This window comes from Corynebacterium sp. MSK032 (assembly GCF_030232065.1).
In the GTDB taxonomy this organism is placed as follows: Bacteria; Actinomycetota; Actinomycetes; order Mycobacteriales; family Mycobacteriaceae; genus Corynebacterium; species Corynebacterium jeikeium_D.
On record NZ_JASPJR010000008.1, the window covers coordinates 1 to 115,343 of the forward strand.

The 115,343-nt window shown below is 59.0% G+C and carries 109 protein-coding genes, 3 tRNA genes and 3 pseudogenes (1 of these 115 running past the window's edge); 94 read left to right on the forward strand and 21 right to left on the reverse strand.

Features of this window, described 5'->3' with window-relative positions; translation table 11 throughout:
- Window positions 1-376 precede the first annotated feature (376 nt).
- The 13 genes from QP995_RS05705 (at window position 377) to QP995_RS05765 (ending at window position 15,648) form a co-directional block, all read left to right on the forward strand.
- Window positions 377-449: transfer RNA gene (locus QP995_RS05705), tRNA-Thr, on the forward strand.
- A 39-nt stretch (window positions 450-488) separates the two neighbouring features.
- A tRNA-Met gene (locus QP995_RS05710) sits at window positions 489-562 on the forward strand.
- Between the two features lie 103 nt (window positions 563-665).
- Window positions 666-738: transfer RNA gene (locus QP995_RS05715), tRNA-Trp, on the forward strand.
- A gap of 443 nt (window positions 739-1,181) precedes the next feature.
- Window positions 1,182-1,490 (forward strand): preprotein translocase subunit SecE, encoded by a 309-nt coding sequence (secE, locus tag QP995_RS05720; protein WP_016422041.1) that lies wholly within the window; start codon window positions 1,182-1,184, stop codon window positions 1,488-1,490.
- A gap of 191 nt (window positions 1,491-1,681) precedes the next feature.
- Window positions 1,682-2,539 (forward strand): transcription termination/antitermination protein NusG, encoded by an 858-nt coding sequence (nusG, locus tag QP995_RS05725; protein WP_284853013.1) that lies wholly within the window; start codon window positions 1,682-1,684, stop codon window positions 2,537-2,539.
- Window positions 2,540-2,877: 338 nt separating this feature from the next.
- Window positions 2,878-3,315 (forward strand): 50S ribosomal protein L11, encoded by a 438-nt coding sequence (rplK, locus tag QP995_RS05730; protein WP_016422043.1) that lies wholly within the window; start codon window positions 2,878-2,880, stop codon window positions 3,313-3,315.
- Window positions 3,316-3,416: 101 nt separating this feature from the next.
- A complete protein-coding gene (gene rplA / locus QP995_RS05735) occupies window positions 3,417-4,121 on the forward strand; it encodes a 50S ribosomal protein L1 (RefSeq protein ID WP_016422044.1) in 705 nt (234 codons plus the stop codon).
- 253 nt (window positions 4,122-4,374) lie between these two features.
- On the forward strand, window positions 4,375-5,007 hold the full coding sequence (locus QP995_RS05740) for a hypothetical protein (RefSeq protein WP_042388383.1): 633 nt from the start codon (window positions 4,375-4,377) through the stop codon (window positions 5,005-5,007).
- Between the two features lie 387 nt (window positions 5,008-5,394).
- Window positions 5,395-5,907 (forward strand): 50S ribosomal protein L10, encoded by a 513-nt coding sequence (rplJ, locus tag QP995_RS05745; RefSeq protein ID WP_016422046.1) that lies wholly within the window; start codon window positions 5,395-5,397, stop codon window positions 5,905-5,907.
- A gap of 124 nt (window positions 5,908-6,031) precedes the next feature.
- Window positions 6,032-6,415 carry a 50S ribosomal protein L7/L12 gene (rplL, locus tag QP995_RS05750; protein WP_016422047.1) on the forward strand — a complete coding sequence of 128 codons (384 nt, stop codon included), beginning with the start codon at window positions 6,032-6,034 and terminating at the stop codon, window positions 6,413-6,415.
- 223 nt (window positions 6,416-6,638) lie between these two features.
- Window positions 6,639-7,604, forward strand: a complete 966-nt coding sequence (pgfA, locus tag QP995_RS05755) for a cell envelope lipid trafficking protein PgfA (RefSeq protein ID WP_284853014.1) — start codon at window positions 6,639-6,641, stop codon at window positions 7,602-7,604.
- 435 nt (window positions 7,605-8,039) lie between these two features.
- Window positions 8,040-11,528 (forward strand): DNA-directed RNA polymerase subunit beta, encoded by a 3,489-nt coding sequence (gene rpoB / locus QP995_RS05760; RefSeq protein WP_040360933.1) that lies wholly within the window; start codon window positions 8,040-8,042, stop codon window positions 11,526-11,528.
- Between the two features lie 148 nt (window positions 11,529-11,676).
- Entirely contained in the window at window positions 11,677-15,648 is a 3,972-nt protein-coding gene (locus QP995_RS05765; RefSeq protein ID WP_284853015.1) for a DNA-directed RNA polymerase subunit beta', read from the forward strand.
- A 310-nt stretch (window positions 15,649-15,958) separates the two neighbouring features.
- Here QP995_RS05765 and QP995_RS05770 read toward each other — a convergent pair whose 3' ends face one another.
- Complete coding sequence (locus QP995_RS05770; protein WP_049190607.1) at window positions 15,959-16,606, reverse strand: SDR family oxidoreductase; 648 nt, start codon at window positions 16,604-16,606, stop codon at window positions 15,959-15,961.
- 542 nt (window positions 16,607-17,148) lie between these two features.
- On the opposite strand from QP995_RS05770, the gene rpsL reads away from it, so the two are divergent.
- The 17 genes from rpsL (at window position 17,149) to QP995_RS05855 (ending at window position 30,207) form a co-directional block, all read left to right on the forward strand.
- Window positions 17,149-17,520 (forward strand): 30S ribosomal protein S12, encoded by a 372-nt coding sequence (gene rpsL, locus QP995_RS05775; RefSeq protein WP_005509887.1) that lies wholly within the window; start codon window positions 17,149-17,151, stop codon window positions 17,518-17,520.
- 3 nt (window positions 17,521-17,523) lie between these two features.
- Window positions 17,524-17,994 (forward strand): 30S ribosomal protein S7, encoded by a 471-nt coding sequence (gene rpsG, locus QP995_RS05780; RefSeq protein WP_016422052.1) that lies wholly within the window; start codon window positions 17,524-17,526, stop codon window positions 17,992-17,994.
- Window positions 17,995-18,293: 299 nt separating this feature from the next.
- Entirely contained in the window at window positions 18,294-20,426 is a 2,133-nt protein-coding gene (gene fusA / locus QP995_RS05785) for an elongation factor G (RefSeq protein ID WP_284853016.1), read from the forward strand.
- Between the two features lie 502 nt (window positions 20,427-20,928).
- Entirely contained in the window at window positions 20,929-22,119 is a 1,191-nt protein-coding gene (tuf, locus tag QP995_RS05790; protein WP_016422054.1) for an elongation factor Tu, read from the forward strand.
- Between the two features lie 671 nt (window positions 22,120-22,790).
- Window positions 22,791-23,096 carry a 30S ribosomal protein S10 gene (gene rpsJ / locus QP995_RS05795; protein WP_003938093.1) on the forward strand — a complete coding sequence of 102 codons (306 nt, stop codon included), beginning with the start codon at window positions 22,791-22,793 and terminating at the stop codon, window positions 23,094-23,096.
- A gap of 31 nt (window positions 23,097-23,127) precedes the next feature.
- Window positions 23,128-23,784, forward strand: coding sequence for a 50S ribosomal protein L3 (gene rplC, locus QP995_RS05800; protein WP_005509762.1), 657 nt, complete (start codon window positions 23,128-23,130; stop codon window positions 23,782-23,784).
- Window positions 23,781-24,428 carry a 50S ribosomal protein L4 gene (gene rplD / locus QP995_RS05805; protein WP_016422055.1) on the forward strand — a complete coding sequence of 216 codons (648 nt, stop codon included), beginning with the start codon at window positions 23,781-23,783 and terminating at the stop codon, window positions 24,426-24,428. Before rplC ends, rplD begins: the two co-directional genes overlap by 4 nt.
- Window positions 24,428-24,733, forward strand: a complete 306-nt coding sequence (rplW, locus tag QP995_RS05810; RefSeq protein WP_005509869.1) for a 50S ribosomal protein L23 — start codon at window positions 24,428-24,430, stop codon at window positions 24,731-24,733. The genes rplD and rplW overlap by 1 nt, the downstream gene beginning before the upstream one ends.
- A gap of 37 nt (window positions 24,734-24,770) precedes the next feature.
- A complete protein-coding gene (gene rplB, locus QP995_RS05815; protein WP_016422056.1) occupies window positions 24,771-25,613 on the forward strand; it encodes a 50S ribosomal protein L2 in 843 nt (280 codons plus the stop codon).
- Between the two features lie 14 nt (window positions 25,614-25,627).
- The gene (gene rpsS, locus QP995_RS05820; RefSeq protein WP_005509882.1) at window positions 25,628-25,906 is read left to right on the forward strand and encodes a 30S ribosomal protein S19; all 279 of its coding nucleotides are present in this window, start codon (window positions 25,628-25,630) and stop codon (window positions 25,904-25,906) included.
- Between the two features lie 3 nt (window positions 25,907-25,909).
- The gene (rplV, locus tag QP995_RS05825) at window positions 25,910-26,272 is read left to right on the forward strand and encodes a 50S ribosomal protein L22 (RefSeq protein ID WP_005509775.1); all 363 of its coding nucleotides are present in this window, start codon (window positions 25,910-25,912) and stop codon (window positions 26,270-26,272) included.
- Window positions 26,272-27,012 (forward strand): 30S ribosomal protein S3, encoded by a 741-nt coding sequence (rpsC, locus tag QP995_RS05830; protein WP_016422058.1) that lies wholly within the window; start codon window positions 26,272-26,274, stop codon window positions 27,010-27,012. Before rplV ends, rpsC begins: the two co-directional genes overlap by 1 nt.
- 3 nt (window positions 27,013-27,015) lie before the next feature.
- Window positions 27,016-27,432: a 50S ribosomal protein L16 gene (rplP, locus tag QP995_RS05835; protein ID WP_016422059.1), complete on the forward strand. Its 417-nt coding sequence runs from the start codon at window positions 27,016-27,018 to the stop codon at window positions 27,430-27,432.
- Window positions 27,432-27,668 (forward strand): 50S ribosomal protein L29, encoded by a 237-nt coding sequence (gene rpmC / locus QP995_RS05840; RefSeq protein ID WP_005509851.1) that lies wholly within the window; start codon window positions 27,432-27,434, stop codon window positions 27,666-27,668. The genes rplP and rpmC overlap by 1 nt, the downstream gene beginning before the upstream one ends.
- Window positions 27,665-27,943: a 30S ribosomal protein S17 gene (gene rpsQ, locus QP995_RS05845; protein WP_042388398.1), complete on the forward strand. Its 279-nt coding sequence runs from the start codon at window positions 27,665-27,667 to the stop codon at window positions 27,941-27,943. Before rpmC ends, rpsQ begins: the two co-directional genes overlap by 4 nt.
- Before the next feature lie 201 nt (window positions 27,944-28,144).
- A complete protein-coding gene (mgtE, locus tag QP995_RS05850) occupies window positions 28,145-29,494 on the forward strand; it encodes a magnesium transporter (protein ID WP_070866443.1) in 1,350 nt (449 codons plus the stop codon).
- A 53-nt stretch (window positions 29,495-29,547) separates the two neighbouring features.
- The gene (locus tag QP995_RS05855) at window positions 29,548-30,207 is read left to right on the forward strand and encodes a class I SAM-dependent methyltransferase (protein WP_083324599.1); all 660 of its coding nucleotides are present in this window, start codon (window positions 29,548-29,550) and stop codon (window positions 30,205-30,207) included.
- Window positions 30,208-30,227: 20 nt separating this feature from the next.
- Here QP995_RS05855 and QP995_RS05860 read toward each other — a convergent pair whose 3' ends face one another.
- A complete protein-coding gene (locus QP995_RS05860) occupies window positions 30,228-31,124 on the reverse strand; it encodes a carbohydrate kinase family protein (RefSeq protein ID WP_070604479.1) in 897 nt (298 codons plus the stop codon).
- Between the two features lie 169 nt (window positions 31,125-31,293).
- Between QP995_RS05860 and QP995_RS05865 the strand changes: the two genes are divergently transcribed.
- A complete protein-coding gene (locus QP995_RS05865) occupies window positions 31,294-31,527 on the forward strand; it encodes a recombinase family protein (protein WP_224784272.1) in 234 nt (77 codons plus the stop codon).
- Window positions 31,528-31,876: 349 nt separating this feature from the next.
- Complete coding sequence (erm, locus tag QP995_RS05870) at window positions 31,877-32,731, forward strand: 23S ribosomal RNA methyltransferase Erm (protein ID WP_049172293.1); 855 nt, start codon at window positions 31,877-31,879, stop codon at window positions 32,729-32,731.
- Window positions 32,732-32,801: 70 nt separating this feature from the next.
- Here erm and QP995_RS05875 read toward each other — a convergent pair whose 3' ends face one another.
- Window positions 32,802-33,155, reverse strand: coding sequence for a type IIL restriction-modification enzyme MmeI (locus QP995_RS05875; protein WP_016423158.1), 354 nt, complete (start codon window positions 33,153-33,155; stop codon window positions 32,802-32,804).
- A gap of 333 nt (window positions 33,156-33,488) precedes the next feature.
- Between QP995_RS05875 and QP995_RS05880 the strand changes: the two are divergent.
- The 3 genes and pseudogenes from QP995_RS05880 to QP995_RS05890 form a co-directional block, all read left to right on the forward strand.
- Window positions 33,489-33,875, forward strand: a pseudogene (locus QP995_RS05880) (glycoside hydrolase family 32 protein); the annotation flags it as partial.
- Window positions 33,859-34,401, forward strand: a pseudogene (locus QP995_RS05885) (PTS transporter subunit EIIC); the annotation flags it as partial. The pseudogenes QP995_RS05880 and QP995_RS05885, both read left to right, overlap by 17 nt.
- 176 nt (window positions 34,402-34,577) lie before the next feature.
- Entirely contained in the window at window positions 34,578-35,405 is an 828-nt protein-coding gene (locus QP995_RS05890) for a formate/nitrite transporter family protein (protein ID WP_016422066.1), read from the forward strand.
- A gap of 44 nt (window positions 35,406-35,449) precedes the next feature.
- Here the strand turns inward: QP995_RS05890 and QP995_RS05895 are convergent, their stop codons facing one another.
- Both QP995_RS05895 and QP995_RS05900 read right to left on the reverse strand, forming a co-directional pair.
- The gene (locus QP995_RS05895; RefSeq protein WP_070546910.1) at window positions 35,450-36,166 is read right to left on the reverse strand and encodes a VIT1/CCC1 transporter family protein; all 717 of its coding nucleotides are present in this window, start codon (window positions 36,164-36,166) and stop codon (window positions 35,450-35,452) included.
- A 132-nt stretch (window positions 36,167-36,298) separates the two neighbouring features.
- Window positions 36,299-37,540: a multidrug effflux MFS transporter gene (locus QP995_RS05900; protein ID WP_042388406.1), complete on the reverse strand. Its 1,242-nt coding sequence runs from the start codon at window positions 37,538-37,540 to the stop codon at window positions 36,299-36,301.
- 281 nt (window positions 37,541-37,821) lie between these two features.
- Here QP995_RS05900 and rplN point away from each other — a divergent pair, with 281 nt between their 5' ends.
- The 10 genes from rplN to rplO all read left to right on the forward strand — a co-directional run bounded on the left by rplN (window position 37,822) and on the right by rplO (window position 43,381).
- Window positions 37,822-38,190, forward strand: coding sequence for a 50S ribosomal protein L14 (gene rplN, locus QP995_RS05905; RefSeq protein WP_016422069.1), 369 nt, complete (start codon window positions 37,822-37,824; stop codon window positions 38,188-38,190).
- Window positions 38,191-38,505, forward strand: a complete 315-nt coding sequence (gene rplX, locus QP995_RS05910; protein WP_005509963.1) for a 50S ribosomal protein L24 — start codon at window positions 38,191-38,193, stop codon at window positions 38,503-38,505. It abuts the gene before it with no gap.
- Window positions 38,506-38,507: 2 nt separating this feature from the next.
- Window positions 38,508-39,062 (forward strand): 50S ribosomal protein L5, encoded by a 555-nt coding sequence (gene rplE, locus QP995_RS05915; RefSeq protein ID WP_005509901.1) that lies wholly within the window; start codon window positions 38,508-38,510, stop codon window positions 39,060-39,062.
- A gap of 382 nt (window positions 39,063-39,444) precedes the next feature.
- Entirely contained in the window at window positions 39,445-40,332 is an 888-nt protein-coding gene (locus QP995_RS05920; protein WP_070827573.1) for a GDSL-type esterase/lipase family protein, read from the forward strand.
- Between the two features lie 403 nt (window positions 40,333-40,735).
- Window positions 40,736-41,134, forward strand: a complete 399-nt coding sequence (gene rpsH, locus QP995_RS05925; RefSeq protein WP_005509822.1) for a 30S ribosomal protein S8 — start codon at window positions 40,736-40,738, stop codon at window positions 41,132-41,134.
- A gap of 15 nt (window positions 41,135-41,149) precedes the next feature.
- Entirely contained in the window at window positions 41,150-41,686 is a 537-nt protein-coding gene (rplF, locus tag QP995_RS05930) for a 50S ribosomal protein L6 (RefSeq protein ID WP_005509895.1), read from the forward strand.
- Window positions 41,686-42,084 (forward strand): 50S ribosomal protein L18, encoded by a 399-nt coding sequence (gene rplR / locus QP995_RS05935; protein ID WP_005510009.1) that lies wholly within the window; start codon window positions 41,686-41,688, stop codon window positions 42,082-42,084. The genes rplF and rplR overlap by 1 nt, the downstream gene beginning before the upstream one ends.
- Before the next feature lie 34 nt (window positions 42,085-42,118).
- Window positions 42,119-42,736, forward strand: coding sequence for a 30S ribosomal protein S5 (gene rpsE, locus QP995_RS05940; RefSeq protein WP_005510059.1), 618 nt, complete (start codon window positions 42,119-42,121; stop codon window positions 42,734-42,736).
- Between the two features lie 5 nt (window positions 42,737-42,741).
- A complete protein-coding gene (gene rpmD, locus QP995_RS05945) occupies window positions 42,742-42,927 on the forward strand; it encodes a 50S ribosomal protein L30 (RefSeq protein ID WP_070604493.1) in 186 nt (61 codons plus the stop codon).
- Window positions 42,928-42,934: 7 nt separating this feature from the next.
- Window positions 42,935-43,381 (forward strand): 50S ribosomal protein L15, encoded by a 447-nt coding sequence (gene rplO, locus QP995_RS05950; RefSeq protein WP_016422071.1) that lies wholly within the window; start codon window positions 42,935-42,937, stop codon window positions 43,379-43,381.
- Between the two features lie 102 nt (window positions 43,382-43,483).
- On the opposite strand, the gene QP995_RS10915 is transcribed toward rplO, so the two are convergent.
- A complete protein-coding gene (locus tag QP995_RS10915; protein WP_502869797.1) occupies window positions 43,484-44,635 on the reverse strand; it encodes an aminotransferase class I/II-fold pyridoxal phosphate-dependent enzyme in 1,152 nt (383 codons plus the stop codon).
- A gap of 48 nt (window positions 44,636-44,683) precedes the next feature.
- A pseudogene (locus QP995_RS10920) lies at window positions 44,684-45,343 on the reverse strand (6-carboxyhexanoate--CoA ligase); the annotation flags it as partial.
- 349 nt (window positions 45,344-45,692) lie between these two features.
- Between QP995_RS10920 and secY the strand changes: the two are divergent.
- On the forward strand, window positions 45,693-47,030 hold the full coding sequence (secY, locus tag QP995_RS05960) for a preprotein translocase subunit SecY (protein WP_048731466.1): 1,338 nt from the start codon (window positions 45,693-45,695) through the stop codon (window positions 47,028-47,030).
- Window positions 47,030-47,581: an adenylate kinase gene (locus tag QP995_RS05965; RefSeq protein WP_005509947.1), complete on the forward strand. Its 552-nt coding sequence runs from the start codon at window positions 47,030-47,032 to the stop codon at window positions 47,579-47,581. Before secY ends, QP995_RS05965 begins: the two co-directional genes overlap by 1 nt.
- 167 nt (window positions 47,582-47,748) lie before the next feature.
- Here the strand turns inward: QP995_RS05965 and QP995_RS05970 are convergent, their stop codons facing one another.
- On the reverse strand, window positions 47,749-48,330 hold the full coding sequence (locus tag QP995_RS05970) for a hypothetical protein (RefSeq protein ID WP_049190408.1): 582 nt from the start codon (window positions 48,328-48,330) through the stop codon (window positions 47,749-47,751).
- Window positions 48,331-48,467: 137 nt separating this feature from the next.
- Between QP995_RS05970 and map the strand changes: the two genes are divergently transcribed.
- From map to QP995_RS06015, 9 genes are all read left to right on the forward strand, one after another.
- Window positions 48,468-49,268: a type I methionyl aminopeptidase gene (map, locus tag QP995_RS05975; RefSeq protein ID WP_049190406.1), complete on the forward strand. Its 801-nt coding sequence runs from the start codon at window positions 48,468-48,470 to the stop codon at window positions 49,266-49,268.
- Between the two features lie 284 nt (window positions 49,269-49,552).
- Window positions 49,553-49,774: a translation initiation factor IF-1 gene (gene infA, locus QP995_RS05980; protein ID WP_016422077.1), complete on the forward strand. Its 222-nt coding sequence runs from the start codon at window positions 49,553-49,555 to the stop codon at window positions 49,772-49,774.
- Between the two features lie 296 nt (window positions 49,775-50,070).
- Window positions 50,071-50,439, forward strand: coding sequence for a 30S ribosomal protein S13 (gene rpsM / locus QP995_RS05985; protein WP_005509836.1), 369 nt, complete (start codon window positions 50,071-50,073; stop codon window positions 50,437-50,439).
- 3 nt (window positions 50,440-50,442) lie between these two features.
- Window positions 50,443-50,847 (forward strand): 30S ribosomal protein S11, encoded by a 405-nt coding sequence (rpsK, locus tag QP995_RS05990; protein ID WP_016422078.1) that lies wholly within the window; start codon window positions 50,443-50,445, stop codon window positions 50,845-50,847.
- A 24-nt stretch (window positions 50,848-50,871) separates the two neighbouring features.
- The gene (rpsD, locus tag QP995_RS05995) at window positions 50,872-51,477 is read left to right on the forward strand and encodes a 30S ribosomal protein S4 (RefSeq protein ID WP_005509964.1); all 606 of its coding nucleotides are present in this window, start codon (window positions 50,872-50,874) and stop codon (window positions 51,475-51,477) included.
- Between the two features lie 73 nt (window positions 51,478-51,550).
- Window positions 51,551-52,576, forward strand: coding sequence for a DNA-directed RNA polymerase subunit alpha (locus QP995_RS06000; RefSeq protein WP_016422079.1), 1,026 nt, complete (start codon window positions 51,551-51,553; stop codon window positions 52,574-52,576).
- 37 nt (window positions 52,577-52,613) lie between these two features.
- Window positions 52,614-53,084 (forward strand): 50S ribosomal protein L17, encoded by a 471-nt coding sequence (gene rplQ, locus QP995_RS06005; RefSeq protein WP_016422080.1) that lies wholly within the window; start codon window positions 52,614-52,616, stop codon window positions 53,082-53,084.
- Between the two features lie 293 nt (window positions 53,085-53,377).
- On the forward strand, window positions 53,378-54,268 hold the full coding sequence (locus QP995_RS06010) for a tRNA pseudouridine synthase A (RefSeq protein ID WP_284853030.1): 891 nt from the start codon (window positions 53,378-53,380) through the stop codon (window positions 54,266-54,268).
- 59 nt (window positions 54,269-54,327) lie between these two features.
- Window positions 54,328-56,469 carry a DUF6541 family protein gene (locus tag QP995_RS06015; protein WP_049169996.1) on the forward strand — a complete coding sequence of 714 codons (2,142 nt, stop codon included), beginning with the start codon at window positions 54,328-54,330 and terminating at the stop codon, window positions 56,467-56,469.
- 589 nt (window positions 56,470-57,058) lie between these two features.
- Here the strand turns inward: QP995_RS06015 and QP995_RS06020 are convergent.
- Complete coding sequence (locus QP995_RS06020) at window positions 57,059-58,210, reverse strand: hypothetical protein (protein WP_080971451.1); 1,152 nt, start codon at window positions 58,208-58,210, stop codon at window positions 57,059-57,061.
- A gap of 114 nt (window positions 58,211-58,324) precedes the next feature.
- Between QP995_RS06020 and eccB the strand changes: the two genes are divergently transcribed.
- Window positions 58,325-59,767 carry a type VII secretion protein EccB gene (gene eccB, locus QP995_RS06025; RefSeq protein WP_049169992.1) on the forward strand — a complete coding sequence of 481 codons (1,443 nt, stop codon included), beginning with the start codon at window positions 58,325-58,327 and terminating at the stop codon, window positions 59,765-59,767.
- Here the strand turns inward: eccB and mycP are convergent.
- Window positions 59,726-60,964 (reverse strand): type VII secretion-associated serine protease mycosin, encoded by a 1,239-nt coding sequence (gene mycP, locus QP995_RS06030; protein ID WP_222867607.1) that lies wholly within the window; start codon window positions 60,962-60,964, stop codon window positions 59,726-59,728. The genes eccB and mycP overlap by 42 nt on opposite strands.
- 14 nt (window positions 60,965-60,978) lie before the next feature.
- On the reverse strand, window positions 60,979-62,394 hold the full coding sequence (gene eccD / locus QP995_RS06035; protein WP_224783772.1) for a type VII secretion integral membrane protein EccD: 1,416 nt from the start codon (window positions 62,392-62,394) through the stop codon (window positions 60,979-60,981).
- Window positions 62,395-62,587: 193 nt separating this feature from the next.
- Here eccD and eccCa point away from each other — a divergent pair, with 193 nt between their 5' ends.
- The 18 genes from eccCa (at window position 62,588) to QP995_RS06125 (ending at window position 83,639) form a co-directional block, all read left to right on the forward strand.
- On the forward strand, window positions 62,588-66,415 hold the full coding sequence (gene eccCa, locus QP995_RS06040) for a type VII secretion protein EccCa (protein ID WP_152682198.1): 3,828 nt from the start codon (window positions 62,588-62,590) through the stop codon (window positions 66,413-66,415).
- Window positions 66,415-67,803, forward strand: coding sequence for a type VII secretion-associated protein (locus QP995_RS06045; RefSeq protein ID WP_049190394.1), 1,389 nt, complete (start codon window positions 66,415-66,417; stop codon window positions 67,801-67,803). Before eccCa ends, QP995_RS06045 begins: the two co-directional genes overlap by 1 nt.
- Before the next feature lie 202 nt (window positions 67,804-68,005).
- Window positions 68,006-68,332: a WXG100 family type VII secretion target gene (locus tag QP995_RS06050; protein WP_005510029.1), complete on the forward strand. Its 327-nt coding sequence runs from the start codon at window positions 68,006-68,008 to the stop codon at window positions 68,330-68,332.
- A 73-nt stretch (window positions 68,333-68,405) separates the two neighbouring features.
- Complete coding sequence (locus QP995_RS06055; protein WP_016422090.1) at window positions 68,406-68,693, forward strand: WXG100 family type VII secretion target; 288 nt, start codon at window positions 68,406-68,408, stop codon at window positions 68,691-68,693.
- Window positions 68,694-69,011: 318 nt separating this feature from the next.
- Window positions 69,012-69,455, forward strand: a complete 444-nt coding sequence (gene rplM / locus QP995_RS06060; protein WP_049170060.1) for a 50S ribosomal protein L13 — start codon at window positions 69,012-69,014, stop codon at window positions 69,453-69,455.
- Window positions 69,452-70,012, forward strand: coding sequence for a 30S ribosomal protein S9 (rpsI, locus tag QP995_RS06065; RefSeq protein ID WP_016422091.1), 561 nt, complete (start codon window positions 69,452-69,454; stop codon window positions 70,010-70,012). The genes rplM and rpsI overlap by 4 nt, the downstream gene beginning before the upstream one ends.
- Before the next feature lie 220 nt (window positions 70,013-70,232).
- Window positions 70,233-72,155 (forward strand): acyltransferase family protein, encoded by a 1,923-nt coding sequence (locus QP995_RS06070; protein WP_069359405.1) that lies wholly within the window; start codon window positions 70,233-70,235, stop codon window positions 72,153-72,155.
- 43 nt (window positions 72,156-72,198) lie between these two features.
- A complete protein-coding gene (locus QP995_RS06075) occupies window positions 72,199-73,887 on the forward strand; it encodes a VanW family protein (protein ID WP_070438199.1) in 1,689 nt (562 codons plus the stop codon).
- Between the two features lie 102 nt (window positions 73,888-73,989).
- Entirely contained in the window at window positions 73,990-75,333 is a 1,344-nt protein-coding gene (gene glmM, locus QP995_RS06080) for a phosphoglucosamine mutase (protein ID WP_016422094.1), read from the forward strand.
- 16 nt (window positions 75,334-75,349) lie between these two features.
- Window positions 75,350-76,006 (forward strand): isopentenyl-diphosphate Delta-isomerase, encoded by a 657-nt coding sequence (idi, locus tag QP995_RS06085; RefSeq protein WP_016422095.1) that lies wholly within the window; start codon window positions 75,350-75,352, stop codon window positions 76,004-76,006.
- Window positions 76,007-76,010: 4 nt separating this feature from the next.
- Window positions 76,011-77,036, forward strand: a complete 1,026-nt coding sequence (gene mvk / locus QP995_RS06090; protein WP_101687816.1) for a mevalonate kinase — start codon at window positions 76,011-76,013, stop codon at window positions 77,034-77,036.
- Window positions 77,033-78,010 (forward strand): diphosphomevalonate decarboxylase, encoded by a 978-nt coding sequence (mvaD, locus tag QP995_RS06095; protein WP_048731502.1) that lies wholly within the window; start codon window positions 77,033-77,035, stop codon window positions 78,008-78,010. The genes mvk and mvaD overlap by 4 nt, the downstream gene beginning before the upstream one ends.
- A gap of 12 nt (window positions 78,011-78,022) precedes the next feature.
- Window positions 78,023-79,108 carry a phosphomevalonate kinase gene (locus QP995_RS06100; protein ID WP_284853018.1) on the forward strand — a complete coding sequence of 362 codons (1,086 nt, stop codon included), beginning with the start codon at window positions 78,023-78,025 and terminating at the stop codon, window positions 79,106-79,108.
- A 93-nt stretch (window positions 79,109-79,201) separates the two neighbouring features.
- Entirely contained in the window at window positions 79,202-80,257 is a 1,056-nt protein-coding gene (locus QP995_RS06105) for a hydroxymethylglutaryl-coenzyme A reductase family protein (protein ID WP_016422099.1), read from the forward strand.
- A gap of 185 nt (window positions 80,258-80,442) precedes the next feature.
- The gene (locus QP995_RS06110; protein WP_284853019.1) at window positions 80,443-81,633 is read left to right on the forward strand and encodes a hydroxymethylglutaryl-CoA synthase; all 1,191 of its coding nucleotides are present in this window, start codon (window positions 80,443-80,445) and stop codon (window positions 81,631-81,633) included.
- 100 nt (window positions 81,634-81,733) lie between these two features.
- A complete protein-coding gene (locus QP995_RS06115) occupies window positions 81,734-82,069 on the forward strand; it encodes a hypothetical protein (protein ID WP_016422101.1) in 336 nt (111 codons plus the stop codon).
- Between the two features lie 32 nt (window positions 82,070-82,101).
- Window positions 82,102-83,358 (forward strand): procyclic acidic repetitive family protein, encoded by a 1,257-nt coding sequence (locus QP995_RS06120; RefSeq protein WP_224784287.1) that lies wholly within the window; start codon window positions 82,102-82,104, stop codon window positions 83,356-83,358.
- Complete coding sequence (locus tag QP995_RS06125) at window positions 83,358-83,639, forward strand: hypothetical protein (protein WP_048731509.1); 282 nt, start codon at window positions 83,358-83,360, stop codon at window positions 83,637-83,639. The genes QP995_RS06120 and QP995_RS06125 overlap by 1 nt, the downstream gene beginning before the upstream one ends.
- Before the next feature lie 15 nt (window positions 83,640-83,654).
- Here the strand turns inward: QP995_RS06125 and QP995_RS06130 are convergent, their stop codons facing one another.
- Entirely contained in the window at window positions 83,655-84,506 is an 852-nt protein-coding gene (locus tag QP995_RS06130) for a dienelactone hydrolase family protein (RefSeq protein WP_049169967.1), read from the reverse strand.
- A 111-nt stretch (window positions 84,507-84,617) separates the two neighbouring features.
- Between QP995_RS06130 and glmS the strand changes: the two genes are divergently transcribed.
- Window positions 84,618-86,492 carry a glutamine--fructose-6-phosphate transaminase (isomerizing) gene (gene glmS, locus QP995_RS06135; protein WP_049190374.1) on the forward strand — a complete coding sequence of 625 codons (1,875 nt, stop codon included), beginning with the start codon at window positions 84,618-84,620 and terminating at the stop codon, window positions 86,490-86,492.
- On the opposite strand, the gene QP995_RS06140 is transcribed toward glmS, so the two are convergent.
- Together QP995_RS06140 and QP995_RS06145 are read right to left on the reverse strand one after the other, a co-directional pair.
- A complete protein-coding gene (locus QP995_RS06140) occupies window positions 86,475-87,827 on the reverse strand; it encodes an HNH endonuclease signature motif containing protein (protein WP_284853020.1) in 1,353 nt (450 codons plus the stop codon). The genes glmS and QP995_RS06140 overlap by 18 nt on opposite strands.
- 219 nt (window positions 87,828-88,046) lie before the next feature.
- The gene (locus QP995_RS06145; RefSeq protein ID WP_284853021.1) at window positions 88,047-89,108 is read right to left on the reverse strand and encodes an esterase/lipase family protein; all 1,062 of its coding nucleotides are present in this window, start codon (window positions 89,106-89,108) and stop codon (window positions 88,047-88,049) included.
- A 24-nt stretch (window positions 89,109-89,132) separates the two neighbouring features.
- Here QP995_RS06145 and QP995_RS06150 point away from each other — a divergent pair, with 24 nt between their 5' ends.
- From QP995_RS06150 to groL, 10 genes are all read left to right on the forward strand, one after another.
- Window positions 89,133-90,803 carry an NAD(P)H-hydrate dehydratase gene (locus tag QP995_RS06150; protein ID WP_284853022.1) on the forward strand — a complete coding sequence of 557 codons (1,671 nt, stop codon included), beginning with the start codon at window positions 89,133-89,135 and terminating at the stop codon, window positions 90,801-90,803.
- Window positions 90,800-92,413 carry an alanine racemase gene (gene alr / locus QP995_RS06155; protein ID WP_284853023.1) on the forward strand — a complete coding sequence of 538 codons (1,614 nt, stop codon included), beginning with the start codon at window positions 90,800-90,802 and terminating at the stop codon, window positions 92,411-92,413. Before QP995_RS06150 ends, alr begins: the two co-directional genes overlap by 4 nt.
- A 30-nt stretch (window positions 92,414-92,443) precedes the next feature.
- Entirely contained in the window at window positions 92,444-93,094 is a 651-nt protein-coding gene (gene tsaB / locus QP995_RS06160; RefSeq protein ID WP_284853024.1) for a tRNA (adenosine(37)-N6)-threonylcarbamoyltransferase complex dimerization subunit type 1 TsaB, read from the forward strand.
- Complete coding sequence (rimI, locus tag QP995_RS06165) at window positions 93,091-93,570, forward strand: ribosomal protein S18-alanine N-acetyltransferase (RefSeq protein ID WP_016422111.1); 480 nt, start codon at window positions 93,091-93,093, stop codon at window positions 93,568-93,570. Before tsaB ends, rimI begins: the two co-directional genes overlap by 4 nt.
- A 38-nt stretch (window positions 93,571-93,608) precedes the next feature.
- The gene (locus tag QP995_RS06170; RefSeq protein WP_016422112.1) at window positions 93,609-95,345 is read left to right on the forward strand and encodes a pyruvate dehydrogenase; all 1,737 of its coding nucleotides are present in this window, start codon (window positions 93,609-93,611) and stop codon (window positions 95,343-95,345) included.
- A gap of 55 nt (window positions 95,346-95,400) precedes the next feature.
- Window positions 95,401-95,829, forward strand: a complete 429-nt coding sequence (locus QP995_RS06175) for a hypothetical protein (RefSeq protein ID WP_042388422.1) — start codon at window positions 95,401-95,403, stop codon at window positions 95,827-95,829.
- Between the two features lie 58 nt (window positions 95,830-95,887).
- Entirely contained in the window at window positions 95,888-96,967 is a 1,080-nt protein-coding gene (gene tsaD, locus QP995_RS06180; protein WP_070595976.1) for a tRNA (adenosine(37)-N6)-threonylcarbamoyltransferase complex transferase subunit TsaD, read from the forward strand.
- A 103-nt stretch (window positions 96,968-97,070) separates the two neighbouring features.
- Window positions 97,071-97,712, forward strand: coding sequence for a hypothetical protein (locus tag QP995_RS06185; RefSeq protein ID WP_284853025.1), 642 nt, complete (start codon window positions 97,071-97,073; stop codon window positions 97,710-97,712).
- A gap of 156 nt (window positions 97,713-97,868) precedes the next feature.
- A complete protein-coding gene (gene groES / locus QP995_RS06190; protein WP_005510054.1) occupies window positions 97,869-98,168 on the forward strand; it encodes a co-chaperone GroES in 300 nt (99 codons plus the stop codon).
- A 19-nt stretch (window positions 98,169-98,187) separates the two neighbouring features.
- Window positions 98,188-99,792: a chaperonin GroEL gene (gene groL, locus QP995_RS06195; protein WP_016422116.1), complete on the forward strand. Its 1,605-nt coding sequence runs from the start codon at window positions 98,188-98,190 to the stop codon at window positions 99,790-99,792.
- A gap of 119 nt (window positions 99,793-99,911) precedes the next feature.
- On the opposite strand, the gene QP995_RS06200 is transcribed toward groL, so the two are convergent.
- Together QP995_RS06200 and QP995_RS06205 are read right to left on the reverse strand one after the other, a co-directional pair.
- Window positions 99,912-100,235 (reverse strand): WhiB family transcriptional regulator, encoded by a 324-nt coding sequence (locus QP995_RS06200; RefSeq protein ID WP_016422117.1) that lies wholly within the window; start codon window positions 100,233-100,235, stop codon window positions 99,912-99,914.
- Window positions 100,236-100,372: 137 nt separating this feature from the next.
- Complete coding sequence (locus QP995_RS06205; protein WP_069359475.1) at window positions 100,373-100,741, reverse strand: DUF5319 domain-containing protein; 369 nt, start codon at window positions 100,739-100,741, stop codon at window positions 100,373-100,375.
- A gap of 263 nt (window positions 100,742-101,004) precedes the next feature.
- On the opposite strand from QP995_RS06205, the gene guaB reads away from it, so the two are divergent.
- The 4 genes from guaB to guaA all read left to right on the forward strand — a co-directional run bounded on the left by guaB (window position 101,005) and on the right by guaA (window position 107,189).
- Window positions 101,005-102,534: an IMP dehydrogenase gene (gene guaB / locus QP995_RS06210; protein WP_016422119.1), complete on the forward strand. Its 1,530-nt coding sequence runs from the start codon at window positions 101,005-101,007 to the stop codon at window positions 102,532-102,534.
- 50 nt (window positions 102,535-102,584) lie between these two features.
- The gene (locus QP995_RS06215; RefSeq protein WP_284853026.1) at window positions 102,585-103,733 is read left to right on the forward strand and encodes a GuaB3 family IMP dehydrogenase-related protein; all 1,149 of its coding nucleotides are present in this window, start codon (window positions 102,585-102,587) and stop codon (window positions 103,731-103,733) included.
- A gap of 119 nt (window positions 103,734-103,852) precedes the next feature.
- Window positions 103,853-105,601: an FAD-dependent oxidoreductase gene (locus QP995_RS06220; RefSeq protein ID WP_049169947.1), complete on the forward strand. Its 1,749-nt coding sequence runs from the start codon at window positions 103,853-103,855 to the stop codon at window positions 105,599-105,601.
- A 13-nt stretch (window positions 105,602-105,614) separates the two neighbouring features.
- Window positions 105,615-107,189 carry a glutamine-hydrolyzing GMP synthase gene (gene guaA / locus QP995_RS06225; protein WP_048731530.1) on the forward strand — a complete coding sequence of 525 codons (1,575 nt, stop codon included), beginning with the start codon at window positions 105,615-105,617 and terminating at the stop codon, window positions 107,187-107,189.
- Between the two features lie 4 nt (window positions 107,190-107,193).
- Here the strand turns inward: guaA and QP995_RS06230 are convergent, their stop codons facing one another.
- Entirely contained in the window at window positions 107,194-107,955 is a 762-nt protein-coding gene (locus QP995_RS06230; RefSeq protein ID WP_016422123.1) for a hypothetical protein, read from the reverse strand.
- A 65-nt stretch (window positions 107,956-108,020) separates the two neighbouring features.
- On the opposite strand from QP995_RS06230, the gene QP995_RS06235 reads away from it, so the two are divergent.
- The 3 genes from QP995_RS06235 to QP995_RS06245 all read left to right on the forward strand — a co-directional run bounded on the left by QP995_RS06235 (window position 108,021) and on the right by QP995_RS06245 (window position 110,902).
- Window positions 108,021-108,326 (forward strand): antibiotic biosynthesis monooxygenase family protein, encoded by a 306-nt coding sequence (locus QP995_RS06235; protein ID WP_038629377.1) that lies wholly within the window; start codon window positions 108,021-108,023, stop codon window positions 108,324-108,326.
- A gap of 216 nt (window positions 108,327-108,542) precedes the next feature.
- Window positions 108,543-109,238 carry a DnaE2-dependent mutagenesis accessory factor ImuA' gene (gene imuA', locus QP995_RS06240; protein ID WP_049169941.1) on the forward strand — a complete coding sequence of 232 codons (696 nt, stop codon included), beginning with the start codon at window positions 108,543-108,545 and terminating at the stop codon, window positions 109,236-109,238.
- Window positions 109,238-110,902 (forward strand): Y-family DNA polymerase, encoded by a 1,665-nt coding sequence (locus QP995_RS06245; RefSeq protein ID WP_049169939.1) that lies wholly within the window; start codon window positions 109,238-109,240, stop codon window positions 110,900-110,902. Before imuA' ends, QP995_RS06245 begins: the two co-directional genes overlap by 1 nt.
- 40 nt (window positions 110,903-110,942) lie before the next feature.
- On the opposite strand, the gene QP995_RS06250 is transcribed toward QP995_RS06245, so the two are convergent.
- Window positions 110,943-111,623: an AMIN-like domain-containing (lipo)protein gene (locus tag QP995_RS06250; RefSeq protein ID WP_049169936.1), complete on the reverse strand. Its 681-nt coding sequence runs from the start codon at window positions 111,621-111,623 to the stop codon at window positions 110,943-110,945.
- A 165-nt stretch (window positions 111,624-111,788) separates the two neighbouring features.
- Here QP995_RS06250 and QP995_RS06255 point away from each other — a divergent pair, with 165 nt between their 5' ends.
- On the forward strand, window positions 111,789-112,700 hold the full coding sequence (locus QP995_RS06255; RefSeq protein ID WP_049169934.1) for a sucrase ferredoxin: 912 nt from the start codon (window positions 111,789-111,791) through the stop codon (window positions 112,698-112,700).
- A gap of 24 nt (window positions 112,701-112,724) precedes the next feature.
- Here QP995_RS06255 and QP995_RS06260 read toward each other — a convergent pair whose 3' ends face one another.
- The 3 genes from QP995_RS06260 to QP995_RS06270 form a co-directional block, all read right to left on the reverse strand.
- Window positions 112,725-113,357 (reverse strand): methionine ABC transporter permease, encoded by a 633-nt coding sequence (locus tag QP995_RS06260; protein ID WP_224433327.1) that lies wholly within the window; start codon window positions 113,355-113,357, stop codon window positions 112,725-112,727.
- 65 nt (window positions 113,358-113,422) lie between these two features.
- Window positions 113,423-114,472, reverse strand: a complete 1,050-nt coding sequence (locus tag QP995_RS06265) for a methionine ABC transporter ATP-binding protein (RefSeq protein WP_284853027.1) — start codon at window positions 114,470-114,472, stop codon at window positions 113,423-113,425.
- A gap of 64 nt (window positions 114,473-114,536) precedes the next feature.
- Window positions 114,537-115,343: the 3' portion of a MetQ/NlpA family ABC transporter substrate-binding protein gene (locus QP995_RS06270; RefSeq protein ID WP_284853028.1), read on the reverse strand. Its footprint extends 60 nt past the window's final position; only the last 807 of its 867 coding nucleotides appear in the window; its start codon lies off the right edge, out of view; the stop codon is at window positions 114,537-114,539.

Consider the following 115,343-nt stretch of genomic DNA (forward strand, 5'->3'; position numbering starts at 1 on the left):
GAGCTATTCTTTGGTGATTTGTGGTGTGTGGTCTGGGGTTATGGTGGCATGCGGACACACTTTTCTTTACTTAACCCGGCTCTGGATTAAGCGGGGGGCAGGGGCTCGAGTTAGAGGCTCGAGTTAGAGGTCAGCCACTCATCGATGAGCTATTCACTTATGGTTCCGCTGGGGCTCATCGATAAGTGAATAGATTATCCATAAGTGCGCGCCAAATGTCTGCAAACGTGACAAGAAATACCACTGCCTACCTGCTGATTTGTGCTTAGTGGTGATTTCGGGTTAATCTTTGCAAGGCTTCACGGAGAGCACAGAGCGAAACGAAGCGGTCAACAATTGGCCACAGAGTTACGTGCTGGGTTTAACGGATGCTGATGCCCCCTTAGCTCAGTCGGCAGAGCGTTTCCATGGTAAGGAAAAGGTCGACAGTTCGATTCTGTCAGGGGGCTCTGTTCTTTTATACGGACTTATGTCCGGTAGAGAATAGGGGCGATGTAGCTCAGATGGTGAGAGCGCACGACTCATAATCGTGAGGTCGGGGGTTCGATCCCCCCCATCGCTACTACGGACAGTGATGTTCGTCGAACCCCGCCTTGATTATGCAGCAATGCAGTAAGGTGGGACATTGTCAGCTAAGGACTGAAAAGTTCTTTCGCTGGTGGTGAAGGGGCGTGGCTCAATTGGTAGAGCAGCGGTCTCCAAAACCGCAGGTTGCAGGTTCGAGTCCTGTCGCCCCTGCAAGTACCCGTCATCCAGGGCGTATGAAAATGCGTCTGGGTGGCGGGTTTTTCGTTTATGTTCGGTGGCGGTGGGGCAATGCGAGTTACTGACTGCGTTTATGACAAAAACAGCCCGAAAAATGGCTTGAAAGTGTCATAAACCCATACAGTTTCACATTTGCAGCCCCAAGTTCGCATCCCCGAGCGAGCGGCCGAAGCGAGCAGCCCGTGGCTCTTTGGGGTTGTCAGAATCGAATCTCGAAGCCTGCGGTTCCCACGAAGGGCATTTCTTCGATAGTGTGGATTATCGGCTAGAATTTACGCACTGAACCAGACTTGCTCTGCACAGTGGGGGCTTGGCTCCGGAGAACTTCCCCGGAGTTTGCCCTTGAAGAATTCACGTTTGAGTTTCACTGTGCAGTATCTTTAGGTCTCATATGCACGAAGTAGCGAAGGAGCATCGTGTCTGAGGAAAACCAGACTTTCCAGGCGGCGGCTCGCCCGTCCGGTAAGCGCCAGGCGACGGGCGCGCAGACCACCGTGGCGAAGAAGCCTGCGCGTGAGAAGGAGACCAACGAGCTTTCGACTCGTAACCCTTTGGTTTTCATCAAGCAGGTTGTTGACGAGCTGCGCAAGGTGATTTGGCCGACCGGCCGCCAGATGGTCACCTACAGCATCATCGTGATTCTGTTCCTGATTGCCATGATCGCTCTCGTGTGGGGTGTGGACACGCTGGCCGGTCTGGGTGTCCGATCGGTGTTGGGCAAGTAATCGGTTATACTGTTTCGCAGTGATGCTTTTCATCCCGCCTCCGAGTTCCGGACGGCGGGATTATTCGTTAGCGCAGCTGGTGTCTGGCTGTGCGAAGTGATTGCGGATGGCATATTGGCTCTTAAGACTCTTTAGGCGAAGATGCCAATGTCGCGAACCGTTGATGTAGATACAAGAGGGGTTAGCACGACATGAATGATGGTCAGAATATTTTCTCCGACGCCCAGTCCGCGGATGCTGCCGCAACTGAGCAGGATGCGCAGGGCGCACCGGCTCAGGTAGAAGCTCCGGCCGAGGGTGCAGCCGACGCAGCCGCAGCTGACACTGCTGCAGCAGAAGCAGCGCCGGCAGAGGAGACTGCCGCTGACGCTGAGGCACAGGCAGCTGCTGACGCAGATGCCGAGTACCGTAAGCGCCTGCGCGAGTTCCAGCGTGAGCTCAAGCGTCGTCCGGGCGACTGGTACATCATCCAGTGCTACTCCGGCTACGAGAACAAGGTGAAGACCAACCTGGAAATGCGCGCCCAGACCATGGGTGTCGATGAGCAGATCCACGAGGTCATCGTTCCGGTTGAGGAAGTCGAAGAGCGCAAGGACGACGGCAAGAAGAAGATCGTTAAGCGCAAGCTGCTGCCGGGCTACGTTCTGGTTCGTATGAGCCTGGATGACCCGTCCTGGTCCGTCGTCCGCGACACCCCGGGTGTTACTTCCTTCGTCGGTAGCGAGGGCCAGCCGTCCAAGGTCAAGATTCGCGAGGTCGCTAAGTTCCTCATGCCGAAGGAGACCATCACCGCGGACGCCGCTGAAGAAGCTGCAAATGCCGACGGTGAGCTGGCTGTCGCAGCGGCGCCGCAGGCGGAGAAGAAGGCCGTCGCCATCGACTACGAGGTCGGCGAGTCCGTCACCATCCTGTCCGGTCCGTTCGCATCTGTGGCTGCGACCATCTCCGAGATCGACCCGGACACCGGCCGCATGAAGGCTCTGGTTTCCATCTTCGGCCGTGAGACCCCGGTCGAGCTGGGCATCGATGAGGTCGAGAAGCTGAACTAGGCCCGACCTCAAGCCAGGCGCAGAGCCAAGCGGAGAGCACCGCCAAGCCAAGCGCCGAGCAAGGCACCAGCTAGCTCGCTCGCGCAACCAATCCGGTAACGGATTTTGATGCACGCCATACGCTGCGGTAACGTAGCCAGGCGTGCATTTTTGTGCCTTGAGCACAGATGCGCCAAGTAATTCGTATCCCCGGTGGCTGGCACCAACTCAATGACCAGCGCCAGTGGCCATGATGGTCGAGGGCGCAAGGGTCGTCGTAAAGCGTCGGCATCCGGACGGGGTGAGTCGCCTTTTCATCGGGGCGGCGTGCCCCGGTAACTAGGAAGTAGGTTAATCCGATGGCTCCGAAGAAGAAGCTTTCTGCGATTATTAAGCTGCAGATCCAGGCTGGTCAGGCTAACCCGGCTCCGCCGGTTGGTCCGGCACTGGGTGCTCATGGTGTCAACATCATGGAGTTCTGCAAGGCTTACAACGCAGCAACTGAGAACCAGCGTGGCAACGTTGTCCCGGTTGAAATCTCTGTCTACGAAGACCGCTCCTTCACCTTCGTTCTGAAGACCCCGCCGGCAGCTAAGCTGCTGCTGAAGGCCGCTGGCATTCAGAAGGGCTCTGGCGTTCCGCACACCAACAAGGTCGGTTCCGTGACCTGGGAGCAGTGCAAGGAAATCGCCGAGCTGAAGAAGCCGGACCTGAACGCTAACGACATCGAGATGGGTGCACGCATCATCGCCGGTACCGCTCGTTCCATGGGCATCACCGTCGAGGGCGCTAAGTAAACCGTCAGCGTTTAGCTGCTCCTTCATCAAGTGGTAGGGCCAGCTTCGGCCCGCTACACACCACAATCCAACCATTTCACTTAATTGAGATTGGACTTTTCATGAGCAAGAACTCTAAGGCATACCGCGCCGCCGCCGAGAAGATCGACGCCGGCCGCATTTACTCTCCGCTCGAGGCCGCTAACCTGGCCAAGGAGACTTCCTCCAAGAACTACGACGCCACCATCGACGTCGCCATCCGCCTGGGCGTTGACCCGCGCAAGGCTGACCAGCTGGTTCGCGGCACTGTCTCCCTGCCGAACGGCACCGGTAAGACCGTCCGCGTTGTCGTCTTCGCTGCTGGCGAGAACGCCACCAAGGCTGAAGAGGCCGGCGCTGACTTCGTTGGCTCCGAGGAGCTGATCGAGAAGATTCAGGGCGGCTGGACCGACTTCGACGCTGCCATCGCAACTCCGGACCAGATGGCCAAGGTTGGTCGCGTGGCTCGCATCCTCGGCCCGCGTGGTCTGATGCCGAACCCGAAGACCGGCACCGTTACCCCGGATGTCGCTAAGGCTGTCACCGAGATCAAGGGCGGTAAGATTTCCTTCCGCGTTGACAAGGCTGCAAACCTGCAGGCTGTTATCGGTAAGGCTTCCTTCGACGCTGAGAAGCTGGCCGAGAACTACGGTGCGCTTATCGACGAGCTGATGCGCCTCAAGCCGTCCGCTGCTAAGGGTAAGTACCTGAAGAAGATCACCGTCTCCGCCACCAACGGCCCGGGCATCCCGGTTGACACCAGTGTGATCAAGGACTACACCGCCTAAATCAGCATCAGCCGATAGGCGAGTGTGCTCTTCACGAGTCACTCGAGAGTGACTCTGAGCAAAGCTCTTTAAAACCGCCGCCGCGCGCACTTTCCAGAGTGTGTGAGGTGGCGGTTTTGCATTGGCATAAGGGGTATCGATAGCGCGGTGGGGGCTTGGGCGCGGTAGACGTCGTAAAGCGAATTGCTAATCCAAACAACTAATCCAGGCGAAATGGACTCACAGCCAAAGTTTGTTGCTTAAAATCGCGACTATGACGTTAATTTTGGAACCCGAAGAAGGGCTGGAGGCGCTCGGCGAGATTAATCGCCTGGCGCAGCTCGACGACGGTTCCGGAATTATTGAATCGCAGCTCATCTCGTATCTCGACTCGTTGGGCGACGACGCCTATGACATGCCCTGCCTGCGCATCGCGGGACAGACTCTGCTGGGCGAGGTACTGACGGGGCTAGGGGAGGACGAGCGCGTAGCTGAGGTCCTTCGCCGCAATATCCAGGACTCTGTGGTGCTTCCGGGGATGAGTGAGGAGGAAGCTCTGCAAGCTCGGGCGGCGCAGGTCGTGGTCGTGCGGCTGTTGCGCATCATCGCGCGGATGGAGGCCGTCGAGCTGCGCAATGTCGTGGCGCAGCAGTGCCTGGCATCGCAGATCCCGCCGGTTGTGCGCGTGGCACTGACACTCACCGTGGATATTCTCGACGCCGCCAGATTGGACGCACATCCCGACGACATGGTGCGCGTGGTGCTCGACTACGCCGACCAAGTGCTCTGGCTTGCCGACGACAACCTGAATGCGTACTTTGCCGAGCTCGAGATGATTGTCCAGCAACGTGAGAAGGACCTGGAGTTCGGCCGCTTCGGAGAGCCAGGTGCGGCGCGGTTTGGATAGGCGATTTGGTTAATTGCCAGGGTCTGGTATAAAGTTTCTTCACGAAGTTTGACCGGCTTCCAATCGGTACCAACATCGAGTTGGGAAGATGGAGGTTGGTACTCAAGTTTCACCGAAGACCGTCGGTCATTCGCTTTGAAAGAAGCGGATTGAAGGTTTCATTGTAGGAATACAGTGAGCGGCCCACGCAGGAGGACTTGGAAGCGCTTGCGCAGTTTGACTTCACCTGCTGGCCTTGGGGTTGGCGGAGTTGAAGTGGAACACGCCACAAGAATTGTGCGCCCCATCCTTGTGCGAGGATTGGGGCGTTTGTTGTATTTGCGCAAAAGAATCCTTCACTTGGCCGAGCGGAAAATTGCAAAGACCAGGAAGGAGGCGAGAGTACACATGGCAGCAAATGCTGAGAAGATTGCAGCTGTTGCAGCGCTGAAGCAGGACGTTGAAGAGTCCAACGCTATCGTGCTGACTGAGTACCGCGGCCTGTCCGTTGCGGAAATCACGGAACTGCGTCGCGCCCTCGGTGCTGATGTTAAGTACTCCGTCGCCAAGAACACCATGATCAAGATCGCTGCCGACGAGGCAGGGATTGAGGGTCTTGATGAGCACCTGAACGGCCCGACTGCAGTCGCCTTCATCAAGGGCGAGGCTGTGGATGCGGCTAAGGCGATTAAGAAGTTCGCCGGTGACAACAAGAACCTCGTGATCAAGGGCGGCTACATGGACGGTGCTGCAATGGATGCAGCACAGTTCGAGGCTCTTGCGGATATGGATAACCGTGAGACCACGCTGGCAAAGCTGGCTGGTGCCTTCAACGGCGTTCTGGCGAACGTCGCTGGCCTGCTCGACGCTCCGACCTCCTCGGTTGCCCGCCTTGCTGCGGCACTCGAGGAAAAGAAGTAATCCCGAGCGGCTCGCGATCTACGCGAACTAAATCACGCGAAAAACTTTTCAATATCACTTTGACGGCTTCGACCCCAGGGATCTCTGAGGGGAGCGGCCGCACCACACTCATAGGAGAATATCCATGGCTAAGTACACCACTGAGGAACTGCTCGAGGCTTTCAAGGAAATGACCCTCGTTGAGCTCACCGAGTTCAAGAAGGCTTTCGAGGAAGAGTTCGACGTCACCGCTGCTGCTCCGGTTGCAGTTGCTGCTGCAGGCGCTGCTGGCGGCGAGGCTGCTGCTGAGGAGAAGGACGAGTTCGACGTCGTCCTCGAGGACGCTGGCGCTAAGAAGATCGGCGTTATTAAGGCTGTCCGTGAGATCGTCTCCGGCCTGGGCCTGAAGGAGGCTAAGGAGATGGTTGAGTCCGCTCCGAAGGCTATCCTGGAGGGTGCTTCCAAGGACGACGCTGAGGCTGCTAAGGCTAAGCTGGAAGAGGCTGGCGCAAAGGTTGCCCTCAAGTAATTCAATTACTTGCCTCGGCCCCGGTAGTGGCCTAAAGCTACCAATTCTGACCGCCAGTTCTGGGCTTCGTGCCCGGGGTTGGCGGTTCTTTTGTATCTGGGGCCTTTGCTAACCCACCTGACCCGGGCAAAACCTCACTAATCTCACCCGTCACAGGGAGTTGAGGCAAAAACCAGCCCACTCATTGTCTTGATTACCCTTATTGGCCTGTAAAGTATCTAACATGCTCTCACGGCCGAGAATTTTGTCTATCCTTCTGTTGGGTCTAGGCACCGCACTGCTTGCTGCTGGCATTTTGCTGCCCAAAGTGCTCAATGTTGATCCCAAAATGCCGCTTGACCTGCCGCCGGTGTCGTATACCCTGCGGGCGGAAGACGGCGTATCCACCAGGATTAACGAAGAGGGCAAGCGGGAGGAAGTGCACTCGCCGCTGCAGCGACAGCTCCATGGCGTGCTCATCGAACCCGCGGATGCGGACAAGGTTTCGCTCCGTGTCGGTGTGACTGAAATGCGTGAGCTTCCCCCTGAGGTCATAGGCACCGACCCGCTGACGGAGCTTATCGAGGCCAATATCTGGACAGTTACCATCGACCGCCTCACTGGCGAGGCGCTGGCTCCTGCGACGCTTGTCGACCGCATGGCAGGCGTTCCACGGTCAGTGGCTTTCGAGGGGAACTGGGTGAAGCTTCCGGCCGACACGGAGGAAAAGGAATACCTGATCTTTGATGATCTCCTCCACGATTCCTTGCCGGCAAAGTTTGTCGGGGAAGAGGAGCGCGGCGGTAACCGTGTCCTGCATTTCCGTCAGGACATTGAGAAGACGAATCTCGCCCAGAAGTACCGTTCTTACGTCTCTCAGCTAACCCAGGATGACAAGTCCGGCTTCCTCCAGTACCAGGGCACCCGTGATTTGTGGGTTGAGCCCAAGTCTGGCTCGGTCATCGATATGGCCGAGGACATCCACCTTTGGTGGGAGACCCGCGACGGCGAGCCGATCATGGACTACCTGCGCTTCAACGGCAAGATGGACGAAGGCCTTTCCAATCAGCTTCTCTTTGGCGCAATACAGAATTTCCAGCGCCCAGCTCTAGAGCCGTGGTCAATCGGTCTCATTACGTCCGGTTCGATTCTGGTATTCATCGCAATCGTGGGCATCGTGCGTCCTTCGACCCGTCGTAAAGCAGAGTAACGCTTTACGACGGCCATAGCGCCCAGGCCTCACCCTTTATATCGGTGACGGGTGAATGCGACACGCCCGATTTGTCAAGTTGTACTAGACAACTACCAGTTTTTGATATAGGCTAAATCGTTGCGCTGGAATTAGTGTATCTGTCGCCAGCTCTTTTATAGTTTGCGCTCGGGGCTCGGGGCTATTATGTAGCACCGTTTTTCGTGCATCTAGCTGTTAAAGGAGTTGCCGCGGCGCCGCCGTTAGGGCTCGGGGGCTCGCCTTTTAAAGGCTGGTCTTGGGGGCCAAGCGGCGGGGGAATCACTTTCGTGTGTGACCAAAGGTTAGACGCAAAGTATCCCGGTGCGCAACAGAAATAATTCCTGCAACTTGAATCGCGTATAAACCAAGCGGGCGGAGCGCACCACCGGTTGCCGGTGTGCTCCACCGCGTGAGGTGCTGGAAGGACGCATCTTGGCAGTCTCCCGCCAGACCAAGGCAGTAACCGGTATTCCCGGAGCTTCGAAGAGGTACTCGTTTGCAAAGATTCAGGAGCCGATTGCGGTTCCTGGTCTGCTCGACCTGCAGCGTGAGTCTTTCGCATGGCTCATTGGCACGCCTGAGTGGCGTGCTCGTCGCCAGGAGGAGCTCGGAGAAGACGCTCGGGTTACCAGCGGTCTCGAAGATATTCTAGAAGAGCTCTCTCCGATCGAGGACTACTCCCAGAAGATGTCCCTGACGCTGTCGGACCCATGGTTCGACTCCGTCAAGAACACCGTGGATGAGTCCAAGGATAAGGACATCAACTACTCGGCTCCCCTCTACGTCACCGCGGAGTTCACCAACCGCGAGACCGGTGAGATTAAGAGCCAGACTGTCTTCATCGGCGACTTCCCGATGATGACGGATAAGGGTACGTTCATCGTCAACGGAACTGAGCGTGTCGTTGTTTCTCAGCTGGTGCGCTCTCCGGGCGTCTACTTCGATGAGACCATCGACAAGTCCACCGAGCGCCCGCTGCACTCGGTGAAGATTATTCCGTCGCGCGGTGCGTGGCTGGAGTTCGACGTCGACAAGCGGGACACCGTCGGCGTTCGTATTGACCGTAAGCGTCGCCAGCCGGTCACGGTTCTGCTGAAGGCTTTCGGCTGGACCACTGAGGAAATCAAGGAGCGCTTCGGCTTCTCTGAGATTATGATGGCCACCCTGGAGAAGGACGGTGTTGCAAACACCGACGAGGCTCTGCTGGAGATTTACCGCAAGCAGCGCCCGGGTGAGCCGCCGACGCGCGAGTCCGCGCTGGCTCTGCTGGAGAACAACTTCTTCAAGCCGAAGCGCTACGACCTGGCCAAGGTCGGTCGCTACAAGGTCAACCGCAAGCTGGGCCTGGGCACTGAGGTCTCTGGCGAGATGGTCCTGACCGAACAGGATATCGCTACCACCATTGAATACCTCGTGCGCCTGCACGACGGCGAGAATGTTATGACCTCGCCGGAAGGGGTCGAGATCCCGGTTGAGACCGACGATATCGACCACTTCGGTAACCGTCGTCTGCGTACCGTAGGCGAGCTGATTCAGAACCAGGTTCGCGTGGGTCTGTCCCGCATGGAACGCGTGGTTCGTGAGCGCATGACCACTCAGGACGTGGAGTCGATCCAGCCGACCACTCTGATTAACGTGCGCCCGGTCTCCGCGGCTATCCGTGAGTTCTTCGGTACTTCCCAGCTGTCCCAGTTCATGGACCAGAACAACTCGCTGTCGGGTCTGACCCACAAGCGTCGTCTGTCCGCACTGGGTCCGGGTGGTCTGACCCGTGACCGTGCTGGTCTCGAGGTTCGAGACGTTCACCCGTCCCACTACGGCCGCATGTGTCCAATTGAGACCCCAGAGGGGCCGAACATTGGCCTGATTGGTTCGCTGTCCTGCTACGCACGCGTGAACCCGTTCGGTTTCATTGAGACTCCGTACCGCCGCGTCCGCGATGGTGTCATCACCGACGAGGTCGACTACCTCACCGCTGATGAGGAAGACCGCTACGTTGTCGCGCAGGCTAACACCCCGATTGATGAGAACGGCCGCTTCGTTCAGGAGACCCTGTCTGTTCGTAAGAAGGGTGGTGACGTCGAGTCCGTCCGCGCCGATGAGGTCGACTACCTCGATGTTTCCCCGCGTCAGATGGTCTCCGTGGCTACTGCCATGATTCCGTTCCTCGAGCACGACGACGCTAACCGTGCCCTGATGGGTGCGAACATGCAGCGTCAGGCTGTGCCGCTGCTGCGTTCGGAGGCTCCGTTCGTCGGTACCGGTATGGAGCAGCGTGCTGCTTACGACGCCGGCGATGTCATTGTCGCTTCGGCCACCGGTGTGGTCGAGACCGTGTCGGCAGACTTCATCACCATCATGGACGATGAGGGTCAGCGCCACACCTACCTGCTGCGCAAGTTCGAGCGCACCAACCAGGGCACCTGCTACAACCAGAAGCCACTGGTTGACGAGGGCCAGCGTGTTGAGGCCGGCCAGGTCATCGCTGACGGTCCGGGTACCGACAACGGTGAGATGGCACTTGGTAAGAACCTGCTCGTGGCATTCATGCCGTGGGAAGGTCACAACTACGAGGACGCCATCATCCTGAACCAGCGCATGGTTGAGGAGGACATCCTGACCTCGATTCACATCGAGGAGCACGAGATCGACGCCCGCGACACCAAGCTGGGGCCGGAGGAAATCACCCGTGACATCCCGAACGCGTCCGAGGAGATGCTGAAGGATCTGGATGAACGCGGCATCGTCCGCATCGGTGCCGACGTTCGCGACGGTGACATCCTGGTCGCTAAGACCACGCCGAAGGGCGAGACTGAGCTGACTCCGGAGGAGCGCCTGCTGCGCGCTATCTTCGGCGAGAAGTCCCGCGAGGTCCGTGACACTTCCATGCGTGTTCCGCACGGTGAGTCCGGCAAGGTCATCGGCGTCCGCGTCTTCTCCCGTGAAGACGATGACGACCTGGCACCGGGTGTCAACGAGATGGTCCGCGTGTACGTTGCGCAGAAGCGCAAGATCCAGGACGGCGACAAGATGGCAGGTCGCCACGGTAACAAGGGCGTTATCGGCAAGATCCTGCCGCAGGAGGACATGCCGTTCCTGCCGGACGGCACCCCGGTCGACATCATTCTGAACACCCACGGTGTTCCGCGTCGTATGAACATCGGCCAGGTTCTCGAGGTTCACCTCGGCTGGCTGGCGAAGGCCGGCTGGAGCATTGAGGGCGACCCGGATTGGGCTAAGCGTCTTCCGGCCGACCTGCACGACGTTCCGTCCGACTCCCTGGTTGCAACCCCAGTGTTCGACGGTGCTGAGAACGAGGAGCTCGCTGGTCTGCTCGCGTCGTCCCGCCCGAACCGTGACGGCGAGGTGCTGGTCAACGCTGACGGTAAGGCCACGCTGTTCGACGGCCGCTCTGGCGAGAAGTTCCCGTTCCCGGTTTCGGTGGGCTACATGTACATGCTGAAGCTGCACCACCTGGTCGACGAGAAGATTCACGCTCGCTCCACCGGTCCGTACTCCATGATTACCCAGCAGCCGCTGGGTGGTAAGGCTCAGTTCGGTGGTCAGCGCTTCGGTGAGATGGAGGTGTGGGCAATGCAGGCATACGGCGCTGCCTACACCCTGCAGGAGCTGCTCACCATCAAGTCCGATGACGTGGTTGGCCGCGTCAAGGTCTACGAGGCAATCGTGAAGGGCGACAACATTCCGGATCCGGGTATTCCGGAGTCGTTCAAGGTGCTTCTGAAGGAACTGCAGTCGCTCTGCCTGAACGTTGAGGTCCTTTCGGCCGACGGCGTTCCGGTTGAGTTGGGCTCCTCCGACGATGAGGAACTCGACCACGCGACCGCTTCCCTCGGCATTAACCTGTCCCGCGATGAGCGTTCCGACGCTGACTCCGCATAGTTTCTCGCTTCACGACGAAACATTGCGTGAGTATCAGGGTCGGGAAGCCCTAACTCGCGAATAACCCAACACAGACGACAACGTACAAAAACCTCCGCAGAGAATTTGGTTTCCGCATTACTTCGATGCGGAGGGAAAGGGAAAACAGGTGCTCGACGTCAACAACTTTGACGAGCTCCGGATTGGGCTCGCTACCGCCGACGACATCCGCCGCTGGTCTCGCGGTGAGGTCAAGAAGCCCGAGACGATTAACTACCGTACGCTGAAGCCGGAAAAGGATGGCCTTTTCTGTGAGCGTATCTTCGGCCCGACCCGTGACTGGGAGTGTGCTTGTGGTAAGTACAAGCGCGTTCGCTTCAAGGGCATCATCTGTGAACGCTGTGGCGTTGAGGTGACCAAGTCGAAGGTTCGCCGTGAGCGCATGGGCCACATTGAGCTGGCCGCTCCGGTCACTCACATCTGGTACTTCAAGGGTGTGCCGTCCCGCCTCGGCTACCTGCTCGACCTGGCTCCGAAGGATCTGGAAAAGATCATCTACTTCGCTGCCAACATCATCACCTCCGTGGATGAAGAGGCTCGCCACAACGACCAGGAAACCCTCGAAGCAGACATGCTCGTGGACAAGAAGCTGGTTGAGGACGATCGCGACCAGGAGCTGGCCGAGCGCGCCCAGACCCTGGAAGAGGATCTGGCTGAACTCGAGGCAGCGGGTGCCAAGGCTGATGCCCGCAAGAAGGTTCAGTCTGCAGCCGAGCGCGAGATGCGCCACATCCGTGAGCGTGCCCAGCGCGAGCTGGATCGTCTCGACGAGATTTGGAACACCTTCATCAAGCTCGAGCCGAAGCAGATGATTATCGACGAGGGCATTTACACCGAGCTCGTCGACCGCTACGAGGATTACTTCACCGGTGGTATGGGTGCTGAGGCTATTCAGACCCTGATCCGCAACTTCGACCTGGCCAAGGAGGCCGAGGAGCTGCGCGAGATTATTCGCGACGGCAAGGGACAGAAGAAGATGCGCGCCCTCAAGCGCCTGAAGGTTGTCACTGCATTCCTGCAGTCCGGCAACGACCCGGCCGCTATGGTGCTCGACTGCATCCCGGTGATTCCGCCGGAGCTGCGCCCGATGGTGCAGCTCGACGGTGGCCGCTTTGCGACCTCGGACTTGAACGACCTCTACCGTCGTGTCATCAACCGCAACAACCGCCTGAAGCGCATGATTGACCTCGGCGCTCCGGAGATCATCGTCAACAACGAGAAGCGCATGCTTCAGGAATCTGTTGACGCACTGTTCGACAACGGACGTCGTGGCCGCCCGGTCACTGGTCCGGGTAACCGCCCGCTGAAGTCCCTGAGCGACCTGCTCAAGGGTAAGCAGGGTCGTTTCCGTCAGAACCTGCTGGGTAAGCGTGTGGACTACTCCGGTCGCTCGGTTATTATCGTCGGCCCGCAGCTGAAGCTGCACCAGTGTGGTCTGCCGAAGCTGATGGCTCTTGAGCTGTTCAAGCCGTTCGTTATGAAGGAGCTCGTGGCCAAGAGCTACGCGCAGAACATCAAGAGCGCGAAGCGCATGGTTGAGCGTCAGCGCCCAGAGGTGTGGGACGTCCTCGAAGATGTCATTACCGGACACCCGGTCCTGCTGAACCGTGCACCTACGCTGCACCGCCTGGGTATTCAGGCGTTCGAGCCGGTCCTGGTTGAGGGTAAGGCAATTCAGCTGCACCCACTGGCATGTGAGGCTTTCAACGCCGACTTCGACGGTGACCAGATGGCAGTTCACCTGCCGCTGTCCGCTGAGGCACAGGCCGAGGCTCGCGTCCTGATGCTGTCCTCGAACAACATTCTGTCGCCGGCTTCCGGTAAGCCGCTGGCTATGCCGCGTCTGGATATGGTCACTGGCCTGTACTTCCTGACACTGGAGAAGCCGGAGCTGCCGGGCGGCCACCAGGATGCCACCGAGGACGCACCGGAGCAGGGTATTTACACCAGCCCGGCCGAGGCCATCATGGCTTACGACCTCGGTGCCATCGGCCTGCAGAGCCCGATTAAGGTTCGCATCAGCCACCTGCGTCCGCCGGCCGAGATTGAGGCTGAGCAGTTCCCGGATGGTTGGAACAAGGGCGACACCTGGCTGGCTTCGACCACCCTGGGCCGCGTTATGTTCAACGAGCTGCTGCCGTGGAACTACCCATACGTCGAAGGCGTTATGGCTAAGAAGCCGCAGGCTGCGATCATCAACGACTTGGCTGCCAAGTACCCGATGATTACGGTCGCTCAGACCGTCGACAAGCTCAAGGATGCTGGTTTCTACTGGGCTACCCGTTCTGGTGTCACCATTGCTATGTCTGACGTGCTGGTTCTCCCGAACAAGCGTGAGATCCTGAACGGCTACGAAGAGAAGGCCGCCACGGTGGAGAAGAAGTTCCGCCGCGGTAAGCTCTCGGCTGCTGAGCGTCACGAGTCGCTGGTTAACCTGTGGAAGGCCGCGACGGCTGAGGTCGGTGAAAAGGTCGAGGCTCTGTACCCGGATGACAACCCGATTCCGATGATCGTGAAGTCGGGTGCTGCCGGTAACATGGGCCAGATTCACTCGCTGGCCGGCATGAAGGGCATGGTTACGAACCCGCGTGGTGAATACATCACCCGCCCGATTAAGACCTCCTTCCGCGAAGGCCTGTCGGTTCTCGAGTACTTCAACAACTCGCACGGTTCCCGTAAGGGTCTGGCCGATACCGCGCTTCGTACAGCTGACTCGGGTTACCTGACCCGTCGTCTGGTCGACGTTGCACAGGACGTCATCGTTCGCGAAGAGGACTGTGGCACCCACGACGGTGTCGTTGTCGAGATTGGCGAGGATGTTCTGGACGCAACCGGCAACCCGACCGGCGAGATTCGTCGTGCGAAGTACGTCGAGACCGCCGCGATTGCTCGCGTACTGGCAGCCGATGTCACCGACGCTGAGGGCAATGTCCTTATCGAGGCTGACACCGACCTGAACGACGACCACATCACCCTGGCTCTCAGCCACGGTGTCAAGGAAGTCAAGGTCCGCTCGGTTCTGACCTGTTCCACCGCAACCGGTGTCTGTGCCAAGTGCTACGGTCGCTCGATGGCAACCGGCAAGCTCGTCGACATCGGAGAGGCTGTCGGTATTGTTGCTGCGCAGTCCATTGGTGAGCCGGGTACCCAGCTGACCATGCGTACGTTCCACCAGGGTGGTGTCGGTGGCGACATTACCGGTGGTCTGCCGCGTGTCCAGGAGCTGTTTGAGGCCCGCGTGCCGAAGAACAAGGCTCCACTGGTCCGCGAAAACGGTCGCGTGCGCCTGGAGGAGGACGAGCACTTCTACACGCTCACCCTCATCCCGGATGCCAACAGCGAGGACGAGGTCGTATACGAAAAGCTGTCCAAGCGTCAGGGCCTGGCTGAGATCACCGTCGATGGCCGTCGTCGCGCCATCCGCGATGGTGACCACGTGGTCAAGGGTCAGCAGCTGCTCAAGGGCGCTGCCGATCCGCACGAGGTCCTCGAGGTTCTGGGCCGCCGAGGCGTCCAGCGCCACCTCATCGAGGAAGTCCAGTCGGTCTACCGTGATCAGGGTGTGGCCATTCACGACAAGCACATCGAGGTTATCGTCAGCCAGATGCTGCGCCGCGTGATTGTGTCTAAGCCAGGTGACTCCGACCTGCTGCCAGGTGCACTGGTCGAGCGCTCCACGGTCATGGCTAAGAACCGCGAGATTGTCGCCTCCGGTGGCAGCGTCATCGAAGGCCGTCGCGTGCTGATGGGTATTACCAAGGCATCGCTGGCCACCGAGTCCTGGCTGTCCGCCGCCTCCTTCCAGGAGACGACACGCGTGCTTACCGACGCCGCTATCAACAAGCGCTCGGATAAGCTCATCGGCCTGAAGGAGAACGTGATCATCGGTAAGCTGATTCCGGCTGGTACGGGTATCTCGCGCTACCGCAACATCACGGTTGAGCCGACTGAGGAAGCTGCCCGCCAGGCAGCCGCTCCGTTCGCTTCCTTCGGTGAGGGCTTCTACGGCGCCGAGGACACCTACGGCATCGACCAGGTCGGTTCCGCAGTTCCGCTGGATGACATCGGAACCTTCGAGTAAAAACCAATAGCTTTGCGGCAGTGGCTGGGGGGGGGGAGCGGGAGAATTCCCTCGGTCACTGTCTGGCAAAGCACCTCGCCTAACAGTTGGGGCTTCGTGCTCTACCTGTTAGGTGGCAACCGGAAAAATCCTCCGGCACAGTTGTGGCTTACTAGCGGATTGCTAGTTCGTCACGGTCGTGCCGGAGGATTTTTCTTTGTCGAGGAAACCCAACTGGAAAACTCGGCTGGAGACTGAAGAAAGGCGATAGGAACAGAGGCAGAGGCAGGGGAGGGAGGGAGGGCTAGGGGTCCGTCCCGGCCTCCCTCCTCTACATCTTGAGAGCCTCTGCAATCGGGGTGTTGCCCTCGTTGAAGTTAATCATGCGACCAACGGTAGCCTCGTTGAACACGGCCTGCGCGATGACATTGGCAACGGTCGCGCGAGCGACCTCGCCTGCCTTGTCCGCCGTGGTGTCGATGGAATCCTGGCCCTCGTTGAGCGTGAGCGCACTCGGGCCGAGAATGGTCCATTCCAGGTTTGAAGCGCGCAGCGCTTCGTCGGCTGCAGCCTTGGACTCGGCATAGGCAAAGAAGCTGTGATCCTCTGGAACGCCATGGTCGTGGCCCGCACCAAAGTAAGAGACCATCACGTAGCGCTTAACGCCAGCCTGCTCGGCTGCGGCAATCGAAGTAATAGCTGCGTCGCGGTCGATCGCGTACGTCCGTTCTGGTGAACCTCCACCAGCGCCGGCGGACCAAATCACAGCGTCGTGCGCGCTGAGAAGGTCCGCAAACTGTTCGGTCGAGAGACTGGCGATGTCGTAAACGGCTGGTGTGGCGCCGAGAGCCTCGATATCCGGAACCTGGTCGGGGTTGCGTATAACAGACGTGACCTCGTAGCCATCGTCGATAAGTAGGGGAGTAGCGATTTGGGCCACCTTGCCGTGGCCGCCAATGACAATAACCTTTTTAGACATGTCCCCACCTATACGCTGCCAGTACACTGCTGGCAATGAAGAAGGCATTCGCCTGTGGTGAACATGGCGATTAAGTTTCTCCAGCGCTGATGCAGGACAGTACTATGGGCAAACCGAACGGACGGCAGAATTGGCCGAGTTATCAATTCAAACCGGCATAGTAACGTCTGCGTCTTTTGGGGCGAGGCGCGCCGTGCTGAACACCCAAAAATTTGATCACCAAGCCCACAAGCGCTCAAAGTGCTTGAAATTTATAGGCCATTACCAGGGTGTTTGGACTAAACCCGCAGCTCGCGTACTGTTATACAACGATCCCAGAAAAGAATTGGGAACTTGAGACATTACCCAGTAGGCCAGCGAGAGCGGCTGACTGGGTTTCGCACGTTCAAAATCCCTCCATTTCTTGCGTTCAACCGATGGGCTCACCACTGGATGAGTAATAACTTTTCTTGTGATGCATTCACACGGAAGGTGGTTACTCCGCTGCGGTTGGCATCGGTCGTGAGAATGTCCAGCGAGGATTGAAAACAGAAAGAGGCTTCATGCCCACTATTCAGCAGCTGGTCCGCAAGGGCCGCCATGACAAGAAGGCTAAGGTTGCAACCGCAGCTCTGAAGGGTTCCCCTCAGCGCCGCGGCGTTTGCACCCGTGTTTACACCACCACCCCGAAGAAGCCGAACTCGGCTCTTCGTAAGGTCGCTCGTGTTCGTCTGACCTCTGGTATCGAGGTTTCGGCTTACATTCCGGGTGAGGGCCACAACCTGCAGGAGCACTCCATGGTGCTCGTTCGCGGTGGTCGTGTTAAGGACCTCCCGGGTGTCCGCTACAAGATCGTCCGTGGTTCCCTCGACACCCAGGGTGTCAAGGACCGCAAGCAGGCTCGTTCCCGCTACGGCGCAAAGAAGGAGAAGTAAGCCATGCCACGTAAGGGCCCAGTACAGAAGCGTCCTGTCGTCAACGACCCGGTCTACGGCTCCCCTCTGGTGTCGCAGCTGGTCAACAAGGTTCTGATCGACGGTAAGAAGTCGACTGCAGAGCGCATCGTCTACGGTGCACTTGAGCTGTGCGAAGAGAAGACCGGTACTGATCCGGTGCTGACTCTGAAGCGCGCAATCGAGAACGTCAAGCCGGCTCTTGAGGTTCGTTCCCGCCGTGTTGGTGGCGCCACCTACCAGGTCCCGGTCGAGGTTCGTCCGGGCCGTGGCACCACGCTGGCACTGCGCTGGCTGCTGATGTTCTCCCGTCAGCGCCGTGAGAACACCATGACCGAGCGTCTCGCTAACGAGATTCTCGATGCATCCAACGGCCTGGGTGCATCCGTCAAGCGTCGTGAGGACACTCACAAGATGGCGGAAGCAAACCGCGCATTCGCTCACTACCGCTGGTAATCGCTTATCGACGGAGGCCGCGAGTGGTCACCGTCGTAGAGCAGCTGCCGGTATGTCAACGGCGCGCGTCGGTCGCGGTCCACAGATCTTTAAGGGTCACTCAATAGGGGCCAGCCCGGCGCTTACACCCGATGTCTTGCGTAGAATTTACGCAATAGGTGTACGTCACGGCGCGACTTCGCGCCAAGACGGTGGCATTATAGATAAAGCAAACCCGACCGACGGCGGATTTGACGGCCAATTGCAATCCCGTAATTGAGTCTCACCGCCAAACCGATTTGAAACGAGTGGGGAATCAAGTGGCTGAAGGTGCACTTCCCGTTAAGAAGGACCTCCACAAGGTCCGCAACATCGGCATCATGGCGCACATCGATGCTGGTAAGACGACTACGACTGAGCGCATCCTGTACTACACGGGTATTAACCGCAAGGTCGGCGAGACTCACGATGGTGGCGCTACCACCGACTGGATGGAGCAGGAGAAGGAGCGCGGTATCACCATTACCTCCGCTGCTGTGACCTGTTTCTGGAACGACAACCAGATCAACATCATCGATACCCCGGGCCACGTCGACTTCACCGTTGAGGTTGAGCGTTCCCTGCGTGTGCTCGACGGTGCCGTCGCAGTCTTCGACGGTAAGGAAGGTGTCGAGCCGCAGTCTGAGCAGGTTTGGCGTCAGGCTCAGAAGTACGATGTCCCGCGTATTTGCTTCGTCAACAAGATGGACAAGCTGGGCGCTGACTTCTACTACACCGTTGGCACCATCGTTGACCGCCTCGGTGCTAAGCCGTTGGTTATGCAGCTGCCGATTGGCGCTGAGGATGACTTCGACGGCGTTGTTGACCTGCTGGAGATGAAGGCCCTCATGTGGCCGGGCAAGGTTGAGATCGGCACTCCTGCGCAGGTCGAGGAGATTCCGGCGGACATGGTCGACAAGGCTAACGAGTACCGTGAGAAGCTCATTGAGACCGTCGCTGAGTCCGACGAGGAGCTCATGGAGAAGTACTTCGGTGGCGAAGAGCTGACCATGGACGAGATCAAGGGCGCCATCCGCAAGATGGTTATCAACTCTGAGGTCTACCCGGTCTACTGTGGTACCGCGTACAAGAACAAGGGTGTTGAGCCGCTGCTCGACGCTGTCATTGACTTCCTGCCGAATCCGCTGGACATCGGTGAGGTTCACGGCCACCAGATGGGCGACGAGGACGTCGATATGGTCCGTAAGCCGTCTAAGGATGAGCCGTTCTCCGCTCTCGCATTCAAGATTGCTGCTCACCCGTTCTTCGGCAAGCTGACCTTCGTCCGCGTTTACTCCGGTCGTGTGGAGCCTGGCCAGCAGGTCCTGAACTCCACCAAGGACAAGAAGGAGCGCGTCGGTAAGCTGTTCCAGATGCACGCCAACAAGGAGAACCCTGTTGACGAGGCAGTGGCAGGTAACATCTACGCCTTCATTGGTCTGAAGGACACCACCACCGGTGACACCCTGTGTGCACAGGATGCTCCGATCGTTCTGGAGTCCATGTCCTTCCCGGATCCGGTTATCTCCGTTGCTATTGAGCCAAAGTCCAAGGCTGACCAGGAGAAGCTGGGTACCGCTATTCAGCGTCTGGCTGAAGAGGACCCGACCTTCACCGTTCACCTGGATGAGGAAACCGGCCAGACCGTTATCGGCGGTATGGGCGAGCTCCACCTCGACGTCCTGGTTGACCGCATGAAGCGCGAGTTCAAGGTCGAAGCAAACATCGGTAACCCGCAGGTTGCTTACCGCGAGACCATCCGCAAGCCGGTCGAGAAGTTCGAGTACACCCACAAGAAGCAGACCGGTGGTTCGGGTCAGTTCGCCCGCGTCATCATTGCTCTGGAGCCGTACTCCCCGTCCGCTGAAGAGGTGGAAGAAGGCGAGTCCACCACTTACAAGTTTGTCAACGAGGTCACTGGTGGTCGTGTTCCGAAGGAATACATCCCGTCTGTCGACGCTGGTATTCAGGACGCAATGCAGTACGGTACCCTCGCTGGCTACCCGCTGGTGAACATCAAGGCAACCCTGCTCGATGGTGCTTACCACGAAGTTGACTCCTCTGAAATGGCCTTCAAGATCGCTGGTCAGCAGGCTATGAAGGAAGCTGTTCAGAAGGCTAAGCCGGTCCTGCTCGAGCCGATGATGGCCGTTGAGGTCATTACTCCGGAAGAGTACATGGGCGAAGTTATCGGCGACATCAACTCCCGTCGTGGCCAGGTCAACTCCATGGAAGACCGCACCGGCGTCAAGGCTGTCAAGGCTCTGGTTCCGCTGTCCGAGATGTTCGGCTACGTTGGTGACCTGCGCTCCAAGACCCAGGGTCGCGCTAACTACACCATGATTTTCGACTCCTACGCTGAGGTTCCGTCCTCCGTGGCCGAGGAGATCATTGCAGCTCGTACCGGCGCTTAAATCGCGCCGGCAGGGTGGGGCACTCAATCAGAGCTGACCCCATCCCTGCACGCACTGCAGTGTCGCTCTTTTTAGGGAACGCAGTGCGAGGGTCTGCAGCTTTAGTAGATTCCCTCTAGCTTTGACTGTGCTAAGACATCGTCAGACTGTTGGCGTGTGTTAGCACAGGCAAGCTCTAGGGGGTAGCTGCTCGCAATTCATATCGTTGGGCGATTTTAAATCGCAACTCAAATATCTAGCATTTATGCAGGTAAATGACGATGTGAGTTGCTGGCCGTTACCCACCCTTAACTAGGGGGTTGGTCTGGTTTGGAAAACTCCAGTATCCTGCCCTAGTATCGAGTAACTGGCACAGTGAAAGAATAGTGCTCTTTTGCGCGCGCACGTTCCGAAGTCGTAAGCGAACAGCTTGAAGGCTTCTGATGTTGTGAAGGCGGATTGAGTGACCACAAAATTGTGGCTGCGAGAGTCGTGGCCACCTAGACCTCCAGGAGGACTAAAAGTGGCAAAGGCGAAGTTCGAGCGTACGAAGCCGCACGTCAACATCGGTACCATTGGTCACGTTGACCACGGTAAGACCACCACTACCGCCGCTATCACCAAGGTTCTGGCTGACAAGTTCCCGGACCTGAACGAGTCGTTCGCTTACGATGCCATCGATAAGGCACCGGAAGAGAAGGAACGTGGCATTACCATCAACGTTTCCCACGTTGAGTACCAGACGGAGAAGCGCCACTACGCTCACGTCGATGCCCCGGGCCACGCCGACTACATCAAGAACATGATTACCGGTGCTGCTCAGATGGACGGCGCAATCCTGGTTGTCGCTGCTACTGACGGCCCGATGCCGCAGACTCGCGAGCACGTTCTGCTGGCTCGCCAGGTTGGCGTTCCGTACATCCTCGTTGCGCTGAACAAGTGCGACATGGTCGACGACGAAGAGATCATCGAGCTCGTCGAGATGGAGGTCCGCGAGCTGCTGGCTGAGCAGGACTACGACGAGGAAGCTCCGATCGTCCACATCTCCGCTCTGAAGGCTCTTGAGGGCGAAGAGAAGTGGGTCAACTCCATCGTCGAGCTGATGGAAGCTTGCGACGAGAACATCCCGGATCCGGTTCGCGAGACCGACAAGCCGTTCCTGATGCCGATTGAGGACATCTTCACCATTACCGGTCGCGGCACCGTTGCTACCGGTCGTGTTGAGCGCGGCGTTCTGAACGTTAACGACGAGGTCGAGATTCTGGGCATCAAGGAGAAGTCCCAGAAGACCACCGTTACCGGTATCGAGATGTTCCGCAAGCTGCTGGATTCCGCTGAGGCTGGCGACAACTGTGGTCTGCTGCTCCGCGGTACCAAGCGTGAGGACATCGAGCGCGGTCAGATCGTTGCTAAGCCGGGCGCTTACACCCCGCACACCGAGTTCGAGGGTTCCGTCTACATCCTGTCTAAGGATGAGGGCGGCCGTCACACCCCGTTCTTCGACAACTACCGTCCGCAGTTCTACTTCCGCACCACCGACGTCACCGGCGTCGTTTCCCTGCCGGAAGGTGTCGAGATGGTCATGCCGGGCGACAACGTTGACATGTCTGTCAAGCTGATCCAGCCGGTCGCAATGGACGAGGGCCTGCGCTTCGCTATCCGCGAGGGTGGCCGCACCGTCGGCGCTGGCCGCGTTACCAAGATCGTTAAGTAAGGTTTCTCCCCATAGGGGAAGTGCTTTAACTTAAGTCTTAGAAGAATCCCGACTCCGCGTAAGCGGAAGTCGGGATTTTTTGTATCTGTACATACCCGACACTAGACGGGGTGGGGGCGACGCAATAGCCGTCGTCAAGCCGACTGTGCCGTAATGGGTGTGATGTACGTTGCACTTTGGAATCGTGATTTTACATTCGTAGCCCGGACGTGCTTTAATACGGAGGTTGCTTTAACAAAGGCGTTCGCGCCAATTGTTGTATCAGGCCCAGCTGGGAACCAGTACGAAATTGGACATAGCGCCTATGGTAAGGCGAGCATGACCACGTAGGGAAGTTTCTTCCCGATCGTGCCTCACGGAGAAAAACGGGCGACACGCCCGACCGCGGGGGTCGGAGGTGGCATGGCAAATTAACAGCGGCAGTAGGCAAATGAAGAGCCCCACGAGGGGGACTTGTTTTCCACTGGGATTTGAGTGCAAGGCGTTATTCGTCCGCTCGGGTCATGGCCATAAGTTAATTTGCCATGACGATCGAAGACGAAATCGCTTTGAAGTAATGCACAACCCAGTTTTAATTTCTGGCGCTGGCCATAGTTGCTGACGGCGTCGAGAAACATTGACAGGGTCGACGCCCCTTTAATTGGGGCGCGCCGACCGAGGAGAGGACAAGCGTGGCCGGACAGAAGATCCGCATCAGGCTCAAGGCCTACGACCACGAGGCTATCGACGCTTCTGCGCGAAAGATCGTGGAGACCGTTACCCGTACGGGTGCACGCGTCGTTGGCCCGGTGCCGTTGCCAACCGAAAAGAACGTTTACTGCGTTATCCGTTCGCCGCACAAGTACAAGGACTCGCGCGAGCACTTCGAGATGCGCACTCACAAGCGTCTGATCGACATTCTCGATCCAACGCCGAAGACCGTCGATGCACTTATGCGCATTGACCTTCCGGCAAGTGTCGATGTGAACATTCAGTGATCCTGGACTTTTGGTAGCGGAGACAAGATAAATGAGTGAAAACGAGATCAAGGGCATCCTGGGCACGAAGCTCGGTATGACTCAGATCTTCGACGAGGAGAACCGCGTTGTTCCGGTTACCGTCGTTGAGGCTGGGCCGTGCGTAGTGACTCAGGTGCGCACTAAGGAAACCGACGGCTACGACGCCGTCCAGATTGCATACGGCGAAATTGACCCGCGTAAGGTCAACAAGCCGGAGGCCGGCCACTTCAAGAAGGCCGGTGTGACCCCGCGTCGCCACAGCGTTGAGATTCGCACCCCGGACGCTTCCTCTTACGAGGTCGGCCAGTCCGTTGGTGTCGACATTTTCGGCGAAATTGAGTACGTCGACGTCACTGGTACCTCTAAGGGCCACGGCTTCGCCGGTGGTATGAAGCGCCACGGCTTTGCTGGCCAGGGTGCCGCTCACGGTAACCAGGCTGCTCACCGTCGTGTTGGTGGCATTGGCGCTTGCGCCACGCCAGGACGCGTCTTCAAGGGCAAGCGCATGGCAGGCCGCATGGGTAACGACCGGGTCACGACCCAGAACCTGAAGATCCAGAAGGTTGACGCTGACGCGAACCTGCTGCTCATCAAGGGCGCAGTTCCGGGTGCACGCGGCGGCCTGCTGGTTGTTAAGACTGCCACGAAGGGTGGTGCTCACGCATGACCAACCTCAAGCTAGACGTACACACCGCTGAAGGCGGCGTGAACGGTTCGGTTGAGCTTCCTGCTTCCGTGTTCGACGCGGAGGTGTCCATCGCCCTGATGCACCAGGTTGTTGTCGCGCAGCGTGCAGCAGCTCGCCAGGGCACCCACAAGGTCAAGACCCGCGGTGAGGTTCGCGGCGGTGGCCGCAAGCCGTGGCGCCAGAAGGGTACCGGTCGCGCTCGTCAGGGTTCGATCCGTGCTCCGCACTGGACCGGCGGTGGCGTTGTCCACGGCCCGGTGCCTCGCGATTACAGCCAGCGCACCCCGAAGAAGATGATTGCAGCTGCTCTGCGCGGCGCACTCTCTGACCGTGCTCGCCACGACCGCATCCACGTTGTCGAGGAACTGGTCCCAGGCCAGACCCCGTCCACCAAGGCAGCTCGTACTTTTGTCGAGCGTCTGACTGAGCGCCGCAACGTGCTCGTCGTTCTGCCGCGCGAGGACGTCAACTCGTGGAAGTCGGTTCGTAACCTGCCAGGTGTCCACATCCTGTCTGAGGATCAGCTGAACACCTACGATGTTCTGAAGGCCGATGACGTCATCTTCGCCGTTCAGGCACTCAATGACTTCATCACTCGCACCGCCGGTAAGGAGGAGAAGTAATGGCTACCATCGCAGATCCCCGCGACATCATTGTTGCACCGGTAGTGTCTGAGAAGTCCTACGGACTCATGGAGCAGGGCGTTTACACGTTCCTGGTCCACACCGACGCTAACAAGACCCAGATCAAGATCGCGGTCCAGGAGATTTTCGGTGCCAAGGTCGCTTCCGTCAACACCCTCAACCGTGAGGGCAAGCGCAAGCGTTCCCGCACCGGCTACGGCAAGCGCAAGAACACCAAGCGCGCCTACGTGACTCTCGCGGCCGGCAGCGATCCCATCGACATCTTCGGCGGTTCGGCAGCTTAGCCGCTAGCCGACGAGGAAGTTAAGGAAGAGCAAAAGTATGGCTATTCGTAAGTACAAGCCGACTACGCCGGGTCGCCGCCAGAGCTCCGTCTCCGAGTTCAGCGAGATTACTCGCTCGACTCCTGAGAAGTCTCTGCTGCGCCCGCTGTCGAAGACTGGTGGCCGTAACGTTCACGGTCACATCACCACTCGCCACAAGGGTGGCGGACACAAGCGCCAGTACCGTGTCATCGACTTCCGTCGTAATGACAAGGACGGCATTCCGGCAAAGGTCGCTCACATCGAGTACGACCCGAACCGTACCGCCAACATCGCACTGCTGCACTATGCAGACGGTGAGAAGCGCTACATCATCGCTCCGAAGAACCTGAAGCAGGGTGCCATCGTTGAGTCCGGCGCTAATGCCGACATCAAGGTTGGTAACAACCTGCCGCTGCGCAACATCCCGACCGGTTCCACTATTCACTGCGTGGAGCTCAAGCCAGGCGCTGGTGCACAGCTGGCACGTTCTGCTGGTGCTTCTATTCAGCTTCTCGGTAAGGAAGGCAAGTACGCAGTTCTGCGTATGCCGTCCTCTGAGATCCGTCGCGTCGACGCACGTTGCCGTGCAACCGTCGGTGAGGTCGGAAACCAGGATCAGATCAACATCCGTTGGGGCAAGGCCGGCCGTATGCGCTGGAAGGGCTGGCGCCCGACTGTCCGCGGTGTTGTCATGAACCCGGTCGACCACCCGCACGGTGGTGGTGAGGGTAAGACCTCCGGTGGTCGCCACCCGGTTTCCCCGTGGGGCCAGAAGGAAGGCCGCACCCGTAAGCCGAACCGTCCAAGCGACCAGCTGATCGTTCGTCGCCGTCGTACCAACAAGAATAAGAAGCGCTAAGGAGGGAACTGAGAATGCCACGCAGCCTTAAGAAGGGCCCGTTCGTCGATGAGCACCTCCTCGCGAAGGTCGATGCACAGAACGAGAAGGGCACCAAGCAGGTCATTAAGACCTGGTCTCGCCGCTCCACGATTCTCCCCGATTTCATCGGCCACACCTTCGCCGTTCACGACGGTCGCAAGCACGTGCCGGTGTTCGTGGATGACTCTATGGTCGGCCACAAGCTGGGCGAATTCGCCCCGACCAAGACCTTCAAGGGTCACGTCAAGGATGACAAGAAGGGACGTCGATAAGCCATGAGCAACGACATTACTTCTGCACGCGCAACTGCGCGCTTCGTCCGCGTTACTCCGATGAAGGCACGTCGCGTCCTGGACACCGTTCGCGGTAAGTCCGTCGACGAGGCACTGAACATCCTGGAGTACGCTCCGCAGGGTGCTGCTGATCCGGTCGCCAAGGTTGTTGCGTCTGCAGCTGCAAACGCTGAGAACAACTTCGGCCTGGACCGTCGTACTCTGGTCATCTCCGAGGCTTACGCCAACGAGGGACCGACCATGAAGCGCTTCCGCCCGCGTGCGCAGGGCCGTGCTTTCCACGTCCGCAAGCGCACCAGCCACATCACCGTGGTCGTCGAGAGCCAGAAGGAAGGTGACCGATAGTGGGACAGAAGATCCATCCACACGGTCTTCGCCTCGGTATTTCCAGCGACTGGAAGTCCCGCTGGTACGCCGACAAGCAGTACGCTGACTACCTGGCCGAGGACATCAAGATCCGCGATCTGCTGTCCACCGGTCTTGAGCGCGCCGGCATCTCCGATGTCGTTATCGAGCGCACCCGTGACCGCGTGCGTGTGGACATCCACACGGCACGCCCGGGCATTGTTATCGGTCGTCGTGGCTCCGAGGCTGACCGCATCCGCGGCCAGCTCGAGAAGCTCACCGGCAAGCAGGTTCAGCTGAACATCCTCGAGGTCAAGAACATTGACGCGGATGCGAAGCTGGTCGCTCAGTCCATCGCTGAGCAGCTCGCCAACCGTGTCGCTTTCCGTCGTGCAATGCGCAAGGCTATCCAGTCTGCAATGCGTCAGCCGCACGTCAAGGGCATCAAGGTTGTCTGCTCCGGTCGTCTCGGCGGTGCCGAGATGGGCCGCACCGAGCGCTACCACGAGGGTCGCGTTCCGCTGCACACCCTGCGTGCGGAGATCGACTACGGCACCCACGAGGCTCACACCACCTTCGGCCGCATTGGCGTCAAGGTGTGGATCTACAAGGGTGACGTGATCGGTGGCCGTCGCGAGTCCGAGATCAACGCCGGCAACGACCGCCAGCGTCGCGGCAACGACCGTCCGCGTCGTGGTGGCAAGCGTCGTCAGCGTGCATCTGAGAAGAAGGAGGGCTAATTCATGCTCATCCCGAAGCGCGTTAAGTTCCGTCGCCAGCACCGCCCGACCCGTTCTGGTATGTCCAAGGGCGGCAACAAGGTGACTTTCGGTGACTACGGTCTCCAGGCTCTCGAGCCGGCCTACATCACCAACCGTCAGATTGAGGCAGCGCGTATTGCTATCAACCGCCACGTCAAGCGTGGTGGTAAGGTCTGGATCCAGATTTTCCCGGACCGTCCGCTGACCCAGAAGCCACTGGGTGTTCGTATGGGTTCCGGTAAGGGCCCGGTCGAGAAGTGGGTAGCAAACGTCAAGCCGGGTCGCATCATGTTCGAGATGTCCTACCCGGACGAGGCAACTGCTGTCGAGGCACTGAAGCGCGCAGGCGCTAAGCTGCCGATTAAGACCCGAATCGTTCGGAAGGAGGATCAGTACTGATGTCGAACGGCATTCCCGCCCACGAGCTTCGCTCGCTGGATAACGATGACCTGGTTGCCAAGCTCAAGGAGTCTAAGGAGGAGCTGTTCAACCTCCGTTTCCAGAGCGCTACCGGTCAGCTGACCAACAACCGCCGTCTCCGCACTGTCCGCAAGGATATTGCTCGCATTTACACCGTTATGCGTGAGCGCGAGCTCGGCCTGTCTGCTGCACCAACCGATGGTGATGCAGCATGAGTGAGGAAAACATGAACACCACCGAGGCTGGCGCACGCAAGGTGCGCACCGGTTACGTCGTGTCCGACAAGATGCAGAAGACCATCGTCGTCGAGCTCGAGGACCGCAAGCAGCACGCCCTGTACGGCAAGATCATGCGCACGAACTCTAAGGTCAAGGCGCACGACGAGAACGAAGAGGCTGGCGTGGGCGACCGCGTCCGCATCGAAGAGTGCCGTCCGCTCTCCAAGGACAAGCACTACCGCCTGATCGAGATCATCGAGAAGGCTAAGTAAGACCCGTCAGCTGAGCAATCAGCTTGGGCTTTACGACGAGAACCCCGCCGCGGGAAACACGAAAGTGTTTTCTGTGGCGGGGTTTTGTTTTTTTAGAAAGCCATGTTCCTTCGTATTTCTAGTCCTCTCAGTCCAGGTTTGATGGGTTTTTATCTCTGATAGCATTGGCCAGGATTTGTGCTTTGTGAGGGGAGAAGTTCGGTGACTACTGACGTGACCAGGATTGATGATCGAGATCTCGAGTCCGCGCTTCGCTCACATGACGTGGCTACGCTGTCGCGGCTCTTAACTGATATTGAGCCCAAGGCTGCCGCTCGAAAGATGCGCCGCCTCAGCCATGGGGAACGTGCGCTGTTCTACCGCACACTGCCGAAAGACACGGCGGTTGAAACCTTCGATGAGCTGAACTCGGCTCTGCAGGCGCACCTGATTGACAGTCTCCGTGATCCTGAAGTCACCGCAGTTTTCGCGGAGATGGAACCGGACGATCGAGCAGAGCTGCTCGACGAGCTTCCTGCGTCTGTCGCTGCAAAACTGCTTGCCGATCTGCCGGATGATGAGCGAGAGCTGACCAACATCGTCCTCGGCTACCCCGACGGTTCCATTGGGCGTCGCATGAGCCCGGAGCTGGTGTCGCTTCACGACTATATGACGGTGGGGGAGGCTCTGGAGACCGTCTACAAGCATCTGGATGATGCCGAATCCATCTACACGCTGCCGGTGTCGAACCGGAACCGTCGGCTGGTGGGCGTGGTTAGCCTTCGTGAACTGATGCGCGCCAGCAGTGATATCCATGTTGCGGCGATTTTGCGGAAGGCCGATTACGCAGAGGCGACCGAATCCGAAGAGAAGGTAGCCCGCATGTGCGCTGATCGTAAGCGCCTAGCTCTGCCGATTGTCGACAGCGAGCAGCGTGTTATCGGTCTGCTCACGGTCGACGACGCCCTCCGGATTCTGGAAGAGGCAGACTCCGAGGACCAAGCTCGTATTTCCGGTTCTGAGCCTCTGCGCTTGCCCTATCTCGCGACGCCCATTTTCGAGATTGTTCGCTCTCGTGTGGTGTGGCTGCTCGTGCTTGCTATCGGTGCAACATTGACCGTGCAAGTCCTGGAAACTTTCGAAGAGACTCTTTCTCAGATGGTGGTTCTCTCGGTATTTGTGCCGCTGCTGATCGGTACAGGTGGCAATACCGGTAACCAGGCAGCAACCACGATTACGCGTGCGTTGGCGCTGGGGGATGTCCAACCCCGCGATATATTCAAAGTCATTCTCCGCGAGGTGAGAGTCGGTGCCTTCCTCGGTTTATTGCTTGGTACTCTCGGCCTGCTATTGGCTGGCTTGGTTTACGGCTGGGACATCGGCCTAGTGATTGGTCTGACGCTGCTGGGTATTTGTACTCTCGCGGCAACTGTCGGTGGCATCATGCCGCTGATTGGTAAGAAGTTCGGCATTGACCCAGCCGTCTTCGCTAACCCGTTCATTACAACTCTCGTCGATGCCTCCGGTCTGATCATCTACTTCCTGATCGCTAAGTCAGTATTGGGAATCTAGTCCCGTCGCGCAGGGGACGTCGGCGGTATAGAAAAGAGACCAACTGCGCCATAATGGTGGCCATGAGCAATGGCACCCACAATCACCGCACTTGGAAAGAAATTATCGCCGCCGATCCGCAGCATTCCCGCCGCTACGTCAACCGCTGGCGGGGATTCGTGCGCGAGGGCCGCGATATTGACGGCGAGGCTCGGTTGGTGGATGCAATGGTGCCACGCCACGCTCGAATCCTGGATGCCGGCTGTGGGCAGGGGCGCGTCGGCGGTTACCTGGCGAAGGCTAGTCATCGAGTCGTCGGTGTCGACGTCGACCCCTATCTCATCGACGAGGCAAAGCGACAGTTCCCGGACGCGACGTGGTTGGTAGGGGACTTGGCGCAGCTGCCGCACGTGCTTGACGACGGGCTGGAGAACACACCCCACGATGACACGGCATCCGCCTTCGACGTCATCATTTGCCCCGGCAATGTGCTGACTTTCGTAGCGGCAGAAGACCGCGCGAAGGTACTGCAGGGCTTCGCGGAGGTGCTGAATCCGGAGAGCGGTCGTGCCATTATCGGCTTCGGCGCTGGCCGTGGTTGGGACTTTGCCGATTTTGAAACCACTGCGCAGGAGGCTGGGCTCACCGTGATTCAGCGTTATTCCACGTGGGATCTTCGTCCCTTTGACAAAGAGTCTCAGTTCCTGGTTGCAGTGCTTGAGCGAGCTAAATAGAGCGGGCTAAGCAGCGCGGACTAGGAATCTTTAGCCAGGAGTTCTTCGACTTCGGTTTTCGTCGGCGGCTGCGCTCCCTTGCGGGACACAGTGATGGCAGCCGCGGCGGCCGCATAGTGCAGAATCTCGCGCCACTGATCTGGTGATACGGAAGTCAGGTCAGCTGCCGTCAGACCTCGTTCCTCAATTTGCGCCAAAAGTGCGCCCATAATTGTGTCCCCAGCACCGATGGTGTCAACGACATTCGCGTTGACGGCTGGGACATCGATGCGGTTTCCGTCGGCAAGCAAAGTGAGCCCATCGCCACCTCGGGTGATGACGGCGGCCGGAACTTTAGTCAGCGCCTCTTCGCCAAGGAACTCGACTTCCTCGTCCGAGAGCTTCAACAAATTGACGTAGGGGAGCAAGCTCATGAGGAATTCGCGGTGTGCATCCGTTGCGTAAATGGGGCGAATATTTGGATCCAAAGCGACCAGGGTGCCATTGGCCGCGAACTGTTTGAGCAATTCCGCGTACCGGCTGGCACCTGGTTCTAGCGCCAGTGACAGGGTGCCGAAGCATGCGATATTCGCATCGATGTGCTTCGGCTCCACCAACGGGGTGGCCGTGCCGTCGGTGTAAAAGGTGTACGTTGCAGAGCGATCGTCGTGGATGGTGGTTACCGCCAGAATGGTCGGCTCTGGGCCACGCTGAACGTAAGAGGTGTCGACCCCTTCGTTTTCCAAGTGCTTGACCAGCTCATTTCCGAAACCATCTGTGGACAGGCGGGACTGGAAAATAACATCCGCACCGAGGCGAGAGGCCGTAACCGCGACGTTGTAGGGGCCTCCGCCTAGCGCCGGCACGTGGTTATTGAGGCTGCCAGGAGATACCGGAACGAGGTCAACCAGACCTTCGCCGCAAACACAAATAGCCATGACTTCAATAATATCGGGGGGAGGGGTATGACCTATCGGTCGGGTTTTAAGTTCAATGTTAGCTAAGGGCCTTATTAAAAGCGTTTGGCAACACGCGCTCCTATTTACCTTCGTATCTCGCGAGACGCTGACGTGGATGGCCTCACCATCGACCGGCAGCGTCAGGACTGTGAAGCCATTGCAAAGCAGCGTGGCTTGGACGTTGGACATAGGACATAACTACGTCGATCAGTCCATTTCCGCGTCAAAGAAGAATGTGGCTCGCCCCGACTACGACGCCATGGTGGCATCCTTTGAACGCGGCGAAATCGACGCGATCATCTGCTGGGACCTCGAACTACCCGCCCCACGTCGGTGGGTAGTCCGATCAGTCGGACAAAACTACTCCCGCACCACAGCGTAATAAGGGGTGCACCTTAAAAACATCCGGAGGTGGGGGTAACTCCCCCTCGTTGCCCAGAGACAAAATACGCCAGTGGCGTCTGTACGACGAGCCGAAGGTAGGACAAATTCCAATCCAGAGAGGTCTTGCACTGTTGCGGTGCGGTTGTCTTCTTTCTCACCGTATTGGACCCTGCGAAATTAATTGGATACGATAGGCCCATGTTGATTTCAGGTTCCGTTTTCATGCGGCCGCTCACCAGCCGCTAAGGCGGTTTTCTCCCTCCCGCAGGTTAGAAACCGCTCCGGTCCTTTAGCCGGGCGGCCATTTGCCATGCCCGGCTCCGTTTCAACTCCACGGAGCACACCTGATGTCTACATACGGATACGGCCGTCACGAACATGGCCAAAATTTTCTCACAGACCACAAGATCATCAACTCCATCGTCGATCTTGTAAAACAAACCTCCGGCCCCATCATTGAGATCGGGCCAGGAAGCGGTGCCCTCACCCACCCGATATCCCACTTGGGGAGGGCAATAACGGCAGTTGAGGTAGACGCAAAACTAGCTGCCAAACTCACAAAAAAGACCGCCTCGGCGTCGGTCGAAGTGGTCCATGATGATTTCCTCAACTTCCCGTTACCCGCCACTCCCTGCGTCATTGTGGGAAACATTCCCTTTCACCTCACCACTGCCATTCTTCGAAAGTTGTTGCATGCGCCGGCATGGACTGACGCTGTACTCCTCATGCAGTGGGAAGTCGCTCGCCGCCGGGCCGGGGTAGGTGCAAGCACGATGATGACAGCTCAGTGGTCCCCATGGTTCACGTTTCACCTTGGTTCCCGAGTACCAAGGTTTGCTTTCCGGCCACAGCCAAACGTTGACGGGGGGATCTTAGTGATCCGCCGGGTGGGTGACCCGAAGATCCCGATAGAGCAACGCAAAGCCTTTCAGGCGATGGTGCACACCGTTTTCACCGCCCGGGGACGCGGGATAGGGGAAATTCTCCGAAGGGCAGGGTTGTTTTCATCACGTTCAGAGACACAATCATGGTTGCGCTCGCGAGGAATCGACCCCGCAACCCTACCTCCCAGATTGCACACCAGCGACTGGATCGATCTCTTCCAGGTGACTGGTTCCTCTTCACCGCGCCATCGGCCCATTTCACAATCGGGAAGTAGTCAACGCCCTCCTCAACGGAAAAATCGAGGCCGGCGGCGGTAATCCCCCCACCACCAAAACCGAAATCCACCAGTAGTAGTGAACGACCCATGTTCGTCTACCGTGAGCCGCGTTATGGCAGTGACGTGTTCTCGTCGGGCACAGTCATAGTTCCCGGCGTTGCCAGCGACAGGGTTCTACACCCAGCAGCGGGACCGATCAAAATCACCCGCACGGGGAACGACCCTGCTGGTGGTTTCGATTTTGATGAAAGCGAGGAGACATAGCCCCTCGCCAACTCCCCGTAGCTGGCGAACAGTAGCTCCTGGCGCTGGCGCTCGTTGGTGAGTTTGCGTGCCACATCGAAAGCCTTATCGACTTCCCGGTCCAAGTTGTTGTGAGCCTTGAGCAGAATTGGGTCCATCGATAACGGGTTGTAGTGCTCCGCGAGTGACCGCTGGGGGTGCCGCTCGCGTGCCCGCAGCACCAACTGTCCAGCGTCGATGATTCGCTGCTGCGCCTTCTCATCTAGTTCACACAGAGCTGGTCCGCAGTTGTAGCTCCCGATGTACTCCGAAAAACGGAAAAAATAAATAGTGGGGATACATCAACCTTCCACTTTCCATTCTTCCGGCTCAGAGTATTGAGGGGTCTGGGACCGGGTCCGTAAACCCTTTATGTTTTTCGCGCACAGCGGTTTTTAGCGACGCACCCTATAGGTTTTCCGCAGAACTTATATGTGTTTCTGTGCACCCCATATGTTGTCTGTTTTAGCGGTATTTCGTTGTTAATTCCGCACGCGCGCATCAAATGGTTATTTATCGACGACACTCCGTCGAATTACCATCTGTCACCGCCACAGGGCCGACTGAATGACCCGAATGGCCTCTTCGTGGACGGCGAGACACTGCATGTGTTCTACCAGCATGATCCATGCTTTTCACATGCGCCGAAGAGAACTGGGTGGGGGCATGCGTCCGCGTCGCTCACGACAGCCGAGCGGTGGCGTCATCACCCCGATGCGCTGTATCCAGGCATGCCCTATGACAAGCATGGTTGTTATTCGGGCAGCGCGGTTGTAGATGGCGATGATGTGTGGCTCTTCTATACCGGCAATCTGAAGGCAGACGGGCGCCGCATTCCGTCGCAGAATCGGGTGCGCGCGCTTGACGCCTCCGCCCCAGAGGGTGGGATTCATCTTGCCGATTCTGGTTATCTCATGGATTCTCGCAACGATTGAGAAGTTCTTCCATAAGCGTCTCAAGGGCACTGTCGACTTCATGCTGACACCACTGTTGACGTTGCTCATCACTGGTTTCATCACCTTTGCCGCCATTGGTCCAGTACTGCGCACTGCAGGTGAATGGCTGGGTATTGGTCTTGCAAATCTGTACGAATTCGCGGGACCTGTGGGCGGCTTCTTGTTCGGCTTGGTTTACTCGCCAATTGTCATTACTGGCCTGCACCAGTCCTTCCCACCAATCGAGTACATGCTGTGGGACCAGGGCGGCTCGTTCATTTTCGCGACGGCATCGATGGCCAATATTGCCCAAGGTGGTGCCGCGCTGGCAGTGTACTTCCTGGCCAAGAGTGAGAAGCTTAAAGGTCTGGCTGGCGCCTCCGGTATGTCGGCGCTATTCGGTATTACCGAGCCGGCCATCTTCGGTGTGAACCTACGTTTGCGCTGGCCGTTCTACATCGGTATGGGTGCCTCGGCCATTGCCTCAACCATGAAGGACGAGCCGAAGTCAGAAACTGCTGCGAAACCTGCTGTTACCGCAGAGAAGAAGTAAATCTGCCTCTCTTCGACGGTGAATCGCAGTTCCTGGTTGCAGCGCCTAAGGGGGGTAGGGCGCTGTGACCGTCGTAAAGCGGTTGCGATTCCGCGTCAGCCTGTCGATATTCTTTTATGCGAATAACTGCAATTAACGGCACGCAGGGAAAGGCTTCGGCGGTGACGCTATACGAAACGCTGGATACGGCTGGCGACAAGAAACAGGAACTGTTGACGCAGGACTACGGACGATTTGCCGTGCGAGCGGTCCTGGCGGGTATGTACCTGACGCTCGGAACGGCCTTCGCTGCGGTCGCTGGTCAAGTGGCAGAGGGCGTCGCGCCGGGGACTGGGGGACTGGTCTTTGCGTGCCTATTCGGGCTTGGGCTGTTCGCCATTGTGGTGCTCGGTGCAGAGCTTGCGACCGGCAGCATGATGTTTGTGTCCTGGTCCGCCGCACGCGGGCGCATGGCGTGGGGAGTTGCCTTTCGAATGGTGGCCGTCGCTACGTTCTACAACTTCATCGGTGCGGCGATTGTGGCGCTGGTGCTCAGCCAGAGCGCCAAGCTCGGTGGGATTGATGACACACATCTGATTTCCACCTTGACTGAGGGGAAGCTGGCCAAGCCGTTCTTCGGTGCCTTCGTTGAGGCGATGGGTGCGAATTTCGTGGTCAACATGGCTGTCTTAGGTGCGCTACAAGCCAAAGAAATCATTTCGAAGTTCGCTGTGATTCTGCCGATCATTGCAGTGTTCGTCGGGCTCGGACTCGAGCACGTGATTGCGAACTTCTCGTTGTTTTCCTTGGCCTTTTTCGCTGATCCGCATCCTACAGGCTTCGATGGTCTGCACATTACTGTTAACTGGGTGGCCGTGTGGCTAGGTAACTTCGTAGGTGGTGGCCTTGGGATCGGCGCGGTCTACGCCTGGTTGAACCAGACGAAGACCAGCTATGTTGACTAGGTTTTGAGCTTCGCCGCGCCCTAACCGGGCACCTATCTGACGGTCTATCCGACAGCCTGCCCGAAGAGCAGACCGACGAAGTAGGACACAATCAAACCGAGCGCACCACCAATTACCAGGCGCAGAGCAGCCTTGCCGGAGTGCGTGGAGCTGAGCTTGGCGCTGATGTAGCCGGTTAGAGCCAGAGTCACCATGGTGACAACAGTCACTGCGATTGCGCCAGAAGTGGGGCCGGTGAAAACCAGTGCCGCAATCATCGGCAGGATGGCGCCGAGTAGGAACGACAGTGCCGAAGAACCGGCAGCGGCCCAGGGGTTGGTAAGTTCCTCACCGTCAATGCCCAATTCCAGCTTTAGGTGAGCCGCCAGCGGATCGCTTTGTGCGATGCCGTGGGCAGCATCTTCGGCGATATGTTCTGGGATGCCGTAGCCAGAGAGAATGCCCACGAGCTCTTTATGCTCTTCATCTGGAAAGTTCTTAAGCTCGGCCTTTTCTTTGGCAATCAGTGCCCGCTCAGTATCGCGCTGGGTTGAAACCGAGACGTATTCACCCAGGGCCATCGAGATAGCCCCAGCGATAACGGCCGCGGCGCCAGCAGTCAGAATGGCTTCGCGAGAGGAACCTGCTGCAATCACGCTGAGCAAGATTAGAGCAGTGGAGACGATACCGTCGTTGGCTCCGAGGACTCCGGCGCGAAGCCAGTTGAGTTTCGCCGTCTCAGATGCCTTATGTGGTTCATGAGGATGTGTGTGCGTGGTCATGGCAGGACCTTTCTCCCATGTCAGCCCCATGCCTACGGGTGGTACGAGGCCTCACCATCGATTTAATGCCGATTCGGGCACATTCTCAACCAGTGAAGTGAAACGCGGGGAGTCCTCTCGCGCGCGTAGCTCTTATGGAAGTCGGTGTGAGCGTTTGTGGAGGTCGGCGCGCGTCAATGTCAACACCGCGGTCAGTGCAATCAATGCACAGGTCAACATCGAAATAGCCATCGAGAGGGGAAGATTGGAACCAAGCCCCACCAACGGGGAAACCGTGGCGGCCGCGAGGAACTGTGTGAAGCCCATGAGACCGGAACCTGAGCCAATTCCGATATCTCGAACCTCCTCAATTCCGAGTGCCGTGGCATTGGCGAAGATTAGCGGCATCATCGGTACCGTAATGAACAGCAACAGCCAAGTAGTGAAGAAGGTAATCCCGACGAGGGCATTAATAATCAGGCCTATCGACGTCACGAGCATGACCGTAAGGGCAACTAAAATGCCTTTGCGGGGATGAAGCCGGTTGATCATCTTGCCGTTGAGGATTGACACAAATGTCAACATCGCTGCATTGGATGCGAACACGAGAGAAAACTGAGTAGGGGTGAGCCCCAGCAGCTCCTGGAAGATAAAGGGTGACGCAGCGATATAGGAAAACATCACCGAGAAGCCACCAGCGAAAGCCAACAAGTAGCCGACAAATACTGGCCGCCGCAGCAGCCTGCCAATATTGGGCAGGAGATTGCGCAGAGCGCCTGTGGAGCGTCGCTCAGGCGGCAGGGTTTCCGGAACCATCAGGATCACAATCGCGACCATCGCGACGTTGATGGCTGCGAGAAACCAGAACACGCTGCGCCAGCCGAATGCGGGGCCTAGAAAACCGCCCACAAGGGGAGCGATTGCCGGGGCGATGGAGGAAATGCCCATCAGCGTGGAGAAAGCTCTCGCTGATGCCTTGCCCGTCAAGAGGTCTGGTACTACAGAACGAGCCAGAACAACTGTGGAGCCACCAGCTAACCCCTGGAACAGGCGCATTGCAATAAGCGTGCCAATATTCGGTGCTACTGCACAGAGGATTGACGAGCCCAAGAACACCAAAGTCGCAATGAGAAGCAGCTTCTTGCGGCCCAAACTATCGGAGAGAGCGCCAATGACGAGCTGTCCAGCAGCCATGCCAATCATGAAGGTTGTCAGCGTGAGCTGAACCATCGACTCGGTCGTGGAGAACTCGCGTGCAATCTCCACGAAGGATGCCAGATATGTATCTGCGCCGAACGGGGCGGCGGCGGATAATAAGGCCAAGCCGGCAAGTAGCGATACCGGCAGCGTCTGTGCTGGCTGTGTCTGAGCGCTCCCGGAATGTTGATTTGTCACTGTCTCAGTATAGGGTTGCCGCACAAGGCATAAACCATGTTGGGGGCATGAAACTAAGGGATTTTGTTGTCCCGCACGAACGTGCCATAATACACAGGTTGCGCGAAGCGACTGCGTGCTGCTCTCAACGGTCTAGAACCGTAGTAAGCACGAGGTCAAAGCGATAGGAAAGCTACCTCTAGCAGGTGCTTCCGTCGTAAAGCGTAAACGCAAGACATAAAGACCGCGTGCGTTTAGGACGGAAATCTGACGCACAATGCAACCAGGTCAGGAGAAACGCAGTGATTCAGCAGGAATCCCGTCTGCGCGTTGCCGACAACACTGGTGCACGTGAAATTCTGTGCATCCGCGTTCTCGGTGGCTCGACCCGACGCTTCGCTGGCATTGGCGACACCATTGTCGCAACTGTCAAGGAAGCTACTCCGGGCGGCAACGTCAAGGCAGGCGAAATTGTTAAGGCAGTTATCGTCCGTGCGAAGAAGGAGACCCGTCGTCCGGATGGCTCCTACATCTCGTTCGACGAGAATGCAGCTGTCATCATCAAGGCTGACGGTGAGCCGAAGGGCACCCGTATTTTCGGCCCGGTCGCGCGTGAGCTGCGCGACAAGAAGTTCATGAAGATTGTCTCGCTCGCACCGGAGGTGATTTAAGTGAAGATCCGTAAGGGCGATACCGTGCTGGTTATCTCCGGTCCGGACAAGGGTGCTCAGGGCAAGGTCATCGAGGCCTACCCGAAGCGCGACAAGGTCCTGGTCGAGGGCGTTAACCGTATCAAGAAGCACGTTGCAAACTCCGCTGCGGAGCGCGGTGCATCCTCGGGTGGCATTGTCACTCAGGAAGCTCCGATTCACGTGTCGAACGTCATGCTGGTCGACGAAGATGGTACCCCGACTCGCGTCGGTTACCGCTTCGATGAGGACGGCAAGAAGGTTCGCATCTCCCGCCGTACCGGGAAGGACATCTAAGCATGAGCGAAAATTACACCCCTCGTCTGAAGGCCCGTTACCGCGATGAGATTCGCGGCAAGATGCAGGAAGAGTTCTCCTACGAGAACGTCATGCAGATTCCGGGCGTCACCAAGGTCGTCGTCAACATGGGCGTCGGCGCTGCTGCTCAGGACAAGAAGCAGATCAACGGTGCTATCAACGACCTGACTCTGATTACCGGTCAGAAGCCAGAGACCCGTCGTGCTCGCAAGTCGATCGCTAACTTCAAGCTTCGTGAAGGCGACGCCATCGGCGCTCGCGTCACCCTGCGTGGCGACCGTATGTGGGAGTTCCTGGATCGTCTGCTGACCGTGGCTCTGCCGCGAATCCGCGACTTCCGCGGTCTGTCTGATCAGCAGTTCGATGGTCACGGTAACTACACCTTCGGCCTGTCTGAGCAGACCATGTTCTACGAGATCGACGTTGACAAGATCGACCGCCCGCGCGGTATGGACATCACCGTCGTGACCACCGCTACCAACAACGAGGAAGGCCGCGCGCTGCTGCGCGAGCTGGGCTTCCCGTTCAAGAAGTAGTTTTGCCTCTTCGGTAGCTTTTGCCTGAAGCCCCGGATGCCGCTCGGCCTCCGGGGCTTTTTGCTGCTCTGTTAGGTGCTTATGTTCGTGGGGGAGTGAGGTTGCTGTGCGGGGCCTGCGTAGAAGTTACCAGTGTTACTGGTGTGAAAGGTGACCCTTTTTGGGGGTTGAAAATTAGTAAAGCCACAAGGTTTCTCAGTTGAAAGTTAGGCGTTTGTGATGATTTCGTTGTAAACTGCCATTCGTCATAGTGACGGCCGCCAAAATGCATTGTGGTCGTTATCAATTTGGGCAAGACTTAAGTGACTTCAGCCTCTGTGTGATTGAGCCAGTGGTTCTACACAGTGCGGTCCTTAAGTTAAAACGCAAAGGGATTAACTACATGAAGAACTTCTCCGTGGCCGTCCGCTCGGCTGCTATTGCAACTGTTGCGGCTCTGGGTCTGAGCTTGGGTGCAGGTGCCGCCAACGCACAGCCGGAAATGCCGAACATTCCGATTCCGGGTCTCGGCGACACCGGCCCGAAGGGCGTCAAGCAGATCGTCACCTTCGGTGACTCCTTCACCGCTAATGCCGGTAAGGGTGGCCCGCGTGGCCTGGCGCCGGGGCAGAACGTACTGGTCGCCAACTGCGCTACCGACATGGAAAACTGGCCGAAGATCGCAGCTACGAAGCTGAACAAGTCCCTGGGTGACTGGTCCTGTAACGGTCTTGGCGGCTTCCCGGGTCAGCTCCTCGCATACCTGGAGGCTTCCATCCAGTACGGCGACATCGGAGAGGGCACCGAGAAGGTTGTCCTGATGTACGGCGGCATGGACTGGGTCCAGTGGGTTGACGTGGCAGGCGAGCTTGTCGCAAAGCCGGATCCGCAGGCTCCTTCCGCGTTCAAGCAGACGCTGCGTCAGTTCACTGACCGCGTCCACCAGGTTGCCCCGGGCGCTCAGGTCGTCCTGGCGTCGTACCCTGAGTACGCCACTGATGACCAGCTGTGCCTGGTGAACACCCCGAACCAGACCTTCCCGATCCCGGCACCGGGTGCCAGCGAGATCCAGGGTGCATTCCGTGACAGCATTCGCTCCGCATCTCACCACGTAGGTGCCGGCTTCATTGACGTCTACGAGGCAACCCTCGGCCACGGTACCTGCAACCCGAACCCGGATGAGCGCTTCGTCGCCGGTTTCGCAGACCCGGTGATGGGTCCGATGACCAACCACCCGACGGTGGCTGGTGAAAAGGCAATGGGTAACATCATCGCCGACCAGCTCTACTAATCTCCTCTAGCCGGCGCCATGTCGGCTAGGAATTGAGTTCCACTGTTAATTGGTGGGGCTTCACGCCGCGAGCGGACTAACGTCCGTCTGCGGCGTTTTTGCATTTCGGCCTGTATTTGTTAGTATCACCAGGTCTGCCCTCTATAAGAGGTGCGGCAGTAAAAATGTAAGAACTTTGCTGTAGGCCCCTCGCCTCGCATCGTCTCTGGCGTCACCTGGGTGGCGAGCTGACTCGGCTATTGAACCGAGTTGGCGAACAGTAGCCCTTAAATCGCCGGAATCACGATATTGGAAATCGCTCCAACTTAAGCTTTTGCCGTGTGACAGTTGCTGTTTGCGCGGTCATTGGAGTTAGCCACGAGGTGGGAAGGAACCGCAGCGAGAAAGGAAGCGGTCACTAACCATGACCATGACTGACCCAATCGCCGACATGCTGTCGCGCGTGCGCAACGCTAACAACGCGTACCACGACTCTGTCTCGATGCCGTCGTCCAAGCTGAAGGCTAACATCGCCGAGATTCTCAAGTCTGAGGGTTACATTGCGGACTACGCAGTCGAGGATGCCAAGGTCGGCAAGACCCTGACCCTGAACCTGAAGTACGGTCCGTCCCGCGAGCGTTCGATCGCTGGCGTGCGTCGCGTCTCCAAGCCGGGTCTGCGTGTTTACGCAAAGTCCACTAACCTGCCGAAGGTCCTCGGCGGCCTGGGCGTGGCTATCATCTCCACGTCTCAGGGCCTGCTGACTGACCGTCAGGCTTACGAGAAGAAGGTTGGCGGGGAAGTCCTCGCTTACGTCTGGTAAAGGGGGAACTACACAATGTCTCGTATTGGTAAGAACCCTGTCGTTGTCCCGGCAAACGTTACTGCCCAGGTCAATGGCCAGGACGTTTCCGTCAAGGGCCCGAAGGGCGAGCTGTCTGTCTCTATCCCGGCTCCAATTACTGTTGAGCTGAAGGACAATGAGATTGTGGTCAACCGCCCGGATGACCACCGCAAGAGCCGCTCCCTGCACGGCCTGTCCCGTTCGCTGATTAACAATATGGTTGTCGGTGTGACCGAGGGCTACACCATCAAGATGGAAATCTTCGGTGTCGGTTACCGTGTCGCCAAGAAGGGCAAGGACCTCGAGTTCTCCCTGGGCTACTCGCACCCAGTCCTGATCGAAGCACCGGAAGGCATCACCTTCGACGTCGACGGCACCACCAAGCTGTCGATCACAGGTATTGATAAGCAGCAGGTCGGACAGCTCGCAGCTAACATCCGTCGTCTGCGTAAGGATGATCCTTACAAGGGCAAGGGCATTCGTTACGATGGCGAGCAGATCCGTCGCAAGATCGGAAAGACGGGTAAGTAATGAGCAACACCAACGAAAAGCGCCTCCCGGTAGGCAAGGACATCTCGACTCGTCGTCGTGTCGCCCGTGCCCGCCGTCACGCACGCTTGCGCAAGAACGTCCGCGGCACCTCCGAGGCACCGCGCCTCGTCGTGCACCGCTCTTCCCGCCACATCACCGCTCAGGTTATCGACGACTCCATCGGTCGTACCCTGGCAGCTGCTTCCACTCTGGACGCAGATCTCCGTGGCTTCGAGGGCGACAAGAAGGCCAAGAGCGCCAAGGTCGGCGAGTTGATTGCTGCTCGCGCTAAGGATGCTGGCATCGAGAAGGTCGTTTTCGACCGCGGTGGCTACCAGTACCACGGCCGCGTTGCTGCTCTGGCCGAGGCTGCCCGTGAAGGTGGTCTGAAGTTCTAATGCGCACTTACAAGTCCAACGGAAGGAATGCGTGATGTCGGAACGCGATAAGCGCGAAGGCGGACGTAACTCCGCTGACAACAAGAACAACAACCGTCGTGGTGGCCGCGGTAACGACCGTCGCCAGCAGGACGAGCGTTCGCAGTACATCGAGCGCGTAGTAACTATCAACCGAGTTTCCAAGGTCGTCAAGGGTGGTCGTCGCTTCAGCTTCACCGCTCTGGTCATCGTCGGTGACGGCGAGGGCATGGTCGGCGTCGGCTACGGCAAGGCCAAGGAAGTACCGGCAGCTATCCAGAAGGGTGCTGAAGAGGCTCGTAAGAACTTCTTCCGCGTCCCGATGATTGCTGGCACCATTACCCACCCGGTTCAGGGTGAGACCGCTGCTGGCATCGTTCTGCTGCGCCCGGCTGCTCCGGGTACCGGTCTGATTGCCGGCGGCGCTGTCCGCCCGGTTCTCGAGTGCGCCGGTGTTCAGGATGTTCTGTCCAAGTCGCTGGGTACCAACAACTCCATCAACGTTGTTCACGCAACCGTTGATGCTCTCAAGCAGCTGGTTCGCCCTGAAGAGGTTGCCGCACGTCGTGGCAAGTCCCTCGAAGAGGTCACCCCAGCACGTATGCTGCGCGCACGCGCAGGTCAGGGAGCGTGATTTCCATGGCACTGAAGATTACCCAGGTCCGTGGTACCGCTGGTACCAAGCAGAACCAGAAGGATTCGCTGCGCACTCTCGGCCTGAAGCGCATCAACGGTTCCGTCGTTCGCCCGGATACTCCGGCTGTGCGCGGTCTCGTGAACGTTGTGCGTCACCTGGTCGAGGTTGAAGAAGTAGCGGGGGAGTAGGTAAACCATGAGCGAACCAATTAAGCTCCACGACTTGGCCCCGGCTCCGGGCGCTAAGAAGAAGAAGACTCGCGTCGGCCGTGGTGAGGCTTCCAAGGGTAAGACCGCTGGTCGCGGCACCAAGGGCACCAAGGCCCGCAAGCAGGTTTCGGCAGCATTCGAGGGTGGCCAGATGCCACTTCACATGCGTCTGCCGAAGTTGAAGGGCTTCAAGAACCCGGCGAAGGTCACCTTCCAGGTGGTCAACGTTTCGGATCTGGAGCGGCTGTTCCCGAACGGTGGCGACGTCACCATCGCCGACCTGGTTGCAAAGGGCGCTGTCCGCGCTAACCAGCCGGTGAAGGTCCTCGGCGACGGCGACATCAACGTCTCCGTCAACGTCACCGCAACCAAGTTCTCGGGCTCCGCAAAGTCCAAGATCGAGGCTGCAGGCGGCTCTGTCACTGAGGCCTAAAGCATTTAAGCTTTAACAAAAGAGCTCTTAACCCAAGTGGTTAAGAGCTCTTTTTGTATTGAGGGGAGGAAAGGGGAGGGGAGGGCAGCGCAAACCGCCCGCTTACAGCAGGCCGGTGTTGCGCAGAGCCTGCTCCAGTCGGTCGATGTCAGCGTCCGTATGGAGCGCTGTAATGGTCAAACGCAACATTGCCTCACCACGGGGAACCGTCGGGTAGCGAATCGCAGGTATGTACACGTCGAGCTCCGCCAACCGTGCTGAGGCGTCCATCGCTTCGGCTTCGTCGCCAACGGGCAGTGGGATGATTGCAGATGCGGGGTCTGACTTTGCGTCAACCAGGGAGCGGACGCGCGCAATATTACGCTGCAATCGCTTGACGACGTCCCCAGCCTCCAACTGCTTCAACGCGGCGCGGATAGCTGCGACGGAACCTGGGTTCATCGACGTTGAGTACACGAAGCTACGGGCTTGATTGCGTAGCAGTTCGCCAACTGGTGGGGAGCAGAGAACGTATCCTCCTTCGACACCGAGAGCCTTGCTCGCGGTGCCGACCACAATGTCCGGGCGCATGCCCAGGTGCGATGCAGTGCCACGACCTTGTTCTCCGATAACGCCGACGCCGTGGGCGTCGTCAAGCATCAGCCATGCGTTGTGACGGCGACAGGTGCGCTCGAGTGCGGGGCCGTCGATGACTTCGCCTGACATGGAGAACACTGTGTCGGAGATGACAAGCTTGTGGCGAGCGCTCGATGTTTCGAGGAGACGGTCGAGTGCCTGGTAGCCAGCGTGCGGAAAGACCGTGACTTTAGCTCGGGCATTGCGGCAACCGTCGATGATGGAAGCATGGTTGGCGGCATCGGAGAAGATTTCAACATCGGCGGTGGCAATGGCGGCGATGGTTGAGTGGTTCGCCTGGTAGCCAGTCGCAAAGAGAACGGCATCGTCGAAACCGAAGAACTGCGCCAGTTCATTCTCAAGTGCGCTGTGGATGCTAGTGCCGGTGGTCAGGCGAGAGCCGCCGGACCCGGTGCCGAAATGTCCAATTGCCTCGGTGGCAGCTGAGATGAGTTCAGGGTGCGTGGACAGGCCGAGGTAGTCCGAAGAAGAAAACAGTAGATAGTCGGTTCCGTCAATTCGGCTGTGTGGCAGTTGTCCGGTTTCGAAAGTGCGCAGTGTGCGGGCAAGCCCTTCAGCGGCCCAGGCCGAGTTCCTTTGGGCGGCGATTGCTGAGAGGTCGCTGTTGGGGGCGGTCACGTCCGGCGAGGAACTGGCGTCAGCTGGGAGCTCGACGTAGACCGGCGCGTTCTCCAGGTAATCGATTAGCTCGGGGATATCGGTGCCGGGTTCAACGATGAAGATGCGAGTACCAAGAGTGCTGCCGTGGTCCTTGATATTGGGGATACGGTGAAAGACTCCGTCCAGCGCCAGATATCCTCGCGTGTAAAAGGGGTCATCGGAGAGGCAGATTTCTGCGACGATACCCGGGGCGCTGTGAACCTTAGATGCGAGGATGAGCGCCTCGTGAAAATGATCCTTGGTGCAGTCCTTACTGGGGTGCGAGATGGCATCAAAAGTGGAAACCCGTACACCACGGGCAGGATTTGGGTCGAGCCGTTCACCGGAGGAGGCATCGATGAGAGCGGCACCGCGGAGACCTGTGAGTGAATAGGCCATTTCGACGGCGATGTCGGCTGCTTGTATGCCTGCAGCGTGTAGGCGTTGAGCAATGAGATTGCGTGCGTCCTCAGGGCTGGGGTTCGACTCTAGAAAGGGAGTCAACGCGGACACGGTGCCGATAGTCGACTCTTCAACCTTGTCCACAGTGATGTGAATTGTGTCGGCTCGACCCTTGTCGTGGTGAAGTGCACGGCTAGTCATTGCAGAAGCCAGCTGAGGTAGTTCGACGGCCGGTGCAAGACGCTCAGCGCCAGAGATATGGCAGCCATCGGCGCTGGATCGCATGCGGATGCTGTAGGTACTCACAGAGCAAAACTTTAACACTGTTCAAGTTTTGTCTGGGAAAATTGGGTGAGGCACAGTGAGGGGGCGTGGGCTCAGAGGGGAGGGGGCGCTGGGATCGTCGTCAAGCGAAAAGAGGTGATTGGCGGGGCGCTGTACTAACGGTGATATGGAGGTGTATTGCGACGATGTGGAGAAACGCTGGTAGACTCACTACGTCAAATACTGTCAATTAAAGGTTTGAGGAATACGTCATCCGCGTTGCTTAACTAAAACGGGAGACTACTGGCGGATAAGCGGGTAAGTCTTTCGGGAAAAGCGTGGGAGAAGCGGATTTCTTGACCTCGGGAGGATGCACGTGGCTTCCGGTCTCATTGCGGCGTTGCGCGATCCCGATTTGCGTAAGAAGATCTTCTTCACTCTGACGATGATCATTCTGTACCGAATCGGCTCGCAGATTCCAACCCCTGGTATCGACTACCAGTTGGTCAACGCGCAGCTCGAGCAGATTTCGAAAGATCAGTCCAGCGTTTACTCGCTGATTAACCTGTTCTCAGGTGGCGCTCTGCTGCAGATGGCGATTTTCGGCATCGGCATTATGCCGTACATTACGGCCTCGATTATCGTCCAGCTGCTCACGGTGGTGATTCCACACTTCGAGCAGTTGAAGAAGGAAGGGCAGTCGGGTCAGACAAAGATGACCCAGTACACCCGCTACCTCACAGTGGCGTTGGCGTTGCTGCAGTCTGCAGGCATTGTGGCCATGGCAGACCGAGGTGCCCTGCTGGGTGGCTCGCAGTCGCTGCTGGTTAAGGATGCGGGTGTCTTTGACCTCGTGGTGATGGTCGTTGTGATGACCTCCGGTGCCGTGCTGGTCATGTGGATGGGTGAGCTCATCACTGACCGAGGCGTCGGCAACGGTATGTCGCTGCTGATTTTCTCCGGTATCGCCGCTGGTATGCCGGCGCAGGGAGCGAACATTCTGCGCTCCACCACCGGTGTCGTGTTCGCCACCGTGATTGTTGCCGTGCTGATTCTCATCATCGGCGTTATTTTCATTGAGCAGGGACAGCGCCGTATTCCGGTGCAGTACGCAAAGCGCATGGTTGGTCGTCGCCAGTACGGCGGATCTTCCACCTACCTGCCGCTGAAGGTGAACCAGGCCGGTGTTATCCCTGTCATCTTCGCGTCCTCTCTGATTTACGTGCCGGTTCTGATTACCCAGATTGTTCAGTCCGGTCAGTCGAATCCGAACATGGACAACTGGTGGCAGCGCAATGTCATTCAGTACCTGCTGGCGCCGTCCAGTTGGCAGTACATTCTGCTGTTCTTCCTGATGATCATCTTCTTCTCCTTCTTCTACACCTCCGTGCAGTACGACCCGCACGAGCAGGCGGAGAACATGAAGAAATACGGTGGATTCATTCCGGGCTTCCGCCCGGGACGTCCGACTGCTGAATACCTGTCCTACGTCCTGATTCGCCTGCTGACTGTCGGCTCGCTGTACCTGGCGCTGATTGCTGTTCTGCCAAATGTCGCTCTTGATATGGGGCTTGGCGACGCGAACTCCGGTACAGGCGGTATGTTTGGAGGTACAGCCCTGCTGATTCTGGTCAGTGTTGCGCTGACGACGGTCAAGCAGGTTGAAAGCCAAATGATGCAACGTAACTACGAAGGGTTCTTGAAGTAATGCGACTCGTACTTGTAGGTCCTCCCGGTGCAGGCAAGGGCACTCAGGCAGCTATCCTCTCGGAGAAGCTCGGTGTCCCGCACATCTCCACCGGTGACCTGTTTCGCGCAAACATCGGTGAAGGCACTCCGCTCGGCATTGAGGCGAAGTCCTACATCGACGCCGGCAACCTTGTTCCGGACGACGTGACTGTGCGTATGGTCGAGTCCCGTCTGAATGAGGACGACGCTGCCAAGGGGTTCCTGTTGGATGGCTTCCCACGCACTGTTGGTCAGGCAGAAGAGCTGAAGCGTCTGCTGTCCAACCTCGGCACTGAGCTGGATGCGGTCGTACAGTTCGACGTTTCTGAGGATGTCGTCGTCGAGCGCATGCTGGCCCGTGGTCGCGCAGACGACACTGAAGAGGTCATCCGCAACCGCATGCATGTGTACACCAATGAGACCGCTCCTTTGCTGGATTACTACTCGGAGAAGATCATCAAGATTGCCGCTGAGGGATCCGTTGAGGAGATTAACGAGCGCACGATGGCTGAGCTGGAGAAGCTGAACTAGGCTCCTGGCACACCGGGTAACTAGACGCTCTAGCTTTTTCGCTGGCTGGGGCCGATGGGTTTGCCGGTTGTAGATGGTTGTTGAAGCCGCCCTTTCGAACCGTTGAGGTTTGGAAGGGCGGCTTTTGTGTGTGGCTGGGGTGGGGCGGGGGCAGCCGATAGTGAGGGCTACTGGAAGTCCTGAATGATTTCGTCGATAAGCGGTTGTGCGGCCTCGGCGCCAATATTCGCGAAAACGAACTCTTGGTAGATGCGGTTATCCTCGTCGATAACCATTACGAAAGGGGACCCCTTGTTGATACCGCTAAATGCGTGCTTGCCGGGTAGCTCGTATGGTGCGTAGTTTTCGACGGACTCAGCCTTTTCGTTAATGCGCTCGACAGTGGCCGGGTCCTCGGCCGTACTGAGCATTGCGGTGCCACCGTCGCCAACTGCCATTACGCAGGTGAAGCCATGCACGCTCTCGCTGCCAAAAATGACGGGTTTAGAGTCATCCGACTCGACGCAGCTGCCAATCGCCTCCTTAATTGCATCAGGTGTGAAGTTTTGGATCGACTCAGGCAGTGCAGAGGCGCCCATGAAACCCGAGGTGCTTCCAGGGGCCTCCGGCGATTCCGTGGCAGGGGAAGTGGAGGGGACAGTCGGCGCTGGCGACGGTTCGGGGTTGCTTGAGCATGCGCTAATCAGGAAAAGCGAGCTGGCAGCAATAACAACGCCCGCAGTCTGCGCGGACTTCAACAGTGAATGCATGCCAGTTATCGTAGGGCAGCTCATCTTTGGGTGTAAATTTCTCGGAAGTGGCAGCGATCCGAGCGGCGCCCTCGTAGGTGGCGGGGTACAGCTAGCCGGTGGTTCCCTTCTGGGGCAGAGTAGACTCAACCAGCGTGATGAGTTTTCGACGCCGCCGCAAAGTAGTTCCTGCCCGCACCGAGGGAGAATTGGATGCGATGCAAGCGGCCGGCGAGATCGTCGGTCGTGCATTGCTAGCCTGCCGAGATGCCGCTAAGCCAGGGGTCACCACGGCAGATCTCAATGAGATTGCGCACCAGGTCATTATCGATGCTGGCGCAACGCCGTCCTTCCTTGGCTATGAAGGCTTCCCGGCATCTGTCTGCGCATCAGTGAACGAAGTGATTGTCCACGGCATTCCGTCTTCGTCTACGGTTCTCGCCGATGGTGATTTAGTCTCAATTGACTGTGGCGCAATCCTGGATGGCTGGCACGGCGATTCGGCACTTACTTTCGGCGTCGGAAAGCTGAGTGACGATGTCGAAAAACTGAACATTGCAACATCAGAGGTCCTCGCCGAAGGTATTAAGGCCATGGTGCCGGGCGCTCGCCTCACCGATATTTCGTATGCGCTTGAAATGGCGACCCGTGAGGCTGAACTGCGCCACGATATTGAACTCGGCATCGTCGATGGATACGGCGGGCACGGCATTGGGCGCGAGATGCACATGGATCCCTTCCTTCCCAACGAAGGCAAAGCAGGAAAGGGACCCCGCATCGTCGAAGGCTCCGTATTGGCCATTGAACCGATGCTCATTCTCGGCGGCGAGTGGGGTAGTGATGAGCTTGACGACGGCTGGACGGTCGTCAGCGCCGATAGAATGCCGGCCTCCCATTGGGAGCACACAGTTGCCGCCACAGCGGACGGCCCCCGTATTTTGACTCCTCGATATGAATAACTAGTGCGGGAGGGGCCACGCGAAAGGTCAGAATGTTGCTATAAAAGCTGCGATGTATTCTGAACGCGGGGAGAGAGTCCGCCTGCCATCGCTTGCAGGCGGTCCCATAGTGGTCGTATTTGGTAAAAACGCAGGTCGCGTGTAAAGTTGGGCGATGGTGTGGGCGCAGTGTCGCTGCAGTGATGATTATCCCTGCACGGAACTGCTAAAACACCAGGCAGAGTAGAGATTTCCCAACTGGTGCCGGGATTGTCCCGGGTATCCGCCAGAGAGACGTGGAGGACATGGCTAAAAAGGAAGGCGCAATTGAGGTTGAGGGTCGCGTCGTCGAGCCCTTGCCGAACGCGATGTTCCGAGTGGAGCTGGACAACGGGCACAAGGTGCTCGCCCATATCAGTGGCAAGATGCGCCAGCACTACATCCGTATTCTCCCGGAAGACCGAGTCGTAGTGGAGCTTTCTCCGTACGATCTCGAGCGTGGGCGAATCGTCTACCGCTACAAGTAAATCGACCTGACCACTGTTGGTAGTGGTTATGGGCTTATTTACTAACTAGACAGAAACTCCACCGTCCTAGCTGCTTCTGGTGACGGCCGCGTGATGTTGAGACCTAGTGTCTCAGCAGTTCGGCGCGGTGGTTCTTTATGAAAGCTTTTCCACAGAAGTAAGCGAGAATACCTCCGGCAACGGTGGCTGGAGCCTTTCTATAACACCTGCGCGACTCGGCGTCCGACCGAGTAAGCCGGGTCTGGGAAGGATGGCAGTGGAGTAAACCACCGCATCAACCGGAAGGAAATTGCCGTATGGCACGCCTTGCTGGAGTTGACCTGCCACGCAACAAGCGTATGGAGGTCGCTCTTACCTACATCTATGGCATCGGCCCCGCCCGTGCCAATGAGCTGCTGGAGAAGACCGGCATCTCTCCGGATCTGCGCACCGACGCTCTCACCGATGAGCAGGTTGCTGCGCTGCGTGACGTGATTGAAGCTACCTGGAAGGTCGAGGGTGACCTCCGCCGCCAGGTTCAGGCTGATATCCGCCGCAAGATTGAGATTGGTTCCTACCAGGGTCTGCGCCACCGTCGTGGCCTGCCAGTCCGTGGTCAGCGCACCAAGACCAACGCTCGTACGCGTAAGGGTCCGAAGAAGACGATCGCCGGAAAGAAGAAGTAAAACATGGCAGCTCCGAAGTCCGCACGCGGCCGTCGTACCGGCCGTCGCGTTGTAAAGAAGAACGTGGCTCAGGGCCACGCATACATCAAGTCCACCTTCAACAACACCATCGTGTCCATCACGGACCCGAAGGGCGCTGTTATCTCGTGGGCCTCCTCTGGTCACGTCGGTTTCAAGGGCTCTCGTAAGTCCACTCCGTTCGCTGCTCAGATGGCCGCCGAGAACGCTGCTCGTAAGGCCATGGAGCACGGTATGAAGAAGGTTGACGTTTTCGTTAAGGGTCCGGGTTCGGGCCGCGAAACCGCCATCCGTTCCCTCCAGGCCGCTGGCCTTGAGGTGTCCTCGATCTCGGATGTGACCCCTCAGCCGCACAACGGCTGCCGTCCGCCGAAGCGTCGTCGCGTCTAGGAATAGGGTAAGGAGAGAACAGAAATGGCCCGTTATACCGGTCCCGCAACCCGTAAGTCCCGTCGTCTCCGCGTCGACCTCGTCGGTGGCGACATGAACTTTGAGCGTCGTCCCTACCCTCCGGGGCAGGCTGGCCGCGCTCGTATCAAGGAGTCGGAGTACCTGCTCCAGCTCCAGGAGAAGCAGAAGGCACGTTTCACCTACGGCGTGATGGAGAAGCAGTTCCGTCGCTACTACGCCGAGGCTCACCGTCGTCCGGGCAAGACTGGCGATAACCTCGTCGTCCTGCTGGAGTCGCGTCTCGACAACGTTGTCTACCGCGCTGGTCTGGCTCGTACCCGTCGCCAGGCTCGTCAGCTGGTTTCCCACGGCCACTTCACCGTTAACGGTAAGAAGATCAACGTGCCGTCCTTCCAGGTAAGCCAGTACGACATCATCGACGTGCGCCCGAAGTCGCAGAAGATGATTTGGTTCGAAGAGGCACAGGAGAACCTGGTCGACGCTGTCGTCCCGGCATGGCTTCAGGTTGTTCCTGAGTCCCTGCGCATCCTCGTGCACCAGACCCCGGAACGCGCACAGATCGACATTCCGCTTCAGGAACAGCTGATCGTCGAGTTCTACTCGAAGTAATAACCAACTTCGCTTGCATCCATTCATTCCCTATGGCGTCATATAGCGGTCGCCACCTGGAGGATTTTCGAAAATGCTCATTTCCCAGCGCCCAACGCTGACTGAGGACTACATTGATTCCTCTCGCTCCCGGTTCGTTATCGAGCCGCTGGAGCCGGGTTTCGGTTACACCCTCGGTAACTCCCTTCGTCGTACGTTGCTGTCGTCCATTCCGGGCGCTGCAGTCACCAGCATCCGCATTGACGGTGTGCTGCACGAGTTCACCACTATCCCGGGCGTGAAGGAAGATGTCTCCGATATCATCCTGAACATCAAGGGTCTGGTGCTCTCGAGCGAGTTCGATGAGCCGGCTACCGTTTACCTGCGTCGCGAAGGTGCAGGCGCGGTGACCGCTGCAGACATTGAGTGCCCAGCAGGTGTGGAGATTCATAACCCGGACCACCACATCGCTACTCTCAATGATTCCGGTCGCTTGGATATTGAGATGATCGTTGAGCGTGGTCGTGGCTACGTGCCGGCGACCCCGAACTCCGGTGGCGAAATCGGCCGCATTCCGATGGACCAGATTTACTCGCCAGTTCTGAAGGTCAGCTACAAGGTGGAGGCTACTCGTGTTGAGCAGCGCACCGACTTTGACAAGCTGATCATCGATGTCGAGACCAAGAACTCGATCACCGCCCGCGACGCGATGGCGTCGGCAGGCAAGACTCTGGTTGAGCTGTTCGGTCTGGCACGTGAGCTGAACGAGGCTGCTGAGGGCATCGAGATTGGCCCGAGCCCGCGCGAGGCTGAGGATGTCGCTGCGTACCAGACTCCGATTGAGGATCTGGACTTCTCTATGCGCTCCTACAACTGCCTCAAGCGTGAGGAGATCCACACTGTCGGTGAGCTCGCTGCTCGTACCGAGTCGGATCTGCTGGATATCCGCAACTTCGGTGACAAGTCCATCAATGAGGTCAAGGAGAAGCTCGCTGAGCTTGGCCTCGCTCTGAAGGATTCCCCGAACAACTTCGACCCGGCTGCTGTCGCTGATTTGGACGCTGCCTCGGGCGATGACGCTGACTGGACTGATGGCGCAAGCGCTGGCTACGACGAGTAGTTCACCGACGCGACTTCATTAAAACGAGGAGATACCTATGCCTACCCCTAAGCAGGGTTCCCGTCTCGGCGGCTCCGCTTCGCACCAGAAGAAGATTCTGGCCAACCTCGCGAAGCAGCTCATCGAGCACGGCAAGATTAAGACCACCGACACCAAGGCCAAGCTGCTGCGTCCGTACGTTGAGAAGCTGATCACCAAGGCAAAGCGCGGCACTCTCGCAGATCGCCGCAACGTTGCAAAGCTGCTTAACGACAACTACGCAGTTAAGAAGCTGTTCGACGAGATTGGTCCGCAGTTCGCTGATCGCGACGGCGGCTACACCCGCATCATCAAGCTGGGTAACCGCAAGGGCGACAATGCCCCGATCTCTCTGATTGCTCTGGTTGAGGAAGAGACCGCAACTGCTGAGGCAACTCGCGCAACTCGCGCTGCTGCTTCCAAGCAGGCTGAAGAGGCAAAGGCCGAAGAGGCTGAGGCTACTGAGGCTGAGGCTGCAGAGGAGGAGTAATTCCCCTCGCTGACGGCTTCTGACCGTCACAGCTTTGAACCCCCGTTGAGCAGTTCATATCTGAACGCTCTTCCGGGGGTTCTTTGTGCTTGACGACGGTGCATAGCGCCCGACTCCAGTTCTGCCTCCGGTTACACCGACGGATTACGCACCAACATTGAGAGCAATACGGAGACCCTGCGGTGGAAACTGCTGATTATCTAATCCGGGGTCCCGGCTACAATCTGTTAACCGTGACATCACTTACTCCAACGACTCCGGATACCCCGTGCGATTCTCCCGATCGTGCCGCTATGGGGAGCACCGACTCCGACCTGGTTCGGTTGCGTTTTGACATTGCCTATGACGGGACAGATTTCCACGGTTGGGCTTCTCAGCGCGATAAGCCAACGGGAGAACCGGTGCGGACTGTGCAGGCGACGTTGGAATCCACTTTGGAGAAGGTGTTGCGCACTCCCGTGCAACTGACTGTGGCCGGTCGTACAGATGCCGGTGTTCATGCCTCCGGGCAGGTGGCTCACGCAGATGTTCCTGTCTCCTGTTTAGACACACGTTCTATCGCAGGGGACCCGAGTAATTTGGTTCGTCGTGTAGCGCGACTATTGCCCGCGGACGTGACGCTTCGGGGCACCTCGTTTGCGCCCCCGGGTTTCGATGCCCGCTTTTCCGCGTTACGTCGGCACTATGTCTATCGCGTCACTAGTTGCGTCAGTGGCCCGCTTCCTACCCGTGCTCGCGATACGGCCCACTGGCGGCGGTCAGTGGACATCAACCGCATGCAGGTGGCGGCTGATGCCCTACTGGGGCTCAATGACTTTGCCGCTTTTTGTCGACACAAGCCACATGCGACGACCACTAGAGATCTACAGCGGTTCCAGTGGTTCGACGTATCTACGCGGGAAGAACCAGAGCTGTACGAGGCCCATGTGACTGCCGACGCGTTCTGCTGGTCTATGGTGCGCTCACTGGTTGGGGCCTGCCTTAGTGTCGGTGAGGGGCGACGTGCGGTTGGATTCACTGAACAGTTGTTGAGTGAAGGGAAGCGTTCCCCGTTGGTCCCGGTGGCAGAGGCGCGTGGGCTCAGCCTGGTAGGTGTTGATTACCCCGGCGATGCTGATTTGGCGGCCAGGGCGGAGCAGACCCGCGAGCGTCGTGATGCCCGGACAGATGGGGACGAGGCTTAAATGTACAAGCTCTCGGTAATATTCCCTGAAGAAAGTGACCGTAGGAGGAGTGTTCGGTAGTGGTGTGGGCAATTGTTAGCTTGGTTGCGCTGCTCGTAATCCCCGGCGCTGTTGTAGTGAGAGCCAGCGGCGTTCGTACTCCGTGGGCGCTGGCCCTCGGTCCTGCGGTGACGTTTGGTATCGCAGGTACCGCAGGGTGGGCGCTCGGCGCTATCGAAGTGCGCTTCACCTTGGTCAGTGCGTCTATCTGCTGGGCCGTGACACTACTTCTCGCGCTTTGCTGGAGTGGCGGCAGCGCTTTGATTCGGCGGCGGCGCGGTAGTGTCGATCGCTCAGTGTCGGCCGAGACGCAGCCGCCCGCCGCAAGTCGATGGCGCGAGTTGGGCTATGGGCTAATCGCAAGTATCGGAGTCATCATCGCAGCGGCGGTTCTCACGTGGACCGCTATCGGCCGCATCGCTTCAATGTCCGAGGGGATGGCGACCATCCAGCAAGGCTGGGACACACTCTGGCATGCAAGTGTGCTCCGTTCGATTACGGAAGACGGCATGGCCTCGGCCACTAGAATGGGCGAGATTCAGAATGTGGAAACTCAGGCGGTGTCCTACTATCCCGCCGCATGGCATGCGTTCGGTGCGCTTTGGATATTGATTGTCCGTCTACCAATCACCGAGGCGGTCAATTACCTCGGCATTATCATTCCGGCCGTGACCATACCCACGGCGGCTGCGGCGCTGACCTGGCGAATTATTGATCGCCGAAAGCTGTCCACCGCCGTTGCTGCGGGGGTTGCGGCGCTTGTTTCCGCAGCGCTTCCGGTATTGATGCCCGTCGGGGTCTTCGTGGGGGCCTGGCCGTACCAGGTCTCGATTGCGCTAGCGATTACCGTTTTTGCCTTTGTTACGTCGCTCCCACACGCACCTCAGCGCATCTTGAGCGCTGCGCTTTCGATAATCGGTATCGGAGAGCTCCATCCGGCATCGGTGCCTACAGTCGTTATGCTCGGTGCAATTTGGTGGTTGTGCTACCGCCTGCCGCGTCCCGCGCATCCTGAACTGGGTGCGGTTCGCGCCAAGCTTTACGACGTCGCGGTGATTGCAGCCGCCTTTGTGCCAGCAGTGGCAGTACTACTGCCGCAGTGGCTTACGGGAACTTCTCAGACCGAGGATGTGCGCGCGGTTAGTGCTGAAGTAGACGACCTCGATCGTTTCGATGCGTGGTATCGAGGCGCCACAATGCTGACTCGCCACACTGAGGAATTCCGGCCGTTCTGGCCAATTATCATCCTTGGTTTCATCGGGATGGCGTTTTTGGTTTTCGCAGATACTTCGCGCCGACGGGTGTGGGTAGTACCGGCCTGGTTTGTTTCGGTGTTGATGACGACCCACGCGCTCAATCATTTTGGTGGCGTGCCGGGCGATATTCTCGCGCTGTATACGGATCTTCACTATTCGACGCCTCACCGGTTGGTGATGGTCACCGCGTACCTGTATTCCGCGTTTGCGGGTATCGCCGTTGCGTGGGGCTGCGCGTGGGCGGCTCGAATTAGTGAGTCAAAGGTGCCATCGACGGGGCGGGTTCTGGGGTTGAGCTTAGCGACGGTGAGCTCTGCTGTACTTGTGGTCTATGGAGTGGCGTCTAATGCTAGCGCTGCGGATTTCGCCTACAAGAGCCCTAGGGAATGGCAAATCATTTCCAAGGCTGACTTGAAGGCATTTGATTGGTTGGCCGAGCAGCCGGAGGCACATAAGTACCGCACGTTTACCAATCCGCCGGAGGGGTCCAGCTGGATGTACGCTCGCAATGACTTGCCAGTAGTGTTCCCGCACTATGACTGGCCAGTGGCGAATAAGTGGACTGCCACCTCAATGCTGTATTGGCACGCTGATTACCTCGGTTTTCCAGACCCCGACCGGCCGGATGGGGTGAACGATGTCGATCGCTCAGCCCGAAAGCTGAACGTGGGATTCATCTATTTGTCACCCCCGGGTATTTGGGATTCCAAGGAGGATTTAGAGTTTCCTGGTGAAGGGCTCTGGGTAGCTCCAGGGGTAACCCCTGTTTATCGAGATAGGGAAGTAACTATCTTCGCCTTCAATGACGTGATTACGCCAGAACGCATCGACGAGATGCGAGCTAGTTCTCCGGAAGTAATTCCTCCCTCGGCTACTAGGGGATGGAGCGATGGTCGGGTAGGTTAGGACACCATGCGGATGAATAAATTTATGGCAACGATCGCAGCTGGTGTGATGATGACTTTCGCGCTGGCCGGATGTGGAGACGACGAGCCGGCTAAGCCGGAAGTCTCGAATCGCTCCGTCAGTTCTTCCGCAAAGACTAAATCCTCGACTCCGCCGAAGCCGACTGAGGAGTCGACGACACCGACAGAATCAGAGACGCCGACGGAAACTCCTGCAATCACCCAGGTCAATGATGCGGATTACACCCCGGCGGACGGCCCAAATACTCGACTCTTTCAGTTGGAGGATGGCACGACACGTTGCTTCCTCAACGATCTGAGCGGTGACGCCTACTTGGCCTGCCAGGTGAATCTTGCCAATCCTCCGATGGTCGATGACGGCACGGGAAACAAGGTTCCCGCCAATGCTGTGTCCTGGAACCCGGGGGGAGTTACTTACGAGGTCCTGACGTTCCCGCCGGCGGGTGAGATGAAGACGCTGCCAGCGAATTCTCAGTTGAGCGCATTCGGTTACAACTGTGCGGCCTATGGCCCGTCGACTCTGGAGTGCTCGGGACCAGCGGGCGCTGCCACTATCGACAATGGCAATGTCACTGGTGCACAGATGCCGAAGGAGGATGTGCCTCCTGCAGCAGGCGGTCAGCCGGGTGGCCAAGAAAATGGCGCTCCGAATGACCCGGCGCAGCAGGGTGAGCCTGACGGCTCCCAGGCGCCGGGCGGTCTGCCAGATTTGGGTGCGTTGATTCCGGGACTGAACCGCTAGTTGCCCGCATAGCTAGTGGCTGCAATTCATCGGTAGTGCGGGCGGTAGATAGCGTCCAGGTGAATTCGCCCATCGCCAGTCGAGGGCACGAAGCTGGCATTTCCGCTGCTGCCGTGGGCGAACCTGTACGACTGACCTCGATGATTCTCGCGATTCCAGTACACAGGTCGGGCTCATACTCTTCGACAACAACCACATCGACGGTGTCGTCTCCAGCTCGCGCGAGAAGTACTGCGCCCAGATCAAGGGCCACAGTATAGAAATGTGGTCGGGCCGTGCGAATTCCTACTCGATAGCCGAGGGAGAGCATTCCGATGAGCAGCTCACAAATGTCCTGATTGCCGCAGTCGACCTCCAACCGGGGTAAGTTCGCGGGACACATTGTGATGGTTTGTCCGCTGCTCCCGGCTCCTATGACCTGCGCCGGACCATTAGTGATAGCGATGTCACGTTGTCGGCTTAACCACAGGTGCGGTTTGCGTCCCAACGCCGCCACATGATGAGAGCGTCCAGTGCGGCGCAGCTGCACGACCTCCGCAGAGCTCTCAGTCAGAGCACATTCCGGTGCCGTCAATCGCCGTGCGCGAATACCAAGGGTTCCCAGCCGGTGGATGAGGAAGCGTAGGGCTTGGTCAGCGGAGGCTTCCACCGGAAGAGTTGCCACCAGATGTGTCCAGGGTTCAGGGGCTGTGCCGGAGCGCTCGGCTGCTCGGAAGTAGCGGTGCGCATGCTCTCCGCGGACTTCCGGCGCAATGTGATAAAAGCACAGCGCATCCAGGGTCACTGGGCTGTCGTCGGCAAGCGAGACGATATCCGCAGCGCTTAGCTGGCTTCGCAGGCCTGGTGTGAGACGTAGTCCGATGAGTTGTCCTGGTTCGGTGCGTCGCAGGCGGTCACGAAGGCTGCGGCCGCGCACAGGGACATGCGCGCCTGCAGTGATGGTTATTGCTGTAATGAGTAGCCACAATGACAATGGCATGTGAAAATCCCCCCAATATGTTCCCCACTAAAATTCCCCTGGTCGCACAGTAGCGCGGCCTGGCTTACTCTGCAGGGTAGAGATTATTTGGGGGAATAGTTTTGGGGGAAACTCATGCCACGTACGCCGACTACGCCTAGCCAGGTCAGCGGTCATCGATTCTTGATTCGTCGGATTGAGCACGCGCTTGTGCGTGCGGATTCGCGAATGCTGCACGATCCTCTGCGCACGCGTACGCGAGCACTGTTTATCGGCTGTGCGCTGGTGGTTTTACTGGCCGCCGGCACTGCGGTGCTGTCGTTGGTGCGGCCGCAGGGCGGTTCGAGCTCCAATGAGCAGCTGATTGTCGTATCGGGGTCGGAGGGCCTGCATGTACGTGTCAATGGTCGATTGCATCCAGTCGCGAATCTCGCATCGGCGCGGTTAATTTTGGGCAATCCTGCTGAGCCGAAACGGGTGCGCAGTAGTGAGTTGGACAAAGAGGACATCAGTTTTGCTGTCGGGATTGAGGGCGCTCCCGCAGTTCCGGCCGCGCCGGCAGGCTCTGGTGCCTCGGGAGCTGCCAAGAGGGGCAGTGCAGGTGCGCCGGAGTTGGCACTGTCTCTGTGCGAGCGGACGGTCCAAGACCTCGGGCAGCCGTGGATTGTTGCAGAGTCACTTGCGCGTCTTGAAGAAGTACGTGGGGAACCGCAGCAGCTTACCCGAACCCACTCGGACAGTGCCGTCGTTGCCGATGGCCAAAACCTCTGGCTGATTACGCAGGGCTACCGCTCGCGGTTGGATGTCAACCACCCGGAGCACGCCGCTGTTTCTCGAGCGCTGGGGTTGGAGCGCGCCGCAGTCCGGCCTGTCAGCCCTGCGTTGCTCAGAACGATTCCGGAGGTTCCGATTCTGGCCGCACCAGCAATCCCGAACCGCGGCGCACCCACGCACTTCGCCGCTCCATTCGACACAGTCGGCAATGTGATTGAGGTCGGGCAGCGGCGCGTTATCGTACTTGACGACGGTGCCGCGATTCTCTCCCCGGTGCTAGGAGAGCTATTAGCTGCGCATAGCCCAGTTCTGCAGGCCAGTGAGGGGCAGCTGGCGGCAGTTCCCGTTGCGAATGCGCCAGCAGTCCCGGGGCTACCTGAAAAGCCGTTGACGTTTGCCGATGCTGATGGCTGGTTGTGTGCCGGCCGGATAGCAGGACGGCCGCAAGCTCTGGTGCAGTGGTCGCAGCATGCTCCGGAGGGGCGGCACGTGGATTACCCACATGCCGACGGTTCGGGTGCGGCCGTCGACGGTTTCGTGGATGGTCGCAGCCGTGAGCGCAGCTCAATTGCAGTAAGCGTAAATGGGGCCGTACACGTCATTTCGCCAGAGGGGATGCGCTTTGCTGTGCACGATCGCACAACGCTGGCTGCCCTCGGGTTTAATGCATCAACCAATGCCGATAGCGGTGGCACGCGACCAGTGGACTGGGAAGTGCTGGCCGCGTTGCGCGGAGGCCCTGAGCTGAGTAAGCAGGCGGCGCTAGGGCCGCTGTCTGGGACGCGAGAGCAACCAGGCACCTAGGCCTAGCGCGCATATCAGGAGCAATCCAGTCGCCCGGAGCGGTGCATTGCGCTCCTGCGAAGAAAGCAGATCCGGCGGAGCCGGTGCGGCAGCGGGGTTGGCTGCGTGCTGCGCAGCGGTGTCTACAGTGGTCCAAATCAGAGCGTCATAAGGTGCAATGATGCCGCGACCAAGGCCGAGCCCGGAACTAATTGGGCTCGCGGAATTAAGGATGATGTCGCGAACCTGTGCTGGGGAAAGCTCTGGGTTTCGTGCCAGCAGCAGGGCAGCTGTGCCCGACACGGTTGGCGTGGCAAAGCTGGTGCCGGCAATCTGTTGATCTCGGGTGTTATCCCCGGACCCGAGCACGTGGCGGTCTATGAGACCGGTGGGGGTGCGCGGATCGGGACCGAGTACGGGGCCGCCGGGAGCGGAGACATTGACCCATTGTCCCGTGATTGCATACTCCGCGGGTTGTGCTTGGCCGGCATCGTCGAACTGTACTGCTGATACTGCGATTACCTCCGGCAGAACTGCGGGCCACGCTACGGATCCGTCCTGACAGCTATCGCCCTTATTGCCTGCCGCTGCGACCACTACTGCGCCTGAGACTTCCGCGCGTGCGACGCTCTCAGCAACATCTGTTGCACCTTGGGGCATTACGCCTGCCGGGGCACACGATGTGAGCGAGATATTGATGACCCGCGCGCCCTCCGCGACGGCCCTGTCGATAGCTTGTGCCAGCGACTCCAAATTGCCTTCGCCATCGGCTGTTTGTCTTATCGACAACACGTGCGCGTCGGGCGCCAGTCCGGCGAAACCATCGGCACCGGGCCGGCCTGCAATAATGCCAGCTACTAGAGTTCCGTGACCGTCGCAGTCTACGAACCCGCTGTTGCCGTCGACAAAATCGCCACCGTCGAGAACCTCGCCCAGGCGCTCATTGGGTGAGACCCCGGTATCGATTACCGCCACCGTAATCCCCGCACCCGTCGTCAGTTGCCATGCTTGGCGAAACCGAAGCGCTTTTTCGATCACCGTCGGTTCATGCAGTGCGCTTTCCGACGACAGCATCGTGGCCACGCAGTCCTGGCTGTTCTGGGCAGCCGCTATTGGTGCGATGCCCGACGGTGCTACTGCGGTGGCCGCCGTCAACGTCGAGATAAGCACTGTGGAAAGTGCGGCCGTGGCGGTGAGACGAGTTTTTATGGCATTCATGAAAAGTGGGTTTTTCACTGGAAGAACCCACTTACGAACTCAGGGAATTCGGCAATGATGGCCGCAATGGGCAAAATAACGGCGATACTGCAGGCCTCGGTTAGCTCAGCTATGCGGCGCGTTGTAGGTGAGATGCGTGACGCGGGAAATGCGGCTAAGGCGGTGGCTGCAAGCATGGGGACGACCAGGCCAGCGGCGACTGGCCAATTGCCCTCGAACCACTGTTGAAAGGCGACGGCCACAATGACGGCAAGACCAGCTAAAGCAGTACAGGTGGAAGCTACTTTCCGGGCTTGGCCACGGGAGTGAATTGCACAAAAGACTATGACAGCAGCAGCCATGCCTAGAGGCCACCACTTGTTCGCATAGGCTCCGGAGAAAAGTACCACCAGGGTGAAGATGCTGAGACTTCCGGTGCCACTGCAGAGGATGCCATCGAGAATCCACCCCGCTCGCTTAGGTGCGTTGTGGGATATTTCGGGAGTTTCGCTGTCATCGAAGCTCTCGCCGGCGGCAGGGACTTTGGGTACGCGAATACCGGCAGCCTTGATAGCGATGGAAGGTGCCAGCAGTATCAGGATGACTGCACTAGCAGCGGTGAGCGCTCCTGATTGAACCGAGTTGTGGAAAAGTGCGACAGCCGCAGCGTAAATACCGAAGGTAACTGCAGCACTGAGACTCGTCGCGCCCAGGGTAACGGTGATGCGGTTGTCGCCGTCGCCGGTGTTGGAAATGAGAAAAATCAAACCGATGACGGCAAGCGCGACACTAATCGCAGCAGTCGGCGGCCAGTCGGTGAGTATGCGGTGTAGGTCGAGGCCAACGAAGCAGAGCCCCGAAGAGGTGCCCAGAATGAGCACTTGCAGCTCCAGGGACATGACAATCGCCGGTTTTGCGCTACGCAACAGAGCCAGGCGCAGTCCACCGGCTACTGCCAGCAGCGCGATGAAGCTGATTGCCGCGGCCAGTGTGGAATCGGTACTGCTCAAGCTCAATGAGGCAGCTGCGATTGAAGCTGTGGCCACGAGGGCTGCGGTACAGCCAACAACCAAATCAGCCGTCCCGATACCGTCGGTATAGGTGGTGTCGGTAATAGCATCGGCGGCATCGAAGAGCCGAGGTTTGGGCACGGGACCTGGGTCGTTGATAACAACCAGGCGTTCGCCTGGTGCAATACCGGCATCGTTCAGGGTGTCGTCGGCAAGCAAAATCGTGCCAGTGGCGGTCCGTAGCTGCCACTGTGCCAGCGGGAAGTCCGCAATGTCGATATCGAAAATTTGCAGGATATCCGGTACAAGTGCGGCGATTGCGACGTTGGTCGGTAATGCAAGGTCTGCGTGTGCTCGGTTGGTGTCTTCGGGCATGTGTGCGGCATCAATGCGCACGCGAATGAGTTCCCCCAGCATGTATTTCCCCCATGAATTCTGCATGCTTTAGTCCCTCTAGAGTGTCGTACAACTCGCTAGAGCGCTACTCGGAGTAGTAACTGCGCGTGCCCCCGCTATCAGTTTCGGTCATGCGCTGCGAGAATCCGGAGTGTGTTTTAAGCTATGCGTACACCGATTGGTCGGGGGATTGGCCGTCGAGTGAACACAAGGGGCGACACATAGCGGGGGGATTTTTGTGACTAGTGCACAGGCGGAGATTTCGGCTACCCGAAAAGCGGGGCTGCAGCCTATGACAGGCACAATCGCGCCGGATGCGCCACCGGAAGCGCCGGAACCACAGTCGGTGCCGCTGATGCGTGCACTCATGCCGTTAATCATGGTCGTGGCAGTGGTTGGCATGGTGGTGTTGATGTTTGTCTCTGGGATGGGACGTAACCCGATGTCGTTTATGTTTCCGCTGATGATGGTGTTTTCCACTGTGGGCATGATGGTGTCGGGCGGGGCGGGAAATAAGGACATGGCACCGGTGCGGAAGGACTATCAGAGGCATTTGTCCAGTATTCGCCGCGCGGTGGCGAAAGCAGCGAGGATGCAGCGTGAATCGGCGCAGTTTATCCACCCTCGGCCTGGAACTCTGTGGCAGCTGGGGGCGATGGGGAGGGCGTGCGAACGCCGAAAGGGGGACCCGGATTTCTTGCAGCTGCGCATCGGGGTGGCAACGCAGCAGCCCGCAACGCCCGTAACACCACCGGCAATTCCGGCGCCGGAGAAACTGGATCCGGTTTCCGCCGTAGCACTGCGGGAAGTTATTCGATCGGCTCGTCAGGTTGAGGGCGTGCCCTTTGCCATAGATGTGTCAGCCTTTGAGATCATCGCGCTCACTGGAGATACCGCGGCGCAGGGGCTGGCTCGAGCAATGGTCGCCCAAGCTGCTGCGCTGCATCATCCGGAGGATTGCCTGATTGCAGTTGTGGGAGATGAGTGGGAATGGCTGAAATGGACGCCACACCACGGACACCCCGCAGTTACTGATGCCTGTGGCCCAGCGCGGTTGCGGGCGGCGACGTGTGCGCAGCTGACTGAGCTGCTCACGGCTATCGACATACTGCCAGCTGCAGTGCTGATTGTGCTGGCGGATTCGAACGGACAGCACGATGTCACTGAACTGACACCGATTTTTGACGCGGCGGGGTCGGAGACCTCGGTAGTTTTGCTGACCGTCGTGGAAGCGCAGTCAACGTTGTGGGAGGCAGCGGTTCACCATGGCATCGCGCTGGTTGTTTCCGCTACTGCTGTGCATGCGGAAACTGCGTCCGGACGGGAGGAGATTGGCGTACCTGATCAGCTGAGTCCAGCAGAAGCGGAGGTGCTTGGGCGGAGCTTGGCGCGTTTTGAAGTGCCAACAAGCGCAGATGATTCTGTTAAGACCTCGGAAGACCCGGTCATGGAGGAGCTCGGGCTGTACCCGCCTCCGACAACTCTGCGCTACCGACCGCGCTACGGCAGTGCTCGTCTGCGCATTCCTGTTGGAGCTGATGACGGTGGTGCTCCGGTCTATCTGGATTTTAAGGAGAGTGCTGAGGGCGGCATGGGGCCACACGGTCTGTGCGTTGGTGCCACAGGGTCGGGTAAGTCGGAATTCCTCCGAACGACCGTGGTAGGGCTCGCAGCTACGCACAGCCCGGATCAGTTGAACTTTGTGCTGGTGGACTTCAAAGGCGGGGCGACGTTTCTGGGACTGGATCAATTGCCTCATGTCTCGGCGGTGATTACCAACTTGGAGCAGGAGCTTATCCTGGTCAACCGCATGGAAGACGCACTGCGCGGTGAGATGACGCGGCGCCAAGAGCAGCTGCGCGCTGCAGGGAATTTCGCCGGTGTCAGCGATTATGAGCAAGCCCGGCGCGCTGGGCAGATAGATGCGCCACCCATGCCCGCGTTGCTGATTGTGGTGGATGAGTTTTCAGAGCTGCTCTCCGCACGCCCGGAGTTTGCTGAGCTCTTCGTTGCGATTGGTCGGTTGGGGCGCAGTTTGCACATGCATTTGCTGCTGGCCAGTCAGCGTCTGGAGGAAGGCCGCTTGCGCGGGTTGGAAAGCCATCTTTCCTATCGTATTGGGTTGAAGACCTTTTCCGTCGCGGAGTCCCGCAGCGTGCTGGGCGTTCCGGACGCCTATCATCTGCCGGCCATCCCGGGCATTGGATATATCAAATCTGCTGCCGCCGAGCCGGTGCGGTTTCGGTCGGCGTATGTTTCCGGCCCGGTGGTCCGTCCGCAGCCTATTGACGGTGCGACGGCTGGGGCAGAGCAGGGGCTGCAGGGCCAGGCCGTAGCTGTCGCTGAATTTACCGCTGAAAATTGGACGCGGGAGGCTTTCGGTGCGTCGTCAAGCGATGGTGGAATGGCCGATCCGCCTGCGCAGACATCGGAGCAGACGGTGCTCGGTGCCGTGGTGGCAGCGGTGTCGCACGTATCGACACGTGCGCATCGGGTGTGGCTGCCACCATTGCCGGAGGCCATCGAGCTTCAGCCCGACGAGCAGCTGCCGCGACAGCGATTGACCGGTGTGATTGGGCTGGTGGACAAGCCGCTGTTTCAGCGTCAGGACCCACTGCGTATTGACCTGCGCACGACCGGTGGGCACGTGGCAATCGTCGGAGCGCCGCGGTCAGGAAAGACCACTGCCGCACGCACAGCGATCCTCGCGCTAGCCGACGGTATCAGCGCTCGTGACCTGCATTTTTATATCGTCGATTGTGGTGCGGGCGGCCTGAGCGACCTGGCTGAGTTGCCGCATGTCGCGTCGGTTGCACACCGCGGAGACGAGGAGCTTATTCGCCGTACGATTGGTTTCTTGCGTCGTGAGGTAAGTCGTCGGGAACAGCTCTTTCGCACTAATGGATGGCTCTCTCCGGAAGCAGCACGGGCGGCGGGTCAGCCGGATTCGGTGTTGGTCATTGACGGCTGGGGTGCGTTCAAAACGGAGTTTCCGGCGCTGAGTGACGATGTGCAGGCGCTGGTTGCAGATGGATTGGCGGTGGGAATTCATGTCCTGCTCACGGCCTATCGCTGGACGGACATGAGACCTGCCGTTCGCGACCTGATTGGTACTCGGATTGAGCTGCGGCAGGCGGAGTCGATGGATTCAATGATTGACCGCAAGGCAGCGGAGCTGGTGCCGGAGAGCCCAGGACGCGGAGTCGCGCCGGGCGGGTTTGCGATGCTGGTAGCTCTCACCGGCGCTGCAGACACTAAGCGGATTGCAGAGACAGCGCCGCACGGTGAGCAGGCACCAAAGCTCCAGTTGTTGCCACGGCGGATTGATATTGCGCGTTTGCCGCGACCAGCGGCCGCTGCGAGAGGTGCGATTGCAGTGGGGCTCGAAGAAGCCGGTCTGGGCGCGGTGATATTCCACCCAGATAAGGATCGTCACCTACTGATATTCGGTTCGGCAGGCAGTGGCAGAACCGCCGCGTTGAGGGGCATCGTTCACCAGTTGCGGTACTCGCAGTCGGACTCGAAATTCGTCGTAATTGACTACCGCCGTGGGCTAATGGAGGCCGTGCCCCAAGAGCGGCTGGCCGGCTATGCGGGCTCGGCTGCGGTGGCGACACCCATGCTGGCAGAGCTGGCAGAGGTACTGAAGGCCCGTCTCCCGCAACCGGATATCACCCCAGCGCAGTTGAAGGCCCGAAATTGGTGGAGTGGTCCAACCATCAATGTCATCGTGGACGACTATGACCTCGTGGCCGGCTCGCGGGGTAACCCCTTGCAGCCGCTGGCAGAAGTCATCGCTCACGCCGCCGACATTGGGCTCAATATCTTTTTTGCCCGTCGAATCAGCGGGGCGTTGCGATCCCTCCACGACCCGGTCATGGGTGCGGTTAAGGACCAGGGTGCCAGCGTCTTTGTTATGGACGGCACACGCGACGACGGCCCCATCCTCGGCGTAAAGCCTTGCGAGCAGCCGCCGGGCCGTGGCTATTGGGTGGCGCACGGCCAGAGTCCGCAGATTGTGCAGTTGGGTTGGTTGGATACCGCTGGTGACCAGGAGGACAGTTGATGATTCGGGTCGAATCTTCTTCCACCACCCAGACCCCGACGCTGCGCCACGGCACCTGGCACCTGTGGGGACTCGCGGCACCTGCAGACACCGCAGAACTGGCGGTGCATGGCCCTAGACCGCTTCTCGAGAGCATGCAAACAGTCATTGTGCCCAGCTATTGGGGTGCTGTGCGACAGTGCCGGCTGGCCTCCGCGCTATTGGCTACCGAACTCAATCCGTACATCCTGACGCTTGCCGACGCCGTTGTGGAACTCGATGAGGCAACTGTGTCTCATAGCGTGTTGGTGGAAGTAGAGGAAACGCGTGTCTGTGTCACTCGTCTGAGCGGGGGCCACATTGCCAGTCGGATGACACATTTGGTCGGAGCGAACGACAGCGCACCATTGGTGGAAACAGTCATTGCGCTGGCTTATCAGCTGACCATGTATCCGGATGCGCCCCAGGGGATACCCGATGATGTGGAAGTTAGTGGTGGGCGCGGTATCACTGAGTATCCGCCCCGCTGGCAGGAGGATATTGAGTTCATCGTCGGCGAAGTTCCACCCGGGCTAGCGAACCCGCGGCGAGCTCTACTAGTCGATCGTCTGCGCGACCGTGGATTTTTAGTCTTCGACTGCCCAGCATCGCGGCTCGGGGAGTGCGTAAATCCGGCCTGGTTGAAAAACATCGGCGACGCTGAAGCCGGTGAAGTGGAGCCGTCGGAGGATTTCGCGGGGCGGCGTCCTGCAGCCAGGGCAGAAGTCAGCTCAGCGTCGAATCAAAGCACAGTTGTGTCAGTAGCTGCCGTTGGTTTGTTGACGGTGGTGGTTCTGATTGTTGGGATTGCTGCATGGCTCATTAGTGGCGGCATAGTTAGGGAGAACGAAGGGAGACAGAAGCAGCGTGAGACATCGCACGCACAGGCTCCTCCTGTAACTACGTCTCCTGTAACGACGCCTCCATCCACATCGAAACCAGGTCCCGATTCTGCTCCCGTAGTCAAACTGACCAATGCGGGCGTGGAAGCTCGGTTTCCCGGCGGGTGGGAGCTTGACTCGGCAAGTCCGTTAGACCGTCTGATTGCGGTGGATGGCGGAGATATGCGCGTCTTGGTGCTCGCTAGCCCGCTTTCGCAGGACATGGCGCTTGAACATCTAGCCGCCGCTTTGAGCAGCTCCGTTGCCGGGGATGAGACAAAGTCCGCGCCGGAACGCAGACAAGTACTGGGCACCGATGTCGTAGTCGTAGAGGAGCGGCTGCCGTCAGGTAATTCGATAGTGCTCTGGCATCACAAAGTGATGGACGGAACTCAAGTCAGTGTGGGGTGCCAGTTCAGAGGAAGGACTATTGCGCCGGTACGACCCGTATGCGACCAGGCAGTAGTAAGCGCTCGGCCGGTGCCGTAACACGCAAGGGGCGTAGAGAAAGTGACTGGGGGATGGGCGGGGGTAGGCAGGGGTAAAGGTTGGAAAACCAAAATGGAACCGAATCGGGGTTTTTCGCGCCAAACAATATGACGGGTTTTTAACGCGGGAAGCTGGCTGGCTCGCGCGGGGAGGTAAAAATGCCGTCGTTAATCAGTCACTCAACACGAATAAGGGGGAAACAGTGGCAAACCTATTTGCAGCCGAATCAGATCAAATGACCACTACCGCGGGGGACGTCGATGGCGTCAACTCGGAAGTACAGGGCGAGCTGGGGCGCATTCGAGGCGTCGTGGACGGTCTGGCGGGGGAATGGAAGGGCCAGGCTAAAGACAGCTTCGATGATCTGATGCTTCGTTGGGATGACGCAGCTATGCGTCTATCCAATGCGCTGACGGATATCGCGGATAACATCCGCGCAAATTCCAGCAGCTTCGATGCGGGCGAGGACGAGGGGGCGTCGTCGTTCAAGCAGGTGGCAGCAGCGGGTGCGTCGTTGCTGAACCTCTAAACGTTTTATCGAATCGCACAACCACAACACTGAATCACACAACACACATCACCTTTTGGGGAAAGGGTTCTTAATGCAACCAATTAGGTACAGTTTTGGCGGCATCGACGGTGCTGCCGATGACATTCGGTCCACTTCTGGCACCATCAACGGGCTGCTCGGAGATTTGAAGAAGCGCATCGCGCCGATGGTCTCTACGTGGGAGGGTGACTCTTCGGATTCTTACCAGGAGGCTCAGCGTGAATGGGACACAGCAGCGGAGGAGCTCAATATGATTCTCACGACTATCGCGGATACGGTCAGCGCAGGTAGCCAGCGAATGGCGGATATTAACCGCCGCGCGGCAGCTAGCTGGGGATAGCTTGGTTCCTGATTGAGGCACTTTTGATTGAGCTATGTAACCGGGGGAGGGGAGGACATTGCTCAATTGAGATCTTCAGTTAGGTATCTGCCTTTGAAGTATTCTTGCTAGCAGCACTCCAGGGGGGGGAAAGGCCAGTCTCAGCAGTTTGCGGCTGAGACTGGCTTTGGCATTTTTGTTCTAGCGTCATCTCAAGGTAAAGTAGCCAAACTGTGTGCGCACACGTGAATGTTGCCTCGGGTCTCCACCGGCCGCCGGGGAATAACAACAGTGTGCACGGTGGCTGGCAAATCTACACGGACCCTAAAAGGAGTCATGTTGTCTACTTTCCATCCGAAGGACGGTGACATCGAGCGCAAGTGGTACGTCATCGACGCTACCGACGTTGTTCTCGGCCGTCTGGCTACTCACGCCGCAGACTTGCTGCGCGGTAAGGGCAAGGCTTACTTCGCCCCTAACGTCGACTGCGGTGACCACGTCATCATCATCAACGCCGATAAGGTACACGTCTCCTCGAACAAGCGGGAACGTGAGATGCGCTACCGCCACTCGGGCTTCCCGGGCGGCCTGAAGTCGATGACCCTGGGTCGTTCCCTCGAGGTTCACCCGGAGCGTGTTATCGCTGAGGCTATTGAGGGCATGATGCCGCACAACAAGCTTTCGAGTGCGTCCATCAAGAAGCTGCACGTCTTCGCCGGTTCCGAGCACCCGTTCGCCGGTCAGAAGCCTGAAAACTACGAGATCAAGGCGGTGGCACAGTGACCAACCCACAGGACGTCAATGAGAACCAGAACGTAGAGGCCACCGAGGCTTCCTACGATGATGTTCAGGCTGCCGCTGCTGCTGCCACTGAAGAGTTCACCTCTTCCATCGGCGACGCAGTTGCTACCGAGACCGAGGCTGAGGCTGCTCCGGCTGCACCGCTGACCCTGGATCGCCCGATTCAGACTGTCGGTCGTCGTAAGCGCGCTGTCGCCCGCGTCGTTCTGACCGCTGGTTCCGGCAAGATTGTCTGCAACGGCCGCGAGCTCGAGGATTACTTCCCGAACAAGCTGCACCAGCAGGAGATCAAGGATCCGCTGGTCCTGGTCGAGCGCGAGAGCCAGTTCGACATCAAGGCCAACATCAACGGTGGTGGCCCGTCCGGTCAGGCCGGTGCTCTGCGCCTGGCTATCGCTCGTGCCCTGAACGAGTTCAACCCGGAGGAGCGCAGCGTTCTCAAGAAGGCTGGCTTCCTCACCCGCGACGCTCGTGCTGTCGAGCGCAAGAAGGCTGGTCTGCACAAGGCCCGTCGCGCACCGCAGTACTCCAAGCGTTAAGCTTTACTGCTTCGAAAAGCACCTCAGTTTGCGTATTACACGCAAGCCGAGGTGCTTTTTTGGGTTAAAGTCCGCCGTTACCAGGCATGGCTGCATTTTTGAGACAAGCCCCGTACGTTAGACTTTTATCCGTTAAAAACTGCCACGAGAATCGTTTATCGCGGTGCGATTGCAGTGCGATGAAAGTGCGATTGCAGTGCGATGGGAAGAAGGAAACCGTATGGCGGTGAGCACCACAGCCACCAAGACCTCCGACGCGAAGAGCTCCTCTAGCTCGTCGTCGGTGGCGAAGCATCCCTTCCGCATTCGACGCGTACCAGGCATTGATGGGCTGCGCGGTCTGGCTGTTGCCACAGTGGTGATCTACCACTACTTCGATAATGTGCTGCCCGGTGGCTACATCGGTGTGGATATCTTCTTCGTGCTCTCCGGATTTCTTATCACCTCGCTTCTGGTGCGCGAACGCGCGGTCACTGGGCGCATCGATCTAAAGGACTTCTGGCTTCGTCGGCTGCGCCGCATCGCCCCGGCTGCGATGTTCGTGTTGTTTATTTCCATCGCCGTCGCAGGTCTGGTCGGCGGGGATCCCGCTGTTGGCTTGTCGACGCAGTTTCTCGGCACGGTCTTTTTCGTCAATAACTGGACGCAGATTGCGGGCTCTCAGTCCTATTTCGCGGATTCCGGAGTGCAGCTGTTAGCGCACTACTGGTCACTGTCGGTGGAGGAGCAGTTCTACTTGCTCTGGCCATTGATCTTTGTGGCTCTTCTCGCCTTGAAGCTGGCATCTCGCAAGCTGGCAGCAGTGGCGGGCATTGGGGCGGTTGCCTCTTTCGTGTGGATGGTCTCGCTCTATGATCCGAAGGTCGACCCCACGCGGGTCTACTACGGCACCGATACTCACGCCTTTGGACTCCTGTTTGGCGCGGCCCTCGCATTGTGGTTGACGTCGACGTCGTCACGCGCGGAAGCGGACTCCTGGCCACGCACAGAACCCCTGCTGCGGGACTTCTTTGGCAGTTCCGCCCAGGCTTTCGTAGTGGCCTCGCTGCCGCTGATCTTCCTTTCGTTGGTTTTGCTGATGATGTCGGATACCGCGTCGGCGACTTACCGCGGTGGGTTGGTGTTCGCCTCGTTGCTGTCGGCGGCGATTCTCTATCTTGTCGTTCGCGGTGTCTCACCCGTGCGTCAGATTTTTGAGTTCAAGCCACTGTGCTGGCTGGGAAAGATTTCTTTCTCGCTGTACCTGTGGCACTGGCCGGTCATCGTGCTCATCCGCGAACTGTTGGAGCGCAGTGAGGCCATGCAGTATGAGAACCTCGCTGCCTGCGCAGGTATTGCGCTATCGCTGCTTTTGGCGAACTGGTCATACAAGAATGTGGAATCGCCAATTCGCCGGATGGGTTACCGCCGTTGGATGGCGCAGTTTTCGGGCACGCAGTTTGCCGGTTCCTGGAAGCCGCGCGTTGCAGCAGGGCTGGCGCTGGTCGTCGTGGTTGGTGCAGTTGTGGGAATGGCTACGGCGCCGAAGATGACGCGTTTGGAGGCACAGCTACAGGAGGCAGCTGAGCGCCGTGCGCAGGCTCAGAAGGCGGAGGAAGCCGAGTTGGCCAAGCGCGTTATGCCGCGTGGTGACCAGATCACCGCTATCGGCGACTCTGTGATGCTCGCCTCGGCGTCCGCGTTGGAAGAGAAGCTGCCCGGTATCTATATCGATGCGGCTGTTTCCCGTGGTTATCCGGCCGCCCCGGAGATCATCGCGAGTATGAAGGCGGCGGGTACGCTCGATCCATTCGTCGTGCTGGGTCTTGGTATCAATCAGTCGGCTGCGGCATCGGACGAACACCTGTTGGATGAGATCCTCGATTCGCTGGGTGAAGACCGCATCATTGTCCTAATCAACCCGTACGGTGATCGTGTGTGGATGCCGCAGTCGGAGAGGGAAGTCCTCGACGCGGCAAAGAAGCGCGACAATGTCTATGTGGCTGACTGGTGCCATGGTGTGCGTGATGATTTGTCCAAGCTGCGCGCGGACCTTATCCACCCGACCCCCGATGGCGCCGAGGTCTATGCCAATGCCGTGGTCGATGCTTTCCAGCAGTATGCGAAGAACAAGAAACGCATTCCGGACACCTGCGGAATCTAATAAAAATCTAGTTAGTAGTGTTTCCACGGTAAAGTAAGTGGCTGTGGCCAAACAAAAGTCTTCCTCCAGTCACCGTGGATTAAAGATTTTCCTCGGCATCGTCCTCGGTATCTTCGCGCTCTTCGGTGTGTTTTACGCTGTCGATTACGTGCTGAACAAGGACCATGTCCCGCGCGGGTCTACCGTTGCGGGTATTGACATCAGCACGCTGAGCGCGAATCACGCTGAGGCGAAGCTCGAAGAGCAGCTCGGTGATCTTTCCACTCATCCAGTGGCGTTTCGTGCCGGCGAACGCACGGCGGAGGTTCTGCCCGAGGAGGCGGGGCTGAGCATCGACTGGGAGAAGACGGTCGCGCAGGCGGGTAAGCAGACGGCGAACCCAGTTACCTGGGTGCGCAGTTTCTTTACTACCCGTGAGCTGGATTTGGTCAGCGATATCGATAGCTCTAAGTTCGAGCCGCAGGTCGACCGTCTCGTCGGCGAACTGACTATTGCTCCCGTCGATGGTGAGGTCAAGCTTGTCGACGGCCGCGTGGAAACAACTCCACCGGTCATCGGCCAAGATGTCGACCGCAATGCGGTCAGCGGGGATTTGGCCGCCAAGTGGTTGTCGCCGGAGGGTATCGATGTAGAGACCACCGCGCACGACCCGGCTATCGGTGAGGATCAGGTCCGTGAGGCAGCTGAGGGAGAGGCCGCCGATGCGGTGTCGGGCCCCATTGTTGCCAAGGGCCGTGATGGCAAAGATGGTGTAATTCCTCCGGAGCGCATGGCTGAAATCATCAGCTTTGTGCCGCGCGACGGTGGATTGGCCGCCGATATTAATGTCGACCGCGCACGCGAGATCCTCGAGGAGGGGCTGGCTGCTTCCGAGGTTGATAAGCGCAATGCGTCGATACGCTTCAGCGGTGGTTCGCGTGAAGTGGTCCCCTCGGTTGATGGCGTAGCCGTGAAGTGGGATGAAACTATGAAGGACTTCGCCGAGCGTGTGACTTCGACGGATAAGCGCGAGTTCGATGCGGTCTACGAGGACAAGCCCGCCACCTACACCACCGAACAAGCGGAAAGTGCCACCTTCGATGATGTCATTGGTGAGTTCACCACCGGTGGCTTCAGCTCGGCATCGGGAACAAACATTGCCCTGGTGTCGCAGATGGTCAACGGCGCATTCGTGGCGCCGGGCGATACATTCAGCCTGAACGGCTACACGGGTCCGCGCGGTACTGCGCAGGGTTTTGTCGAGTCGGGCATCATCCTCAACGGCCATGCGGATAAGGCTGTCGGCGGTGGCATTAGCCAGTTCGCTACCACTTTGTACAATGCTTCGTACTTTGCGGGCATGGAGGATGTCGCGCACACTCCGCACAGTTACTACATTTCGCGTTACCCGGCCGGCCGTGAGGCGACGGTGTACGAGGGCGCAATCGACCTAGCGTTTAAGAACAGTTCCGACACTCCGATTCTCATCGAGGCCGTTACTACTGGCTCCGACGTCACTGTGCGCATCAAGGGTGTGAAGAAGGTCAACGTTGAGTCCATCAATGGTGGACGTTGGGCATACACGCAACCACAGCGTATGCAGGTCAGTGGCAGCTCTTGCCAGCCGTCGTCGGGTGCGCAGGGCTTCACCACTTCCGATACACGCGTCATTCGGGACCTCTCGGGCGCGGAAATATCGCGTGAAACTCAGACTACGGTTTATGACCCGCAGCCAATTGTGTCCTGTGGCTAGTCTGGATTCGCCTGCGCGACCGGCTAAAGTAATACAGCATTGACAATGCAATAGTCCGCGATACCAAAACTCATAAAACCCCCAAGGAGTGGTCTAGCAACAATGGCACGTCTTTTCGGAACTGATGGCGTCCGCGGTTTGGCGAATAAGACTCTGACCGCACCGCTGGCAATGCGGCTGGGTGCTGCTGCGGCCACTGTGCTGACTAGCGGCACGAATCCGTCGGGGCGTCGTCCCCTGGCCATCGTTGGCCGCGATCCGCGTGTCTCCGGTGAGATGCTCGCCGCAGCGCTGTCTGCCGGCATGGCTTCCCAGGGCGTCGACGTTTTGCGTGTCGGCGTGCTGCCCACTCCGGCTGTCGCTTTCCTCACCGACGACTACGGTGCCGACATGGGTGTGATGATTTCGGCTTCTCACAACCCCATGCCGGACAACGGCATCAAGTTCTTCGCCGCGGGCGGCACCAAGCTTGACGACGCGGTGGAGAAGGAAATCGAACACGCTCTCCACAACCTGCCGGAGACCGGCCCCACGGGCACCGGAGTGGGGCGTGTCATCGAGGAGGCCCCAGACGGGCTCGACCGCTACCTGTTCCACCTCTCCCGTGCGGTCAGCACCAAGCTCGACGGCATTCGTGTCGTGGTGGATTGTGCAAATGGTGCTGCTTCGCAGGCCGCCCCCATGGCGTACGCGGCCGCCGGTGCCGACGTCGTCGCTATTCACGACAAGCCGAACTCCTACAACATCAACGACAACTGCGGTTCCACCCACATTGAGGTTTTGCGCGCGGCAGTGCTGGAGCACGGCGCGGATCTGGGGCTGGCTCACGATGGCGATGCCGACCGCTGCCTGGCTGTGGACTCGCAGGGCAACATCGTCGATGGTGACCAAATCATGGCCATCCTGGCCGTCGCCATGAAGGAAGAGGGGCTACTGCACCACAACACGCTGGTGGCCACTGTGATGAGTAACCTCGGCCTCAAGCTGGCGATGGAGGAAAACGATATCGCCCTGCGTACCACCAAGGTCGGCGACCGCTATGTGCTGGCTGATTTGAACGCTGGCGGTTACTCGCTCGGCGGTGAGCAGTCGGGGCACGTGGTCATTCCGGATCACGCCACCACTGGTGACGGCACCCTCACCGGTCTGTACCTCATGGCGCGGATGGCACGCACCGGTAAGTCTCTGGCTGAGCTGGCCTCCGTAATGAAGGTACTGCCGCAGACCCTTATCAACGTGCCGGTGTCCAACAAGGCCGCAATTCTGGAGTCTGATGAGGTCAAGGCCGCCATCGATGCAGCCGAGGAGAAGCTGGGTTCCACCGGTCGCGTGCTGTTGCGCCCGTCCGGCACCGAGGAGCTCTTCCGCGTCATGGTGGAGGCCGCCGATGCGGAATCGGCCCGCAAGATTGCCGGGGAGTTAGCTGCGGTTGTGGCCGCAGTCTAGAGTCAGGAGTGTGGAAATGAATGACGCGCCAGAGGACATTAAAGCCCGCTTTGCCCCGGGTGAAGCCGACATCCAGGTAGAGGTGGTCGATCGTGACGGTCGGGTTCTCGGTACCGTCGGCAAGCTTGAAGCACACGTTCCGCCGGGAATTTTGCACCGTGCTTTTTCTCTTTTCCTCTTCGATGAGCAGGGACGCATGCTGCTGCAGCGCCGTGCGGAGTCGAAGTATCACTCACCACTGCTACTGACGAATGCGACCTGCTCGCACCCACTGCCGGGGGAGCCGGTGGCCGATGCCGTTGAGCGTCGTGCGAAGGAAGAGCTCGGTGCGGATGTCTCCCAGTTGGAGGAAATCGGCATTGTTATCTACCAGGTCATCGATGATCGTTCGGGATTGGCGGAGCACGAGTACAACCACGTGTACGCCGGCATCGTCGATCCGAAGTCGGTGGATATCAACCCCGATGAGGTCGATGAAGTGGTGTACGTGACTCCGCAGGAACTCGCAGAACGTCGCGCGAACGAACCGATGACGGAGTGGTTTAACCACGTCTGGGGTGTTGGGGCGGAGAAGTTCTCCAAGTACGGTTTCGACATTGCGGGTGTGCCGGGTATCCATGGCCCAGCGGAGGCGCAGGCTGCCGCGCAGTCGGTTTCGGAAAAGGATGTGTAGCTTCGTGACCAGCGTAGAAAACGCCAGCGTCGACGACTTTGGCCTCGACAAGTCCGAGGAATTGGAGACCGGGGAGTTCTATGCCCTGGCCAATGAACAGGGTGCCGCATTCGGTGAAGGCCATGCCAAGTCGATTTTGTTGGGTGAGCACTCTGTCGTCTACGGCAAGCCGGCTATCGCACTGCCGGTGACGTCGCTGCGCACGATGGCGTGGATTGACCGCGTGGAGGATTCTCCCGTCCTGTTTTCCATGGACGGCGAGGTCATCGACATCGACGAGCTGCCGGAGCGCTTTGCCTCCATCGCCGCTGCACTCCGCGCTGGCCTGCGCACCTTCGGTATTCCCGAACGCGACCTGCTGGTTCGTCTCCGCTCCGGTATCCCACCCGCTGCAGGGCTGGGTGGTTCTGCCGCAGTGGCACATGCGCTTATCGACGCAGTGCGTGACCTCGCCGATGGCACTCTGACCGAGCGTCAGCGCTTTGACCTGGTGCAGGAAGCTGAGCGTCTGGCGCACGGTAACCCCTCTGGCCTGGATGCCACGGTTGCCCGCGCATCGCGTCCGGTTTACTTCAAGCAGGGTGAGTTCCATCCGCTGAAGGTGGCCAAGAAGATGTGGCTAGTGCTGGGGGATACCGGTGTGCGTGGTTCGACGTCGCTGGCCGTTGCCCGCGTGCGTGGTTTCGTCGATTCCCACCGAGTCCACGGCCAAGAGTTGCTGGACCACTTGGGGCAGCTGGCCGATGGCGCGGTGCACAACCTGGCCAAGGGCGATTTTGCCCGTCTGGGACATCGCATGGACTCGGCGCAGGAAGCGCTAGAGGAACTAGGTGTTGGGCATGAGTCCATCACCGATCTCGTCACTGCCGCCCGACTGGCAGGTGCCCACGGGGCAAAGCTCACTGGTGCCGGTTGCGGTGGCTGTGTGATGGCGCTGGCAGAGTCCGCCGATCACGCGGAACTGATTAGCCATGCCATGATGGGCGCCAATGCCGTTGCTACTTGGACTGTGGAGGTAAATCCCTCGTGACCACGACCGCTACCGCCGTCGCTCATCCCAACATCGCCCTGATTAAATACTGGGGCAAGCGCGATGAGGCCGTGCAGCTACCGGCCACAGGTTCGCTGTCCCTTACTCTGGGCATCGCTCCGACGACGACCACGGTGTCGCTTATCGACGATCCCAGCGTCACCGCCGACTCGGGCACTCTGAACGGCCAGGAGATGGTGGGCAAGGACCTCTCCCGTGTCCAGAAGTTTTTGGATTTGGTCCGCGAGCGTGCGGGCAGCACTAGCTTCGCAGAGGTGACCAGCACCAACGAGATTCCGACGGGTGCGGGTCTGGCTTCGTCCGCGTCGGGTTTTGGCGCTCTCGCGCTGGCCGCGGCGAAGGCCTACGGCCTGGACTACACCCCGGAACAGCTCTCGGCTCTGGCCCGTCGCGGTTCGGGCTCGGCCTGTCGCTCTATTTTCGGCGGCCTCGTTGAGTGGCTGCCCGGCGATGACGATGCTTCCAGCCACGCAGTGGCTCTGCCGGATTCCGGCCTGGACCTCTCCCTGGTCGTGGCGGTTTTGGCCCCGGGGCGCAAGAAGATTGACAGCCGTGCCGCCATGCGTCGCACGGTCGAGACATCACCGTTCTTCCCGGCCTGGGTGGAGCAGGTGCCCCGCGATATCGAGGACATGAAGGCCGCCATCGCCGCTGCGGACTTCACGGCGGTCGGCGAGCTTGCCGAGGCCAACGCCATGCGCATGCACGCCACTATGCTGGGGGCTCTTCCTCCGGTGCGGTACTGGAATCCGGATTCGGTGGCGGCTCTCGATCTCGTCGCTACGCTGCGTGACGAGGGCACCGAGTGCTACGCCACCATGGATGCCGGGCCGAACGTGAAGGTGCTGTGCCGCAGCGGCGATGCCGAGACCATCGCGGATCGTTTCCGCGCAGAGTTCGAGGATATTGACGTGCTGGTTTCCGGCTCCGGCCCCGGCGCTTACCTGGTGTAGCTGGGGGAGTAGTTGAGCAACGCTAAAGGCGGACCTATCGAAGGCGAGTCCATCGGCCGTGGCTGCGGCAAGCTGTACCTCACTGGTGAGTATGCGGTGATGGATGTCGAGGGGCTGGCCGTCATCGCAGGAGTCGACCGCTATGTGACAGTTCGGTGCCGCGATGCCGAACCATCGCAGCCGGTCTCTCGCGTGTACTCCAGCTATTACGGCCCGCAGGGGCGCGTCATTGATATCGATGCACCAGATGACATCGCTACCCATACGATTTCCCTGGTCTATCGCATTGCTGCGGGCGAGTTGGAAAACACCCCAGAGCGCCCCATAAATATCGTCATTGAATCAGACCTCGATGACGCCGACAGTGGTGCGAAGTATGGCCTGGGATCCTCCGGGGCTGTCGCTGTGGCTGTAACTCGTGCGCTGGGGACGCACCTGGGTCTGGAGCTGGATTCACTGGACGTGTACAAGATTGCGATGGTGGCCACGCTTCTGGCTGGTGCAGCTGGTTCCGGCGGCGATATCGCGTGCTCCGCGCACGGCGGGGTGGTGCTCTATCGCCGGCCGAATCCGACGGCGCTCGCAGAGCTCGTGGCGGCTGATCCTGTCGCTGCCGTGGCGGCACCGTGGCCGAATCTTCGCATTGACGCCCGCACCGACCTCGGTGGGCTACAACTGTTGGTCGGCTGGACGGGCAGTCCGGTGAAGACGGACTCGCAGTTGAAGAAGGCCGGTGGCGCAGACCGTGATTTTGTGCGCGGGGTCTCGTCGATAAGCGAAAGACTCTGGCAGGCGCTTGCCGACGGCGACCACACGGCGGCGTTTGCCTGCCTGCGTGAGAATCGGACGCTGCTGCAGGACTATGAGCGTGAGCGTGCTGTGTGCATCGAGACGGAGAAACTGAAAGCGCTCGCCGACATCGCCGATGGCGCGGGGGCCGCGGGCAAGAGCAGTGGCTCCGGTGGTGGTGACTGTGGAATCGCGCTGGTGGGAGTCTCAAAAGATGCCGATGCCGAGGAGACTGCCGCGGACATCACCGCGCGCTGGCAAGCCGCTGGCATCCAGCCGTTGCCGCTGAAGCTGGCCGCTCAACTTTGACCACAGTTTTTTGACCGTAGAATTTAAGACAGCTGAAATTTACAGAAGCTGGGAACCGAAGCTGCATGCAGCTAGAAAGGGTCGCATAGGACAATGGCTGAAAAGAGCTCGCACGACCTGGAATATGCACACGTACCGCTGAGCTGGATTGGTCCGGTGCGCATTAGTGGCAACGTCATGAATGACGAGGTGAAGATTCCGCTGGCGACTTACGAGACCCCGCTGTGGCCGTCGTGTGGTCGCGGTGCGAAGGTCTCCCGCATGATCGAAGGTGGCATTACCTGCACTTTCGTCGGTGAGAAGATGACCCGATCGGTGATTTTCACTCTCGACTCGGCAGCGGATGCCGTCATTGCGCGCGACAACATCCTGTCTCGTTATGACGAGCTGAAGAAGGTCGTGGAGTCCTCCTCGCGTTTTGCCAAGCTGGTAGATATTCACTTCCAGATCGCATCGCGTCTTCTCTTTGTCCGCTTTGACTTCTTCTCCGGTGATGCCTCGGGCCACAACATGGCCACGCTGGCGTCTGAGCGTTTGATGTCCTACCTGATGGAGCAGATGCCAGAGTTGGGCTATGGCTCCATCTCGGGCAACTACTGCACCGATAAGAAGACCTCCGCAGTCAATGGCATTCTGGGCCGCGGTAAGTACGTAATCGCCGAGGCCGTCATTCCGGAGCCGGTTGTCCGCGAGCGTCTGCGCACAACTGCCAAGCGCCTGGCTGAGCTCAACGAACGCAAGAACCTCGTCGGCTCCATCATGGCCGGTTCGCTGCGCAGCGGTAATGCGCACTACGCCAATATGCTGCTGGGCTTTTACCTCGCTACCGGTCAGGACGCTGCGAATATCGTCGAAGGCTCGCAGGGACTGACGCAGGTAGAGGCGCTTGACGACGGCTCCGTGCGCTTTAGCTGCACCCTGCCACATTTGATCGTCGGTTCCGTGGGCAACGGCAAGGGCTTGGACTTCGTGGAGAAGAATCTCACAGCGCTGGGCTGCAAGGAGGACCGTGAGCCGGGCGAGAATGCCCGTCGTCTAGCAGCGTGCTGCGCGGCAATCGTCTGGTGTGGTGAGCTTTCCCTGCTCGCGGCACAGACGAACCCGGGTGAGCTGATGGAGGCGCACGTTTCTATCGAGCGTGCGAAGTAGTGCTTTGCAACAATTCGCAAAACCTAAGACAAATCTCAGGTAAACGCGCTAGATTTCTGTAGTAGGCAATTAACATTTTGTGGGCAAAATCTCCCGTGGTCTGATGACTGCTCTGATGACATGGGGGATGTTTCGTTGCCCGTTATTTCTTAAAAATCTGTAGAGGTAGTGAAGGCACGGTTTTGATGACAACAAGCAATGTGACCCCGATCGGTATTGATGACATCGCCTTTGCGACGGGTTCGTACTGCATTGACCTCGCCGATATTGCGCCCCGACTCGGAGCGGAACCGGCAAAGTACCACAAGGGCCTGGGGCAGGAACGCTCCAGCGTGGTTGCCTCTGATGAAGATCCGGTGACGATGGCCGCGGCCGCGGTGAAGAAGATCGTTGACCGCCACGGTATCGACGGCGTGCGCACCATCATGTTCGCCACTGAGACCGGTATCGACCAGTCGAAGGCCGCTGCTGTCTATGTCCACGAGCTGGTCGGTCTTGACCCGCACGCGCGATCTGTCGAGCTGAAGCAGGCTTGCTACTCCGGTACCGCGGCGCTGCAGTTCGCGTGCGCTTTGGTGGCCCGCAATCCGGAGGAGAAGGTCATCGTTGTCGCCTCCGACATTGCCCGCTATGACCTGGACTCCGCTGCGGAGCCGACCCAGGGCGCAGGTGCTGTAGCCATGCTGGTGACCGCTAATCCGCGCATCCTGGCTATCGATGCCGCTTCGGGCGTCTTCACCCGCGAAGTTATGGACTTCTGGCGTCCGAACCACCGCAGCCAGGCGTTGGTGGAGGGCAAGCTCTCTATTAGTGCTTACATCGACGCTGTTCAGGGTGCTTACGAGGACTACCGTGCCCGCGGCGGCGTGGACTTCAGCGAGATTGACTACTTCAGCTACCACCAGCCGTTTACCAAGATGGCCTACAAGGCGCACCGGCAGCTTTCGGCCAATAACGGTGTGGAGCTCACCGCGGAGGACGAGGCCCGCCAGCTCGGCCCAACCACTGAGTACAACCGCATCATCGGTAACTCCTACACAGCATCGGCCTACTTCGGCCTGCTCTCGCTGTTGGACACCGAGAAGGACCTGGCTGGTAAGAAGGTCGCTGTTGTCTCCTACGGTTCCGGCTCGGTTGCTGAGTTCCTCACCGGCAATGTGGTCGAGGGCTACGAGTCCCAGCTGCGCGCCGCAGATAATGCTCGTGAACTGGATGAACGCGTAAAGCTCGATGATCCGACCTACTACCGCCACGCTCAGGTGACTCATGAAGATCCGGGTGAGTACTCAAACCTGGGAGACGACGCACTGATTGGCGCCGGTCCATTCAGCTTCACCGGTGTTGAGGGGTGTAAGCGCATCTACCGCGCTCGTTAGCCCCCGGGGGCACCCGCGCTAGTACTTAGACGGAACCGAATCCTCTTTTTTCGCGCCTAACAGTAATAAGAACTGTTTTTCGCGGGGAAGGGGATTTTTCGTGTCCGCACGTTTTACTGGAGGCAGTGGCGGAGGCTTGCTGCACTTTTCGGAAGATGCAGTGACAGCGGCTGCCCGAGAGATCGAGCAGCGCGGCCGTGAAGGCCATGAGCGGTGGGGAAGCGCTCCCGATATTTCCGCGGCAGACTGTGGCCAGGGTTTTGCCGCCCAGGGGCGTCGTCTGCAGCAGGCGGCAGCGAGGCTGCGTGAGCACGGGCAATCGATGTACGCGGGACTTGGCAATCATGCTCCGGCAGTGCGGGAACAGTGGCGTGTCTTTGCAGGCTGTGACAGCGACGGGAGTGCCGACCTCGGTGGAATTGAGGTAGTGGACTGATGCCATGGGTTGCTCGAATTCTTCCGATATTGATGCGTGTTATTGGCCGTGGAAGCCGTATTGGAGCCAAGCGCGGGGTTGGCGGCATCGGCAAGAATCTGCCCAAAGTCTTGGATAAGGTGCGACGCGCTGACGGCTGGAAGGGCAGCGCCCTATCCAAGTTCTCTAACTCCGTGGGGTTGATAGCCTCCGCGATAACTATTGCTATGGCTTTCGATTGGGGCGATTTGAAAGGCGATGCCGCCGACGCCGCCAAGGAACGCTGTGATAAAGCCGCGCAGGACTGTGCGAATCAGGATGAGCAGTCCGCCAATGGTGCGCAGAGCGTCGGCGAGTGCGGCAAGAAAGTCGACGAGGTCCTTGAGGATTGCGAAAAGCAGGCCGAAGATATGGCCGAGCAAACCGACGGCGTCCTCTCTCAGTGCGAAGCGCTTGTCGACGATCCGGAGGTCGGCGCCGAAGCAGCACAAGTGGCCCAGCAGGTGTGTAACAGTCTCGTCGACTCCACTGGTCAGCTCTACGATGCTCGCAATGCCTGCATCGAGCAGTGTCTTGAGCAGGCAGCGTGTGACACTGAGGCCGCGGTGGTCTCCACCCCGCCGCAGCCTCCTACTGTCCCTGCCAATTCGGGTGCTACCTCGGCGGCCTGTGCAGAGGTAGCTGAGTCTGTGAGTGGCGAAGGAGCTACTGTAACCGGTGGCAACGGTGCTATCGCTGGTGGAATTGGGGTCGTTGCCAACGTTGATATTGGGATAGAGGCAGGCGTTGCTGCTGGGATATCCCTTGGAGGTGCCATTGGCGCTGCCGGGGCGGCCAGTATCGCTGGAATTGCGGGGGCTGTGGGTGTTGCGGGCAGTGTCGCGTCCTCACTGCTCAACTTGGACATGTGCACGGAGACGGAAGAGTCAGTGTGCGAACAGGCGCCTGCGCCAGCGCCAGCACCAGCTCCTGCGCCGGAGGACTGTGTGCCGGAACCCGAACCAGAACCCAAGCCCGAACCTGAACCCAAGCCCGAACCTGAACCCGAGCCCGAACCTGAAAATGTTCCTGAACCGCCTCCTCCAGCTGAGAAACTAAAGCACTTGGGAATCGAGCTGCCACAGGAGACGCAAGCAGAACAGCGAGCGGAACCGCAGCCAGAACCACAAGCAGAGCCGCAGCCAGCACCAGCCCAGGATTCGGCAGCATCAGTGCAGGAATCTGCTTCAGCTGTGCCCGAGCCCCCTGAGCAGCCCAACGCCCAGGAGCTTGTGGGCGCGGTCAATTCGCCAACGGCAGGTGAGTGGTAATGGGGAGTAAGCATGCCGCGAAATATGACCGGATTGGGCAGGCCTATTACGACGCTGCTGCAATGACTAGGCAGGAGTTCGATACGGCGATACAGAGGGCACAGAAAGAATTGCAGGGTTTGGAGGAGCGTCGTAAAGCACGCGAAGTTAAGGAGAGGGAGGTGGCGGCGGGCGTCGAAAAGCAACAAAAAACCGCCCGACCGAAGGGAACCGTTACGCGGTTGTTCGGGCGGGCGGGGAAAGGGACGCCGACGGTGAAGTCGATTCGGGGCGTGTCCTGAAGCGTGGCCTAGTGACTACTTGCCGGGAATCAGCGAGTGCTCCGGGTTTTCCGGCAGCTCCTTGATGAGCCACTCCATGTCGCGGTTAGTTGTGCCCTTGATAGTGGCGGTCGGGTCTGCGAAATCCGAGTACTTCTTGTCGTCACCGACCGTGGCCAGCAGGAAGCCTGTGAGTGCGGCGCGCGCGACCTCCTGGTACTTCACCTTGGAGGAAGAGAAGCCCGCTAGACGACGGAGAAGAGTTGTCTCCGAGAAGCTGCCCTGGTCAGCCTTGTCTACTTCGCGGTAAACGACATCGCCCTTCCACTGAACAGCCAGGCGAGCCGGGTTACCGCGATCGAGCCACTGATCCTCGCCAGGGGCCAGGACGAGGCCCGGAGCCGAGACATTAGTTGCAGCGGCGCTGGAGGAAGGCGCGGTAGTTGCGGGGAAGACGCAGCCAACGCCGGAGATGAGGTCGTGACCAGCGGCGGCGAGGACGGCTACGCCAGCGCCCATGCCGTGGCCGGCAACGCCGAGTTTCTTCGGGTGGACGACGACCTTGCCCTCTCCGAGGCGGACACCAGCGAGAATCTGGAGCGCTGTCTCCAAATCGTTGGCGAGACCACGGTGATCTGCCACGATGCCATTTTCGGTGTCCGGCGCAGCGACCGCGATGCCCCACGAAGCTAGGTGACGCAGCGTGGCGTGGTACTCCTCAATCGGTGTGCGCCAATCGTGTGCGAAGGCGATACCGGGGATGCCATTGCCCTCGGCAGGCGTGTAGACCTTTCCCGGCAGGCCAGTAAAAGCGAGATCACCGACCATGACGCGGTGCGGTCCACGCTTGGAAAGATTAGATGTCAGAGTCTTCAAGTTGTCAGCCACAGTGAATAGCTTAACTATAAGGTGCATACCTTTGCTGAAAAAGTGCCAGGATGAGCGAGAATGTCTATTTCGTTATGACGATTTTCCGCTTCGCGGGTTATTCTGTAGGACATGTGTGGAATCGTTGGATATGTGGGCCATCAGCCCGCCCTGGATATTGCTGTCGATGCGCTACGACGCATGGAATACCGTGGCTATGACTCCGCGGGGGTTGCCATTGTCGACGATCAGGGGCATATCACTGTAGAGAAGAAGGCCGGTAAACTCGCCAACCTCGAGGCTGCCCTTGATGCGGATGGGCGCGACAAAATCACTGGAACCACCGGAATTGGGCACACCCGCTGGGCTACCCACGGTCGCCCAATTGATGAGAATGCCCACCCACACCAGTCCTATGACGGCAAGGTGGCTATCGTCCACAACGGCATTATCGAGAACTTTGCTCCGCTACGTCAGGAGCTGGAGGATGCCGGCATTGAGCTGAAGTCCGAAACCGACTCCGAGGTCGCCGCGCACATGCTCGCCCGTGCCCTGGACGGTTCCGACGGCGGATCTACCGCTGGTGATTTCGAGGCCTCTGCGCTGTCCGTGCTCAACCGCCTCGAGGGTGCTTTCACGCTGCTGTTTACTCATGCAGACCACCCGGATCGCATCATCGCTGCTCGTCGCTCCACTCCGCTGATTGTCGGGGTGGGCGAAAACGAAATGTTCCTCGGCTCCGATGTTGCGGCTTTCATCGCGCACACCCGCGAGGCCGTGGAGCTGGGGCAGGACAACGTCGTCATCATCACCGCAGATGACTACCGCATTCTGGATTTCGCCGGCAACGAGCAGCAGGGTCGACCATTCACCATCGACTGGGATCTCGCCGCAGCCGAAAAGGGTGGCTATGACTCCTTCATGATGAAGGAAATCCACGAGCAGGCTGCCGCCGTCCGCGATACGTTGGCCGGTCACCTCGTTGACGGCCGCATCGTTCTCGACGAGTCCCGCCTGAGTGACCAAGATCTGCGTGACATCGAGAAGGTCTTCGTCGTCGCCTGTGGTACCGCATACCACTCCGGTTTGTTGGCCAAGTACGCCATTGAGCACTGGGTTCGTATCCCGGTCGAGATTGAGGTCGCTTCCGAGTTCCGCTACCGCGATCCGGTGCTGGACCGCCAGACGCTGGTGGTCGCTATTTCGCAGTCGGGTGAGACTGCGGACACCCTTGAGGCCGTGCGACACGCAAAGAGCCAGGGCGCCCGCGTGCTGGCTGTCTGTAACACCAACGGTGCACAGATTCCGCGTGAGTCTGACGCCGTGCTCTACACGCACGCCGGCCCGGAGATCGGTGTTGCTGCAACCAAGTCGTTCCTGGCGCAGGTTGCCGCAAACTACTTGGTCGGATTGGCTCTGGCCCAGGCACGCGGCACTAAGTACCCGGATGAGGTCACTCGCGAGTTTGAAGAGCTGGAGACCATCCCGGCACTGATTGACAAGGTCGTCGCTAAGGGCGATGAGTTCATCGACATGGCCAAGGAAATCGGTGCTATTCCGACGATGCTCTTCCTCGGCCGACACGTTGGTTTCCCAGTCGCACTTGAGGGTGCGCTGAAGCTCAAGGAGCTTGCCTACATTCACGCAGAGGGGTTCCCGGCAGGCGAGCTCAAGCATGGCCCAATTGCACTCATCGAGGATGATCTTCCGGTCGTCGTCGTAGTGCCATCGCCGAAGGGGCGCGCCGTGCTGCACTCCAAGATTGTCTCCAACATCCAGGAAATTCGAGCCCGAGGTGCCAAGACCATCGTGATTGCCGAAGAAGGGGATCAGTCGGTGGTTCCTTTTGCGAACTACCTGATTGAGATCCCGGAGACCTCCACGCTGCTCCAGCCGCTGTTGTCTACGATTCCAATGCAGTTCCTGGCAGCTGAGATTGCTCGCCAGTGCGGTAACGAGGACATCGATAAGCCGCGCAACCTGGCTAAGTCAGTCACCGTCGAGTAGTTCGTCCTGCTTTCGTCGGTACTGCTCAATCTCCGCATCGAGTTCTTCATCCGTGAGGGACTCGATGCGTTTTGCTTCTTCCTCGGATAGGTCCCAGACCTCATCGGATACATGGCAAAATGACAACATCCAATCGAGGTTGCGTTTCTGAATCGTCTTCATCTTCCGTGTCACACGCTGATGAAAAGTTTGCTTGCCGACGTTCTTTAGCGGCCCAACCGGAACGCTAGTCGCGGTGTCCCCATTACGGGAAGTCCACACTTCTGTTCCGTCGGGGTATCTGTCGATATCCCAGCCCTCGTGCGTTTTTAGATTGTGGTGTCGGCGGCAGAGACAGTGCAGATTCTCCGTGTCAGTCGGCCCGCCCTGCTTGGGATTGTCGTGGTTGTACGGCTGAATATGGTCCAGGTCGCACTTGGCTGCCGGGACGTCGCAGCCGGGGAAGCGGCAGGTACCGTCACGCCCACGGACGCGAGCCACCTGGCTCTCGGTGGGGCGGTAACCATCCACCTTGCTGTCGGCGGAGATACGGATGTGAGTTGCGCGGGCAAGCCATTCTTCGGTGGCTACCTCGCTCAACCAGCCGACGCCATCAATCCATGCTGGCCCACCGCCGACCTCGCGGTAGACATTGATGACAATCTCGGCATTGGTCGATTTCTGTGCCAGCTGTAGTAGCGCTTCCGCCTGCGTGCACTGTTCACCACGATTGATTGCTGTGTTGCGAATCCCCTGGATTCTTGCCATGAGCTCGGTCGCGCGGTCGTTTTCAAGGATTGCTGTGACCTTTTTGTGCTTGCCATCGCCCGTGTCGGCGAGTGCGACCGCTTCGCCTTCTGGCACCCGTTGGGTGCCGTCGTTGCGGGCGCAGTCGTTGTACTCAGAAACCAAGTCGCCGATTAGACGAGACAGCGTGTAGACACCAACCATTGCTTGTCGAGGTCGCGTCGGAGTGAGCATTTCCAAAAGATGGGGCTCTACCGTGTCGAACTGATCTGGTGACAGCCCGGCAACGCCATTGGCGATGGCGCGGAGATGGGCTAACGAGAAACAGAAGGTGGATTCGATGAGAGCCCGGACCTTTGGTAGGCGTTCGAACATCAGCGCAATTTCGCACAGCGTAGAGCACTTGCCTCGGCTAAGGCCGGTTCGAATGCTTATACGGGCAAGATGGTGATTGACATCGACCTCGTCACCGGGAGCGCAGATATCGATGAGTTGAAGGTCTGCGGCGTTGATGGCACGGGCCGCGATGCTAATGGGATCGTCGGATTGCTGGTTGGCCCATGAGGGCTTTTGACCTGGTGCTGGAAGTTCTGTGGGCGGCGATGACATTGGTTATCCCCCTGATTACTACGTGTCCGCCGGAGAATTGAAGATTGAGTTCTGTGTTGGAGAGAAGCGTGGTGGAGGCTGTTTCAACCAGTCCCGCCGACTTCTGTGCACCAGACAAAGAACTTTCGCTTACAAATTTTCCCTACAACCCAAATCGTACACCTGTTTGAAAAACTGTCAATAGAATTCTGGAAATACGTTCTAAAATTCTGTGCTGAATTAGATCCGGTCCCTCCGTCCGGACCCCCTCCGTCCGAGCCTCCTCGGCAGGGCGCCGTACAAAGGCAGGACTCGCTGTCGCGGATGATGCGGGACATCACCAGCTTCAGCGCCATCCAGTTCCTCCAAGAACTCGTGAATGCGTTCGAGCGTATTGGGGGAGTAGAGCAGTGCGAGGTGATCAGACCAGTCGCCACCGCCAGTGGCATTGTTGACGTTCGTAATGTGGTGCCCCTCTTGTTCGGGCAAAAAGGCGCCGGTCCACGGGCGAACCACGGTGTCAAAAGGAGTGCCGATATTCAGGTAGTGCGGACCACGTCGGGTAATGCCACGCGCTGCGCGGTTCAGAGTCGCGATGTAGTCAGAGTCCAGCAGCTGTTGAATGCAGGCACGGCCGACAAGGCGGTCGACGAGCTTGTGTATCGGTAGGCCGCATCGCTCAAGGGCACTGAGCCTTCGGCGCATGCCCCACGCAGTAGTGCCGCGATGGTTTCCCGCAAGCGAGATTACTGCCCGCACGGGGCTGTTGTCGGAGGCGTACTGCTCGGCTGCTTCTTCGTTGAGGCCACGGTTCAGAGCTTCGTCGTAAAGCGAATCGATGCTCGCGTTGGCGTAGCTGCGGCAGTGTAGACCGCCCTGGGAATGACCGATGAGGTCGATGCGGGGTAGGGAGAGGTGGGCACGGAAGCGGTCGAGAAGGTCGGTGACTTCAGCGAGCGCATCGCTCAAATCGGTGGTGGCTTTGACGCTACGGAGACGGCTGACCAGCGCGGCGGGGTCGGAGCCGTAATCGAGTGAGAATACGGGGCGATTCCGGGCGAGGAACGGCCCCAACATGGCGAAGGAGTTGAACGAGTTCATCCAGGTGCCGTGAACCAGGACAATTGGTGTGCGACCGTTGTATCTGTCCAGTTCAGGAGTGACTTTGCCGTCGAGGATTTCGCGAACGTCCTGCACGCCGTGGGGGATCCATTCGGGATGATGCAACGAGCGCAGGTATGCCTGCGGAAAGGCGCGCAGTAGAGGGCCGAAAACTCGCGTGCTCGGGGAGTAGTCATCCATAGGGGCTAATCGTAGGCTGGGGTTATGACGTACTGCTACACAGCTGCCGAAATTCGCGCCGCGGAACAGCCCTATCTGGACGCACAAACGCGTGACGACGAACTCATGCGCCACGCAGCCGCCGCTGTGTCGGAGGTGGCGGAGCGGATGCTCTCAGAGGCATCTCCGGAGCCTGGTCGCGGTCGTGTGCTGCTGTTGGTTGGATCGGGAGGCAATGGTGGCGATGCACTCTATGCTGGCCGAAACTTGTCCTCGGATGGGCATGGCGTGGATGCGGTTTTGCTGGGCTCGAAGCCACACGAGCGGGCACTGGAAGCTTTTGAGCTCGCAGGCGGGCGGGTGCTGCCGTTGGGGTGTGACCGGGAGACGGATTTATCGAAGATTCTGTGGTCGATTAGTGAAGACTACGCACTGATCATCGACGGCATCGTGGGGCTCGGAGGTCACGGCGCGCTGCGTGAAGAGGCCGCGTGGTTGGTGCGCGAAGCGCGGTTGGGCAAAGTTCCCATTCTCGCGGTTGATGTGCCGAGCGGCGTAGAAGCCGATACTGGGCGTACTTTTGACCCGCCTGCCCAGACCATCAATCCAGACCCTGATTTGGAGGAGAGACAGAACCCGTACCTGCCATCCCACGTCGAGGCCACGACAACGGTGACTTTCGGCGGTCTGCGCTACGCGCACTCGCTGTCCGAATCCTGTGGCACCGTCGAATTACATGAAATTTCCCTCGACTCCTTCTCCCTCGAACTTCCAGGACTGGGGCAGACGCTCTATGAAAACGGTACCTACAATGCCGTCCACCACCAGACTCCGACCGTGGAGTTCTACGAAGCCCTAGGCGGGAGCTTTCCGGCACCACTTGGCGCGATGACCCCGCTCGAACCCGGTGCTGCAGACCACAAGTACTCCACTGGAGTTACAGGAATCGCCGCCGGTAGCGAGGCGTATCCCGGCGCAGGTCAGCTGTGCGCCACCGCTGCCGTGCATGCGACCAGTCCCGCGGTCATCTATGTCGGCGACGCGGCCGCACGCAACCGCATCACCGCAGCCTTGCCGACGGTCATTGCGCAGCAGGACTCGGTGGATCGCAAAGAGGTACGCGTCGATGCCTGGGTCGTCGGTCCCGGTCGGGGCACTGATGAGAAAGCCGCCGAGGAACTGCGAGACATTCTGGCCACTGACAAACCAGTGGTCATCGACGCTGACGCACTGACACTGCTGTCGAAGCATGAGGACATCCGACAGCTCGTTCGTGAGCGCGGCCAGGAGCGCAACCTGCGCACTGTTCTCACGCCGCACGCCGGTGAATTCGAGCGCCTGACCGGGCACGAGGTCACTAACCCCATCGCAGATGCGCGTGAACTTGCCGAGCAGTTCTCCTCCGAAGTGTTGCTCAAGGGACGCCGCACTGTGATGGTCAATCCGACAACGCAGCGCACAGTCGTGGTTGACGCGGGTAGCTCCTGGGCAGCCACGCCGGGCTCTGGCGATGTACTGTCCGGGCTCCTCGGCGCCTGGGTAGCGCGTGGCGAAGCCCTCTATCTACCAGCAATTATTCATGCGCGCGCCGCATTTTTGGCCGCGCAGACAGAGTTCGGACCAGCACCCTGCAGCGCCCAGGACATCGCCGAATCCATCCGAGATGCCACCGCATGGTTCACCAACGAAGGCAGCAGTGGCAAAATACGGCTATGACTTCCTCGGCACCAGCCATCCTGACCCATACCGTTAATCTCGACGCAATCACCCACAATGTGAAGACCGTCAAGGCCATCGCAGGGGTGTCGGAATTCATGGCCGTCGTCAAGGCGGACGGCTACTCGCAGGGTGCGCTGCAGACCGCGCAGGCCGCGCTGGCCGGCGGGGCAACACAACTCGGTGTCGCAACAATCGACGAGGCGCTCTCCCTCCGCGAGGAACTCCGCGCCACGCTTGACGACGGCCACACCATCCCCATCCTCGCCTGGATCTGGGACGCAGCAGCCACCTCGTTGGTGCAGCGCGCTGTGGCTGCAGATATTGACCTCGGTCTGCCGTCGATGGCTCATGCGCTGGCCGTGGCCAATGCCGGGCGGGCGCTGTCGGTGACACCACGTGTGACGGTGATGGTCGATACGGGTTTGGGCCGCTCGGGATTCTCTATGGCCAATGGGGACTTTGAGCATGCGGTCGCTCAGCTGGTTGAGCTGCACAAGACCGGTGCTCTGAATATCACCGGTGCTTTCACGCACTTTGCGTGCGCGGATGAGCCGGGCAACGAGAGCGTCGATAAGCAGGCGCAGAATTTCCGTGCTGCGATTGCGGCACTGCGTGAGGCGGGGCTGGACGAGCTGATCAACCATGCGGCGAATTCACCGGCATCGTTGTCGCGTCCTGACCTGGCCTTCGACATGGTGCGCCCAGGGCTGGCGATTTATGGTGGCGAGCCAATTGTGGGTGCCACCCATGGATTGCGTCCGGCGATGCGGTGGGAGGCGTCGGTCATTTTGGTCAAGAAGCTGCCGGCGGGGCAGTCGGTGTCCTACGGGCAGACGTGGACAGCTGACCGCGATACCACCGTCGGCATCGTGCCCTGTGGCTATGCCGACGGCATGATGCGCTCGGCCTCCGGGCATTTCGAGGTCAGCATCAATGGCACACGCTATCCGCAGGTAGGGCGCGTGTGTATGGATCAATTCGTCGTCGACCTGGGACCCGACACCGATGTCGAGGCCGGCGACACTGCGGTTATCGTCGGTGATCGCACGCTGGGGGAGCCCGGTCTCGATGACCTCGCGGAGGCATCCGGCACCATTAACTATGAAATCCTCACCGCGCCGAAGGGACGCAGCGAGCGAAAGTGGGTGCGCAGCCGGCTCGTGCCAACCGCAGAGGACATGCGTGACCTCGGCGAGGAGATTGGCCGGGAGTTGGCAGCTGGGGATCTGGTGATTCTCGATGGCCCACTCGGCGCGGGCAAAACGACCCTCACGCAGGGCATCGCCCGTGGCATGAACGTGCGCGGTCGCGTGACGTCGCCGACGTTCACCATCGCCCGCGAGCACCGTCCGCTTGCAACCGACGGCGTCACCCTCATCCACGTCGACGCCTATAGACTCTTCGGCGAAGAGGGCCCCGGCTCCGATGGCGAGGCCTTCGATGCGCTGGACTCGCTCGATCTGGATACCGACCTTGAGGACAGCGTCGTGGTCGCCGAGTGGGGAATGGGGCTCGCCGAGGTGCTCTCCGAGCGCTATCTGCAGGTGAGCATCGATCGTTCGCGTGACGACGATGCCCGCGTCGTCACCTGGAAGTGGAGCAAGTAGCTTCAAGTCGGTTCAAGTAGGTTACTGAGTATGAACATTTTGGCCGTTGACACATCGACTCCACAGGTCACCGCGGGAATTGTCCGCGATGGTGAAACCGTGGCCGAGCAGCTGCACCTGGATGCCCGCGCGCACAACGAGGTGCTGGTACCACTGATTCAGCAGTGCCTCGCCGACAGTGGCGTGGCCGCGACCGAACTAGACGCCGTGGTTGTCGGCTGTGGTCCGGGGCCGTTTACGGGCTTGCGCGTTGGTATGGCCACCGCAGCCTCCTTCGCCGACGCTCTGGGAATTCCCTGCTACGGCATCTGCAGCCTGGATGTGCTCGCGGGTGGCGTTGGCGATGAACTGGTCGTCACCGATGCCCGCCGCCGCGAGGTGTACTTCGCCGCCTACCGCGATGGCCAGCGGGTTTTCGGTCCGGCAGTGGCCAAGCCAGCCGACGTCATGGAGCTGCTCAAGGAAGAACTTGTAGCAGAAGTCGACGATTTCGCGCCGAGCCAGGCCCGCGGCAGCCTCAGCCACATCGAGCAAATTGCCGGGCTTAAGGTTGCTGCCGAACAGGTCTTTCCCACTCCGACAGCCATGGTTGAAGCGGTCGACTTTGACTCCGCGCCGGGCCCACTGGTGCCGCTGTACTTGCGCCGTCCGGATGCCGTTGTCCCGAAGGCTATGAGATGAGCGTCGTCAAGCTAGTGCGTCTCGGGCCTCCTGCGGCCAAGGCGTGTGCGGCGATTGAGGCGGAGCTATTTGCCGGCGACGATCCCTGGTCGGAATCGGCCTTTATGGCCGAGCTGGCCGCGCCGAACAATTTCTACGTCGGGCTGATTGCAGATGTAGACGAGGACGAAGAACTGTGCGGCTATGCGGGGATTACCAAGCTGGGGCCTGCGGGTGCCGCCGAGTACGAGATTCACACCATCGGGGTGGGGAAGAAGTGGCAGCGCCGGGGCTTTGGGACGCAGCTGATGGACGCGCTGATGGCAGCTGTGGCGGAGGATTCGGGCCCGGTGTTTTTGGAAGTTCGCACAGATAACGAACCCGCAATCGCCATGTATCGGCGCTATGGCTTCGAAAATATGGGGCTGCGAAAGAACTATTATCCGGGCTCTGGGGCGGATGCGTACACGATGTGTCGGCCTGAGTTGGCCAGCTAGATGTTGACGTATTGACTAATCTGCGTTAAACCAGGCGCATGGCTAAAACCTTTGCAAAACAGCTCGTAGAAACCCTAGAGAAGCAGGGTGTCAAGCGAATCTTCGGACTCGTTGGAGATAGTTTGAACCCCATTGTCGACGCTGTGCGCGAGTCCTCCATTGAGTGGGTGCACGTTCGCAACGAAGAGGCTGCCGCCTTCGCCGCCGGCGCGGAGTCCCTGGTCACCGGCGAATTAGCAGTGTGTGCGGCCTCCTGTGGCCCGGGTAATACCCACCTCATTCAGGGCCTGTATGACTCCCACCGCAACGGCGCAAAGGTGCTGGCGCTGGCATCGCACATTCCTTCCCGCCAGATTGGCTCGAACTTCTTCCAGGAGACCCATCCGGAGTTCATCTTCAACGAGTGCTCCGGTTACTGCGAGATGGTCAACTCCGCTGAGCAGGGTGGCGTCGTTTTGCATCACGCTATCCAGTCGACCATGACTGGCCACGGTGTTTCCGTGCTGGTTCTGCCGGGCGACATTACAACGCATGAAGTGGAAAATGATGAGTTCGTCACCTCCACTATCAGCAGCGGTCGCCCAGTCGTATTCCCTGACGCCGGCCAGGCCGCCGCGCTTGCCGACGCAATCAACGAGGCTAAAACCGTCACGCTTTTCTGTGGCGCAGGTGTGAAGGACGCCCGCGAACAGGTGCTCAAGCTTGCGGAGAAGATTAAGTCGCCGGTGGGACATGCGCTGGGTGGCAAGATGTACATCCAGTACGACAACCCCTATGACGTCGGCATGTCCGGCCTGCTGGGCTACGGCGCCTGCCACGATGCCTCCAACGATGCTGATCTGTTGATTCTGCTCGGTACTGACTTCCCGTACAACGACTTCCTGCCGACCAAGAACGTCGCCCAGGTCGATATCGATGGTCGTGCCATCGGTCGTCGTACCACGGTGAAGTACCCAGTCGTCGGCGATGTGGCTGCCACGATTGAAACCATCCTGCCGCACCTGGATGAAAAGACTGACCGTTCCTTCCTGGACAAGCAGCTGCGGAACCACGAGCGCCTGCTCAGCCACGTCATCGAGGCATACACCCACGACGTTGAGAACATGCGACCGATTCACCCGGAGTATGTGGCCGACCTGATTGATAAGTACGCCGATGACGATGCCGTCTTCACCGTCGATACCGGTATGGGCAATGTCTGGGCTGCACGCTACGTCACGCCGAATGGCAAGCGAGAGCAGATTGGTTCTTTCCGTCACGGCACTATGGCCAATGCACTTTCGCAGGCCATTGGTGTGCAGGCTGCTGACCGGGACCGTCAGGTCATTACCTTCAACGGTGACGGTGGCCTGTCAATGCTGCTCGGTGAGCTCATCACCGTGAAGCAGGAGCAGCTACCCATCAAGATGTTTGTGTTCAACAACTCCTCGCTCGGCATGGTCAAGCTGGAAATGCTGGTTCAGGGGCTGCCGGAGCACGAGACCGACCACGACGCAGTGGACTACGCCGGAGTCGCAGAGTCGTTGGGTATCAAGGCCATCCGAATTGAAGATCCGGCCGATGCGCCTCGCCTGATTCAAGAGGCGCTGGCATACGACGGCCCGGTGCTGGTGGACATGATCACCGACCCGAATGCCCTGTCCATCCCGGCAAACATCACCTGGGACATGCTGATGGGATTCTCCAAGGCCGCTACTCGCACCGTCTTCGGCGGCGGCGTTGGTCAGATGATCAACATGGCACGGTCGAACCTCCGCAACATCCCGCGGCCATAGTGGGGGTAGCGCTCTCGAGATGCGGGAGCGGGTGCGGTGCGGTACCTCTGTTTCCATGATTAAAGGTTTTCTGGTGAACCCTGACCTGACGCATCGCATCGTCGAATTTGAGTTGGAGGCCGCTGCTACATTCCTCGGCGGAGTTTCCTCCGACCGTGTTTCGGTGGCGTTTCAGGAAGACGGCGCCGATTACGCCGCTCTCTACAACCCGACGGCCAAGGCTGAGGGCGCTGAACCGAATCCGGTCGCGTCCCTCGGCCGCAATGAGGCTGCTACGGGCAACTCGGCTTTCTTTACCGACCCCACCACCGCAATTTGCGGAACGGTCGTATTTGTCGACGCCGAGGGCAAGGATATCGGCGACGAGGAAATCGAGCGTATTAAGCACGGTATGCGCGCCGTGCGCCACTACCGCGATGACTACCCAGAGGAATACGCTCTCTGGCGTGCCGCTGTGCGGAACCTCGGTCGCCTCGAAATTTAAACTCGGTCGCTGGTAAGCGACCCGGTGGTGCGCTAGTACCATGACTGCTATGACCGAGTTGACCCTGCTGGCAATCGAGAGTTCCTGCGATGAGACTGGCGCTGCAGTGATGCGTGTGCGCTACGACGACACCGACACCAGCACCCCCGCCATTCCCGAGGTGGAAGTGCTTGCCGACGTCGTCGCATCCTCCATGGAACAGCACGCCCGCTTCGGTGGTGTGGTCCCGGAGATTGCTTCCCGCGCTCATTTGGAAGCCCTGCAGCCAGTAGTCTCCGAGGCGCGCGCGCAAGCAGCTGCCAAGCTCGGTATCGATACTTTTATCCCAGATGCCGTCGCCGCTACCGTGGGACCCGGTCTCGCCGGTGCGCTGCTGGTCGGTTCGGCAGGCGCGAAGGCTTATGCCGCCGCCTGGGGTGTGCCTTTCTACGGCATTAATCACCTTGGTGGCCACGTTGCTGTCGGAGCTCTCGATGGCGCAGATCTATCCAACGCAGTGGCGCTGCTAGTTTCCGGCGGGCACACGCAGCTGCTGCGCGTACAGGGGGTTGGTCGTCCGATGGGAGAGCTCGGATCGACGCTTGACGACGCAGCCGGAGAGGCATACGACAAGGTTTCGAGGTTGCTCGGATTGGGTTACCCGGGCGGCCCGATTATCGATAAGTTGGCTAAGCAGGGCAACCGCAAGGCCATCGCGTTTCCTCGCGCCATGATGCGCCAGCAGGATGCGCGCCATGACTTCTCCTTCTCCGGCTTGAAAACCGCCGTGGCCCGCTATGTCGAAGCGGCAGAGAAGGAAGGTCGTGAATACTCCGTAGAGGACGTCTGTGCTTCCTTCCAGGAGGCGGTCTGCGATGTATTGACCAAGAAGGCCGTTCGCGCAGCTCAGGATGTGGGGGCCACTACGCTGCTGCTCGGTGGTGGTGTGGCTGCGAACTCGAGGTTGCGTGAACTCGCAGCGGCGCGAGCTACCTCGGCAGGAATTACGCTGCACGTGCCACCGATTAAGCTGTGCACCGACAACGGTGTCATGATTGGCGCAGCTGCCGCCTACCTCATTGCCGCGGGGGTCAAGCCCTCTGGCTACGCCTGCCCGACCGACCCCTCCATGCCAGTGGAAGATCCTGTAATGCAATAAGCAGTGATTGCCCCTCGGATCCATGTTAAATTTCGTTAACTGGCTTTGACTTGTTTCTCTGCCATGGATCGCAGGACAATTACAGGAAAGCGCTTGCCCAAAAATGAGTAAAGACTACAGCGAGTGGGAACTTCAGCCATCCGATAATTCGCATAATCAGACTGAGCTGTTTGCACCGCAGGGCGAACCGCAAACAACGCAAGCACCGCAAGTTGAACATCAGCGCGGTCGTGCTCGGGGAGTGCTATGGGCAGTCATCGCTCTGCTGCTTGTGGTGATCGTCGCTGTAGCAGTGGTGCTTTACCTAGTTGTGAGTGGTCGAGGTGAGCAATGGTTTGGTGCAGGTGCCAAGGATGAAGTAACGCCGAAGCTCACTGTTACTGCGACTGCGACGGAGACCGTGAAGGTGAAGTCGCCGGAGAAAGCCAAGAAGGAAACTACGAGTACGGCTACGCCCGATTATCCGATTAGTGGGGATTGCGAGGCATCGGCGTTCCCGACTACGGAGGAAAACTTTACGATTGTCGCCTGTGACGGATGGTGGGCGCTGGGTGGGCGCGCAAACAGTGGTGGACTGGCGGTCTACCAATGGGACGAAGGTGCCTGGCAAAGGAGGGAGCCAGACAGTCGTTACACAACCGGTTCTGGTGGCCCGTGCTTTAGCGATGAGTACATCAAGGAACACGGAATGACGGTTACTGTGTTCGGTCGTATGGCGTGTAACCCCGACAAGCTGACCAATTAGCATTAGCGCTCACTATTGTTGAGTGTTAGCACTTGCAGGGGTAGAGTGCTAACGAAGGTTGTTTGACACACAGTTGTTCACCCGCGACGACGGCTGTGCACGGCAGACCAACCGGCACAAGAACATCACATCACCGCATGTATGGAGGAATTCATCGTGGCGAACGTCAACATCAAGCCGCTGGAGGACCGCGTCCTCGTCCAGATCAACGAAGCAGAGACCACCACGGCTTCTGGCCTGGTTATCCCGGACTCCGCTAAGGAGAAGCCGCAGGAAGCTACCGTTATCGCAGTTGGTCCGGGTCGTTGGGCCGATGACGATGACCGCATTCCTATGGACGTCAAGGAGGGTGACATCGTCATCTTCTCCAAGTACGGCGGCACTGAGCTGAAGTACCAGGGCGAAGAGTACCTGCTGCTGTCGCAGCGCGACATCCTGGCTGTTATCGAGAACTAAAGGGAGGACGTACCCACACATGGCGAAGCTTATTGCTTTTAACGAAGAGGCTCGCGAAGGCCTCAAGCGCGGTGTGGACACGCTTGCCGACGCAGTCAAGGTCACGCTTGGCCCGAAGGGTCGCAACGTTGTCCTGGACAAGGCCTTCGGCGGTCCGCTGGTCACCAATGATGGTGTGACCATCGCCCGCGACATCGACGTTGAGGATCCGTTTGAGAACCTCGGCGCGCAGTTGGTTAAGTCCGTTGCGGTCAAGACCAATGACGTTGCCGGTGACGGTACTACTACCGCAACGCTGCTGGCACAGGCGCTGGTCCACGAGGGTCTGCGCAACGTTGCAGCCGGCGCAAACCCGATTTCGCTGAACCGTGGTATTCACGCTGCATCCGACAAGGCGGTTGAGCTGCTGAAGCAGCGCGCCACCTCGGTCAGCAGCTCTGCTGCCATCGCACAGGTGGCAACCGTTTCCTCGCGCGACACTGAAATTGGTGACCTGGTTGCAGGTGCCATGGACAAGGTTGGCAAGGACGGCGTCGTCTCTGTGGAGGAGTCGCAGTCGATTGCCACCGAGCTGTCCGTGACCGAGGGCGTGTCTTTCAACAAGGGCTTCCTCTCGCCGTACTTCATTACCGACGTCGAGGCTCAGCAGGCAATTCTTGACGGTGCACAGGTGCTGCTGGTCCGTGAGAAGATTTCCTCCCTGCCGGAGTTCCTGCCGATTCTGGAGAAGATTGCCGAGTCCGGCAAGCCGACTCTGATTATGGCTGAGGATATCGAGGGCGAGGCGCTGTCCGCACTGGTCATCAACGCTATGCGCAAGACCTTGAAGGTTGCCGCAGTGAAGGCACCGTACTTCGGTGACCGTCGTAAGGCGTTCATGGATGACCTGGCAGTTGTCACCGGTGCAACCGTCGTTACGGCTGACACTGGCATGCAGCTGAAGGACGTTGGACTTGAGGTGCTGGGTAACGCACGCCGTATCACCATTACCAAGGACGAGACCGTTCTAGTTGACGGTGCTGGCACCGCTGAGGCTGTGGAAGAGCGTCGTAACCAGATCCGTGCCGAGATTGAGCGCACTGACTCTGACTGGGATCGCGAGAAGCTGGAAGAGCGTCTGGCGAAGCTCTCTGGCGGCGTGGCTGTCATTAAGGTCGGCGCTGCTACCGAGACCGAGGTCAACGAGCGCAAGCTGCGTGTCGAGGATGCCATTAACGCTGCTCGTGCGGCAGCTCAGGAAGGCGTCATCGCCGGTGGCGGTTCCGTACTGGTGCAGATCTCCCGTGAACTCGAGGCATTCGCTGACGAGTTCGAGGGCGACGAGGCAGTCGGTGTCCGTGCAGTTGCCAAGGCTCTGACCCGTCCGGCTTTCTGGATTGCTGAGAATGCTGGTAAGGACGGTGCTGTCGTTGTCTACCACATTGGTGAGCTGGAGAACGGCAACGGCTACAACGCTGCTACTGACACTTACGAGAACCTGATTGAGTCCGGCGTCATTGACCCGGTCAAGGTCACTCACTCCGCAGTCGTCAACGCAACCTCCGTGGCTCGCATGCTGCTGACCACCGAGGCTTCTGTTGTGGACAAGCCGGAAGAAGAGCCACAGCACGACCACGCTCACTAACTGCCAGTGAGCTAGTGCCCTGGCCTTTGGCACGTAAAATGCTCCCCACCTTTCAATCTGAGGGTGGGGAGCATTTTGGTTTTTATGTGAACTGGATGGAGTCCGAGAGAGGAGAGGGACTACATGGCAGTAACTAGAACGCGTTCAAGTTCGCGTTCACGTGCGGCCGGCTTAGCTCGAAGGATTTCATTTCGTTCAGATTCGCTGAGACCGCCCCAGACACCGTATGGCTCACCAACCTTGAGTGCGTGACTACGGCACTGCATAAGAACAGGGCAAGAACGGCAGATAGCCTTCGCACGGGCTTCACGCAGGCTGCGTGCGCGTCCGCGCTCGCCTTCCGGGTGGAAGAAGGTCGCGGAGTCCTGCCCGCGGCAAGAGCCGTGCAGCTGCCAATCCCACAAATCCGCATTGGGCCCGGGCAAGTGGTCGATGTACGTCATCGGAATTGATGTCTCCTTCATTGAGCTTTCTTGAAGCAGTGAGCTCAAGTGTGGAGGCCAACAATGAACGGTTGGTAAACCTAAGGAGGCCAGCCGGGATACTACGCAAACAATTCCGTCAAACTCTTACCAAATTTTTAGAAACGGCCAGGTCGTCGAGAACGCAAACCGTCGACAAAGCCTGCGCAGTAGTCCCATGGGGCGTAACGGGAGGGGTCTGGATCGAATTGTGGCTCGTGAACCGGAGATGCCTGGCCAGACAGGAGCATCAGGTAGTGGTTTTCCAAAACCTCCCAGGTATAAAAGTGCTCGTCACCGCAGTCCTCACACAACATGCAGACGCCCAGTAATCCCTCTGGGCTCAAAGCGGTGCGGAATAGGCGAACTGCGGCCAGATCTTCAAGAACCTCTCGACGTTCCTGGTCTGTCAGTGGAGCAAACGGCTCATCCGGCTCGAGAAAGCTTGCCGGGTCATTGGGATCTCCTTCGAACGGATCCCGCGGCATGGATGAGAAAAAGTTGTGGTTCACAACCACTACCGTAACAGCTCTGTACGGCAATCCTGTCGATTGGCGATGCACTTAGTTGGGGTTTAGTTCACCTTGGAATAACCCTCAGCTAGCTTTCGGCTAACCCTTGTCGGGCACCTGTCGCTCCGCCTAATTGTCGCGTTTCATCACTGAAGGACTACCCTGTATATAACGTTTGGCAACCACGAAGCGATAGCGCCCCTGGCCGGATGTCGGCAAGGGTGGAGCAGGAGGAGTCCATGACCAACCCCACGGGAATTAGCCTCGGCGGAGACAATCCCAACAAGATTCCACTAGTCGGCCTTACATTCGATGACGTCCTGCTGCTGCCGGACGCTTCGGACGTTATCCCCTCCGGCGTTGATACTTCGACGCAGCTCACTCGTGAGCTGCGTCTGAACATTCCGGTTGTGTCCGCTGCTATGGACACCGTCACCGAGGCCCGCATGGCTGTTGCCATGGCCCGCCAGGGCGGTATGGGTATCCTGCACCGCAACCTGTCTATCGAGGAGCAGGCTCAGCAGGTCGAGATTGTGAAGCGCTCTGAGGCGGGCATGGTGTCCGACCCGGTGACCTGTTCCCCGGATGACACCATCGCCGAAGTAGATGCCAAGTGCGCTCGTTACCGCATCTCGGGCCTGCCGGTCGTCGATAAGGACGGCAAGTTGGTCGGTATCTGCACCAACCGTGACATGCGTTTTGAGGCAGACCTGAACCGCAAGGTTTCCGAAATCATGACCCCGATGCCGCTGGTCGTGGCTGAGCAGGGTGTGTCTGGCGATGCGGCGCTGAACCTGCTGCGCGCTCACAAGGTGGAGAAGCTGCCGATTGTCGATGGCGAAGGTCGCCTGACTGGTCTGATTACCGTCAAGGACTTCGTCAAGAAGGATCAGTACCCGAATGCTTCCAAGGATGGTTCCGGCCGTCTGCTGGTCGGTGCTGGTATCGGTACCGGCGAGGACTCCTGGAAGCGCGCGCACGCATTGGCTGACGCAGGCGTAGACGTGCTCGTTGTTGATACCGCTCACGCCCACAACTCAGGTGTACTTGAGATGGTCTCCCGCGTTAAGAAGGAATTCGGCGAGAACATCCAGATTATCGGCGGCAACCTGGCTACCCGTGGCGCTGCACAGGCCATGATTGACGCGGGTGCAGATGCCATCAAGGTCGGTATCGGCCCAGGCTCGATTTGCACCACTCGCGTTGTCGCAGGTGTGGGCGCCCCGCAGATCACCGCCATCATGGAAGCCTCTGTCGCAGCTAAGAAGGCTGGCGTTCCGATTATCGCCGATGGCGGTATGCAGTTCTCCGGCGACATCGCCAAGGCTCTGGCAGCCGGTGCATCCTCCGTCATGCTCGGTTCGATGCTGGCCGGTACCGCTGAGGCTCCGGGTGAGGTCACCTTCGTCAACGGCAAGCAGTACAAGATGTACCGTGGCATGGGCTCGCTGGGTGCTATGCAGGGCCGCGGCCTGACCGGTGAGAAGCGCTCCTACTCCAAGGACCGCTACTTCCAGGCTGATGTCAAGAGCGAAGAGAAGCTGGTTCCGGAAGGCATTGAGGGGCGTGTTCCGTTCCGCGGCAGTATCGACTCCATCGTTCACCAGCTGGTCGGTGGTCTGCGCGCAGCTATGGGCTACACCGGTTCCGCTACCGTCGAGCAGCTGCACGACGCACAGTTCGTCCAGATCACCGCTGCAGGCCTGCGCGAGTCGCACCCGCACGATATCCAGATGACTGTCGAAGCGCCGAACTACTACCAGCGCTAAACTGGCTTAGTCGAGTTAAATTCCACGGAAAGGGCATGTGAGGAAAGCTCATGCGCGACATCGTTGAAATCGGTATTGGCCGCGAGGCACGCCGGACCTACGAGTTGGACGATATTGCACTCGTTCCCACTCGTCGTACCCGGTCGTCCAAGGACGTCGATACCTCCTGGCGAATTGACGCCTACGATTTCGAACTCCCGATGATGATGCATCCGACAGATGCCATCGCCAGCCCGGAATCCGTCGCTGAGTTTGCTCGCCTGGGCGGTTTGGCGGTTCTCAACGCCGAGGGTATCTGGGCCCGTCACGCCGATGCGCAGGACAAGATCGCCGAGCTGGTGGAGTTGGCAAAGAATGCCGCCACCAAGCGTGAATCCGAGGCAGTGAACCGCAAGCTGCAGGAACTGCACTCTGCTCCAATTGATACTGACCTGTTGGTTGAGCGCATCAAGGAGATTCGCGCAACCGGCGCGATCACTGCAGTTCGTGTCTCCCCGCAGCATGCCCGTGAGCTGGCTCCGCTGGCTATCAAGGCCGGCATCGACTTGTTGGTTATCCAGGGCACGCTGATTTCCGCAGAGCATGTCACGGCTCAGGGTGAACCACTAAACCTCAAGGACTTCATCGGCAGCCTGGACGTTCCAGTTATCGCCGGTGGCGTTGTCGACTACCAGACTGCGCTGCATCTAATGCGTTCAGGTGCCGCTGGTGTGATTGTCGGTACGGGCTTTACGACGTCCCCGGATGCGCTCGGTATCGATGTGCCAATGGCTACCGCTATTGCGGATGCTGCAGCTGCTCGTAAGGACTACCTCGATGAGACCGAGGGGCGCTACGTCCACATCATTGCTGATGGTGGCATCGATACCGCCGGGGACATTGCTAAGGCAATCGCCTGTGGCGCAGATGCTGTGGCGCTGTCCAGCGTGCTGGCAACCGTCAATGAGGCTCCGGGGCAGGGCTACGCCTGGCCGTCTGTCGCGGCACACCCGAAGTACCCGCGCGGTGCCGTGTGGCAGGTCGTCGAAGATGAGAGGGAACTGGTCAGTCTGGAAGAGGCTCTGTTTGGGCCGTCCGCCTCGCCGTTCGGTGATCGCAATCTCGCCGGCGGCCTGCGCCGCGCAATGGCCAAGTGCGGTTTTACCGACCTGAAGTCCTTCCACCGCGTTGAGCTGTCGGTACGTCCAAAGGGGTTTTAATTAAAGTAATCGGATAGTTTTTTCGCAAAACTACCTTACTGAAAAGCCACCTCCGCTTAGGGTTAGGAACATGAGTTCCGCGCATTAGCGTTACGCCCTTAGAGAAGGTGGCTTTTCCCATGAGTAAACAACGCGATTTCGATGTTGTAATCGTCGGTTCCGGTTTCGGTGGTTCTGTTTCTGCTTTGCGGTTGACTGAAAAGGGCTACCGAGTGGCAGTTCTCGAAGCTGGTCGACGGTTCGAAGATAAAGACTTTGCCAAGACCAGCTGGCGGCTTCACAAGTACCTGTGGGCTCCTAAGCTGGGACTCTTTGGTGTCCAGCGTGTGCACATGTTGAAAGATGTCATGATTCTCGCTGGTGCCGGCGTCGGCGGTGGTTCTCTTAACTACGCAAACACTCTGTATAAGCCGGGTACTGAATACTTCCAGCACCGTCAGTGGGGGCACATTACCGACTGGGAGTCAGAACTCACTCCGCACTATGACAATGCATCTCGCATGCTCGGGGTGGTCACCAACCCATCCGACACGCCTGCCGACGTCGTCATGCGTGAGGTAGCCGAAGATATGGGAGTGGGCCATACTTTCCGCTCGACTCCGGTGGGTGTGTTCTTTGGCGCCAAGACAGGTGGACAGGGTGCGCCAGGGCAAACAGTTTCCGATCCTTACTTCGGGGGGATTGGCCCGGACCGTACTGCTTGTACGGAATGTGGTGAGTGCATGACTGGTTGCCGTCACAATGCCAAGAACACCCTGGTTAAGAACTACCTCTACTTGGCGGAGAAGTTTGGTGCGCAGGTCTTTGACCGCACTACCGTTACCGGCCTGCATCCTCAGGCTGATGGCTCCTGGGTTATTGACACTGAGCGCACTGGCCGTTGGGTAGCTAAGGGCAAGCAGCAGTTTAGCGCTAAGCGCGTCATTCTCGCCGCCGGTGCATGGGGCACCCAGAATTTGCTGCATCGCCAGCAGGCCGATGGGCACTTGCCGCTGCTACCGAAATCTTTGGGCAAGCTGACCCGCACCAACTCCGAGGCTATTTTGGGCGCGATGGGTACGAAGGTGGATCCGGAAAATGACTTTTCTAACGGTGTAGCCATCACTTCGTCATTCTTCCCAGACGAGGACACCCATATCGAGCCAGTGCGCTACGGTAAGGGCTCTAATGCCATCGCAATGCTGCAGATGATTATGACCGAAGGAGGTCGTCGGACTCCGCGATGGTTGCAGGCTGTGGGAACCGTCGTAAAGCATCCTAACTACCTGACGCAGCTCGTGAATCTGCGTAAGTGGTCGCAGCGCACCGTGATTTCTCTGGTGATGCAGAATCGCGACAACTCGATTACGACGTACCTGCAGAAGATTGGGCCGGTGCGTTTCCTGATGAGTAAGCAGGGCGAGGGGGAGCCGAATCCGACGTGGATTCCGTCGGGTAACGAAGCTACGCAACGTGCGGCGGACAAGCTCAGTGCACGTGGTCGGAATGGTCGTGTGCTAGCGGGTGGCACTATCGGTGAGTTGGCAAATATTCCTTTGACAGCTCACTTCATTGGCGGTGCGACGATTTCGGATTCGCCTGAAAACGGCGTCGTTGATCCGTACTTGCGTGTGTGGGGTTACCCGACGCTCTCGATTCACGACGGTTCGGCGATGGCAGCCAACCCGGGAGTGAACCCGTCACTGTCGATTTCCGCGAATGCGGAGCGTGCAACGTCGCTGTGGCCGAATAAGGGTGAGGAAGATCAGCGTCCGGCGCAGGGTGAGTCCTACGTGCGCCTGGATCCGATTGCTCCGGTGAACCCGGCTGTGCCGGAAGATGCTCCGGCTGCACTGAACCTGGGTATGCCTGCAGTCCGTAAGTCTTGATAAGCTTTAGGGCGTGTCTGAACAGGTGACTAAGCCCGTCCTCGTCGTGGACTTCGGTGCGCAGTATGCGCAGCTCATCGCGCGACGTGTGCGCGAGGCAAAAATTTATTCCGAAGTGGTCTCGCATGATGCGACGACCGAAGAAATTAAGGCCAAGAACCCGGCTGCGCTGGTGCTGTCCGGCGGCCCGTCCAGTGCCTACGCCGAAGGTGCCCCGAAGCTCAACCCAGAGTGGCTTGAGCTGGGCATTCCGGTGTTTGGTATTTGCTACGGCTTCCAGGCGATGACTGAGGTGCTCGGCGGCACGATTGCTGCTACCGGTGACCGTGAGTACGGCCGCACGCAGCTGAACGTCGTCGACGGTGGCGGTGTCGCTCACACTGGTGTGCCGGAGACACACGAGGTGTGGATGAGCCACGGTGACGCGGTGTCTAAGGCGCCGGAGGGCTTCACCGTTACGGCGTCCACCAAGGGTGCTCCGGTAGCGGCTTTCGAGTGCTTGGAAAAGCGCATGGCCGGTGTGCAGTACCACCCGGAGGTCAACCACTCGCCGTATGGTCAGCAGGTTCTGGAGAAGTTCCTGTATGAGATTGCTGGCCTGGAGCCGGACTGGACTGCCGCTAACATCGCGGAAGAGCTGATTGAGCAGGTCCGTAATCAGGTCGGTGAGACCGGTCGCGCAATTTGCGGTCTGTCTGGCGGCGTTGACTCCGCAGTTGCCGCCGCACTTGTGCAACGCGCTATTGGTGACCGTCTGACCTGTGTCTTCGTCGACCATGGGCTGCTGCGCCAGGGCGAGCGCGAGCAGGTTGAGAAGGATTTCGTTGCCGCAACTGGTGCGAAGCTGATTACCGTCGACGATTCCAAGGTCTTCCTGGATGCTCTGGCTGGTATCACCGATCCGGAGACCAAACGTAAGACCATCGGCCGTGAGTTCATCCGCTCCTTCGAGCGCGCTGTCGCACAGGCGCTGGAGGGCGCTCCGGAGGGCGAGACCGTGGACTTCCTGGTCCAGGGCACCCTGTACCCGGATGTGGTTGAGTCCGGTGGCGGTTCTGGTACCGCCAACATTAAGAGCCACCACAACGTCGGCGGTCTGCCGGATGACGTTGAGTTCACCCTCGTTGAGCCGCTGCGCCTGCTGTTCAAGGACGAGGTCCGTGCGGTCGGTCGCGAACTGGGGCTGCCGGAAGAAATCGTCGCTCGCCAGCCGTTCCCGGGTCCGGGTCTTGGTATCCGCATCATCGGCGCTGTCGATGAGGGGCGTCTGGATACCCTCCGTCGCGCCGACGCCATTGCACGCGAGGAAATGACGGCCGCAGGTATGGACGAGGTTGTCTGGCAGTGCCCGGTCGTCCTGCTTGCCGACGTCCGCTCGGTCGGTGTCCAGGGTGATGGTCGTACTTATGGCCACCCAATCGTGCTGCGCCCGGTTTCCTCTGAGGATGCGATGACCGCTGACTGGACTCGTGTTCCCTACGATACGCTGGAGAAAATCTCCACTCGTATCACCAACGAGGTGCCTGAGGTCAACCGCGTGGTCCTGGATGTGACTTCCAAGCCACCGGGAACCATTGAGTGGGAGTAAGCCACTAGTTGGCAAGGGCCGTGTCTGTGAGTTGTGCAAACTCGCGGGCACGGCCCTTTTCCGTCAGGGCCGAATTGTTCTTGGCGATGGTGATGCGCTTATCGGCGGCTAGGGTGTGGAGAGCTGCGCTCACGGTATCGTCGTCAAGCATGGCGAAATAGGGGAGCTGGTCGGTGAAGAAGACGTAGCCGTCGCGTAGACGTGCGATGAAGAGGACTGTGAGGATGCGGGCCTCTGGTGAGTCGGCGGGGTAGGGGCAGCGCTGGGCGAAATTGTCAGGAAGATGCGCGGCGAGAGGGAGGAATCCGAATTGCCGCGGCAGGATTGCGCAGGTAGCGGTGATGGCGGACAGAACTAGGGTCATTATGCAGGCGACCGGTGTAGAGGAAATTCGTTCGGCGACGGCGGCAATGATCCATGCTCCGGGGAAGATGAGCAGCACGCTTATACTGCTATTCCACGAGATGTCGTTTGGTGACTCACGCATCGGCTCTGCGAAGTAGGAGGGCCGAGTTTCTTTGGTGGGTGTTTTTGCCTGGCGCACGAAAAGTGTGGTGCCGATGAGTACCAGTAAAAGCGCTATCATGATCCACCAGCCAATGGAGCCGATGATGTGGGCTTTAAGCAATGCGAGCAGTGCGATCACTGCGGTGGTGACGCCAATTGCCGTCCCCAGGCGCACGGGACTATTGATAAATTTTGTCGTGCGTTCGGCCCCGTCTTGGTAAGAGCCTGAAGAGTGTTGGTGCCGGCTGGAATCTGTCATACTTCTTAAGTTTAGTAGCGATGGAACTATAGATTGTTGAGAGTTGTGTGGCTAGTGTTAAGGCCATGAGCATTGTAAAAATTAACGCTATTACCGTTCCTGAGGGTGCGGGAGAAGAGCTCGAACGTCGCTTTTCCGCTAACTCTTCAAAGATGACCGATGTGCCGGGTTTCATTGGTTTCCAACTGCTGCGTCCGACTGCAGGAGAGAGCCGCTACTTCGTCTTTACCGAGTGGGAGAGTGAGGAGGCCTACCAGGGGTGGCGTGAGGGCCGTGCCTTCAAGGCTTCGCATGAGGGCGAAAAGCGCAAGCCGGTGTCGTCGTCGGCTGATTTGCTCGAATTCGATGTAGTTCTCGATGTGAAGGCCTAAGTAGTACGAAATGTAGTACTCGGCTGAGGTTAGAGCGTCGCGCGGTGGTGTGCGGCGCTTTTCTTCGCGCATTAATATCGAACGTACGTGCTATTTAGGGTAGTGTTTAATCCGCTTGTTGGGAAAGAATATTCGAGCAGTGTTCGTGGTGGGCAGGGCAGTGGGGATGGCAGTGAGATGGCAGTGGGATAGCAGCGGGATGAGGTGGAACAAGAAGTGACAACGGCGGTCAATATTGCTGCGGGGCAGTCTAAGGAACAGACTATTGCGGCATTGCGGCAGGCGATGGCAGCCCAGTCTGGTGGGACTGCAACTGGTGCAACCTTTGGGCTCGGTGAGGCTCTGCCGGTGCCGGAGGCGTTGGAAAATACGTTGGCGGGAGTAGTGCGAAAAGGGGCTGTCAGTGTCATTGAACAGCCCGGTGCGGTATTGGCAGGTCTAATCGCGGAAGTTACGAAGACAGGTCATGTTGCGCTAGTTGGACTCGCTGAACAGGGGTTGCTCTCCGTGGTGGAGTTGGGCGGGAAGCTATCGAACATTGTCTGTGTGCCAGATCCTGGAATGCAGCCGCTTGAAGTAATTGGGCTGTTGGCGGACGGCGTTGACTTGGTGGTGGCTTCGTTGGCGCGCACTCCGCCGCCGTCGCAGGCACGTCCGCTGCAGGCACGACTGCGCACGAGTGGTTGTGCTCTGGTTTTTGTCGGGCAGCAGTGGCCGGGCGCTGCTGCGGAAATTTCCAGCTCTGTCGCTGGTGTTTCCGGGCTTGGCACTGGTTATGGCCGGATTCGAGCAGTGGATTACCAAGTCAGTGTGTCGGGGACGCGGTTTCCGCGGAGGCAGTGCCGTTGGCGGGTGGGGGAACAGGTGGAACAGAACAATGTGGTCGCGTTTCCCGCGCAGAGGAGGTCCTAGTGGTAGCGGCGGAATCGAGCCGTGTGGTGGCGCTATGGCTTCCTGATTGGCCAGTGCAGGCAGCACATCTAGCATCTGTGACGTCGCAGGCTAATCCGCTCAGTCCAGTTGCGATTGTGGGTGATAGCGGAGTAGCTGCTTGTTCTCCGAGTGCGCGCCGTGCAGGGGTACGGCGCGGGCAAAGCCGTCGCCATGCGGAAGCGTTGTGCCCGGAGCTGGAGGTTGTCGAGGAAAGTGCGGTGCGCGACGCTGCAGAATTCGAGTCCGTGCTGCAACGGTTGGAGGCGGTGGCAGCTGGGGTCGAAGCTCTACGGCCAGGCTTGGCGGTTGTGGCAGCGCGAGGGGTAATGCGTTATTACGGCGGACAGGATGTGGCCTTGGAAAAGCTGCTTGATGCCGCTGCGGTACCGGGCGTGGACTGCAGCTTGGGGCTCGCGGACGATATTGTGACAGCTATTTTGGCAGCGCGCAGGGGAGTGCTGGTAGCTCCCGGGGAAGATGAAGGCAAAAGATTTCGGCAGGGAATCTCTCTGGTGGAGCTGAGGGCGGAAAGTGCACTGGAGATGCCCGCAGAGCTTGCGAAGTCGTGGCAGGAACTCGGCCTGCGCACATTGGGGGATGTCGCTGCGTTGCCTAAGCGGGATATAGCCAACAGGTTTGGGGCGCAGGGGGCTAGATGGCACGATTTGGCCTGCCGTGGGGAAGTGCGGTTGGTGGCACCGCGATCTTTGCCGCCAGGACTGGCGGTGAGCTACCAGTCTTGGGAGAGTCCACTCCGAAGAGTGGATGAGGCCTCATTCGTCGCGCGCTTTCTAGCTGGGCAACTGCATGAAAAACTTTTTAACCATGGGTATTCGTGTTACCGCTTAGCGGTGGTGGCGCAATTTAGTGACGGCTCAGAGGTGCGCAGAGTATGGCGCTGCACTGAGCCACTGGCAGAACAGACTACGGCTGACAGGGTTCGGTGGCAGCTCGATGGCTGGCTGAATAACAGGAATCGGCAGCAGCCACGAGGGGACAGCGGCACTGTTGCTGGAACTGTTGACGGCGCTGAGGAAAATGATGGAGATGACAGCCGCGGAATTGTAGAGCTGCAGTTAGAGCCACTGGATGTGGCCGCCGCCGGGACCGTAAAGCAGGATCTGTGGCACGGTAGTGATGATGCGCGAGCCAAAGCGCGCCGGGCTGCCGAGCGTGTGCAGGGGTTACTGGGGTCAGAGGCAGTACAGCAACCAATCATGCAGGGCGGGCGTGGCCCAGGGGAAAGAGTGGGATTTGTCGCTTTCGGAGAAAAACCCAAAAACACAAAAACCGCGGAAAATAATCAGCCGTGGCCGGGAGCCGTTCTTGCTCCCAATCCGGCAACTATTCCCGCGACTGCTAATGCTGAGGTGGAAGTGCTCGATGACAATGGGCAGACCGTGGGCGTAACTGGGCGAGCGACCATGACGGCGGAACCATCTCTGGTGCGGCATGGAGTGACAACGTACCGCGTGTCATCGTGGGCTGGGCCCTGGCCGATTGACGAGCGCTGGTGGGTACCCGATGAGGCTCGCCGAGCGGCAAGACTGCAAATCCGTGCGGTAGCGCATGACGGTACCATCGTCGCCTGGTTGCTCATAGGGCATGCCGGCGCATGGAGAATCGAGGGGGCTTACGCGTAGAGGCGTAGCGAGGGGCCGGCACCGGGGAGGGGCAACCCGATTACTTCGATTGGAAGTCAATAACCAGGCGGTTCGGGTTGTTCAACGAGAAAACCTTGAACGGGGTCTTATCGCCCTTGAGCCCGACGACATACTGAGTCTGTCCCTCGAAGGTTCCGGCGCCAACGACTTCCTTAATAACGGACGTCGATGTCGGCTTGACCGGGTCAGAGGGGAAGTCCTCCATCTGGAAATCAAAGGGGTAACCCATGCTCCGCAAGTCGATTACCAGCTTGGCTGTGCCGTCGACCGAAATCGGTTTGCCGGAGCCCTGTTGGGTCGGCACATCCTCGTAACGGACGAAATATCCCGGAGTGCCCTCGCCCGTGAGTTCAAAGACAATGCGGTCGTAACCGTCGTGGGAACCGACACGGACATCTTCAATACCCAAGTAAGCGCCATCGGAAGGGGCAGCTTCTGAGGAGGAACTATTGAAATCGCCCTCCGGAGCAGCATCGTCATCCATGGTGGTTTGCGCCGCCGCAGATGAGCTAGTGGAGCTGCTAGAGCTGCTTGACAAATCGGAGGTGCCAGCGGTTGAGTCAGTCTTCATAGACACTGCAGCAGCCGAGTCTGGGGATGAGTCAGAGGAGCAAGCGCCGAGAGCCAGGCCCAATGCGAGGCACAGGGATGCCGCGATACGGGTACGGGTGCGCGAAACATCCAGCGATTTCGTATTCATACGTCTGACGGTATGTGCGCAGTTACGGAATTTCAACAAGCTGAACTACAAAAGTCGAGGTCAGAAGTATTTGTTGTCAAAGTGTTGCACAATAGTAATAAAACAGGGGTGAACGCTGCGACCTAAGACCCAATCGCAGGGGGGCACTCAATTACGCTTAGGCGTATGAGCCAGGCCAAATTTGATACCACCTGTTCCGCTCAGATGACTGAGCCGCTTCCCGGTACTGCGAAGACCGGAAAGCTCTTTATTGCGTTGGAGCACCAACTCGGTTGGTCGCACGATATTTTTGACGGCGGGGTATGGGGAGCAGAGATCACCGGTCAGGTAGAGGCCTGGCTGTCTGAACGCGGCGGCGCGTTGCAGCTGATTCGAAAGCCAGGCCGAATCGGCCAGCAGCCGTGTGATGGCGTTAACGTCTATATCGCGCATTGTGAATCAGTGGATGGCTCTGAGGTTTTTCTCGAACATCGCATGGTTGCCGATGTTGAAGACCTGATGACTCTGGATATCCGCCCTGGCCAGCCCACCGAGGGGGCCACTCGTCTGGACCATCCACTGTTTCTCATCTGTACGCACGGTAAGCGCGATCGTTGCTGTGCGATTAAAGGTCGCCCGCTCGCTGCTGCGATGCACAATCTCTACCCAGAGGTTGTGTGGGAAACCTCGCACTCTAAGGGGCACCGCTTTGCGCCGGCCAGCGTGCTGTTGCCATGGAATTACAGCTTTGGACGTCTGAGTGCGGTGGATGCCAAGGGGGTCATCGAAGACGCTCAGCAGGGCATCGTGCATGCAGAGGGCTGCCGCGGCCGTGGTGTCTACACCCCGCAGGGGCAGGCGGCCGAGTTGGCTGTGCGTCGTCAAGCCGATACGTGGGGCGTAGATGATGTCGCACGCGTTGACGTCGACGGCACGACTGCAGTCGTCGCGCTTTACGACGGCCCCAGCGACCGCGACAAGGTCGTGGAATATGAAGTGGCCCTGGAGAAAATCACCACGGAAGGCGTTGTGTCTTCCTGCGGTGATGCTCCAGGGCCAAAGAAGGGCTGGGCTGCGGTCGAGGTAACCCGCCGCTAGCTAGTGGCTAGCTAATGTGCGCGGCTACCTGCGCATAATCTTCTTGGAGAGCCAGTTGCCGAAGATCTGCGCCAACTGGACGATGAAGATGATGACCAGGGTTGTCACCAGGGTGACGTTCCAGTCGAATGCCTGGTAACCGTAGGTGATTGCGAAGTTGCCCAGTCCGCCACCGCCGATGTAGCCGGCCATAGCTGACATGTCGACCACGGCGATGAATGCGAAGGTGTAGCCCAGTACCAGCGGGCCCAGTGCCTCCGGCACGACGACCGTCCGGATGATGCGCCACGGACTTGCGCCCATCGCACGGGCGGCCTCAATCACGCCGGGGTCGATGGACATCAAGTTCTGCTCCACCAGGCGCGCGATGGCGAAGGTGGCGGCAATCGACATGACGAACACTGCGGCTTCGGTGCCGATCGTGGTGCCGACCACGTTCTTTGTCAGTGGGCCGATGGCCGTAACCAGGATGATGAACGGGATTGGTCGAACAAAGTTAATCAGGACATTGAGGACCTGGTAGACAAACTTGTTGCGCAGTACGCCACCATCGCGGGTGGTGTAGAGCAGCACGCCGATTGCTAGACCTGCGACACCGCCAATCAGCATGGCGACACAGACCATGTAGAGCGTCTGGCCGAATGCCTCGCCCAGCATCGGGCCGAGGCTATCCCAGTTGGTGTCCTTGCCACTCACCGATGGCAGAGAGTTTAAGAGACCGATCATGATGCAAGCTCCTCTACCTGTGTCAGTTCGGAAATAGCAGCAATGGCGGCATCGAAATCAGAGGAATCCGAGGCGGAATTACCTGTCAGCGGAGTCAACCGCAAAGTAAGGCGGCCGTAGGACTTCGCCTGCACATTGGCGACCGCGCCGTGTGCCACCAAGGCGGCGACACCGTGGGCACTAGTGGCCTGTGCCAGGGCACCGAGGTCAACACCGTCATTGATAGTGATGGTGACCAGGCGAGCTGCTGCGCTCTCGGCAGACTGATTCACCGAATCGCGTTCACGACCAATTGGAACATCGCGCAGTGCGGTGGTGGCGAAGCGGCGGCCAACCTCAGTCTTGGGGTTGGCAAAGACCTCGTGGACCGTACCGGTTTCGACGATGTGACCATTTTCCATGATGGCCATGCGGTCAGCAATACCGCGTACAACCGACATGTCATGAGTAATCAGCACGATAGTGACACCCATTTCGCGATTGATGCGACGCAGCAGATCCAGGACGCCGGAAGTAGTTTCCGGGTCGAGTGCCGAGGTGGCTTCGTCGGCAAGCAAGAGCGTCGGTTCGGTGGCGAGCGCACGGGCGATGCCGACACGCTGCTTCTGCCCACCCGAGAGCTGCTCGGGGAAGGACTCCGCCTTGTCGCCGAGACCGACGAACTCCAGCAGCTCCTGGGCGCGAGCGCGGCGCTTAGCCTTCGGCATACCGGCCAGTTCCAGCGGATATTCAACGTTGCGAATCGCGTTGCGCGAATGGAAGAGGTTGAAGTGCTGGAAAATCATGCCGATATTGCGGCGCAGACCCCGTAGCTGGCGCTCGGAGATGCCGACGATGTCGGTGTCATCCAGCAAAACCTGCCCGGAGGTTGGCTTTTCCAGGCCGTTAATCATACGGATGAGCGTTGATTTACCAGCGCCGGAATAACCGATGACGCCGAGGATTTCGCCGGGTTCAACGGTTAGGTTGATGTCGGCGAGCGCGGTGACGTCGCCGAATTGCTTGTTCAGCTCGCGGAATTCGAGCTTCGTTCCCTTGTTGGTCACGAGTGAATCAGTGCCCCTTGGTCTGTGTTCCCTGGTGTTGGGCGGTGCTTAGGTGGCAGTGGCGTTAGTTCTGCTCGCGCTGCTGCTCTTCGACGCGATTCAGAATGTCCTGCAGCTCCTCAGCCGAACGGTCAACCGGAACCGAGGTGCCCTTGGAGTCCTCTGCGACTGCGTCCTGGACCTCCTTGGAGTGCCAGATCTTGGAGAGCTCCGCGTACTTCGGGTTGTCAGCATTTTCAGCTTTGGTGACAAAGACGTTGATGTACGGCTCTGCCTCCGTGGAGTTCGGGTCATCCTGGAAGATAGCGGTGTTCGGGTCGATGCCGGCGCGGTCCAGGAAGGAGTTATTGATAATGGCGGGCTTACCCTCGCCGTAGGCGGCCGGAGTCTGAGCGGCATCCACCGGCAGAACCGTGATCTTGGAAGCTTCCTTATCGATGTCAGCAGGGGACGGGGTCAGCAGGTCATCCTGCTTCAGCTTCAGCAGGCCAGCCTGAACCAGCACGTTAATAGCGCGGCCCTGGTTGGACGGGTCGTTCGGGATGACGACCTCGGTGCCCTTCTCCAGCTCATCAACCGACTTGTGGTCCTTCCAGAACAGAGCCAGCGGGACAATTTCGCTCGAGCCAATCGGAGTCAGGTCCGACTTAGCGCCGACGTTGTACTCAGCCAAGAACTTGATGTGCTGGAAGAGATTGACGTCGAGCTGGCCCTCATCGAGTGCGCGGTTCGGGGTCTGGTAGTCGGAGAAGGGCTGAACATCCAGATCGATGCCCTGTTCGGAAGCCTTCTGCTCGAAAACGGTCCAGGCCTTCTTGCCGGCATCCGTGGTGCCGATGCGAATGGCATCATCCGAGCTGCCACAGGCGGT

Excerpts from the sequence above, each read along its gene's own strand:
- nusG (WP_284853013.1), top strand. The coding sequence starts at position 1,682 with ATGAATGATGGTCAGAATATTTTCTCCGACGCCCAGTCCGCGGATGCT.
- rplK (WP_016422043.1), top strand. The coding sequence starts at position 2,878 with ATGGCTCCGAAGAAGAAGCTTTCTGCGATTATTAAGCTGCAGATCCAG.
- rplA (WP_016422044.1), top strand. The coding sequence starts at position 3,417 with ATGAGCAAGAACTCTAAGGCATACCGCGCCGCCGCCGAGAAGATCGAC.
- QP995_RS05740 (WP_042388383.1), top strand. The coding sequence starts at position 4,375 with ATGACGTTAATTTTGGAACCCGAAGAAGGGCTGGAGGCGCTCGGCGAG.
- rplJ (WP_016422046.1), top strand. The coding sequence starts at position 5,395 with ATGGCAGCAAATGCTGAGAAGATTGCAGCTGTTGCAGCGCTGAAGCAG.
- rplL (WP_016422047.1), top strand. The coding sequence starts at position 6,032 with ATGGCTAAGTACACCACTGAGGAACTGCTCGAGGCTTTCAAGGAAATG.
- pgfA (WP_284853014.1), top strand. The coding sequence starts at position 6,639 with ATGCTCTCACGGCCGAGAATTTTGTCTATCCTTCTGTTGGGTCTAGGC.
- QP995_RS05770 (WP_049190607.1), bottom strand. The coding sequence starts at position 16,606 with ATGTCTAAAAAGGTTATTGTCATTGGCGGCCACGGCAAGGTGGCCCAA.
- rpsL (WP_005509887.1), top strand. The coding sequence starts at position 17,149 with ATGCCCACTATTCAGCAGCTGGTCCGCAAGGGCCGCCATGACAAGAAG.
- rpsG (WP_016422052.1), top strand. The coding sequence starts at position 17,524 with ATGCCACGTAAGGGCCCAGTACAGAAGCGTCCTGTCGTCAACGACCCG.
- rplC (WP_005509762.1), top strand. The coding sequence starts at position 23,128 with ATGAGTGAAAACGAGATCAAGGGCATCCTGGGCACGAAGCTCGGTATG.
- rplD (WP_016422055.1), top strand. The coding sequence starts at position 23,781 with ATGACCAACCTCAAGCTAGACGTACACACCGCTGAAGGCGGCGTGAAC.
- rplW (WP_005509869.1), top strand. The coding sequence starts at position 24,428 with ATGGCTACCATCGCAGATCCCCGCGACATCATTGTTGCACCGGTAGTG.
- rplB (WP_016422056.1), top strand. The coding sequence starts at position 24,771 with ATGGCTATTCGTAAGTACAAGCCGACTACGCCGGGTCGCCGCCAGAGC.
- rpsS (WP_005509882.1), top strand. The coding sequence starts at position 25,628 with ATGCCACGCAGCCTTAAGAAGGGCCCGTTCGTCGATGAGCACCTCCTC.
- rplV (WP_005509775.1), top strand. The coding sequence starts at position 25,910 with ATGAGCAACGACATTACTTCTGCACGCGCAACTGCGCGCTTCGTCCGC.
- rplP (WP_016422059.1), top strand. The coding sequence starts at position 27,016 with ATGCTCATCCCGAAGCGCGTTAAGTTCCGTCGCCAGCACCGCCCGACC.
- rpmC (WP_005509851.1), top strand. The coding sequence starts at position 27,432 with ATGTCGAACGGCATTCCCGCCCACGAGCTTCGCTCGCTGGATAACGAT.
- rpsQ (WP_042388398.1), top strand. The coding sequence starts at position 27,665 with ATGAGTGAGGAAAACATGAACACCACCGAGGCTGGCGCACGCAAGGTG.
- QP995_RS05855 (WP_083324599.1), top strand. The coding sequence starts at position 29,548 with ATGGTGGCCATGAGCAATGGCACCCACAATCACCGCACTTGGAAAGAA.
- QP995_RS05860 (WP_070604479.1), bottom strand. The coding sequence starts at position 31,124 with ATGGCTATTTGTGTTTGCGGCGAAGGTCTGGTTGACCTCGTTCCGGTA.
- erm (WP_049172293.1), top strand. The coding sequence starts at position 31,877 with ATGTCTACATACGGATACGGCCGTCACGAACATGGCCAAAATTTTCTC.
- QP995_RS05890 (WP_016422066.1), top strand. The coding sequence starts at position 34,578 with ATGCGAATAACTGCAATTAACGGCACGCAGGGAAAGGCTTCGGCGGTG.
- QP995_RS05895 (WP_070546910.1), bottom strand. The coding sequence starts at position 36,166 with ATGACCACGCACACACATCCTCATGAACCACATAAGGCATCTGAGACG.
- rplE (WP_005509901.1), top strand. The coding sequence starts at position 38,508 with ATGAGCGAAAATTACACCCCTCGTCTGAAGGCCCGTTACCGCGATGAG.
- QP995_RS05920 (WP_070827573.1), top strand. The coding sequence starts at position 39,445 with ATGAAGAACTTCTCCGTGGCCGTCCGCTCGGCTGCTATTGCAACTGTT.
- rpsH (WP_005509822.1), top strand. The coding sequence starts at position 40,736 with ATGACCATGACTGACCCAATCGCCGACATGCTGTCGCGCGTGCGCAAC.
- rplF (WP_005509895.1), top strand. The coding sequence starts at position 41,150 with ATGTCTCGTATTGGTAAGAACCCTGTCGTTGTCCCGGCAAACGTTACT.
- rplR (WP_005510009.1), top strand. The coding sequence starts at position 41,686 with ATGAGCAACACCAACGAAAAGCGCCTCCCGGTAGGCAAGGACATCTCG.
- rpsE (WP_005510059.1), top strand. The coding sequence starts at position 42,119 with ATGTCGGAACGCGATAAGCGCGAAGGCGGACGTAACTCCGCTGACAAC.
- rpmD (WP_070604493.1), top strand. The coding sequence starts at position 42,742 with ATGGCACTGAAGATTACCCAGGTCCGTGGTACCGCTGGTACCAAGCAG.
- rplO (WP_016422071.1), top strand. The coding sequence starts at position 42,935 with ATGAGCGAACCAATTAAGCTCCACGACTTGGCCCCGGCTCCGGGCGCT.
- secY (WP_048731466.1), top strand. The coding sequence starts at position 45,693 with ATGCACGTGGCTTCCGGTCTCATTGCGGCGTTGCGCGATCCCGATTTG.
- QP995_RS05965 (WP_005509947.1), top strand. The coding sequence starts at position 47,030 with ATGCGACTCGTACTTGTAGGTCCTCCCGGTGCAGGCAAGGGCACTCAG.
- QP995_RS05970 (WP_049190408.1), bottom strand. The coding sequence starts at position 48,330 with ATGCATTCACTGTTGAAGTCCGCGCAGACTGCGGGCGTTGTTATTGCT.
- map (WP_049190406.1), top strand. The coding sequence starts at position 48,468 with ATGAGTTTTCGACGCCGCCGCAAAGTAGTTCCTGCCCGCACCGAGGGA.
- infA (WP_016422077.1), top strand. The coding sequence starts at position 49,553 with ATGGCTAAAAAGGAAGGCGCAATTGAGGTTGAGGGTCGCGTCGTCGAG.
- rpsM (WP_005509836.1), top strand. The coding sequence starts at position 50,071 with ATGGCACGCCTTGCTGGAGTTGACCTGCCACGCAACAAGCGTATGGAG.
- rpsK (WP_016422078.1), top strand. The coding sequence starts at position 50,443 with ATGGCAGCTCCGAAGTCCGCACGCGGCCGTCGTACCGGCCGTCGCGTT.
- rpsD (WP_005509964.1), top strand. The coding sequence starts at position 50,872 with ATGGCCCGTTATACCGGTCCCGCAACCCGTAAGTCCCGTCGTCTCCGC.
- QP995_RS06000 (WP_016422079.1), top strand. The coding sequence starts at position 51,551 with ATGCTCATTTCCCAGCGCCCAACGCTGACTGAGGACTACATTGATTCC.
- rplQ (WP_016422080.1), top strand. The coding sequence starts at position 52,614 with ATGCCTACCCCTAAGCAGGGTTCCCGTCTCGGCGGCTCCGCTTCGCAC.
- QP995_RS06010 (WP_284853030.1), top strand. The coding sequence starts at position 53,378 with ATGGGGAGCACCGACTCCGACCTGGTTCGGTTGCGTTTTGACATTGCC.
- QP995_RS06020 (WP_080971451.1), bottom strand. The coding sequence starts at position 58,210 with ATGCCATTGTCATTGTGGCTACTCATTACAGCAATAACCATCACTGCA.
- eccB (WP_049169992.1), top strand. The coding sequence starts at position 58,325 with ATGCCACGTACGCCGACTACGCCTAGCCAGGTCAGCGGTCATCGATTC.
- mycP (WP_222867607.1), bottom strand. The coding sequence starts at position 60,964 with ATGAATGCCATAAAAACTCGTCTCACCGCCACGGCCGCACTTTCCACA.
- eccD (WP_224783772.1), bottom strand. The coding sequence starts at position 62,394 with ATGCAGAATTCATGGGGGAAATACATGCTGGGGGAACTCATTCGCGTG.
- QP995_RS06045 (WP_049190394.1), top strand. The coding sequence starts at position 66,415 with ATGATTCGGGTCGAATCTTCTTCCACCACCCAGACCCCGACGCTGCGC.
- QP995_RS06055 (WP_016422090.1), top strand. The coding sequence starts at position 68,406 with ATGCAACCAATTAGGTACAGTTTTGGCGGCATCGACGGTGCTGCCGAT.
- QP995_RS06070 (WP_069359405.1), top strand. The coding sequence starts at position 70,233 with ATGGCGGTGAGCACCACAGCCACCAAGACCTCCGACGCGAAGAGCTCC.
- glmM (WP_016422094.1), top strand. The coding sequence starts at position 73,990 with ATGGCACGTCTTTTCGGAACTGATGGCGTCCGCGGTTTGGCGAATAAG.
- idi (WP_016422095.1), top strand. The coding sequence starts at position 75,350 with ATGAATGACGCGCCAGAGGACATTAAAGCCCGCTTTGCCCCGGGTGAA.
- QP995_RS06105 (WP_016422099.1), top strand. The coding sequence starts at position 79,202 with ATGGCTGAAAAGAGCTCGCACGACCTGGAATATGCACACGTACCGCTG.
- QP995_RS06110 (WP_284853019.1), top strand. The coding sequence starts at position 80,443 with ATGACAACAAGCAATGTGACCCCGATCGGTATTGATGACATCGCCTTT.
- QP995_RS06120 (WP_224784287.1), top strand. The coding sequence starts at position 82,102 with ATGCGTGTTATTGGCCGTGGAAGCCGTATTGGAGCCAAGCGCGGGGTT.
- QP995_RS06125 (WP_048731509.1), top strand. The coding sequence starts at position 83,358 with ATGGGGAGTAAGCATGCCGCGAAATATGACCGGATTGGGCAGGCCTAT.
- glmS (WP_049190374.1), top strand. The coding sequence starts at position 84,618 with ATGTGTGGAATCGTTGGATATGTGGGCCATCAGCCCGCCCTGGATATT.
- QP995_RS06140 (WP_284853020.1), bottom strand. The coding sequence starts at position 87,827 with ATGTCATCGCCGCCCACAGAACTTCCAGCACCAGGTCAAAAGCCCTCA.
- QP995_RS06145 (WP_284853021.1), bottom strand. The coding sequence starts at position 89,108 with ATGGATGACTACTCCCCGAGCACGCGAGTTTTCGGCCCTCTACTGCGC.
- QP995_RS06150 (WP_284853022.1), top strand. The coding sequence starts at position 89,133 with ATGACGTACTGCTACACAGCTGCCGAAATTCGCGCCGCGGAACAGCCC.
- alr (WP_284853023.1), top strand. The coding sequence starts at position 90,800 with ATGACTTCCTCGGCACCAGCCATCCTGACCCATACCGTTAATCTCGAC.
- tsaB (WP_284853024.1), top strand. The coding sequence starts at position 92,444 with ATGAACATTTTGGCCGTTGACACATCGACTCCACAGGTCACCGCGGGA.
- rimI (WP_016422111.1), top strand. The coding sequence starts at position 93,091 with ATGAGCGTCGTCAAGCTAGTGCGTCTCGGGCCTCCTGCGGCCAAGGCG.
- QP995_RS06170 (WP_016422112.1), top strand. The coding sequence starts at position 93,609 with ATGGCTAAAACCTTTGCAAAACAGCTCGTAGAAACCCTAGAGAAGCAG.
- QP995_RS06175 (WP_042388422.1), top strand. The coding sequence starts at position 95,401 with ATGATTAAAGGTTTTCTGGTGAACCCTGACCTGACGCATCGCATCGTC.
- QP995_RS06185 (WP_284853025.1), top strand. The coding sequence starts at position 97,071 with ATGAGTAAAGACTACAGCGAGTGGGAACTTCAGCCATCCGATAATTCG.
- groL (WP_016422116.1), top strand. The coding sequence starts at position 98,188 with ATGGCGAAGCTTATTGCTTTTAACGAAGAGGCTCGCGAAGGCCTCAAG.
- QP995_RS06200 (WP_016422117.1), bottom strand. The coding sequence starts at position 100,235 with ATGACGTACATCGACCACTTGCCCGGGCCCAATGCGGATTTGTGGGAT.
- QP995_RS06205 (WP_069359475.1), bottom strand. The coding sequence starts at position 100,741 with ATGCCGCGGGATCCGTTCGAAGGAGATCCCAATGACCCGGCAAGCTTT.
- guaB (WP_016422119.1), top strand. The coding sequence starts at position 101,005 with ATGACCAACCCCACGGGAATTAGCCTCGGCGGAGACAATCCCAACAAG.
- QP995_RS06215 (WP_284853026.1), top strand. The coding sequence starts at position 102,585 with ATGCGCGACATCGTTGAAATCGGTATTGGCCGCGAGGCACGCCGGACC.
- QP995_RS06220 (WP_049169947.1), top strand. The coding sequence starts at position 103,853 with ATGAGTAAACAACGCGATTTCGATGTTGTAATCGTCGGTTCCGGTTTC.
- QP995_RS06230 (WP_016422123.1), bottom strand. The coding sequence starts at position 107,955 with ATGACAGATTCCAGCCGGCACCAACACTCTTCAGGCTCTTACCAAGAC.
- QP995_RS06235 (WP_038629377.1), top strand. The coding sequence starts at position 108,021 with ATGAGCATTGTAAAAATTAACGCTATTACCGTTCCTGAGGGTGCGGGA.
- QP995_RS06250 (WP_049169936.1), bottom strand. The coding sequence starts at position 111,623 with ATGAATACGAAATCGCTGGATGTTTCGCGCACCCGTACCCGTATCGCG.
- QP995_RS06255 (WP_049169934.1), top strand. The coding sequence starts at position 111,789 with ATGAGCCAGGCCAAATTTGATACCACCTGTTCCGCTCAGATGACTGAG.
- QP995_RS06260 (WP_224433327.1), bottom strand. The coding sequence starts at position 113,357 with ATGCTGGGCGAGGCATTCGGCCAGACGCTCTACATGGTCTGTGTCGCC.